Below are 106,389 nucleotides of genomic sequence, written 5' to 3' on the forward strand. Positions count from 1 at the left end.
CAAGGTAAGGGTTGTGGGACCGGAGTTTCTTCCCGATCCGGAAGGAGCAATAGATCTTCGAGCTCCGGCCAAGAGATACGTGCCTTAGCACGCGCATCTGAGTGGTGGGAAGAGAAATGGGCATTGTCTCATCGAAGGTGCAGTTGATATCCCGGACCATGCCGCAGCGATGATGGAAACGCTAACCATATGCGGTTTCAATTAGGTGCAGGGCCTGCAAGAGTTTTAGATTATCTTCGCTCGACACGGTCTGCGCACAACGCCTTTCCTCACAGCCACGAACCAACCAGTATAATGGTCCCGACAGCCGCGATCGCTATCAAAAATCCTGCGAGCATTTTTATGCGCTTGCGTCGGCGCATTCTCGCACCCGTCCAATCGTAGCGGGACTGGTAGTTCACGGTTGATCCGGAACCTTGTCGGGAGATTTTAGATTGGTTGCTGCGAGCATCATGATTGCATAAGCGACCTGCGCGGCATCCCATCCTGCGGCAGTTGCCATTTCCAGCAACTTGGTCACTGAAGGCTCCAACGCAAATTGACAGTGTGTCTGGTATTGTGGATCGTCAAGAGCGTGATTGGGCGGATTGATCCTGTTTGCTTTTGCCATTGTTCATGCATCATGAGGTTGTCCCTCCGCCCCAGACGCATCATCATTTTTTACGCATGTGGCAACCGACGTCAATCTTTGCGACGTTGGCGGTAGATTTCTGCGATCTTACGCGGCAATGCCAGGCGACAGAATCTGCCCGGCAGCAATGCACAGTTCAACGCTAGACGGCCCCAATCACAACGGCTGTCTTCGGTCCTCGAAGCGGTCACGGGTCGGGCATAGCTTTGAGGAGGAGGATTTCCGTCTCGTCATCCAGGCAGTAGAGTCTATCGTGACCATGTGATCGGCGGTGAAGGTGTCGTTGACAAGGGCCAATTTCTCGACCGGCTTGCCATGTTCGAGTTTCTGCCAGTGCCCCCCGTGAGGCCTCGCAACCTTATGCAAATCGCAGGCCTTAGCTATGTGAAGATCGCGAAGGCCATATTCCAGTGCGATCTCAGTCATCGGTTTTGACCAAACAAGCTCGTAGAGAGCCGCGCGGCTTATCCTCAACATTCCATCCAATCCGGTTTATGGATCGGTCATCCTCAATCAATATATTACCCGTCACGCGACTATCGCCGTCGCCAATAGGCTGATCGATTTCAAAATCTGAATCACCAATCCGATTGTATTACCGCTTAAGCATTCGAACGGCGAAAGCTCTTCTTTCAGCCAAGAACCCTCGCCGTCGGCTAAATCAGCCCTTGGCTACAGCGTTCTTCACTGCCCCCGCGATGGCAGTCAGAACGGCACCGCCGACGCCTCCACCTGCAACACTTCCTATGATTGAGCTCAGATCCAGACCGGACGTGGCTGCCACCGACTCGGGAATCCCGGCACCGCTGCCCAGTCCGAGAAGGGCTAACAACAGACCACCCAGTATGCCGCCGACACCGCCGGCAACACTGTTTCCGGTTGTTCCAAGACTGACGCCCTTCGCCAGACTGCCTATAATGTTGCCACCGGCACCACCGGCGATAAGCTGAATCACGATTGGGATAAGCGCTTCCATGACCGGCCTCTCGATGCACGGCTCAGGCTGCCGCGACGGAAGGTGGGACCGGTTGGTGACAAAAGTCAACCATTTGTTGACTAAATATCATGCTCTACAACCTACGTTGAGGCCGGAGGCCCCGTGAGCGCTTGCTGCAGGATTTCATGTCGGAGAAACATGTGGGCGAGATACCTGTCACAGGCGGCTACACCAAATATTTTGTCGAAATATTCCGTCTTTGTTTTGGGATAATCCGATAAGTAGACTTCAAAGATCAGCAGCCAATTCAGGCATCGCGACCGATAGATTCATAGTGGCCTCACGAAAATCGAATGTCATTTCTGATATTCTTGATCTTTGAGTGTCTCGTGCTTCAATCAACTTCTCGGAGAGCGGGTAACGAATTTTCAACCTTGCCGATCACACATGCCCGCATGCCTCGCTACGAATGTGTTCAAGAGGTAACTGACACGTGGGCGATACATGACAATCGACGACGGGTGCCGCTCCGCGCGCCTTGCTCCAGAACGAGGAGCTTGCGTGACTGTTCTAGGCATAGGCGCTGCATACATTTGCTGTCCGCTTGCAGAACGTACTCGTTGGCCTCCAGAGTTCGTGGCAGCGCATTTCAGGTGTTCAGCCGGCCACCTAAGATTTCCGAAAGTCGATGGCTATTGCAACTTCTATGATACACTGGGGGGCTATCGTGATGGCGCGAATACCATTCTGGGCGCGATGAATCACTGGCTGCCATCGAGGCTGCGCTCCTGCATATCAAGAAACGGATCGAAGACGCAGTCGCAGGCGTGCGCGTCTTTGAAAGCCGTCAGAATGACGGCAGCCTTACGCGCCTTGTCGTTCAGGACAGGAACCGCACGCAGATCAAGATCGAAGTCACGCCCGTTCTGCGTGGCTGTGTTTTTACCCCGGAAATAAGGTCCGTGTCGGCAGCCGTAGAAGATGAGTTCGGCTTCGCGGAGATCCAGGTCGTTTCGTTTGCGGATTTATATGCGGGGTAAGATCAGGCGGCCCTTGACCGGCAGCACCCGCGCGACCTTTTCGATATCAGGGATTTGCTGGCCAACGCGGGGATCACCGACGAGTTGCGCCAGGGGTTTATCGTCTATCTCATCAGCCATGGCCGCCCCTATGGGCTTATCCTGCCGCAGCGCTATGGCTGCCTTAACCACCACCGGCGCGGCACATGCGACAATAACCGCACCATCACGCGCGAGAAAATCGAGGACCGGGTTCTCGCTGGCCTCAAGAACAAGCTGATCTCGGCCAACGCCATCGAAGAAGCAGTTCGTGCTTATGCGCTGGAGATCAACCGCCTCAACCGTGAGGGGCGCGCCCAGGGAGAGGCAGACCGCAAGGCGCTTGCGAAGATCGATCGCGCCATTGCCGGCGTCATCGCGGCAATCGAGGACGGCATGTACCAGCCGTCCATGAAGACGCGCATGGAGGAACTTGAGCGACAGAAGACGGAAATCGCTGCACGCTTGGCCGCCGCGCCTTGCGGTGTCCCGGACGTGCATCCGAACGTCGCCAACATCTACAGGCTTCGCGTCGTTACTTTCACGGAAGCGCTCAATGATCCGGACGGCGGCCGGGAAGCGGCCGAAGCTCTGCGCTCCCTCATCGGGGAAATCATCCTCACGCCGGGCGAGAAACGCGGTGAGGTTCACGCCGAGCTGCGCGGCGAACCTATGGGTATCCTCGACTTTGCCAGCTCCGGGCCAAATCAACGTGTCGGAGAAGTTATGACAGAAGTGGTTGCGAGCCCCGCAACCAATAACTACGCTACACTATCCCACAATAGCCCAAAACTACGATCCACTGCGCCAAAGTGCTACGCTCAGCAATTGGTAAGTCTCTGCCCTAAAGCGGGAAAACCAAAATCAACAGGTGCAAAGCAGGGGAGCTGGCCGCAAGCGTAGATCATCTCACTTATCCTCTGGATAAGCTGAGAGAGAGAAACAACTTCTATGGCTTGGCCGGCTTCCTTGCGCATCAATGCTGCACGAGGCATTTAATCTCGGCCTCAAAGCGGTTTCCGTCGATCGGCGCCCGCATCATGAATCGCGGCACCCGACTACTCGCCGTCGCTCAGGGGTGATTGAGGCCGGGGAGCAGCCGCAACCTCAATCATTACATAGGGCCAAGTGACGCGTCATAGCGGCGCTGGCAGCCCTGAATCACTTCGATGTTCTCGACGGTCCAGTCGAACAGGATCGCGAACGGCCCCTGCAGCGACCTGCCGAGGGGTGTCAAGGCATATTCAACCCCGAGCACACGCCCATCAAGGATCCTGCGCGTCAGCATGCCATTGCGCTCCAGCTTTCGAAGCGTCTGTGTCAGCACCCGCTGGGTCACGCCATCGAGGCGACGCTTGATCGCATTGAAGCGACGGGGCTCGCTTAACACGGCCAGCACCATCATCGACCACTTGTCAGCGATCTGGTCGAGGATCACCCGGCTCGGGCAGTCCGCACGGTAGACGGGGTCATTTTCACTGATCGGTTCATCCATCGGTATCCTCAGGCATCCCTGGGATGCTTCAGGTGCGTAATTGACGGTAGGTATCCGATGAATACTTTAAGGTCAATGGCGCGAAACGCCAGCGCCAGAATTTCCCGAAGAACAGAGACTTTACGTATGACAGACAGAGATTCCAAACGGCTACGGATTTCCCGGGCAGACGGTATAGCCACGATCACGATCGACAACCCGCCGGTAAACGTTCTCGATGTTCCGTTGATGAGCGAAATCCGCAGCTTTCTCCTTTCCGTTCGCAATGATCCGGACACACGCGTGCTGGTTTTCCAGAGCGCGGACCCGGAGTTCTTCATTGCCCATGTCGACATGACATTGATCGATGAGCCGCACGCCTTCGACGAGATTGCCCGTGAGGCTCCGGAAGGCCTCAACCCGTTCCAGGCGTTCGGCGAGCTCCTGCGGGAGCAGCCGCAGGCGACGATCGTCAAGCTCGTCGGGCTGGCGCGCGGCGGCGGAGCGGAGTTCGTCGCGGCAGCTGACATGGCATTTGCCGCCGAGGGTCGGGCAGGGCTTGCCCAATGCGAGGCGTTGATGGGCATCACGCCGGGCGGGGGGGCTACCCAGTATCTGTCCAGTCGGATGACGCGAGGCCGGGCTCTTGAAGTGATCCTCGGCGCCGATCTCGTCGATGCGACGACGGCGGAGAGCTATGGTTGGATCAACCGGGCGCTGCCGGCTTCGGAGCTCGACGGTTTCGTCGATCGGCTGGCGCGCAACATCGCCGCCTTGCCCGAAGGCGTTATCGCCGCGGCCAAGAGGGCGTTGCTTCCTGAAGATCTGCGGGATGGCTTTAAGCGCGAGCATGAGGCCTGGGCAGGATTGTTCGAGCGCCCCGCCGCCGAAAAGCTCATCCGCAGCGGATTGAAAGCAGGAGCACAGACTAAGGAGGGTGAGAGAAATTTGGAAAGCTTGCTGCGTGCATTGAAGATGTGAAGCGTGAATGATCAGACTATAGCGGAACCGCTCCAACGAGCTGTCGTGGAGCGGTTTCAGCCGTTGATGGGCACGCCTGCGCTATTGCAAGCGCTGGCGCCAAAAATCATCACTTCATTCGCACCGCCGTCTGCCGCGGGAAGAGGATTTCTCCAGATGATGTCTTCATTCCGGTAATGGATATTCGAAAATCATACTGCGCCGGGCCGGGTATTCCGAGCATCGCGTGCAGCCTGGAAGCGGATTCAGGCAAGAACGGGAGCAAACAGCGAGCGACGGTGGCGAGACCATACACCTGTTCTGCCAGTGTAGCCCCGAGGCGATCGGAAATTATTCGTCGTTCCACTCTGTCGAGTTTTCCTGCCAAGGCTTTGGCATCAGACCAGGGAGCTTTTCGCGTGAACTCTCTGTTCGCGGACCCCAGGTAGGAAAAGATTTCTGTTAAGCCGATATGGAGCTCGTATCTGTCAAACGAATGGAAGACTTTTTCGGGAAGGATGGTTGCTTCGCGGACAAGAGCGCTGTCCGGAACCGATGGTGTAATTGCTGAAAAGGAGGATGCAAGCAACGTGAGAACCCGATTGACAAGGTTTCCCAACTGCCCGCCGAGTTCTCCAGACCATGCGGCCTCAAGCCGTTCTTCAGAGAAATCCCCATCATCAGCGGAACGGATGTGGCGTAGCAGGTAATAGCGCAATGCGTCAGGGGTCTTATAGTCCTGCACGAAGACCTCGGGATCGACGCCGTTGCCGGCCGACTTTCCGATTTTTCGACCGTCCAGGGTCAGATAGCCATGCACGAAGATCGAAGACGGGAGCGGCACTCCGGCAGACAGGAGTATTGCTGGCCAGTAAATCGCGTGAAACTTGGAAATTCCCTTGCCTACAAAATGGATGCGTTCGCCTTGCTGCGACCAATATCGCTGGAACAGGCTTTCGTCGGAACCGTAACCGAGCCCTGTGAGATAGTTCGCGAGAGCATCAAACCAGACATAGATAACTTCGTCGCTCTCCGGCACGGGCACGCCCCAGCCGCGCGCGCGTTCAGCACTGCGCGACACGCTGATGTCCTCGAGCCCTCGTCGAAGCAGGGCGAGTATTTCGTTACGCCGGTGAACCGGAACGACCTCGATCTCGTTTGTCTCGATCAGATGTTGAAGGCGCTCGCTATATCGAGACAGGCGAAAGAACCAGTTTTCCTCCCTCACGATCTCAAGCGGGATACCGTGCTCCGGGCATCTTCCGTCGTCCAGATCCGTGAGTTCGTAGAACTGCTCACAGCCAACGCAATAAAAGCCCTCATAGCTTTTTCGATAGAGGTCGCCATTCCTGGCGCAATATGTCTCGTATCCATGGATGTGCGAACGAATGCATCGTTCGAAATTTGGAGCTGCCTGCCGAGCTGTTCGAAGCGGTCTGCGTTCTCTCCCACGAACTCGGCCACCGGACGTCCTGCTGCTTCCGCGGCGCGAACGTTTTTGAGACTGTTGTCATCCGTACCGCACTGAAATCTGACGTCTTTGCCCAGAAGTCGGGAATGGCGGGCATAAGCATCGGCCTGCACGAGTTCGAGCGCAAAACCAACATGCGGCGCGGCATTGACGTATGGAATCGAGGTGGTGATGTAAGTTTTCGTGCTGTTCATTGGGATATCCCTGTGAAGGTTGCATGTCCCTCAAGGCGGATCGACCAATGAAAAACCGCCTCAAGGGCGGTCTAAGGTGCATTACAAGCGCACAAAATCCGCCACGCTAGGTGGAGCGTGGCATCATCATCGTGGCATTGGCGAGGCATGTGTTCATGCTGTCAGTGCTATCATCCGGTTGCGACCGAAACAAGCCCGCATTGAGGGGCGCCTCCAAATCATGTCGCTGTTGGTTCGTCCCCAACAGACCACCGTTTCGATCCATCGAGGCAAGGTTTGGATTGTCAGCGAACGCTTGACGGGAGACATTCGGTAACAAAACGGGTTACTTCCGCGGCGAGCTCCATATCTTCCGGAGATCCTGAAAATCCTCCATGCGGCATCGCCTCGAACACATGAAGTTCGACCGGGGCTCCCACGCGTCGCAACTTGCGATGGAGCCGAACCGCATTGGATAGGAACAGGTCACGCGTTCCGCTCTGCACGAATATCGGCGGAAACGCGGCCGACATCTCTCCGAACAGCGGGAATAAATACGGATGCGACAGGACCGCTCCGTCCGCATAGAGCAGATTGTTTGACATCAGGGGATTGGGAAGCACGACATCGATGGTGCGGTTGGTTTGAAAGCTGTCACCCGACTCCGTCAGATCCAGCTCCGGGGACAGCAATACGACGCCTGCCGGAAACGGCAGGCCTTCATCGCGTGCCCGCAGGATGGTGGCGAGGGCAAGATTGCCACCGGCCGAGCGACCGCCAAGTACGACGCGATCGGCCCCATAGTGATCGATCACGTGCCGATACACCGCCAGGCAGTCGTCGAGCGCTGCGGGATAGGGGTGGTCCGGTGGCATCCGGTAGTCGATACCGTAGCAGATCATCCCGAGCCGGTTTGCCTGCAGCCGTGCGCTCTCACGGCAGGCATCGCCACCGCCGAATACGAGCGCGCCGCCATGCAGGTCGATGAAGACGCAATCTCTGAGCCGCGGACTTTCTGGTAACGCGACATGGACAGTTGCTGTGCCCAGGCGGCGCGTCTCGATCTCGATCTCGATGATTGTCTCATTCGTTGCTGCATTGAGAGCAGCGGCGTAATGGGCCTCGGCTGCGTCCTGCAGCTGACGCCAAGCTGCCCGATCATCTGGTGCCGGTATCGGGTAAAGCGCGTGAATGGTGTGCTATCATCTTGGACGGCAGCGCGCAGCATGGCCTGCGCTTCGGGACTGATGGACGCTGGAACAGGAATGATCCGTTCGCCGACGCGCACACCCTCCACGGGGAAGAGGTTCTGTTTGTTCCTCATGCGGGCACTCCGATTCACAAGTGGTCTGGCATGCAGCTGCCCGACCCAACGCAGATGGCCCACGCTGACAGACGCAACGGTAAGTCTTCAGGATCGGTCGGCCACATCATGCTGAGCCCGATGGTCAGGGTTCTGGCTGCTGCCAATGAGGATATGTCACGTAGGCGGTCATGGCACCCGTCTCATGAGAACGGATGGTCACCTTGTCGCCTTTCTGCATTGCAATGATTTCGCCAGGCCCCGCTGTCAGCGATCCATGCGCGTCGCAGACAGTTATGCTTCCTTCCAAGACAATCATCGTGTCGTGTACGGCCATGGTCTCCTCGAGAACCTGGTCTGGGCCGTAGCGCCCGAACCCAATGGTGACTGGCCCGCCGTGGCGCTGGTCGAGCAGGTTGCCGGTGAAGATGTCACCTTCCTGTCCCGGCGAGCGTTCAAACACCGCGTCGGCAATGGCGAATTTGTAAATGGTCATGGACTGTCTCCTAAAGGTTGGAACCGAGCGCGAGACGGGTCGATAGGAATTCTTCGAGCTTTCCGCATAGGCTTGAAAATGAACTCAGCGGTCATTTGTTCGCTATCGCGCGGTCGCGGAGGGGTTTCACGCCGGCTCTGTGTATTGCTCCCCGCCTCAAGGCGATACCGTTGTGACACAGCAACCTGCTGGACCACCGCGCGACGGTTGGATGACGCGGTGGTCCGAATTGATGGAGGCTGCTATTTGGCGATGAAAGCCAGGATATCCTCGTTCAGAACATCTGCGTTGACCGTTAACATGCCATGCGAATAACCGGGATAGGTCTTCAACGCGCCATTCTTGAGCAGTTTGACCGCCTTCGAAGCCGACGCTGTAATCGGAACGACTTGGTCGTCTTCGCCGTGTAGCACCAGCGTCGGTACGGTGATTGCCTTCAGGTCCTCTGTCTGGTCGGTTTCCGAAAAGGCCTTGATGCCATCATAATGCGCCTTTGCGCTGCCCATCATGCCCTGCCGCCACCAGTTCTGGATCACGCCTTCATGGACCGTCGAACCCTCGCGATTGAACCCATAGAACGGACCGGTCGGAACGTCCCGGAAGAATTGGGCACGGTTGCTTGCAAGCGCTGACCGGAAACTGTCAAAGACCTCGATCGGTGTGCCCTCGGGGTTGCTGTCGGTCTTCAGCATCAGCGGTGGGATGGCGGCGACCAGAACGGCCTTGGCCACACGGCCGGCCGGCTCGCCGTGCCGCGCCACATATCGTGCGACTTCGCCGCCGCCGGTGGAATGGCCAACATGAACCGCGTTGCGTAGATCCAGGGCTTTGGATACGGCAAAAGCGTCGGCTGCGTAATGGTCGATGTCGTGACCTTCGGCAACCTGCTCCGAACGGCCGTGCCCGCGCCGGTCATGCGCGACGACGCGGTATCCCTTCGACAGGAAGAACAGCATCTGCGCATCCCAGTCGTCGGAACTGAGCGGCCAGCCATGGTGAAATACAATGGGCTGGGCGTCCTTGGGGCCCCAATCTTTGTAGAAAATCTGAACGTTATCGTCGGTCGTGACAAAGCCCATGGTGAGTTCTCCTTCTGATAGTTTGGTCGCGGCGGATTCGTCGCCGCGCACGATGCTCGGCCAAAATGTGAAAGTTGCAGCAACGGCCGCTGCCGAGGCCAGAGCATCGCGGCGGCTAAGCGGCAGGTCCAGACTTAAGATACGAGGCATCGATATGTCCCTTAGCTTAATCAAATGCGGGCCGGTTTGGCGAGAATAACTCTCGCCGTATTCCTGTTGCGGCGTTGGGGAGAACTACTTGGGATGTACGGCGAGAGAATTCGGTCTTCCCGTTTGCTGAAATTCGAGTTTGCAGGCTTGCTGGAAGTCTTGCTTCCAAGCCGTGTCTGAAGACTTGATGGCATCTCGGGAAGCGAATCGATAGGCCGCGTTCTTGAAAAGCTGTGTCGCTGAAAGCGGAACGCCAAACGGATATGGCTCTCTCCTCAATTCTGTGGGGCCGCAGAGCAGAATTCATCGTCGCAGATCAGACATGGGCGCGGTGCCAAATATCTGTTTATATTCTCGGCTGAATCGCGACAGATTTCCGTAGCTCACCTCATAAGTTATGCGCGATACAATTAAGGCGAGTGTATCCGCGATATATGCTCGACGTTGCGTCGGGTGGCTCTCAGATTTCGTCAACTTATTCTTCTCCGTGAACGTCTTCCAAGGTTGACCTGGAACGAGATAGTGAGTTGTGGTGCGCGCGCTTGAACATCAATCGCACACGGGATTACGCGAAAAATTTGCATCCGCCACTGCGGAAAAGAGAACGGATTGTGTAGGGCTTTCGAGCCGTCGGAGGGTTATCCCGGCGGCCGGCGCCCACCCTCAGGCGCCTTGTCCGGCCTCGGGAAACAATATGATATCACCCTTCCGGCACATCTGGCCTGGTTCACTTGGCCGGAAGCAGTTTACAAACTCGGTATCGTGAACAATGGAAACGGAAAGAGAAGCAATGCGTGCCGAACAGCGCGGCCTTGCCCTGTCCAGCGAGCAAGCCGATGCGCTTTCGCATGTCACGGACGGACGCGATCTCGGCATCGTTGTCGGTTATGCCGGAACGGGAAAGAGCGCCATGCTCGGCGTGGCGCGCGAGGCTTGGGAGGCGGCAGGCTTTGAGGTTCGCGGTGCAGCCCTTTCCGGCATAGCGGCGGAAAATCTCGAAAGCGGATCAGGAATCTCCTCGCGCACCATCGCCAGCATGGAACATGGCTGGGAGAACGGCCGCGATATGCTCACTGCCCGCGATGTCCTGGTGATCGACGAGGCCGGCATGGTCGGCACGCGCCAGTTGGAGCGCGTGCTGTCCCATGCCGCCGATGCCGGCGCCAAGGTCGTGCTGGTCGGTGATCCGCAACAGTTGCAATCGATCGAGGCTGGTGCTGCCTTTCGCTCGATCCATGAGCGTCATGGCGGTGTCGAAATCGAAACCGTACGCCGCCAGCGCGAGGACTGGCAGCGCGACGCCACGCGCGATCTGGCGACCGGCAGGACACGAGAGGCCATCCATGCCTATGACAGCCACGATATGGTGCATGAAGCTCAAACGCGTGAGCAGGCACGAGACGAACTCATCGACCGCTGGGACCGCGACCGGGAGGCATCGCCGGATGCCAGCCGCATCATCCTCACACATACCAATGCCGAGGTGCGGGAACTCAACGAGGGCGCAAGAGAGCGGATGCGGGACGCCGGCAATCTCGGAGAGGATGTGCGCCTGACAGTAGAGCGCGGTGAGCGCAGCTTTGCCAGCGGAGATCGCGTCATGTTCCTGCAGAACGAGCGCGAACTTGGCGTGAAGAACGGCACGCTCGGCGTGATCGAGCAGGTCAACGTGCAAAGCATGACCGTGAGCACCGATGATGGCCGATCGGTTCAGTTCGACCTGAAAGATTACGACCGCATCGACCATGGCTATGCCGCGACGATTCACAAGGCTCAAGGCATGACGGTGGACCGCACCCATGTGCTGGCAACACCGGGCATGGATGCCCATGGCAGCTATGTGGCCCTGTCGCGGCATCGTGACGGTATGGACCTGCATTATGGCCGTGACGATTTTGCCAATCAGGACCGTCTCACCCAAACGCTCTCGCGCGACCGGGCCAAGGACATGGCGTCAGATTACGAACGGCAGATCGATCCAGCCCAAAGCTATGCCGAGCGGCGTGGGATCGAGGTGAACACACACATTGCCGAAATCGAGCTAAAGACGGGGCTGGAACGGCAGCACATCATATTCGACAGCCGGAACCTGCCCGGAGAGTGCCCGACAACTGGCCGGGACACAAAAGAGCGACCGGAAAGGGAAAGTGCGGGTGTCGAAGCGAGCCGCGATGCGAGCACAGCGGAAAGAGAGATTGCGGAAGACCCCGAGAAAGCGCTGCGAACCGCACGCACGCGGGCGCTCATCCGCCATGCCCACGCCGTCGATGTGATCTTCAGCGCGGACGATGCCGGCCGCAAGGCAAGCCCCGCACAATGGGATGAACTGGTCGAGGCCCGCAGGGCGTTCGATCATGTGCGGCCCCATGGCTGGCGGGATGCCGAAGCCGCTTACGCCAAGGACGAGAGCCTTGCCCGAGAGGCCGGATCGGGCAAAGTCAATCGCGCCATTCGCGCCATTCGCGCCCTCCAACTTGAAACCGAAATCCGTACCGATCGGCAGCGATGTGCCGACCGTTTCGTGGAACGCTGGCGGAAGCTCGACCAAACCAGCCAGCGCCAATATCAGGCCGGCGATATGTCCGGCTACAAGGCAACGCGTTCAAAGATGGGTGACATGGCCAAAGGCCTCGAACGCGATCCGCAGATGGAATCCCTGCTCGCAGGCCGCAAGCGCGAACTCGGCATCGCGTTCGAATCAGGCCGCAGCCTCGGCAGGGAACTCGCACTCACTCACGGGCTGGGTCTCGGCAGAGGACGAGGGATCGGCTTCTAGTTGTTTAATCTTGGTCCGGTGTGTAGGGCTAGCATAGTTCTGATTCGATCAAACAGAACTGGCAGCTATCAACCTCAAGTAAGCCGTTCTGGGCTCGACCGTGCCAAATCCAGAGGCGGTCTCGCGGCAATTATGGCTTTGCGCTCTCATTTCGGTCATCCAATTCACGTCGCCTGTTTCCCGAGAGCGGTTATTGTGATTGTCGAGCCGCAGCGCTCCCCCGCTTCCGAAATCAGCCACTCGACGGAGACGGTGGCGGTTGTGGTTGATTGGCGCGGCTCTCCGGAAGTAATTGGGTGCCACCAGACACGCTCAGTCCACCGACATAGCGAAACGCCATTGACGAAACATGATATGATGGCGTCCTTTAAGGGAACTCGTTGTGGTTACCTATGGATCTGGAAATCTTGCGGGCGGTTTCCTTCACCAGCGTGGTGATGTGGGCAACATCGAATTCGGGCGCGGACCATTCGGCGAATGCGGTGCTAAGCGCCGCGACGATTTTGTCGGAGGCATCCCGGATCGGTGCTCCGATGGATATGACGCCCTGGATATTCTCGCCGTGAACCATTGCGTAGCCCTTGATGCGGATATCCTTCAGCTCCTCCATCAGTTCCGTAACGTTCGTCTTCGTCCTGGGCGTCACCTGCACGAGTTCCTCCCGAGTCAGGAGGCTATAGGCTTCCGCATCGGGCAATCCGGCAAGCAGGACTTTTCCGAGCGCCGTGCTGTGAAGATAGGTTTCAGAGCCCGGGACGCTGCGAATGACGATCGGTCCTTCGCTCTGCGTGGAGAGGATATAGACCGCTCGTGAACCGCGCAGCACGCCGAGATAACCATTCAAGAGGTGTTGCGACGCCAGCAGGTCCAGTTCGGGTTTGACCACCGAGATAAGCCTGTCCTTCTTGGTGAGGCTCCAGCCAAGGCCGAAGGCCCTGTAACCGATGGAGTAGCGCCGGGTCTCACCGTCCTGCATGACGAAGCTGTATTGCGCGAGCGTGTTGATGAGGCGTTGCACGATGGTAGCGTTCAGGTCGAGTTGTCTCGCGATTTCCCGAACGCCGAGAGGCGTCGTCGATTTGTCGAGGATCTCCAGTATCTCCAGCCCACGCTGGAGCGATTGGCTTCCCGCCACCGATTTCGCCTTCTCCACTATTCACCTATTCCAATGCATGTCAGGGACTTGTTTGAATGACGCATCAGTCTGCGACTATGCGAAGCGTTCTGTCGGTTGAAGAGAACAACTGGAAACCTTCTTTGGTAAGGAGTCCGGTATCCTCCACCATCATTCCACCCCAACCCGGCTCGTAGTAAGGGGTTTCGAGGCAAAAAGTAGTGCCGGCGGTAAGAATATCCTCGCTTTCCGGCGTGATGACCGGTGCCTCATAGACTGCCATGCCGATCGCATGTCCGATATGCTGGCGGCGGAATGGCCTCAAACCGCGATCTTCAACTGCCGTTACGCCGGCTTCGAACACGTCGCGTGCAGGCGTTCCTGGCCGCATCGTGTCGATGGCGACAAAAAGCCCTTCGAGAAGAGCGGTATAGCGCTGGCTCTGCAAGGGCGAGGGTTTGCCGATGACTGCCGTGCGTGCCATGTCCGACTTATAGCCGTAGTAGCTGCAACCGACGTCGAACCGCAGCAGGTCACCTCGTTGCAGCGGCCGCTCCGAACTCATCGCGTCAGCAAGGGCGCTGCGCTCGCCGCCTACCACCGTGACATTTCGCGGCAACCCGCCGCCGAGCGACATCTGCGATGCCACAAACGAAGCGACTTCCTTGTCTGTCATTCCCACGCGCGCGGCGTCAATGCCCGCATCGATCGCTTGCTCCGTTATCTCAGTGGCATAGCGCAGCAACTCGACCTCGAAAGGCAGCTTCACCGCCCGCACGCCGAACATCCAGGATGTCGCGTCGGCGATATCGCCGCCGCTGCGGACAAGAAGGTCGATTGCCTCTCGGGGGAGATAGCCCTTCTCAGCCACGGTCCTGCTGGCGTTGACACACCGTATTGCGGCTTCGAAGGCTTCCATGAACGAGGCATGGCGGATCGCGGTATGAGCCGAGGGCGTTGAGCCGCTGAAGAAGAATTTTCCGAACGGGAAGATGTTTTCGGGCACGAGCCCGGCATCGATGGCCGGGGCAAAGTCCGCGGCCGGCACGACGAGCAGAACGGCGTCGCGGGTAACCAGCGCCGCATAGTCGTACCGACGATTAATCGTCGCCCCCATGCTTTCATAGCCCGTGGTGTAGAGCACGTTTTCCGGGCTGGCGACCACAAGCAGGTCGAATCCTTCCGCCTCCATCTTGCGCCGGACCCGCGTGAGCCTTTCGTCCGCCAGGGTTCTGAGGCGGGTTACCAGTGTCGTATCGCCAAGAGACATTCGGTCGTTCCTGTTATGGTTTTGGTCTGGCCGCGGGCACGGACAAACCAGGCATGCACTGTCCGGATTCCAGCGGCGAACCCATTGACAACAGATTTTTCGGCTGAATACAATACATTATCGCAACACTGTTTCGATAATAGGAACAAATAAAATGAAAATCAGCAGGCGCAGATTCATGCATGCGGGGCTGGGGATGGCCGGTGTTCTAGGCTTTCCCCGGATGTCATTCGCCCAATCCTATCCTGTTCGTCCGACGACGATCGTTGTGCCGTTCGCGGCTGGCGGTGCGGGAGACCTGTCGGCGCGCGTGATTTCGGATTTCGCCAGCAACAAGAAAGGCGATGTCACGGCGGTCGATTTTCGTCCCGGCGCGGGTGCCACGATCGGCACGACTCAGGTCGCAGACGCAACGCCTGACGGCACCACGCTCGGGCTCTATTCGGTCAGCCCCTACGGGACGACGCCGCATCTGCAGAAGGTGCCCTACGATCCAATGTCCAGCTTCACCTATGTGACCGCGCACGTCTTCGTGCCGATCGCGTTCTACGTGAAGGCCGACAGCCGCTTCGCCACCTGGGAGGATGCGGTGAAGTTCGCCGTCGACAATCCATCCAAGTTCCGCTGGGGCACGGCGGCCGTGCGCGGGGCCGCCCATTTCGCTACGGAGGCGGCCTTCCGGAAGGCAGGCGCGCAGGCGACCTTCGTGCCGTTCAAGGGCGGTTCCGAAGCGATGACGGCGCTGCTCGGCGGCCATATCGAGGCTTCTGTCTCGTCCGACTACGGCCCTCAACTGGATGCGGGGGAAGTCAGATTGCTCGCCTTCACCGGCTCGGAGAAGGTCGACATTTATCCTGACGTTCCTACCTTCGGCGAAATGGGACAGCCTATCGCCGTTGAGGCGACATACGGCCTCGCTGGGCCGGCGGGACTGTCACAGGAGGTCGTGGCCTACTGGAACGACCTTGTGGTCGAATTGCAGCAGACCGATGATTTTGTGAACTACCTGAAGGTCGTAAAGGGCGTTCGGCTCCACTGGAACAGCGAAGAGTTCACGGAGCGGGCCAGGGAGGCGTACACCACGCTCGGCCAGGCTATCAAAGAACTCGGGCTCTAGAGAATGGCAGGTATTGTCACGTTGGTCATCGCGTCTGCCGGCGCGATGATCTACTCCCTTTTGCACTACGATATCTGGTCTTTCGGTATGCCCGCATCCGGCCTGATGCCGTTGGTGGGCTGCGCAATCGTACTGTGCGCATCTCTGTGGGTGGCGGTCGTGGAAGCGCCCCATCCGAAAACAGAAGTCTCGCGCCCGTCGCTCGCCTATTTCGCCGGTTTCGTCGCAGTGTTGCCGCTGACCGCCCTCTTCGGTCTCCTGCCGGCCCTGTTCGTTGTGGCGGTAGCGCTTCTGCGCTTCGTGGAGTGGCTGCCTCTGCCACGGGCACTGGCGGTCGCGGCGGTGGTGAGCGTCAGCAACTGGATCGTCTTCCAGAAATTGCTGGGGGTGCCGCTTCCCCACGGGTCGATTTGGAGCACCCTATGGATGTCGTAGCCAATCTCGCCCTAGGCTTCGGGGAAGCGGTAACGCCGCTCAACCTGCTGATCGCACTGGCCGGCTGCATCGTTGGCACGGCCGTCGGCGTGCTGCCCGGTCTCGGACCAACGGCGACCATCAGCCTGCTCCTACCGATCTCGGTCTATCTCGACAAGACCAGCGCCATCATCCTGCTGTCGGGTATCTATTACGGTGCCATGTATGGCGGGTCGATCACATCGATACTCGTGAAGATACCCGGGGAGGCCGCGAGCGTCATTACCTGTATTGACGGCTACCAACTGGCGCGCAAGGGGCGCGCGGGCTCCGCGCTGACCATCGCGGCGCTGGGCAGCTTCTTCGCCGGCATCGTCGCCACGCTGGGCATTGCCCTGATCGGTCCGTCGACTGCTCAACTGGCGCTCGCCTTTGGCCCCATCGAGAAGACGTCGCTGCTCATCCTCGGCTTCGCTCTCGTGCTGGGCGTGGGAGAGGGCTCGCGCATACGCGCGCTTGCCATGATAGGTCTCGGCCTGCTGATGGCGACGGTCGGGGTCGATCTCGTCTCGGGCGACGAACGGTTCGTCTTCGACGTTGCCCCGCTGCGCGACGGCTTCAACATAGCTATTCTTGCGATGGGCCTGTTCGGCATCAGCGAGGTGCTGCTGATGGCCGAGGAAAAGGATAGCGATGTAAAGGCGATGCCGACGCCCCAGCGTTTGCGGGACCTGTTTCCGAACTGGCAGGAAACGCGTGAATCCGCCGCCCCCGTCGTGCGGGGCAGCGTCCTCGGCTTCTTCCTGGGCCTTCTGCCGGGCGGGGGCGCGCTGATAGCCAGCTTTGCGAGTTACATGCTGGAGCGCAGGCTTTCCCGTAATCCCGAGGAGTTCGGAAAAGGTGCAATTGCCGGCGTGGCCGGCCCGGAATCGGCAAACAATGCCGGCGCACAAGCAAGCTTCGTTCCACTTCTGTGCCTGGGTATACCGGCCAATGCCACCATCGGTGTTATCATGGGCGCGCTGCTCATGGCGGGTGTCACACCAGGGCCGAGGCTGATAACCGACCACCCGGAAATGTTCTGGGGTGTCGTCGCCAGCATGTTCGTCGGCAACGCAATTCTCGTGGTCCTCAACGTGCCGCTCGTCGGGCTGTTCGTGTCGCTGCTGCGGGTGCCCCGGCCTGTGATGTCGGTGCTGATCCTCTTCTTCTGCGTGATCGGAGCCTACAGCCTCAACAACAACATGTTTGACGTCGGTGCCATGTTCGTGTTCGGCGCGCTTGGCTACGGGTTGCGGAAGTCGGGTTTCGATGCAGCACCGCTATTGCTCGCCTTCGTGCTTGGGCGACTGTTCGAGGAAAGCCTCATGCAAGGACTCATCATTGCGCATGGGCAGGTCAGCGCCTTCCTGGTGAGCCCGCTCAGCGCGCTGTTCCTCGCGACCGCCGCGTTGATCCTTGTCCTTCCATCTGTCGTCGCAAGACTGCGCCGCAGGTCGTCGGCAGCGCGGATATCCGCTACGAAAGAATAAGATATGCAGACGATCAATCCTCATCTCGCCAGCTTCCGGTGCATCCGCTGTTCGACGCTCTATCCGGTCGGAGATTTTCAGGAAGGCTGCCCGAAATGTTTGGCGGAATCCCATCCGGCGAGCGTGGTCCCCGTCTACGACGAAGCCATGCCCTCGCCGTTCGAGGAGCATTTCGGCCGGCGAATGGAGCGTTTCGGAAACTGGCTACCCTACAAGGTGTTCACCAGCCTTGGCGAGGGTGACACCCCCCTTGTCGACCTGCCGCGTCTTGCCGCGCAGTGCGGCCTCGAGGCACTTTCCATCAAGCTGGAAAGCGCGAACCCGACGGGATCGCACAAGGATCGCATGAGCGCCCAGTTCGTTGCCAGGGCGAAGGACAGGAACGTGCCATCCGTCATCGCCGCGTCGAGTGGCAATGCAGGCTGTTCTATCGCAGCCTATGCCGCGGCTGCTGGGTTGCCCTGCACCATCGTGACGACGCCGGCCATCAGCGCGCCATGGCGCCGCGCCATCGAGATGACAGGGGCCAGTATTGTCTATGTGGAAGACAGTCTCGAACGTTGGGAAATTGTCAGGCGTAAGGTCCGCGAGGAAGGTTGTCTTTCAGCGACCAATTATCTTGTGCCGCCGGTCGGCAGCGACCCCTACGGTGTCGAAGGCTACAAGACGCTCGGCTACGAACTGGCCGAGAACCAGGCCGTATCGGTTGCCGATGCGATCTTCGTTCCGACGGCGCGGGGTGACCTGCTCTGGGGCATCTATCGCGGGCTTGCGGAGGCGATGGAGGCCGGGAAGCTGCGGGCGATGCCGAAGCTCGTCGCTGTGGAGCCGTTTCCCCGGCTGGAATGCGTCCTTGCCGGCAAGGATGTCCGCTCCCACTTCCCCGGCAAATCGCTTCTGGCGTCGATCGGCGGTGCTACCGCCACCTACCAGTCTTGGCTGGCTGTGACGCGCAGCGGTGGAACGGCGATCTCGGTCGCAGAGAGCGATGTGCTCGACGACCGACAACTCCTCGCGCACCACGGTCACTATCTCGAGCTTTCGGCGGCGGCGGCGCTGACTGGCCTGCGCACGCTTGCAGCATCGGCGGACAAGGGGGCAAGCATCCGCAGGGCAGTGCTTATAGGCACGTCCCATGGATATAAGGAAGCCGCCGACTGACGCGGACGGACCCGAAGGGAGCAGCGTGAACCGAACCGCGTCACACGACTTTACCACACAAGTATATCTCCGGTGGTAACAGCGTCTTTGGGATCAGCAATGGGCTGGATAGAATACGCCGCGTGTTGGCCATCGAGCCCAAACTTCTTGCCGCCTGAAAGCCGCCGAAGAGGGATATCGGATTGTAAGACAGTCCTATTTACCGCGCTTTCTACGCCACGCTACGACGCCGGCTAAATCTTTCTTGCACAACGACAAATCCTTGCTCTGACTGGTCTCAAAAGCCGTCAGGAACAACCAGCAGGAGGCGTCGCTGCCATGCGTGAACCAGATCGTATCGTCCGCCTGAACACCGTCCTTGCGCGAACCGGCCTGTCCCGGTCCACCATCTACCGCAAGATCGCCGAATGCACCTTCCCCGCCCGGCTAAAGATCAGCATCAACGGCGCGGGGTGGCGGGAATCCGACATCAATCGCTGGTTTGCCGATCCCGTCAGATGGAGGCCGGAGGGGGAAGGCGAAGCTTAAGGAGGCGGGATAAGTGAAAAGGCACTCAAGCGCCCTGAAAATCCGTCCCGGCATCTAACCGAGGCGGATTTTTGTCTTCTGAAAGGATCAGGTTTTTTTCGCACGCTTATGAAGGGCGCGAGCGACGTAGAGACCACCGACCAAGCCGACTATAACGCTCATGGTTATGTTGCGGGTTGCATCATCCTTCACGATCGGGCGAACCATCACGGAGCCGTCCCGAGATTCAGCGTATTGTGGGCCACGCAGAATGAAGAAGCCTTGTGCTGCCGTGAAAAACGCAACGCCTGCGATTGCGCCCATCAGAAGGGCGCGTTTATTCGTGAAGATGCTACTACTTATGATATTCCTATATTCTTAATTTCGCGCTGACGACGTCCCGCCGACAGCCGTGCGACGTGTTATATCGGTAAAGGCTCTTTTGATAGTGCTTCGCCGGAACCACACTGCGTTCTCTGAGCCGAACCCTGAGCCGACCCAGAAGCACATAGGATGGGTAGCGGATACGCCCTATTCGGTCAGAAAAGTGGTTGACATCTCATAGGATGTCTCCAATATATCCCGATGAGATTGGTATTGGACACCAATGTGATCGTTGCGGCCTTTCGCAGCCGGAACGGAGCGAGCAACCTGCTTTTGCGATTTGCCGATCAAGGTCTGGTCGTCCCACTTTGTTCGACGGCACTGTTTCTGGAGTATGAAGCAGTGCTCAGCCGAAAGGAGACGCGAGCGGCGACAGGGCAGACACTGGAGGAAGTCGGCGCGGTCGTGAGCGCAATTGCTGCTATCACCGAAGGCGTCGATATCTCGTTTCGAACGCGGCCGATATTGGCCGACGCCGCCGATGAGATGGTCCTGGAGGTGGCCTTGAACGGGAATGCCGAGGCAATCGTTACGCATAATGTCAGAGACTTCGGTTCGGTCCGCAAACTGGGCATGCCTATTGCAACACCGGGAGATATCGTCAGGAGACTGAAAAAATGACCCAGGCTCAACGCTACAAATACCCGCTGCAACTGCCGCAGTCGCTCAAGGAGACAGCGGCGCGATTGGCCCAAGAGGATGGCGTATCGCTCAATCAGTGGATCGTCGCGGCCGTCGCGCAGAAGATCGGTGCGGTGCAGACGGCTGACGACTTTCTTAAGGTACGCGCCCGCAACACCAAGCGGGGCGACCTGACAAGGCTTTTGGACAAGGCACCGGATGTGCCTCCGACTGCGGAGGATGCCGTATAGCGCTGATGCCTGTGGGCGGTCCGTGATGAGGATGTGGAATCAAACACCCGTCGAGATCAGAAATTTCTCCACTTTGTCGCGCAGAAGTGCGTGCGAGCCTTACGCCAAAACCGCGACCGGCAAGTCTTTACCGCCGATCGTACAACGCTACGAAGATTATGCTTCCCAAGAGGGATTTGTGGCCATCCTTTGTCAGGTCAATCCGCAATGTGGAGCGACCGAGATGGCAGAGGAAAGAAAAGAAGACCCGTACGGCATTATCCCGGCCAACAACAACACAAACCCCGATGGCGATGCGGACATCGCGCCCTGGCAGAAGCTGGACAAGGTGGTGTTGTCCATCGCCGGATTGATTGGGCGACAACTGGCAGGGGAGCACTTCGAGGCTTTGCAGGGCGCGAATGACAACAAGACTCCGACACCAGAGGCAGAGGGCCGGAAACAGGACATAGCACCTGAACAGGACTGAGAGAGGATCACCCATGACCCGTGTCGCACTGTATGCCCGCTATTCCTCCGACAATCAGAGCGAGGCGTCGATTGAAGATCAGTTTCGGCTCTGTCGGGATCATGCGCGACGGGAGCGGTGGGAGACTGTCGGATTCTATGAGGATGCCGCGATCTCCGGCGCGAGCACGATCCTGCGACCGGGCATTCAGCGGCTCATGCGTGACGCGCAGCATGGAGAGTTCAATATCCTGCTGGCCGAGGCACTGGATCGGATCAGCCGCGATCAGGCCGATGTCGCCCCGCTCTACAAGCAGTTGAAGTTCGCTGGCGTCGGCATCGTCACCTTGGCCGAAGGGGAAATCTCCGAACTGCATGTCGGCCTCAAGGGCACGATGAATGCGCTGTTTCTCAAGGACCTTGCCATGAAGACCCGTCGCGGGCTGCGGGGCAGGGTCGAGAAGGGTAAGGCCGGGGGAGGCTCTGCTACGGCTATCGCGTCATCAAGAAGACCGATGCTAATGGCGAGCCGATCCGGGGTGACCGGGATATCGTGCCGGAAGAGGCCGAAGTCATCCGCCGTGTCTTCCGCGAGTTCGCTTCCGGCAAGAGCCCGAAGGCCATCGCCGTCGATCTGAACAGGCAAGGTATTCCCGGTCCGCTTGGCCGCGCATGGGGCGATACGTCCATCCGGGGCTACCGCTCGCGAGGAACCGGCATCATCAATAATGAGCTTTACGCCGGTGTGCTGGTCTGGAATCGGATGCACTTCATCAAGGATCCGAGCACCGGCAAGCGGGTGTCCCGTATCAACCCGGAAAGTGAATGGATTAGGACGCAAGTGCCGCATCTGCGGATCGTGGATGACGGGCTCTGGAATGCCGTCCGCGCCCGTCAGGAGCAGATTGCCGAAATTTTTGGGCCAAACCCGGCTAACACCCGTGAAGGACGTATGAAGCGTGTCCATCTGGCGAACCGGCCGGTCGCTCTTCTTTCCGGCCTTATGACCTGTGGCTGCTGTGGCGGCAGGTGTGGCATCATCACGACAGATCGCTATGGCTGTCTCAGTCATCATCGGCGCGGCACCTGTGACAACAACCGTACCATCACCCGCGACAAGGTCGAGGCGCGTGTTCTGGTCGGCCTCAAGGAGCGGCTTGTCTCAACGGAAGCGGTCGCGGAAGCCGTGCGTGCCTATGCCGAGGCAATGAACCGGCTGAACCGCGATCGCCGCACTCAGGCGCAAGGGGATAGCAAGACGCTTGCCAAGGTAGAGAAAGCCATCGCGGGGATCATCGCCGCTATTGAGGACGGCATGTATCTGCCTTCCATGAAAGCCCGCATGGACGAACTCGAACGGCAGAAGGCGGAGATCATGGCGCGCATGGCGGAGGCTCCGGCTGACATGCCCGATGTGCATCCGAACATTGCCAATCTACCGGTTCCGTGTCGAGCGTTTTGCCGAAGCCTTGGACGATCCGAATGGCGGACGGCAGGCGGCCGAGGCGCTGCGCTCGCTCATCGGAGAGATTGTTCTCACACCCGGTGACAGGCGCGGCGAGGTGCATGCCGAGCTACGCGGCGAACTGATGGGTATTCTCGACTTCGCCAGAGCCGAGGAAGGAGGGCGGCCGATCCCTTTTATGACAGCAGTTGAAGCCAGCCCCCGCAACCACCGAAGCCGACACTCCCGAGAGCCCAGCTCCGGGAGTGTTCTTTTTTGCAGCCTTTCCAAGAGCTTGCCGCTCGACCCAGTCGAGGATCGCGCCAAGCTCGCCATGCAGCGTGGCGTCGATCTGGCCACGCTTCGGGCCGGGGATGAGCGTCACGCGCTCGATAGGGCCGCGCAGGGCTTCGGCTGCTTCTCGCCGGTCGTCGGGATGGGCGAGGGCCTCTGTCAGCCGCTCGACCTTGCGGCGATAGATGTGCGCCACGCTGGGGTGAATGTCGGGCAGCGGCTCAGGCGCTGCCGCCATACGTTCCTGTAGCGCTTCCTGCCTGGCTTCCAGATCCCGCAGCCGGTCCATGAGCATGCGGCTGTAACCGCCGTCCTCAATGGCCTGGACGATCTCCTTCATGGCTTTCTCAACCTTGACCAGTTCCGCACGGGCGGTCTCGCCGCTGGAGCGGCGTTCCCGGTTAAGCCGGTTGGTCTCTTCCGCGAATGAGCGCATGGCGGCTTCCGCTGCCTGTGGCGTCATCATGCGGTCGTTGAGGCCGGCCAGCACGCGCGTTTCCAGATCGTCACGGGCTATGGTGCGGCTGTTGGTGCAGGAATTGTTGGTCACATGTGCCGAGCACGCAAAGCGGGCCTGACCGCGCAGGGCGTATGGACCGCCGCACACGCCGCAACAGACCAGACCGGAAAGCAAGGATTTTGGCCTATGTGTACCGTTCAGGCGGTTGGTGCGGGGATGCTCGCGGACGGCTGCGATGACATTGGCGTATTTGTCGGCGATCTCGACCTGCTTCGCCTTGGCCGCATGCCAAAGCTCATCGGACACGATACGCAACTCGGGAACCTCGGTTACGATCCGTTTCTCGGGCGGATTGAGGCGCGACACGCGCTTGCCGGTGGAGGGGTCCTTCACATAGCGCTGGCGGTTCCAGACCAGCCGGCCGATGTAAAGCTCGTTGTTGATGATGCCGGTGCCGCGTGAGACATGGCCGCGCAAGGTGGTGTTGTTCCACAGCTTGCCCTCGGGACCGGGAACGCCTTCCGCGTTCAGCGCCTTTGCGATGTTGCGCGGTGAGACGTCGGCGGCGAAGTCGCGGAAGATGCGCCGAACAATATCAGCCTCTGCCTCCACGATCTCCCTGTTGCCCCGGATCGGCTCGCCATTGGCGTCATACTGCCTGACGACACCATAGCCGTAGCCGAGGCCGCCTCCTGACTTGCCGTTCTCGACGCGGCCACGCAGGCCTCGCCGCGCCTTGTCCGCAAGGTCTTTCAGGAACAGCGCATTCATGGTGCCCTTGAGGCCGACATGCAGTTCGCTGATCTCGCCCTCGGCCGGCGTGACGATGGTGACGCCCGCGAACTTCAGATGCTTGAACAGCGTGGCGACATCGGCCTGTCGCGGGAAATGCGGTCGAGCGCCTCGGCCAGCACCACATCGAACATTCCGCGCTGTGCGTCGGAAAGAAGTTTTTGGATGCTCGGGCGCAGGATCATGCTGGAACCGGATATGGCCGCATCAAAATAGCGCCCGCCAATTCGCCAGCCTTCACGCTCGGCATGTTCCTCGCAAAGCCGGAATTGGTCCTCGATCGAGGCCTCCCGCTGGTTGTCGGACGAATAGCGGGCATAGAGTACTGCGCGGGTCATGGCGGCTGATCCTCTCTCGTTCATGCTTCGGTCAGGCTTCGCCGTCCCCGATCCTGTTTCCTGCCTCTCCTGTCTGCTGCTCACGCCTCCAGGGCGGATTGAATGTCGGTCAGCGTGAAGTCGTCGCCGACGAATAGCAGGGGTGCCGAATGCCGTTTGGCCAGCGCATAGGCAAAGCAATCACCGAAGTTCAGGCCGCCCCTGGTGCCAAAGCCCTTGCCGTAGACAAGCCGCGCATTCATCGCGGCACGAGCGAGGTTCTCGTCAATCGGTGCGATACCGATGTGGAAGCCGGCCAGGAAATCGTCAAGATCGGCAATTGCCTCGCGCCGGTCTCCGGTTCTGATCCGGCCGGCCATGACAGTGCCGGCTTCGACATAGTTCACCGCCGATATGAGCCGTGGACCATCCTTCTGGAGTGCTGTCATACATGCGGTTGCGTCCGCCTCATCGAACATGATTGCGATGATGGCGGATGAATCCACAATCATCATTGGGACAAGCCGAGCTCTTCGGGCGTGTCGCCGACAGCTTCATCCCATTCCTGCTTCGTGACGGGGCGGCGGTCGTAGCGGTCGGCGCGTTCGCGCACGAAAGCCTTCATGCGCGCGACATAATCGCTGTTCGCTTCCTGCTCGGCACGCAGCCGTTCCAGCCGTTCACGCATAGCCCTTGTGATGGCGTCGGTCATGGTCTCGCCGGTAAGACGGGATAGTTCGCGCGCCAGCCGGTCGGCTTCATCTGTCTTGATGCTCAGCGCCATCGCAGCCTCCGTGTCTAGATTACACTTATAGATAACATATGGATGCCAATCTTTCCAGTCCAAATGTGTTCGGGCGAGGCGGGCCGGGTTCCATAGCGGCTCAATCCTCGTCGCTTCGGGCGACCTTATCGGAGGAGACATTGTCGTTTGCGGCCTGCAATGCCTCGAAGTGCTCGCGGGCGATCCGTCTGCCGATCAAGCTGGCAAGGGACAGCACGACCCTGTCGATTTTTTCCCAGGGCGCAATGTCTGCATCGCGGCCCGGGTCGGTGTTGTCATTCACCGGAAGAGCATTGTGTGGCCATTCTTCGGTTTCTTCTGTCATCTCGGTCGCTCCCATGTGGATCGACCTGACAAAAGATGACCAGAAATCGGCGCTGAAAAGCTCAAAACTCGTTGCATCGTAAAGTCTGCGGCAAATACTTGCGCGTTGCGGTTTGGACGAAAAAGCAGAGCACACCTCTTTGACCGGAATGCCGTCGCGTTCCGAGTAAATACGCCATCGACATTGGTTCGGCCCATCAAGGATGGAGCGCCGGCGCTCCCTTCTTGCCTTGGATGCTTCCCGGCAAACTGCAAGAAGCACAAAGGCCTCTCTCTCTCTCTCCGGAGAGCATGCTTTCCGAAGGGGTGAGAACCTGAAGGCAATGCGGCGTTGGCCGTTGACTGACCATCTGATTTGATGGCATCAGGGCAGGCGCGGCGGACCTGCGGGCGAGCATAGCGGGTCGGCATCTCAGGCAATGCTCCTTCGGGAGTGCCGACCTATCCCATCGACCAAGGTTAAAGGGCCTTGAACCCACAGAACAGCGATAACGTTGCGCTGTTGCCTGCCCGCAAAAACTTGCCTTGCCACCGCATCCTTCGGATATACGGGGATGGTTTCAGAACCTCACCGCAAGGTCGACCTTGAAGCTGTGATCCTGCGCCTCGCTGGCAACCTGACCGGCATAGGAGAGGCCGAGCGTTGCGGCCTTTGCTATCTGGAGATCCAGTCCGGCTTCGATCGCGAGCGCGTCCCTTGCGATCGGCAGACCCTCGATCGCGAAAGGCGTGCCGCCGGCAAAGGTGAAGGTGGAGGTCGGCGTGGTATCGCCGAAGGCGTGCCGCCAGCCCAGCATGCCACGGGCGGTTGCGCCGAGGCTGCCGATGGCAAAGTCGGTAGCGGCGTGTGCGCCGAGCGTCGTGAAGGTGACATCCGTGGTGGACGCTGCTGAAACGAGGCCCATCCCGCTGCCTTTTTCGGCGAAGCCGTCCGACCTGACGCTTGCATGCGCCAGTCCAACAAAAGGTTCCAGGCGGAGATTGCCGGCGGACAGGCGATAGCCGAGTTCACCGAAGACCTGCGCTGTGCCCGCGTCATAGTCTGCTGCTGGCTTGCCGTCGAAATCATAGAAATAGCTGCTGAAACGAGGCGTGCGCCGGGTTTCGATGTCGTGCCATGTGTAGGCAGCACCCGTCCGCAGGGCGACAGCGCCCCATTCGGCGCCGGCATACAGGCCGAGGTGGATGTTCTTCGAGGAACCTGACGAGGACGTCTGCCGGCTCTCGAATGTGGTCTGGCTGTAGCCGCCGAGCAGGCCGAGCTGCCAGGCGTCGCCCACAGCCGCGTCGCCGCCGAACAGCACGCCACCGATGGAGTGCTCCAGCCCTACCGCATTGTCCGTCCCGTCGCGTTCGCCCCAGGCGCCGAGCACCTGGCTCCAGACCGCGACCGGGAACGCCATGCTGCCGAGATCGCAAGGCCATCTCTGAGCGCGTCCGCTAAGGAGTTGCAAAGTCAGGCCGCTATGCGGCTGCCTCCACGCACCATGGCCACACGCGAGGGCAACTCCCTTAGATCAGTAACTTCTCCCAGTGTTTTTTATTTCACCAAGCAAACCCTATCACCCGTGCCTATGTTACAATCTCCTCGGCGCCATTCGCTCCGTGCCCGTGGGTATGCTGCGTGCGGCGCGCAAGAATTCGCCGCGGATCCAGTCGTCGGCCATGGCGTTGGTGACCACCTTGGCGCGCATGGAATCGGGAAGCGTCGAGACTTCGCCGTAAAGGCGTGACCAGCGCTGGCAATGCTCGGCAAGCGGGCGCTCCTTTTCCTCCCAGATGGCGAGGCGATCGGGAATATCGCGCCGGTCTGTGATGCCTTCCAGATGGACGGCGAGCGCCAGAGCGCTCTGCATCGCCATGCCGCCGCCCTGGCCGAGGTTCGGCGGTTGTGCGTGCGCTGCGTCGCCGATGATCGCTGTGCGGCCGGCCGACCATGAGCGGACCTTGACGATACTGTACGGTGCCCACGGCAGAACCTGGTCGGTGCGATCGATCAGATGCGCCCAGCGCGGGAAGGACGCTTTCCAGCTTTCCTTGTCCAGCGGGCTCTTCTTTGCCGCTAGATCGGTCTTCTGGCACGTAAGGGCCAAATAGATTTCCCGGTCGTTCAACGGCGTGATCAGGAAACGCCGTTCGCCAGACCAGCATTCGATATATTTATCCTGCCCATCCAGGCCGAGATCCTCCGGCGTTCCGGGAATGATCGTGCGCAACGCGCCTTCGTCGGTCTGCTGGTGGAATAACTCCAGGCCGAGCGAGCGTCTGACCGCCGACCAGACGCCGTCGGCGCCGATTGCCAGATCCGCTTTCTCGATATGAGCGCCGGTGAAATGCAGGTCGCCGTCGGCACCAGCGCTGATAACCTCAGTGCTTGTGCGGATGTCGACGCCGGCCTTTTGCGCCGCAGCCCGCAGCCCGGCGAGCAGATCCTTGCGTGCAACGGTGATGAGACGCACAGACGGCGGGAAATCTCCGGCGTCGAGAACACAGCCGTCGTAGCCGCGCTGTTCCATGGCAAGGCCCCGAAACGAGCCAGGGGTCACGACTTTGGCGCCGATCGCATCGAGGATGCGCAGACCATTTTCCCAGATGTAGATGCCGGCGCCCGCTGCGCGCAGTTCCGGCTGGCGCTCGTAGATCGTCACCGACCAGCCTCGCTGCGCCAGCGCGGTCGCCGCCGTCAGCCCGCCGAAGCCGCCACCGGCGATGATCGCTTTGAATTTCCCCGACATGACATACTCCTGACGTTGATGACCGACGCGTGCCGACGAGGCGCGATAGTTCCGGCGCTCCGTCGACACGAGGACCGCTTATCGCTTGATGAAGGTGCGGATTGCCTCGGCGACCTGGACAGGGCTTTCCAGCGTGGGGAAATGTGTCTGGCCGGGAATATGGACCGGTTCGAACCACGGATGCTGATCGGCATAACCGCGCTGGAACTGGCGGTACTCCTCCGAAAGCGGCTGCGAATAGACGTGCATCACGGCTGGCTTCTTCTTCAGCGCTTCCATCCGGTCGAGCGGGCTGCCCCATTTGCGGTAGGCCTTTTCGATCTCGCGGCAGGCGCGCACCCACATTTCGCCCTTGAACCAGGGCATTTCCGTCCTGATGTGGTTGATGACATCGGCATTGTCGGTTGCCGCGATCCATTCGTCGAAGAAGCTCTGGCGGCCGACATGGTAGTTCACCGGGTCCTGCCCCTCTTCCAGCTGCTTGTAGAAGCCCGGATGCGGCTGCATCAGCCAGTCGATCACCACGGTCTTGTCGAGCTTGCCGACCCCGTAACGTTCGCAGAGATCGATGTTGACCCAGCAGCCATGCGAAGTCGAGACGAGGTGGAAGGTGCCAAGCTCCATGCGATCGATGAACTCGGCCGTGTCGTCGACGAGGTCGGCGGCGGTGAAGTCACCATGCAGGGTTTGTTCAGAGTCATGGCCGCGATAATTCGGACATAGTACGTGGAAGTCCTTGGCCAGCGCCGGCGCCAGCGTCTTGAACAGCCGCTCATCCTGGGCCCAGCCGCTCAGCAGGATCAGCGTGTCGTTCTGCCTGTCGCCAAATTCGGCATAGGTGATCGGGTGCCCGTTGATTGTCGTCGTTTTCATAGCGTCACCATTTTCCCTTTGATGGTTGGAAATTTCGGCCTATCGGCCGAGATAGAGGCGGCGGACATCCGGCATGTCGACGAGCTCCGGACCCGGCCCGGAGAGCTGGACGCGCCCGCTTTCGATGATGTAGCCGTAGTCGGCGATCTCCAGCGCCAGCCGCGAATTCTGCTCGGACAGAAGGATCGTGTAGCCGTCTTTGCGGAGGTCCTCGATCACGGCGAAGACCTGCTTGACCATGATCGGCGCCAGACCAAGCGTCGGCTCGTCGAGCAGGATGATGCGCGGTTTCGCCATCAGGCCACGACCGATTGCGAGCATCTGCTGCTCGCCTCCGGACATGCTGCCGGCCAGTTGAGCTTTCCGTTCATGAAGCCTTGGAAAACGCCGGAAGGCTTCCTCGAGGCGCTCGCTCACATTCTTCCGCGCCCGGGGCGCGATCGCACCCAGGCGGAGGTTCTGCTCCACCGAAAGAAGTGCGAAGACCATGCGGCCCTCCGGCACGAGCACAATTCCCCGGTCGACACGGTGATGCGTCGCGGCCTGGGTGATGTCTTGCCCGTCAAAGCGGATTTCGCCAGTCCACGCGGGAATGAGCCCGGCGATCGTCTTCATCAACGTCGTCTTGCCCGCGCCGTTGGCGCCGACCAGCGCGGTCACGGACCCCGGCGCTGCCTCGATGTCGATCTCGCGCAGGATGGTCACCGGGCCGTAGCCGGACGACAGGCCCTTGACGGCCAACAGGGGTTCGATCGGCCCGCTCATCCGAAATACACCTTCAGGACTTCCTCGTTTTCGGCGATCTCGGCGGGCGTGCCGATGGCGATCGGGACACCGTGGTCGAGGGCGAGGATACGGTCGGAAAGCTGCATCAGCGCGCCCATGACGTGTTCGACGAGCATGAAGGTGAGGTTGCGGCTGCGCCGCAGTCCCGAGAGGGTCTCGATCATGCATTCGATCTCCGTGGGCGTCAGGCCGGCCATCACCTCGTCGAGCAGCACGAGTTCGGCACCCGTCGCCAATGCGCGGGCGATCTCCAGGCGCTTCTGTCCGGAAAGGGTGAGTTCTCCAGCCATCTGCGAGGCGGCGTCGCTAAGGCCGACCGCTTCCAGCGCCGCAAGCCCGGCTTCGCGCGCTTCCGCATGCGTGTTGTTTGCAGCAGCGCCGTAGAGGGCAGAGACAATGACATTGTCGAGCACCGAGATGCCGGCGAAGGGGCGGACGATCTGGAAGGTCCGGCTGATGCCGATGCGGCATATCTGGTCGGGGCGCTTTCCGGTGATGACCTGCTTGCGGAAGGCGACGCTGCCGGTGTTGGGCTTGATCTGCCCGGCAATGACGCCGAAGAGCGTCGTCTTGCCCGCCCCATTGGCGCCCATCAGGCCAAAAATCGATCCTTCGTCGACAGTGAAAGAAACGTTGGAAAGCGCCTTGATGCCGCCGAAACTCTTCGAGACGCCCTGGATATCAAGGATGGTCATTAGCGCGCCTCCTTTTTGTCGAGGAGGCCCGAAAGGCCGCGTGGTACGAACAGTATGAAGAGGATGAGCAGGATGCCGAGAATGATCATGTAGAGCTGCGGGAAGCGAGCCCACAGCAGCTCGGACAGCAGCACGAAGGCGAAGGCCCCCAGGATAGGGCCGCGTGCCGACCCGGAGCCGCCGACGATCGCCATCGTCACGATGCTGAAGGAGATCACGGGATCAAACGCTTGCGCGGCTTCGAAATAGCTCGTCCGCAGCAGCATGACCCCACCGACGATACCGGGAATGATTGCCGCAGCGACGAAGGCGATCAGCTTGAGCCGCGTCACCGGCACGCCGATCGCTTCGGCGGCCTCCTCGTTCTCGCGAATGGCGATCAACCCGCGTCCGAGCTTGGAGTGCCGGACGAAGACCGCCGCGACCGTCGCGGCAACGGCGAGGCCAAGCATGACGAGATAGAGCGAATTGAGCGGCGGCGCGTCGAAGATGAGGCGGCTGAACTGGCCGAGGCCGGTCTCGATCTGGACGATGACGTTCTTGACGAGTTCGGCGAGGCCGAAGGTGAGGATCACGAAATACGGACCTCGCACCCGAAGCACCGGCAGGCCGATCACGAGCGCCGAAACGCCCGCCGCAAGACCGGCAAAGCCGAGCGAAGCGGCAAGCGGGAGCGACCCTGTCGTCAGCGCCACTATATAGGCGCCGATGCCGCAGAAGACGACATGGCCGAGAGACACGTAACCGGTCATCACCGACAGGATCGACCAGCTCTGCGTTAGCGCCACCCACATGGCGAGGTTGAAGGCGATGCCGACCAGATAGTCCATGCCCGTCAGCGGCAGAACCAGCGCTGCGGCGAGAAGGACGATACCGGCCACGAGATCGATGCTGAGTGTCTTCATCGGATCTTGATCGCCTTTCCGAAGAGCCCTTGCGGGCGCAGCAACAGGACGCCGACGAACAATCCGTAGATCAGGATCGACCGATAGGTGGCCGAGGTCAGCGCGACGCCGAACGTCTCGATGAAACCCAATGCAAAGCCGGCGACAATACCAGCGAAGATGTTGCCGAGACCGCCAAGCACGATCACCACGAAGGCGGCGATGGTGAAGGGAAAGCCCATGAACGGGGTTATCTGCTCCGTCATGCTGACGAGAACCCCGGCGACGCCGGCGATGGCGAAGCCGATGCAGATCGTCACCATCTGCACCCGGTCGACATCGACCCCGACAACGGCGGCCGCGTCACGCCGTTCGATGACGGCGCGCAGGCTCCAGCCGAAGAGGTGGAAACGCAGGAAGAGCAGCATGCCGAGGCACAGCGCCAGCGCCACGCCGAACAGCATCAGCCGGTTGCCGCTCGCCGCGATCCCGGCGAACTTATGCACCTCGTTGAGATACTGGTAGCCCCGCGCCGTCGAGGTGAAGGCAAGCGCCACACAGTTCTGCAGGATCACCGACACGCCGTAGAAAAGGATCAGCGAGTTGGCTTCAAGCCGTTGCGCCAGCGCCGGCGTTGCGAGCAGCTTACGGAACATGCCGACATAGATGACCCAGCCGAAACCGCCGCAGAGCGCTGCTGCGACGAAGATGGAGAGCACCGGCGGCAGGCCGAACAGCGACAGCATCCAGAAGGAAACATAGGCGCCGATCATCACCAGATCGCCGTGCGCGATGTTCAACAGGCGCAACGTCCCGTAGACGAGATTAAGGCCGAGCGCGACAAGCGCATACAACGAGCCTGCAACCAGCGCTGCAAACAACAATTGGGCTGACAAGACTAAAACTCCAGCGGTTCAGGTCATCGAGGGAAGGAGGACTGGCCGGCTTTCGCCGGCCGGCCGCTTACCACCCGGTCTTCGGGCGGAAATCCTTCGTCTTGACCGAGTCCGGCCAGACCAGTTCCAGCGAGCCGTCCTGGATTTGCAGGAACGACGTCGGCGTGACGGAGTTCTGAACGCCTTCGAACTTGACCGGGCCGTTGATCGTGTCGAACGTCATGGTCGAGACCGCCTCGCGGATCTTTTCCTTGTCCAGGCCGGCCTTGGCGACCGCCTGCTCGAGGATTTCGAGCGACATGTAGGCGAGAACGCTGTCGAGTGCGTCGGGAGCCTCGTTGTACTTCGCCTTGTAGGCCTCGAAGAACGGTTTTGCCTTTGGCCAATCGGCCTGGTTCGGCGACCAGTGACCAACCGTGACCATGTTGTTGACGCTTTCGCCCAGCGCTTGCTGATAAGAGCCGAAGGTCGCGCCGATCAGGGACAGGACGAAGGGTGCCTTGATGCCAAGTTCCTTGGCCTGCGCAGCAAACAGGAAGGAGTCCGCCGGATAGCTCAGCACGATGACGGCGTCCGGCGCGGTTTCGTTGACCTGCGTCAGCAGCGTGGTCATATCCTTGATGTCGGGCGGATAGTTCTCATTGACCGATATGCTGATGCCGTGCTTTTCCAGCGCCGGCACCAGGAAGCTCTTGATCTCCTGCGACAACGGCAGGACGTTCGACAGGATCGCCGCCGATTTGATGTCCTTGCTCTTCATGAAGGCCGCCAGCTCTTCACCGACCTTGTCAGGAATGACGGCGGTGGGGAACCAGATGTAGCCCGGCGCGATCTCGCGCAGTTGCACCGAGGCGGCCGTGTTGCCGACCATCGGGAACTTGTGGCGGCTGAGGATCGGGGCAAGCGCCAAGTGTATCGGCGTGCTCCAGGGCGCGGCGAGCAGATCGACCTTGTCCTCGGTGATCAGCTTTTCATAGATGCGGACGGCGTTGGCCGGATTGGACTGATCGTCATAGGTGACGAATTCGACGAGTCGCTTCGTGCCGGCGACATCGAGGCCGCCTGCGGCGTTGACCTTGTCCTTCCAGAGTTCATAGGCATTGACCTGCGACGGTGCCGCTTGCGCGAAAAGGCCAGTCAGCGACATGGAATAGCCAATGCGAACAGGCTCCTCGGCCTGCGCTGCGCTGGCCGCCACAACCGCCGCAGCCGCAACGAGTGATTTCAACTTTGTCAGCAATCTCATTTGGTTCCCCTATTTTTTTTTGATAAGGCCGGATGAGATCCACTCGGCCTTCATGCAAGAGATTGGGTCGAGCGCAGTGACCTCGGCATTCCTGCCCGATCGGCCGCTGCCGCACTCAGCCAATTACATCAAACCTCCAGGCCCTCGCGGTGGCGGTTGTCCCGCACTTGATAAGCGAATGGCATTCGTTAATGAAATGAAGTTATGCCTGCTTGTCAATACCGAATGGTATTCGTTTTTGAATTGAGTTATCTGATCGTCGGGGCGACCATGCGGCGCGCCGCATGAACGAACAAACGGACAGGCGAGGCATCAGTGGTGCGTGTAAAAAGCGAGGCCGTCAGGGAAGCCATATTGGCCTCGGCCGCAACTGAAATTTCAGCGAATGGATACCTGGATACGACGATCGGCAGGATCGCCAAGGGCGCCGGAATCGCGCCGTCCAACGTCTATGTCTATTTCGTATCCAAACTTGAAATCTACTTCGCGATCTACGACCCTTGGTTCAAGGACCAGTTCCTGGCGTTGGAACGCAGGGTGAAGCGACAGCCAACGCGCGACAAGAAAATCCGGTATCTCGTCCAGGGCATCTTACGAGACATCGCCATAGATCAAACGGGTTATACGGCAGCGCTGATGGAGGCGTTGGCTGCAATAAAGCCGAAAGACAAATATCGTCCCGACCTACTGACATGGGCCGAGGACAAGATCGAGCAGATTGTCCTCAAATCGGTCGGCGGATACGAAGCCGGCGATCCCAGACTGAAAGCCTTCGCCCACCTGCTGATGCTGACATTTGACGGAACCGCACTTCGCGTGAAGGCACTGCGCGCCAATGCACAAGAGGACGGCACGATGGACGCCGTGGAGGATATGTTGATGGCGATCATAACGGGAGCGGTTAGGTGATCTCATTGGCGCTCCCTAGACCGATGGAAACGCGCCTTTGACTGTTCATCGCAGGCCTCTTCGTAAAGTGTTGCGACAATCGCCTGAATCCCCGGAAAGTGGCGTCCTGTCGCGTGACGTGAGTTCCCGGTCGAGCCATGTCGCGCTGTCGCTGCCGACCTGCCGGTTCCGGTCGAGCGTGGAAAGCATGCGCACGTTGAAATCCTTGCCGCGGTCTGCCGATCAAGCTGGCAAGGGACAGCACGACCCTGTCGATCTTCTCCCAGGGCGCGATGTCTGCATCGCGACCATGTTCTCCCGTTGTCACCGGGTCCAGTCTGCCACCATCGGGGTGACTGGGACATGCCGGCAGCAATTACGCCATCGTCACCATTCGAAGAAAACGATCAGGATGGTCCGACGCCTTCACGAGATTCGTTATCGGTCAAACGCGATAGCCCTGCTCACGGCACCGACTATGCTTGACTCGAAACGGACACCTGCATAGACTCTTTGATGCGCGGTCCGAAAAGTCCGCGACATTGGCCAGTAACAGTGTCGTTGCTCGCTTCAAGGCTGGGCAGCCCGTGAACTCTTGAGTGAGTTGGCGGGTTTTTTTGTTTGTCACAAAAGGCCTCCCGTCGACTTTAGGTCAATGCCGACCGCTCCCCCACTCTCCACGGCCTGCGACCGAACTGTGCGCCTTTTCGCGGGTCTTATAAACTCTTGTGAGGAAAGAGCCTGCTCATGCTCCGCGTCGAAGCGATCCTCGGAAACATCTCGCAAGCCGCGATGGCCGAGCGAATCCATCATATAAGCCATCACGGCCATGTCGATTTCGTCACCATATCAGCTGAGGATCTCGACCGGCACAGGCTGGTGGCCCGCACCGATACCGGCGCCGAGGTGGCAATTGCCCTGCCGCGCGACCAGAAACTGGCCGACGGCGCAGTGCTGCTGGCCGACGACGACAAGGCGATCGTCGTGCGCGCTGGCGAACAGCGCTGGCTGAGGCTTTCGCCGCGCAACACGGAAGATGCGCTCGAACTGGGATACCACGCCGGAAACCTGCATTGGCGGGTGCGCTTCAGCGGCACCGACCTGCTGGTGGCGCAGAATGGACCAACAGGCAATTACACCGACAGAATCGCGCCGATGATCGCCGCCGGTCGCGTCAGCCTCGTCGAGGCCGGGCAATGACGATACCCGCCCGCGCCATGCTTCTGGCACTGCAGCATGGCGATAGTGCATTTCCGTCCGGCGGCTTCGCCTTTTCGCAGGGGCTCGAAGCCGCCTCGCAGTTGCAGGGGCATCTCGGACCGTTCGATCTCGAAACCTTCATCCGCGGTCAGATTCGCCATCGCTGGGCGCGTGCCGATTGCGTGGCGATGATCAGGAGCCACCGTCTCGGCGGGGATCTCGTGGCAACCATGGAACTCGACCTTGAGATTGAAGCCTCGACCCCGGCCGAACCCTTGCGGCTCGGCTCGCGCCGCAACGGCGTGGCACTTCTGACCGCGCACGGACGCTTGGCGACCCCGCAGGTATCCGCCTATCGCAGCCTGGTGCGCGCGGGCCGCGCGCCTGGACACATGGCCGTTGTGCAGGGGCTGGCCTGGCGTGGCATCGGCCTCGACGAGGCCACCACCATCACCGTCTCGGGCTACCAGTGCGTCATGGCACTGGCAACGGCGGCCGTTCGGCTTGGTATCGTCGGCGCTATCGAGGCGCAGGCGATTGTCGGCCGCTCGCTGCCCCTCGTCGAGGAGATTGCCGCTGAGGACATCGGCGACGACGACCGGCTGTCCTCTTTCGTGCCGTTGGCCGAGATCGCCGTGCTCCTGCATGGCCGGTCCGAGCAGAGGCTGTTTTCAAACTAGTCTGGCAAAGGATCCGCCAATGCTGCTCACACCGACGGAAATGGAACGGCTGACGATCTATACCGCCGCCGAACTGGCGCGCAAACGGCGGACCAAGGGGCTGCGGCTCAACTATCCGGAGGCCGTCGCGCTGATCTCCGACGAGATACTCGAAGGCGCGCGCGAGGGACGGTCTGTGGCCGACATGATGTCGTTCGGCTCGCAGATACTGTCGCAGGACGACGTGATGGAAGGCGTCGCCGCGATGCTGCCGATGTTGCAGGTCGAGGCAACATTCCCCGATGGCACCAAACTGGTGACGGTGCACATGCCGATTCGGCCCTCGGCGGAGGCAACGGGCGATACATTCGAACCGGGCCGGTTCATCTGCGAGGACGGCGACATCGAGCTCAATGCCGGCCGCCGCAAGCTCGGGCTGGAGGTGGTCAATACAGGCGATCGACCGGTGCAGGTCGGCAGCCACTATCATTTCTTCGAGGTCAACAAGGCGCTGGAGTTCGATCGCGAAGCCGCTTTCGGCCTCAGGCTCGATATCCCGGCGGGAACCGCGGTGCGGTTCGAGCCGGGGCAGCGCAAGAACGTCGACCTGACCGAGTTCGGCGGCGCCCGCCACCTGTCAGGGTTGAACGGGCTGACCGACGGCGCAGCGGATGACGAGGGCGTCAAAGCGCGCGCGCTGGCCAATGCGCGGCAGCATCAGTTTCGTGGCGCTTGAGGGATATCTGATATGGCAACGATGACACGTCGGGAGTATGCGGCCATGTACGGTCCGACCGTCGGCGACGGGGTAGTGCTTGGCGATACCAGCTTGGTCGCGGTGGTCGAAAAGGACCACGCCGTCTATGGCGACGAATGCCTGCACGGCGGCGGCAAGACGCTGCGCGACGGCGCGGGGCTGGCGGCAGGCGTGACCAGCGCCGAAGGCGCGCTCGATTTCCTGCTGTGCAACGTGGTGGTGATCGACGCCGTGCTCGGCATAGTCAAGGGCGATCTCGGCATCCGCAACGGACGGATCGTCGGCGTCGGCAAGGCAGGCAATCCGGCTGTCATGGAGGGGGTCGATCCGCGCCTCGTCGTTTCGGCGGCCACGACGGTGCGCGACTGCGAAGGCATGATCGCCACTGCAGGCGCCATCGACGTGCATGTGCATTTCGACAGCGCCCAGCTTGTCGAACATGCAATTGCCTCCGGTATCACCACGATGCTGGGCGGCTCGCTCGGTCCGATCACGGTCGGCATCGATTGCGGCGGCCCCTTCAATGTTGGCAAGATGCTGCAGGCGGCGGAGCAGTGGCCCGTCAATTTCGGCTTTCTCGGCCGCGGCAATTCCCATAAGCCGGCCTCTCTCGTGGAGCAGATGAAGACGGGCTGCCTCGGCCTCAAGCTGCATGAGGACTGGGGCACCATGCCGGCGGCGATCGACACCTGCCTGACTGTGGCCGACGAACTCGACTTTCCGGTCCAGATCCACACCGACACGCTGAACGAATCCGGCTTTCTCGAGGATACGCTCGCCGCCATCGATGGCCGGACCATCCATATGTACCACACGGAGGGGGCCGGCGGCGGACACGCGCCTGACATTATCCGGGTCGCGGGCCTGCCATGGTGCCTGCCTTCGTCCACCAACCCGACCAATCCCTATACGGTCAACACATTCGACGAACATCTCGACATGACCATGGTGTGCCATCACCTCAATCCTGCCGTACCCGAGGACGTCGCCTTCGCCGAAAGCCGCATCCGCGCGCAGACGATCGCCGCCGAGGACATCCTTCACGATATCGGCGCGATCTCGATGCTCGGTTCCGACAGCCAGGGCATGGGCCGCATCAACGAGGTCATCTGCCGGACATGGCAACTGGCCGACAAGATGAAAAAGCAGCGCGGACGGTTGCCCGAGGAGGCGACCCGTTTCGGCGACAACGAGCGCATCAAGCGCTACATCGCCAAATACACCATCAATGCCGCCCGTACCTTCGGTATCCAGGAGCATGTCGGGTCGCTCGAGGACGGCAAGATGGCCGATATCGTGCTCTGGCGGCCGGCCTTCTTTGGCATCAAGCCGGAGTTGATCATCAAGGGCGGCTTCATCGCCTGGGGCGCGATGGGCGACAGCGCCGCGTCGCTGATGACCTGTGAGCCGCTGATGCTGAGGCCGCAATGGGGCGCATTCGGGCGCGCAAAACAGGCACTGTCGGCCTGCTTCGTCAATCCGCTGGCGATCGAGGCGGGGCTTTCCGAAACGCTCGATCTCAAGAAGGCCCTGCTGCCGTCGCGTGGCACGCGGGCACTGACCAAGGCCGACATGCTGCACAACGATGCCTGTCCCGATATCCGCGTCGATCCGCAGACCTTCGACGTCTTCGTCGACGGCGTTCTCGCAACCTGCGAGCCGGCGCGCGAACTGCCGCTCACGCAACGCTACATGCTTAGGTGAGGGCGATGAACATCCATCCATCCATAGAGGTTTCCGCGACGGCGCGCGTGGGTGCGGCCCGCGTCGGCATCGGTGGTCCGGTGGGGTCGGGCAAGACGGCTCTGATCGAGCGCCTCATACCGGCGCTTGCGGCCAGGGGTGTCTCCATCGCCATCGTCACCAACGACCTGGTGACGGCTGAAGATGCCGAGCGTATCCGTCGCTCCGGGCTGATCGATCCGGCGCGCGTCGCCGCAGTCGAGGCCGGTGCCTGCCCGCATACTGTCATCCGGGAAGATCCGACGCTCAACATCGCCGCCGCAGACGACCTCGAAATGTTGTTTCCCGATGTCGAGTTGATCCTGATCGAAAGCGGCGGCGACAATCTCGCCTCGACATTCTCGCTCGATCTCGTCGACTGGTGGATGTTCGTCATCGATGTCGCCGGCGGCGACGACATTCCCCGAAAGAAAGGCCCCGGCGTGCTGAAATGCGACCTGCTGGTGGTCAACAAGAAGGACCTCGCGCCGCATGTCGGCGTCGACCTCGACCGGATGACGGCCGAAGCGTTAGCCGTGCGATCCGGCAAGCCGATGGCGCTGACCAATTGCCGGACCGGCGACGGCGTCGACGCGATCGCCGACCGCATTGTCCGGGAATTGTTGTTTCGATGATGCAGCACTGGCGACCCGATCCCGTTCCGCGACACGACTTGGCGGTGGGCGCGCGACACGGTCGTTTCGACCTCGAATTCCGTCGCGATGGCGACAGAAGCTGCATCGGTCGCCAATTCGTCTCCTATCCCTTCCACTTTACCCGGCCGTTCGCGCTCGATCCCGCAATTCCGTCGCTGCTAACCGTCTACCAGCAATCGTCGTCAGGCGGACTCTATCGTTCGGACCGCCTGACCAGCCGGCTGGAACTGAAGCGGGGCGCAGGCGCCCATGTCACGACGCAGGCGGCAACCGTTGTTCATGACTGCCAGGGGTTGCCGGCCAGCCAGACAGTCGGCATCGAGGCTGGAGAGGGGAGTTTCCTCGCCTATACGCCAGATCCGCTTATCCTGTTCCCAGGTGCCGCGCTCACGTCGGAACTGTCCGTGCGCCTGGCGGAAGGCGCGGTGGTGTTGCTGCAGGACGCATTTGCGACCCACGATCCCGCTGCCAGAGACCGAATGTTCGACACGCTGGCATCCGATATCGTCGTCTCCGATGCGCGAGGCAGAACGCTTGTGCTGGACCGGTCCAGCCTGAAAGGCGCGGCGCTCGCCGGCGACGCCTCGCCGGTCGGTGCGTGGACGGTCTGTGCGAGTTTCATGCTCCTCGGCCCGGCCGGCCGACTGCCGGGCAGCGATCAACTCGCGGCTGCCGGAGAGGTTGCCGGCGCGATTGTCGGTGTCAGCAGTCTTCCCAATGCTGCCGGATGGTGCGTGCGATGCCTGGCTCAACACGCGATAGCGGCGCGTGCCGTGTCCGATGGCATTTTCAACGCCTGCGTCGCCGCCGCTTTCGGCGTCGCCCCGGCACCGAGACGAAAATGACCTGCCTTCCCATGCGGATAACAAGGAACCAGAGCAAAATGGCCAGATTTTCGAGAATTCTCTTCCTCGCCTTAGCGCTCCTCGCCTCGCCTGCCATCACCATGGCCCATACCGGCATCGGCGCGACCCACGGCTTCGCGCACGGTTTTGCCCATCCCTTCTCCGGTCTCGACCATATCGCCGCCATGGTGCTGGTCGGAGCGTTGGGCTGGCAGGCGGGCGGTGCCGCCCGCTGGCTGCTGCCGGTCACGTTCATCCTGTTCATGGCCGCCGGCGGCGCGCTCGGAATTGGTGGAATCGACCTGCCCTTGGTCGAGATCGGCATAGCCGCCTCGATCATCGTGCTCGGTTTGACGGTCAGCCTGTCGTTCAGATCACCTCTGCTACCTGCGATCGTGCTCGCCGCCGCCGGCGCAATCTTCCATGGTCATGCGCACGGACTGGAAATGCCCGGAACTGCTGTCGCCCTCAGCTATGCGCTGGGCTTCCTGTCGGCAACCGCGCTTCTGCATCTCGGCGGGCTTGGCGCCGGCCTGCAGCTGACGCGTCTCGGAGAACGTAGCGGCATGCCACTCCTGCGGGCCGCCGGCGGAATCTCAGCCCTGCTGGGGCTCGGCATTCTCACCGGCGCGGTATGATATGAATTCGTCTGACAGGTCTTGTAATTGTCGGATGGGCGTTACCTTGTGGCGATACGTTTCCCCTCTCCCTCGCGGAGAAGATGGCCGGCAGGCCAGAGAGGACCTTTCTCGCCAAGCAGATGATCCGGAAACCGAAAGGCCTCTGCTATACACCTAACGTCTCACCTGACCGTCAGCCGGAAATACAACCCGGCGAGCCTGGCGGCCAGGTCCTCTATGCGTTCGACGGCAAGCGTGTTGCGCTTTCCGAAAATGACAGCCGCCGCACCGGCCGCCTTTGCGCCCAACGCTACCGAAAACAGGTCGAGCCCCTGCCGGCGAGCCTCGGTCACGGCCTGGCGTGCGTCCTCCGCGAGGTAGAGCGGATCGGTTTCGTCGATGTCCGACGGTTCGCCATCGGTGATGACGATCATCAGTTTCCTCAGCGTCCGCTGTCGGTCGAGCTCTGTCGCGACATGCCTGATGGCTGCGCCGAGACGGGTTGAGCTCGCCGGGCGAAGGCCCGCCAGCCGTGCGATCATAGCCTCGCCGTCTTCCCCGAATGCCTTCACAGTGGCCAGCCGAACGTCGTCACGGCCGTTCGATGAGAAGGCATGGATGGCGAAGGGATCGCCGAGCGTGGCCAGTGCCTTGCCCGTCAGGGCCGAAGACAGCGCTGCCATCTGCAGGATCGTCGTCTCACCGGTTGACAGCAGATCGCCCGTCGACTGCGAGGTGTCGATTAGCAGCGCGATGGCGACGTCACGATCGATGCGGCGCTTGCTGGCATAGATGTGCGGGTCCGGCACGGTGCCTGCGCGTCTTGCGACACGGGTGTCGTGAACCGCTTCCATATCCAGCTCGTCACCGTCCAGAAGGTGACGCCGCCGGATCGTCCGGCCCACGCGGGCTCCGCGAACAAGCCCGCGAATTCGCGCCGCCGCCGGGCCGTGATCCTCCAGTTGCTGCGTCAGCCAGTTCGGAACGGGCTCCGCGCGGACCGGTGCGTCGAAGACGCTTGCCGCGGCGTGCGCGTTCGTCTGGAGCCTATAGTCCCATTCGGGGTAAACGGCGATCGGAGCACCGTTCTGCTCCGCGTCCGCTTGCTGTGAACGGGCGCTCTGGATCTGGTCTGGAGCCTGTGCGCCGCTGTCCGGCGCCTCGGCGCTGTCGCGTTGCTCCATGCGGGCCGCATCAAGCAGGATTTCAAGCGTTTCGGGATCGGCGGATGTCTGGTCGTCGAGATCGAACAGCCCGAGCCCGTCGTCGCGATAGGCGGGTTCGACCACATGCGATTTCGCCGGAAACGGGATACGTGCCTGACCGAGGTCGTGGCCGAGGATGCGGGCGATAGGCATCGACAGGTCCTGGTCGAGCGGGTCTTTCCTGAAAGCGGTCTCGAACATCGCGCGGCCTTTGACGATCCACCTGTCGGCATCGGCGAAGTCGGGATCGGCCAGCGCACGGGCCAGCCGGGCGAACAGTGAGGCGCAGGAGCGCGCCGATGTCGCCGGTTCGACATGCTGACGCCGCCAGAGGCGGCCGAGCCCCGGAAACGACCTTGCCGCCAGACGTTCGATGCGCGCATCCTCGATCAGCGCGGTGAGCGCCAGCTGCATCGGCTTCATGCCGGCTAGCGGGAATCGCCTTGTTGTGAAGCGCCTGTGGGCCATCGCGTGCATGATCGCGGCTTCGAAGAATGCCGTCGCCTGCGCTGCGGGTACGCGCGGCAGGTTCTCCGGAATGAGGACCGTGCTTCCCGCCAGCCGGATGCTGCCCCGTTCCGCGGCGCCCGACGGCACGGGCAGTTCCTGCACATCGAGGTCGCTGTTCCAGAGACTGCGCGCAAGGTGCCTCAGCCGGGTTTCGTGGGATGCGAAGCGTGTCCGGCCCTCGTGAAATGCAAGCCGGGTGCGGGCCAGTGGATCCTCCAGGCGAAAATAGGCGATGCGCTTTGCCCGATCCCGAGGATAAAGGCGAAGGCCGTCCTCGAACCAGGCAGCCACGTCCTCCGCCGCGAGCCGCGATATCAGAAACGCCGTCTTCGGGGCGACATGCGGCACAATCTCAGGGGCGCGCGCCGCGTGGATAGCCACGCTGGAAAGGTAGATCGAGGCCGTCAGACCGTCGCTGCCATAGGGCATGGTGCTTTCGATCGCATCGAGAACGGCGATGGTTCCTGACGATCCGCACTCCAGGCAGAGTTGGTGGGTCGCCCGGCCCAATGCGATGACGGTGGCAGCCGTAGCGCCCGGCAGGGCATGACGCTGCAGCTGCCAGAGCCGGGCCAGCACGGCCTCCCCGGCGTTGGCTTCGTAGAACAACCGCGTCGCGGCCAGCCATTCCGACAGAGAGATCGGATCGAGATGGCGAGAAAGCGCTACGCCTGTTCGTTCGTAATCCGCGAGCAGGCGCGGGCGCATAGCAAAATGATGCTGCAACACCGCGGCGTCCGGATGGCCCGCCGCGACCATCTCCAAGCCTAGAGGCACGCCGATACCACCGAGCGCAGCGCGCCGCGCAGGTCCGGATCATCCGTCAGCGGTGCGATGATGGCCATTTCGCAGGCCTTGTGGGGCGCAATGCCGCGCGAAATTAGCTTTCCGGCACGGATCAGCGTTCGGGTGGATGCCCCTTCGTCGAGACCCTTGCCGCCCAGGTTGCGCGATGCCTGGCCGATTCGGACCAGTTGGGCGGCCAGTGGAGCCTCGATTCCCGCCTCGTCAGCAACGATTTCTGCTTCGCGCTCGCTGTCGGCATAGGTGAAGTCGATGGCGGCGAAGCGTTGCTTGGTCGATTCCTTGAGATCCTTGACGGCGCTCTGGTAGCCGGGATTGTAGGAGATCACCACGAAGAAATCCGGGTGGGCGGCCACCAGTTCGTTCTTCTTTTCGAGTGGCAGCACGCGGCGCTGGTCGGTGAGTGGATGGATGACCACGGTCGTGTCCTGCCTGGCCTCGACGATCTCGTCGAGATAGCAGATGGCGCCGCCGCGCACCGCCTCGGTCAGCGGTCCATCCCTCCAGACCGTGCCCTCCGCATCGAGCAGATAGCGCCCCACCAGATCGGCGGCCGTCATATCCTCATGGCAGGCGATGGTGATCAGCGGACGTTTGAGCCGCCAGGCCATGTATTCGATGAAGCGGGTCTTGCCGCATCCCGTTGGTCCCTTCAGCATCAGCGGCAGCCGCTCGGCAAAGGCTGCCTCAAAGGCCCCGATCTCGTCGGCGACAGCGGCATAATAGGGTTGTTCGGTCACAAAGTAGGAGTCGAGATTCACCAGTGATCACTCCGGGACAAGGCGTTCTGGATTGCTAGGGTGTTGCCGGCTCCCTCTTCTTCTCGCCGGGGAGAAGAGGGAGCGCATGGCTGCCTCCGCGCAAACTGGTTAGCGAATGTTCAGACCCTAAAGCAGCCGGGCTAGGCAGAAGGAGTATATCCGACTGCCGGTCAACGGCCGTGCGCCTCAGATACACTCACCGATGCCCGGCGGCGATCTTCGTCGGGATGCCCTCGATCGGGCTGTCCTCGACGCCAGGCGCATCGCGGGTCAGCGCCTCGACCATGTCGCGGGTGCCTTCTGGATCGTTGACCCACTTCTTGTAGAATTCAAAGGGCAGGGCACAGGTGCCGCGGGGATCCTCGCCGGAATTGATCATGCCGGTGTAGCCGCGATGCAGGAGCTTGTAGAGGTGGTTCTGGGCCTGGCCCTTCGCGCGTGCCTCGCGGATCAGCGGCACGGAGAGCTGAGCGAACTGGATGCCCATCTCCTCGGTGCCGCATTCGCCCAGCGAGCGGCCGTCGAAGCCGACGATCGCCGAATGGCCGAAATAGGTGTAGACTCCGTCGAACCCGGTGGCATTGGCCACCGCGACATAGCAGTTGTTGGCCCAAGCCATAGCCTTGGCCATGGTAATCTGCTGTTCCTTGGCGGGATACATGTAGCCCTGGCAGCGCACGATCAGTTCGGCGCCCTTCATCGCGCAGTCGCGCCAGATCTCAGGGTAGTTGCCATCGTCGCAGATGATGAGCGAGATCTTCATGCCTTTCGGTCCTTCGGACACATAAGTGCAATCGCCGGGATACCAGCCCTCGATCGGCACCCAGGGCATGATCTTGCGGTATTTCTGGACGATCTCTCCCTTGTCGTTCATCAGGATCAGCGTGTTGTAGGGCGCCTTGTTGGGGTGATCCTCATTGCGTTCGCCTGTCAGCGAGAAGACGCCCCAGCATTTGGCCATGCGGCAGGCATCGGCGAAGATCTCGGTCTCCTCGCCGGGGATCATCGAGGCCGTTTCATACATCTCTGCGGCGTCGTACATGATGCCGTGCGTCGAGTATTCGGGGAAGATGACAAGGTCCATGCCCGGCAGCCCCTGCTTCATGCCGATCATCATTTCGGCAATCTTGCGGGCATTGGCGAGTACTTCGGCGCGGCTGTGCAGCCGCGGCATCTTGTAGTTGACGACGGCGACCCCAACGGAGTCCTTGGTGGACACGATATCACCATGTTGCATCGCGAGTTCCTCATTTTGAAGGAGATGGTTACTCTTCCGAGTTGGGATGCCCCCAGGTCATCCGCACGTAACGCGAATTGCCGAACGAGACGCCAAGGCCGGTGTTTTTCGCACCATGCCGAGTTACGCCGGGCTCTGGACCTGGCATTGCGGGAAACGCAGTCGGGTGCGGTATCCAGGGCCGACGACCATGTCGGCACAATAAAAAAGCCCGGGACCTCCGTCAGGAGTGTCCCGGGCTTCCTTGCCCATGCGGCGCGACAACACTGTCCCAGCCGGCAAATTCGACGTGCACCAATCGTGCACCAGCGAAGGAGAGCACTTTCCGGCGGGCGATGCAATAGGCATTCTCGTCCGTTTTGCACTGCAGCAATTCCACTCTTGCATTTCCGCAAAAAAAGTGATCCCCTTCCATCTGCAAATTCGAACCGGTCTGCTTCCGGTTCCCCGGTGGTCCTGACAGTGCTGTCGTTCCACACAAGGCTGGGAAGCCCGATGCGCTCTTGATTGAGCGCTCGGGCTTTTTCGTTTTTCTCCGACAGGGCTGTCGGATGCGGTCTTCGCAAGCGTTTCGAAATATGAATCTCAGCGGGTCTCTTCGTCGTGTTTTTCGCGGCAGAAAGTCACCAGCTTATCGCCCGCCAAGCCGCAATTCAGCAGCACATAATTCCCGACGGCTTTGGCCGTGCCCGGCGCAGGAAGCGTTTGTTTCGCGCAAGGAAAACTAATGAGATTCAACATATGAGGCGCTCACTGATCAAATACGTAGGTATTCTATAAGAATATAAAATATGGGAGCGAATGGATTAGTGGAACAACTTATCTATTCGTCGACAATGTTTATTGCAGATATATTTATGGTCTATTTTATCTACAGGAATATCTATTTCCGTATATGAATTTTTGCGTTGACGAAATTTCAAAAATACTGTTCGTTTACTGAAGGCGCCGGCAAGGGCGCTGCTGAAAATGCAGGAACATCAGACGAGATTTCGTGCCAATCAAAAGGGGAACGGCTGAAATGAAACTAACGCGAAGGAAATTGCTCAAGGGAGCTTCGGTGGTGGCGGTCGCAGTCGCGGCGCCGCATGTCTGGATCCCGATGCAGAAGGAAGCCTGGGGTGCCACGCTCAAGAAGGGCGAGCCGATCAAGATCGGCCTGCTGTTCTCGCTGACCGGCGGCCTGGCCGTTCCGGAAGAAGATTCCACGCTGGTGATGCAATATGCGATCGACGAGATCAATGCCGCCGGCGGCATTGCCGGTTCTCCGATCGAGCCTGTCATCATCGATGCCAAGTCCGACTTCAAGGTCTATTCCGAAAAGACCCGAGAACTGATCCTGCGCGACAAGGTCATCTCAATCTTCGGCTGTTACACCTCGGCCAGCCGCAAGGCGATCCTGCCGATCGTCATGCAGCAGGACAATCTGCTGTTTTATCCCACCTGCTACGAAGGTGCGGAATGCACGCAGAACACCATCTGCACCGGCCCGCTGGCCAACCAGCATTCCAAGGACCTCATCCCGTTCATGGTCGAGAAATTTGGCCCCAAGGTGTTCTTCGTCGGCTCCAACTATGTCTGGCCGAAGGAATCCAACAAGAATGCCAAGATCTGGCTTGAGAAAGCCAATGGCGAACTTCTCGGCGAGGAATATGTGCCGCTCGGCTCTTCCGAGTTCGGCCCGGTCATCGAAAAGATCCGTGCCGCAAAGCCGAATTTTATCTTCTCGACCGTCGTCGGCGCCTCCGACATCGCCTTCCACCGCCAGTTCAAGCAGGCCGGCCTGTCGGCGGACACGATGCCGATCGCCTCGCTGACCACGGGTGAAATCGAGACCAAGGCGATGGGTGCCGAATATGGCGCCGGTCACTTCCTGTCGGCCCCCTATTTCCAGGGGCTGGAGAACGAAACCAACAAGAAGTTCGTCGACAAGTTCCTGTCGAGCAAATACGGCAAGAACGGCACCACTCATTACAACATGGAAGAGACCTATACCTCGGCCTATGTTTTCAAGGGCGCGCTCGAAAAAGCGATCGCCGAACACGGCATCGACGACGTCACGCCTCGCAAGATCCGCAATGCCGCCGCCGGTATCCGCGTCGAGGCCGATGTCTCGCCGGAAGGCCTGATCTGGATCGACAAGGACAACTTCAACTGCTGGCTGGTGCCCAAGATCGGTCAGTGCCAGGGCGACGGCAGCTTCAAGATTGTTAAGGAAGCGCCCGAGCATGTCGCTCCGGATCCGTACTCGATCTATCCGGACGTCGGCACCTGCACAGCGGACGGACTGAAGACCCCGAGCGGCACGGTCAAGACGAACGTCATCTGATCCCAGTCAGGCCGCCGCCCGTCACCGGGCGGCGGCCTGACCTCGAGCAGTTCCAGGAACAACGCGTAGCGGTTTTCCGCCTGGAATTGAGCAAAAACAAACAGATAGAGGATTTTCGCGACTCGAAGAGGAACGAAAATGCTCTGGAGGCGGGCCGATATCGGCGGACCAATGAAACGGAGTGACACGATGGATATCGGCGCCGTCATCAATGCGATCATTCTCGGCATCAGCATCGGCAGTATCTTTCTCGTCGCCGCCCTTGGCCTGGCGATCATCTACGGCACGGCCGGCGTGATCAACATGGCGCATGGCGAGTTCATCATGCTCGGCGCCTATTCCACCTACATGCTGCAATCCTCGCTCGGCATTCCCTATTTCCTCTGTATTCCCTTGTCCTTCGTGGTGGTGGCGCTGATCGGAGCGGTGATCGAGTATCTGCTCATCCGCCATCTCTATCGCCGGCCGCTCGACACGCTGCTGGCCACCTGGGGCGTCTCGCTGGTGCTGATGCAGGGGGTAAGGCTGATCTTCGGCAGCGACCCGAAATACATCCAGATGCCCGAGTTCCTGTCGACCAACCTGGCGATGGGACCGATCAATGTCTCTATCTTCCGCATCTTCGTGCTCATCGTCGCGGCACTCTTCGTGGCAGGTACATGGGCGCTCTTCTACCGTACCTCGTTCGGCATCAAGGTCCGCGCGGTGACGCAGAACAAGGAGATGGCGGCTTCGTTTGGTATTAATGCCAGCCGCGTCTATTCGATGACGTTTGCCATCGGCGCGGGTCTGGCGGGTGCCGCCGGTGCGTTGTTCGGGGTGCTCAACATCGTGCTTCCCACCATGGGCATGAGCTACGTCGTCGAGGCGTTCCTGATGGTGGTCAGCGGCGGCGGCAGCCTGATGGGCAGCGTCATCGCCAGCGGCCTGACCGGCCAGATGCAATCGATCTTCGCCTTCATCTTCAACGACACGTTCGCCCGCTTCCTGGTGTTCATCCTGATCGTGGTTTTCCTGCGCTTCCGGCCACAGGGGCTGATCGGAGCCGGCGCCACACGACGTTGAACAGAGTTCGCAAGTAAAGTTTCCCTGGAGTAGCGCAGCACATGACGCAGAACCCCTATCATAACAAGATGTTGCAATGGGCAGCCTATGCCGTCTTCTTCGGCCTGATCGCGCTGATCCCGCTCGGCCTCGACGATGCGTTCCTGCTCAACCAGCTATCCACGTACGGCGTCTATGGCATTCTGGCACTGTCGCTCAGCCTGTGCTGGGGCTTTGGCGGCATCCTCAATCTCGGCCAGGGCGTCGCCTTCGGCCTCGGAGCCTACGGCATGGCGATGACCATGCAGATGCAGTCGCAGAGTGTCGCGGATCCCATCCCGCCCTTCATGCTGAACAACGGGCTCGAAAGCCTGCCGGCTGTCTGGGAGCCGTTCTGGAGCACCGGTTTCGGCATCTTCCTGGCGCTTGCCGTGCCGACGCTCTATTGCCTGATCTTCGGCGCGCTGATGTTTCAGGCACGCGTATCCGGCCCGTTCTTCTCGATCATGACGCTCGCCATGCTGAGCGCCGTCTACACCGTCTTCATCGACCTGCAGGCCTATACCAACGGCGTCAACGGGATTACGCCGCCCAACCCGTTGATGATCGGCGACTTCGTCATCGATCCCTATTCCACCACGTCGTTCTGGACCGTCTACGCCGTGCTGCTGCTGACGACCGTGGGGGCCAAGCTGGTGACGCAGAGCAAGTTCGGCCTGATCGTTCAGGCGCAGAAGAACGATGCCGAGCGGGTTCGCTTCCTCGGCTACAATGTCGCGGTCTACGAGACGCTGATCTATACGATCTCCGGCTTCATCGCGGCGCTGGCCGGCTGCTGCTTCGCCTTTCTCACGCAATATGTCTCGCCCGGCCAGTTCGACGTCGGCTTCTCGATCTCAATGGTTATCTGGGCGGCCATCGGCGGGCGGGGCTCGCTGCTCTGGGCGATCCTGGGCGCATTCCTCGTTCAGGGTGCGCAGAGCTATCTCGGCGATCAATTTCTCAACACCTGGATCCTCATGCTGGGTTTCTTCTTCATCCTCGTCGTCCGCTTCCTTCCCGGCGGACTGGCCGGTTTGGTCGAGACGATCCTCGGCAGACTGACCGCGCCGGGCAAGGCCAAGCCCGAGATGGATCTCGCGCCGCAAGCCAACGTGCAGGGGAACTGACATGCCGGGCGTACTGGAAATCCACAATCTGCAAAAGAACTTCGATGCCGTCAAAGTCATCAACGACTTCAGCCTCGAAGTGGTCGAGATGACGCTATGCTGCCTGGTCGGCCCGAACGGTGCCGGCAAGACCACCACGATGGACCTGATCACCGGGCGGCAGAAGCCGACATCGGGCCGCATCGTCTTTCGCGGCGACGATATCACCGGCCTCGGCGAGAACACCATCGCCCAGCGCGGCCTCGGCCGGAAGTTCCAGATTCCCGCCGTCTTCAAGGAACTCACCGTCCGGCAGAATCTGGAAGTCGCCTATTCGATCCAGGTCAACGCGATCAGGAATCTCTTCAGTTTTTCGTCCAGGGCCTGTCACGAACGCATGGGCGACGTGGCCGACCAGGTCGGCCTGTCGCGGCGGCTCGACGTCGTCGCCGGCACGCTTTCGCATGGTGAAACGCAGTGGCTGGAGATCGGTATGGTGCTGATGCAGGACCCGGCGCTGCTGCTGCTCGACGAGCCGGTTGCCGGCATGACCGAGCAGGAAGTCGAAAAGACGGCGCACATACTCAAGACGTTGAAAAAATCCAAGACGCTGATCGTGGTCGAACACGACATGGGCTTCGTGCGCGAAATCGCCGATGTCGTGACCGTCATGCACATGGGCTCGCTGCTCGCGCAGGGCACGATCGAGACGATCGAGGCGGACCAGAGGGTCCGGGACGTCTATCTCGGTACGGAGGAACACTGATGCTGATAGATCTGCAAAACGTCTCCTCCTTCTACGGCGCGACACGCATTCTTCGCGATGTCAGCGTCGGGGTCAAAAAGGGAAGCTGCCTGTGCGTGCTCGGCCGCAACGGCGTCGGCAAGACGACGCTGGTCCGCACTATCATGGGCCTGACCGACCGGACGACGGGAAGGATCAGCCTCGACGGCACCGATCTTTCTTCTCGTCGCACGGACGAGCGGGCAAAGTCGGGCATCGGTTACATTCCGCAGGGTCGCCAGATCCTCGGCAAGTTCACGGTGCGGGAGAACATCCTGCTCGGCACGTTCGCCCGCTCCGACGGCAATCGGGCGATCCCTGAGATATGCCTGGAGCTGTTTCCCTATCTGAAGGAAAACCTTGGCCGCCGCGCCGGCCTGTTGTCCGGTGGCCAGCAGCAGCAGCTGGCGATCGCGCGGGCGCTGGCCGTCGATCCTCAGATCCTGCTGCTCGACGAGCCGACGGAGGGCATCCAGCCCAACATCGTCGCCGAGATCGGCGAGAAACTCAGAACGCTGAACAAGCAGTTCGGCATCACGCTGATCCTGACCGAACAGCACATCAAGGTCGCCCGAAGCCTCAGTGACAGCTTCGTGATGATGGACAATGGCCGCATCGTCGAAAGCGGCCCGATTTCGGCCCTGACCGACGAGGTGGTCGAAAAACACCTGACTGTCTGACGCCTGCACAAACGCAACATCGAAACACGACGGAAAGAGAACCACATGATTGAAATTCCGCCTCCCGGCTCTCCGGAGCGCGAAGCCCTGATCGCCGAACACAAGGCCTGCACCGATTCCATGGAAGGCGTTGCCGGCTTCTCGATTCTCAAATGCGAGACTCCTGGCGACACGACCGTCATCAGCGGTGGCGTCCATGAAAACCCGCTGCTGAAGCGGGTGCTGCTGCGCATGCGTGGCGAGTCCCCGGCGGGCAAGCTGATCGTCATCTGTACCAAGATCGATGAAGAGTGGCGCATCGGCCGGCTGTCTGGCATCCGTGGCGTGCCGCCCGAATTCGTCAACGACAAGGTCTATACCAGCGAACAGGCGATCCAGCACGATATCTTCCTGATGCGTCTCGACGAGTTGCCCCAGTCCGCCGGCATGCCCGAGCATTACACCGAGGGTTGGAAGCGCCGTAGCGACAACTGGCCGGTCACCTGACCTAACCAAACCATATAGGCCTCACGGCCTCAATGCCTATCAAACGGAGGCGACACGATCGCGTCCGAACGAAGACCTGTGACTCATTCCGAGGGAGACCAATAATGAGCGCGATGCGTTTGACCGGCTATGCCGACCTTTTCGGCGTCCATCCCGGCGATACGATCAAATTCCATGTCAATTGCGACGGCCCGTCGTCCTACAAGGCCGAGATCGTCCAGATGATCAACGGCGACACCAATCCCCGCGGTCCGGGCTTCATCGAAAAGTCGGTCCCTGGCGGCATCGCCCTGACGCTGTCGGGCCGCAAGCAGATCATCTACGGCGGTTCCTATGGCTTTGTCGCCGATGCGAAGGCGCTCAATGTCGAGAGCTTCACGATCCAGTGCTGGATCTGGCCCACGACGCCGATCACTCATCCGAAATACTGGAAGCACGGCGCGCAGGGACTGGTGACCAAATGGTGCGGCGGCAAGGGCTACGGCCTGTTCATCAACGACAAGGGTCATGCGGAAGTCCGAGTCAACGGCGAGACACTCGAAAGCCCGACGCCATTGCGCGACCATGCCTGGCATTTCCTGGCCGCGACCTTCGATGCCGTGACCGGCAAGCTGATCCTCTATCACGAGCCGCAGATCCAGTACGCGCTCGACCCCGTGATCGCGCCGGTCGAAAAGACGATTGCCGCCAAGATCGAGAACGCCGCCGTGCCGCTGGCGCTGGCCGCCTATGTGGACACGGTGACCGACGATCCGCTGGCGCAGTCCTCGCTGCCGGCAGGCGTGGTCTTCGCCGGCAAGTACAACGGCAAGCTCGACACGCCGCGCCTGTCTTCGAAGGCGCTCAGCCGCGCCGAGATCGAGATGGTGAAGCTCGGCGCCCAGCCAGGCCTTACCGAACGCCGCAACAGCGGCCCGACCGGTGCGCTGTCGGAGGTCATGGTCGCTGCCTGGGATTTCTCCGAGGGCATCGACACCATCATGGCGAAGGATTGCGGTCCCTACCGGCTCGACGCGACGCTGGTGAACTGCCCGACGCGCGGCATGACCGGTCACAACTGGTCCGGCACCGTGTTCGACTGGAAGCAGTCGCCGAAGGAATATGGGGCGATCCATTTCCACGACGACGACGTCGACAATGCCCGCTGGGAGGTCGATTTCGAATGGACGGTGCCCAAGGACTGCAAAAGCCGCTTCTATGCCGCCAAGCTGACGACACCGGAGGGAGACGAGGACTACATTCCGTTCTGGGTGGTGCCCAGGATCGGCGAGGAGCAATCGCGCATCGCGGTGATGGTGCCGACCATCAGTTACATGGCCTATGCCAACGAGCATGTCGCCTCCAATGCCGGCGGCGCCGAATTGTTCATCTATCGCGTGCCGATCATGCAGCACCAGAACATGTTCCTGGCCGAGCATCGCGAGTATGGCGGCTCGATCTATGATACGCACACTGACGGGTCCGGCATCTGCCTGTCGTCGCGGCTCAGGCCCATCCTCAGCATCCGGCCGAAATACGATCACTTCCTGGCCCAGGCGCCTTGGCAGTATCCCGCCGACCTGCACCTGATCTACTGGCTGGAAACCATGGGCTACCAGTACGACGTGTTCACCGACGAGGATCTGACCTATGACGGTTTGGCCCGCATCGAAAACTACAGCGTCATCATCACCGGTTCGCATCCCGAGCACAATTCCGGCACCCAGCTCGATGCGCTCCACAACTACACCCAGCGCGGCGGTCGCATCATGTATATGGGCGCCGATGCCTGGTACTGGGTGCACTCGTTCCATCCGGCCTATGACGACCTCGGACGCGGCGTTGTCACCGAAATGCGCCGTTGCGAATCCGGGATCCGCACCTGGCGCGCCGATCCAGGTGAATATTACCATCAGGGCACCGGCGAACTCGGCGGCATGTGGCGCTTCAGGGGCCGTTATCTGCATTCGGTTGCGGGCGTCGGCATGTCGTCGGAAGGCTTCGACATCTCGTCCTACTTCTCGCGCACGCCTGAAAGCAACAATGCCCGCGTCTCCTGGGCGTTCGACGGCATCGAATACGACGAGAAGCTCGGCAATTTCGGTCTGGTCGGCGGCGGTGCGGCGGGTCTCGAGCTCGACATCGTCGATACGATGCTCGGCTCGCCGCCGCACACGCTGACGGTCGCCACTTCGGCCGGCCGGCATACGGAAGCCTATCTCCTCGTGATGGAAGACTTCGGCTTCAACCAGCAGGGTCTCGACGGCACGACCCATCCGCGCGTGCGCGGCGACATCGCCTATCACGAAACGCCGAATGGCGGCGCCTGCTTCGCGTTTTCGTCGATCGCGTTCTGCGGCTCGCTGCCGTGGAACAACTGCGACAACAACATCTCGAAGCTGGTCAAGAACGTTCTCGACCGCTTCTCGGTCGCAGGTCCCCTGCCGCCGCCGCCCGCCGAGGCGATCATGTATCGCGGCCGCGCCGACTACTGAACACGATCTGGCGATGCCGGCTTTCCGACCGGCATCGCTGCCCATGAACCCGCGGCGATCACCGCAGAGACGACAACAGGAGGTGGGATTATGGCTCGACGACCCGATCTCGGCTATTTCGCCGACGGCAAGAACCTGCTGGACCCAGCAATTTACGCGCAGGCCACCGCACCCTTCGGCCAGGCCACGAATTTGCCTGTTGCCGCGTACCGCTCGCTCGAATTCGCGCTTCTGGAAGACGAAGCGGTATGGACACGCGATTGGATCGCGATCGGCAAGTCATCGGACATCCCGTCCTCCGGCGACATACTGCCGTTCACGGTCGGCAATCACGGTATTCATGTGCAGCGCATGGCCGATGGCAGCCTCGAGGGACGCTTCAACAATGCCCAGCACGGCGGCTGCCGCTTCGTGCCGGTCCAGTGCCAGGGCGGCACCAAGACCAAGTGCTCGTTCACCTCCTGCGGCTACAGTCGCGACGGCGATGCAATCCGGGCGACGGAGGGTGGCCACGGCGTTCCGGCGATGCACCAGTATCTAGGCCTGCGCCCCGAACGGCTGCTGCGGGTGTCGGTCTCGGAATTGCATGGGATGATCCTGGTCAACGTCGACGGGCCGGACAAATGCCTGCCGCCGGATGCCGGCGTCAATGGCCATATCCGCAGCGCCTTGTCGGACAAGCTCGACCTGACCGGCAAACGGTGGATGGAATTCGACTGCAACTGGAAACTCCTGGCGCAAGTGCTTGCCGCGACGGAGGAGGGGGTCTCGGCCACCCACCACAACGCGATCACGACCCGTCGTACCTTGTCCTCCGGCGAGGTTCTTTCCGCTCTCTGGCTTTTTCCGAATGTCGTCATCGTCTCGGCGGGTTCGGCCGCCTGCCTCATGGTTCTCCAGCAGACGGCGATCGAACGGACACTCTGCCGCGTCTACATCCATGGCACATCGCAATCCGTGCGATCGGACTCGAAGTCCGCGATGCTGCTGGCGGAAGTCTCCGCAGCGGCCGAAAGGGCGGTGTCTGCCCAGAAGGCGCTTTCGCAACCCAACCACCCTCCGGCCGATTTCGACCCACTTCAGCGAGATACCGTCGCCTATTGGGGCCAGGCGATGCTTGTGCGGCGGCTGATGGACCTACCATCTGCGGATCACGCCGCACCGATGTTTCAATCGACCCGGCATTACGCCATCTAGGGGATTTTCGTTCCTCTCTTCTGGTCAACGAAAATCCTCTATCCCTTTGTTATCATGCAGTTCCGGACGAAAAAACCACCGCGCACTTTCCTGGAACCGCTCAAGAGGACTGACTATGAACAACGTTTCCACATTGCATCACCTCCAACCCGATCTCGCCGATGGCGTCCGCTACTATTGCGCAGGCGCGTTCGATGACGCGGTCGCGGTCTTCACGCGTCTTGCCGATCTCGGCAATCCCGAAGCCATGATGTGGCTGGGCTCGTGTCACGCCAACGGCGAAGGGCTGCAGAATTCGCCGGCAGCAGCGTTTGCGCTCTATCTCCAGGCAGCCGAGGCCGGCTTTGTGCAGGCGCAAACCAATGTCGGCGCCATGCTGATTTCGGCGCAGGGATGCGAGCGCGACCTGGAGGCCGGGATTTCCTGGCTGCGCAAGGCCGCCGAACAGGACGATACCGGCGCGCAGTTCAACCTTGCCACCATGCTGTCATCGGGCAAGCATGTGGAGCCCGACCTCGAAGCGGCCGCACACTGGTATCGGCGGGCAGCCGAGGCCGGGCACTATCCTTCGCAGGCCCGGCTCGGCTTCTGTTACCAGCAGGGGCGCGGCGTCGAGAAGAACCGTGTGGAAGCCTGTGTGTGGCTGACACTGGCGGCGCAGCACGGTGTCGGAACGGCGCTGTCGGCGCTCGATCGCGTGTACAGCGAAATGTCTGCCGAGGAGAAGAACCAGGCGGCGGGCCGGCTGCGCGAATGGCGGTTCAAAGCGGTGCCTCTTTCCAGCCAGGCGGTTTTGACCGCCGTCAGTCACTGATTCCGGAAACGCCACCAGCGGAGCGGGCAGGATGAACGCAATGGCAGGTTACAGCGTACAGCAGATCAAGTTCGAACTCTTGAGCTATCTCAAGGAATTCGGCGGCAAGGGTTCGGACTGGACGATCGGCTGCATGCAAGGCCCGCCTGACGGTGGAGAACTCGCGGCCTCCAACAACCCCGAAGGTGTGATCTGGATCTGCAAGCCTGCATTGTCGGCACGCGCGGCGCGGCTGGTTTGGGATCACATGGTATCGCGCCACCGGTTGCATGTGTTGCCGGAGCAGAGCGCAGTGGAAGACGGAAGCTGGGTCCTGATGTTCCGCAGGATAATCGACACCAGTGACAGTGACGGCCGGCGCCTTTTCGAGATGAAGCGCAGTCGAGAAAAACAGGTTGCAACGCGCGACCAATTGTCGTGAATGTTGATAGACAGGTCTTCAATATGTTGTTTTGTGAACTGGCCCCTCTGGCGACCTGTTCCCGAGGGCGTATGGGCCGCGCCGCCTTCGATGATCCGTGGAACTTTCCCGTCGAATGCGCCGGTTGCAAGGGGTGGGCAGTATCTGAATGAACAATCCCGATTGGCGAATTGGCATCCTTTTCTCGGAGACTGGCGCGACAGCCGCCATCGAGCAGACGATGATAAACGGCAGTATGTTGGCGATAGAGGAAATCAATAGCGCTGGGGGTGTTCTCGGCCGCCCCTTGAAGGCGGTCGCCTACGATCCGCAATCGCAGGCGAAGAAATATCGCGAGTTCGCGGCCCGGATGCTGGTCGAGGATCAGGTCAAAATCATCTTCGGTGCCTATATGTCCTCGTGCCGCAAAGCCGTGCTGCCGGAAATCGAGGCCCATCGCGGCCTGTTCTTCTACCCGACCTTCTACGAGGGGTTCGAGTTTTCACCGCGCTGCTTCTACACCGGCGCGGCGCCAAACCAGGGCGCGCTGCAACTGGCCAGCTACATGATGGAGAATTTCGGCTCCAATTTCGTGCTGATCGGCTCGAACTACGTTTATCCTTACGAATACAACCGCGTAGTCACCGATTTCGTTGTGCAGTCGAAGGGAAAGATCCTCGACGAGCTCTATGTGCCGGTCGAGGCCAAGCCCGAGGATTTCACGCGATTCATCCAGCGACTCCAGAAGCTGAAGCCGGATGTCATCGTCTCCAGCGTGGTGGGCATCGGCGTCAACTATCTCTACAAAGCCTATGCCGAGGCCGGTTTCGACCCGAAGACAATGCCTATCGCGGCGGCGGCGACCAGCGAGGCCGATGTCGTCTCCATGGCGCCGGGGACGGCTGCCGGGCATTTCACGTCCACGGTTTTCTTCGAGACCCTGCAGACGCCGGCGGCTCGCCGGTTCGTCGCGGCCTACAAGGCGCGCTTCGGGGCGTCGGCACCTGTCACCGCATGTGCGGAAGCCGCCTATTTCGAGATCCTGATGTATGCGAAAGCGCTCGAGATCGCCGGCACGGACAATCCTGATGCCATCATCGAAACCCTCAAGGGCATGGAATTCGAGGCGCCGCAGGGGCGCATCCGCATCGATCCAACCACCCACCACACGGAACTGTGGCCGAGGCTGGGCAAGATCAACATGGACCATCAGTTCGAAATCGTCTGGGAATCCGACGCCCGCGTCAAACCCGATCCGTATTTCGTTGCGCCGACATTCGACGACTGGTCGAAGCTCGCCCTACAACATCGCAAAATGTGAGGCGGTCCGTTGTCGGTTCAATTGCTTCGTAACTTGAAGGGTCTGCGGATTCAGGTGTTTCATGCACCTGATAGCGACGGCAAGGCGCTGGTCGACCACCTGCATCGCATCGGCTGCAATTGCGAGACGACGTGGCCGCTGCCCGACGCCATCAGCCCGAATGCCGATGTCGTGCTGATTTCCATCGAACCGGAACACCGCCAGAAAATCCTGAAGCTGTTCAACGAGGCCCAGCAGATTTCCTCAACCCTCATCGCGGTCGCCTCCTACGAGGATCCCGGCACATTGCAGATCATTCTCGAATGCGGTGCATTGGCGATCATCGAGCGGCCCATCCGCCCGTTCGGCCTGCTGACCAACCTTACGATCGCCAGATCGCTCTGGATGGAACGGCAGGATTTCCGCAAGCGCATCCGCAAGCTGGAGCGCAAGCTCGCCGGCAATAACCGGATCATCAAGGCCAAGAACATCCTGATGGAGACCCAGAAGCTCGACGAACAGGAGGCCTATGAGAATATTAGGCGCCAGGCGATGGCCAAGCGCATCTCCATGGATGACCTCGCCGTTTCGATCATAAATGCTTACGAACTGCTGACTTCGCGCTGACGACTTAGCGACCTGTCGCAAGTGATCGCGTCCCAGCAGTGGCAGGTCCATAGATGCCGATGATGAGATGAAGGGTTGAAGATAAGCGTGGCGAATTCTGCTCGACAACCTGTTTTTATCACAGATTGGCGCGAGCAAAATAAGACGTTGTTCTCTGCCCTTCAGATTGAGAGAAACGTTATGGTTATGCTGTTTTCCCTAATTGTTATGGTTGCGGCTCTCTGGCTATCCGGCACATCGGGTGCCAACTCAGAACTGCTTTTCTTCAGTCAGCTCCCAGCGCGTCTGGATGTGGGCGAGACCATCACGGTTATTGTCATGTCGCTGGTGATATCGGTGATAGCGCCGCTCGTTCCGGCATGGCGTGCCGCCAACTTGGATCCAATCGAAGCGTTGTGGTACGAATGAGGTCGATAGTTCTGAGTGTCGCCTCATTCGCTTGGACGCCCACGATGTGCGATGCTCCAGCATCACTATGGCTGTGTTCCATGCGACGATAGGTATAATTCTGTTTGCGGTGCTAACTCTGGCGGCATCTATATCTTCCGAGCCTATTTCCATTCGCTTGCGGCTCCATCTAGGAGGGCCAGGAGGGGAACCGCGTAGGAGTAGTTCTCCGCTTCGTCGTTCTCGGCCCGCCAAGTGAGATCCGAGCAGGCGAGACCGAATGGCCGCTATCGGCGAGCACAGAACTATGCTTTTCGAATGGCGGCCACTTTGCCCGACCCTGATCCGGCTAAATTAAGGGCTTCAGCAACGTCACATGCTTCCGCCACTATTCAATTTCCAGAATGCCGGTTTCGTGGGACCGGATTCTTTTATTCTGGTTGGGAATCAAAATGGTAAGAGCGATTTACCCGCTGTCCCGCGAAAGTGGTTGCGGAGGCCGACTTCAAATCTCCACTGTTAGCAAGTGTCGGTTTCGGTAAAATCCAGCCCCCGCAACCACTTCCAGCATAAATCAATCGCCGTCCCGATCTAAACACCGGGGCGGCGTTTTGTCGTTATGGCTCCTCGTGGGTTTTACTGCATCTGTCGGACCTTATGTGGTCCATCGATTTCGATAATCCGACCAAATCTCGCTCTGCGCTGGCATAGCCATAGGACGGCGATTGGCGCGAGTCTGCCGCTCACTGGTAAGACCGTATGCCCGCCTCTCCGGTGAATTATTGTTTTCCAGAAGCAATATACGGAAATGCTTTCTTGCCTCCGTTTCTAAACCGGGAGGCTGAGAGACTGTCCGTCATGGCTGCGGTCGGTCGACCAGCGAGCAGGTCGGCGACAATGCGCCCGGTAACGGGACCGGTCGCCAAGCCGACATGGCCATGACCGAAGGCGTAGACAATGTCAGCTGTCTGCCTCGAGCGACCGATGACTGGCAGCCCGTCGGGCGTCGACGGGCGATGCCCCATCCAGCGGTCTACCCGGCTTTCGTCAAACGGAATGGAGAGCGCGGAATAGGTTCGCTGTGCGTGCTGCAGCAGAATCTTCGCGCGGGCCCAGTCAGGCTCTTCGCCCGTGCCTGCAAGCTCGACTTGACCCGCAATCCGTAAACCGGCAAGAGTGGGATTATTGCCCATCTTGCCGTCGACGGGCATCAACGGCATTTCGCCCTTGGCAATGCTGTCGGGCACTACGACATGATAGCCACGTTCACTTTCGAGTGGAACATTGTCTCCGGCCATGGCTGCTAATGCTTTGGAATAGATTCCAGCCGCGATGATTGCTCTGTCGCAAGCAATGCTACCGGCCTCAGTTCGAACAGCACTCAGCTTCTGCCCTGCCATCTCGAAGCCCGTCGCCTTTGCAGCCACCAGCTTAGCGCCAAGCTTAACCGCATGCGCGACGATAGAAGCAACGTAGCCGCCGGGATCGATACAGTGGCCGCCTTTTTCCACAAGCACCGCAAAAGAATAATGTTCAGCTAGGCCGGGCTCGAGCTCGTGCAGTTTGGCCGACGACAGCTCGCTGAAACCGACGCCGTTCCGGCGCCGCAGTTCCCATGCGAATGCTTCAGCCTTGAAGGCTTTGCGATCGGGATAGACGTAAATCAGCCCCTTGCGCAGGATCAGGTCGGATCGACCAATCTCACTTGCCAGCTTTTCGTGCCTGTCCGGCGCATCGTGAAGCAGACTAGAAAGAATGCTGGCGGTGCGCTCGGCCCTGGTAACGGTGGCACCTGCCGCTATAAAATGGAAAAGCCACGGCGCGAGGCGGATAATATGTCGCCAGCGGATCGCCAGCGGACCGGTCGGGTCGGCAATCATGCCCGGCACCTTCTTCCACAAGCCTGGCATGGACATGGGAATGATCGATGCGGGGCTGAGCCACCCGCTGTTGCCATAGCTGGCGGCCTGCCGCCCGCCTGGCTGACCTGACTCGACGATTGTGACGCTATGGCCGTCCTTTAGAAGCTCGACCGCCGTTGCCGCTCCGACAATACCGGCACCAATGATCACGACATGGCTTGTCATTCCTGGAACGCCTCCTGACGGACCGAGCCAAATCTAGGAAGGACCATGAGTATGAGCACGACGGCGGCCGCCACGAGAAGGCCAGCCGAAATCGGCCTGTCGACGAATACCGTGAGGCTTCCGCGCGACAGGAACATCGCTCGACGGAAGTTTTCCTCGAGCATCGGGCCGAGGATCAAACCCATGACCAGCGGAGCTGCATCGCAGCCGAGTTTGGCGAACACATAACCGAGCGTGCCGAAGATCGCGAGCAGCCAGAGGTCGAAGACCGAATTCCCGAGCGAGAGCACGCCGATTGCGCAAAAGACGATGATGGCCGGGTAAAGGTAATTGAAGGGCAGGGTGAGCAGCTTGGTCCAGATGCCAATCAACGGCAGATTCAACACCAGCAGCATGATATTACCAACCCACATCGAGACGATCACGCCCCAGAAGATTTGCGGATGGTCGCTGATCAGCGTCGGTCCGGGCGCAACCCCCTGCATGATCAATGCGCCAAACATCAGCGCCATCACGGCATTGGCAGGAAGTCCCAGCGTAAGCAGTGGCACGAACGAAGTCTGCGCGCCGGCATTGTTGGCGCTTTCCGGCGCCGCCACACCTTCGATCGCACCCTCGCCGAAGCCTTCCGGCGGTTTTGCCACCCGTTTTTCGACTGCATAGGCTGCGAAGGCCGCGAGCAATGCCCCGCTGCCCGGCAATAAACCGAGGACAGAACCGATGCCGGTTCCACGCAGGATCGGTGCCGCCATGCGGCGCCAATCGTCACGGCTCGGCAGCATCGAGAAGAAAGGTGCCTTGATAGCCGTACGGCTGCCTGGATTCTCCAGATCCCGTACCAGTTCCCCGATGCCGAAAAGGCCCATGGCGACAATCACGAAATTAACGCCGCTCGACAGCTCATCATAGCCGAGCATGAAGCGTGGTGCGGCCGTCTGTACGTCCTGACCGATCAACCCGATAAGGATGCCGATGAAGACCATTGCCAGCGCCTTGGGCAGAGATCCGCGTGCGAGCACGATGGAGGCGATCAGACCGAGGATCATCAACGAAAAATATTCTGCCGGGCCGAAGAGAAGGCCGAATTCTGCAAGCGTTGGCGCGAAGAGTGCAAGCAGCAGCGTCGCTACCGTGCCGGCGAAGAAGGAACCGATCGCCGCGGTCGCCAGCGCCACGCCGGCCCTACCTTTGCGAGCCATCTTGTAGCCGTCGATTGCCGTCACGACGGACGAAGCTTCGCCCGGCAGGTTGAGCAGGATAGCGGTGGTCGAACCGCCGTATTGCGCGCCGTAGTATATGCCGGCGAGCATGATCAAAGATGTGACAGGCTCTAGCCCGATGGTAAAGGGCAGAAGGATGGACATCGTCGCTGCGGGGCCAAGGCCTGGTAGCACGCCAACCAGCGTGCCGAGCAAGGTGCCCACGAAACACCAGAGCAAGTTGTTAGGCATGGTTGCCTGATCGAGGCCGAGAAGCAGAGCGTGAACCGTTTCCATAGGTCTCTCCTCAGAAGCCAAACCAAGGGCCGATGACGGGGACTGGCATGCCCAGACCCTTCACGAAGGCAACACTGCAAAGCGCGCCAAGAAACAGGCCGTAGAGTGCCATCTGGAGCGGCCGGAACGGACGTGATGCGGATGCCGCCGTCAGGCTGCACAATGCGACGGAAACCAATAACCCGGCACCACGCACCGTAACCCCGAAGACGATTATGGAAAGGACTATGACGCCGAGCTTGGAGGGGTGGAAATGCACAGCCTCGCGCGAGGCCGTGGCACGGAACGACTGAAAAAAGACGATCATTCCCGTAGCGATGAGGCCGATCGCCACCACGGCTGGAAAGCCTGCTGGCCCGATCTTACGAAACGTGCCGAAGGGTAGCTCGAAACTGCCGAGTAAAAAGGCGCCACCTGTCAATATAAACAGGGATCCGGCAAGCGTTTCGGCATTCAAGCGCTGAGACATAGTTTCACCCCGGTTTTTCGACTGGATTCGTTTGGTCCGATTTGGTGAGTCCGCGGCTACGATCATCGGCCGATAGACGCGAACCGCAGGTGCCGTTCCCTCGAACCGTTTGATATCCACCAGGCAAGCGTTGGGCTCGGCCCCTGTGCCAGGTGGGATGTGCCATGATCCGGCGTAAGCTACGCTTGGCATCGCGACTTCTGTGATCGCAGCGATGGCAAGGTACGCCCCACGCGGGCTTGTGATCTCGACCGCGTCGCCTTCGGCGATACCACGCTCAACCGCATCCTCGGGGCGCATTCGATCTGGCCGGCGTCCTTGGGCCTTCGTAAGGCGAGATGGAGCGGCACGATCCCACTGACTGTGCAGCTTCTCGGCGCGGCTGGCCGGAGAGAATTGCAGCGGAAAACTTTCCGCCGGAGATGTGCCAAGGCATTCGCGCGGAGTGAGCCGGGCCGGATAGCCGAAGCCCGCCGCCACTTCGGAAGCGAGCTCAACGCGGCCGGACGGCGTGCTCGGCGGAGAAGTGAGCAGAATGGCGCGGAACGGTTCCAGCTGATCCCGCTTGTTGTCGTGCTCATAAACGCCCCAATGGGTACCGACGAACCGCGACCGGTGCGAAGGCTCCGGGCTCTCCGAGAGATTGTCGAAAGTGTCCGGAGCCTCGTTCATTTCATTCGACCTTAATACCCGCAGTATCGACGATCTTCTTGTACCGGGCGGTTTCGTCGACCATGAAGGTCTTGAGGTCGGCGCTGTTCTTGTACATCGGTTCGAAGCCAAAGACCGTCAGCTTTTCCTTGAATTTATCGGAAGTGACCACTTTCGAGACGGCTTCATCCAGATAGGCGGCGGCCTTGGGATCAAGGTTCTTCGGACCCCAGACGCCGTACCAGGACAGCATCTCCAGCGGCCGCATGCCGCTTTCCTCGACGGTTGGGATTTCCGGCGCAAGTGGCGAACGCTTGAGACTCGTCACCGCAAGCGGCTTCAGGCGACCTGCCTTGACGTGGGGTAGGGAAGACAGCATCGGGTCGGCCATGAGCTGAATCTGGCCACCGATCATGTCGGTGAGCGCCGGGCCGGCACCCTTGTAGGTTACGACGTCAATATCGATGCCTGCCTCCTCTTTGAGCGCCTCGATTGCCAGATGGCCGGCAGATCCGTAGCCCGAAGTAGCGAAATTGAAGCTGTCAGGATCAGCTTTCACTTCAGCGAAAAAGCCCTTGAGCGTGTTGGCCTTGATCGAGGGGTTGGTGACGACCAGCAACGGACCCGCAGCGATACCGGCGATATGCGTGAAGTCGTTCTGGACATCGAACGGCACGTTCTTGTTGATCAGTGGCGTTACGACATGGATCGAGGCATTTAGCAGAAGGGTGTATCCGTCAGGAGCGGCCTTCACGACGTCGGAAGAGCCGACAATGCCGCCGGCTCCACCTGCCCGGTTATCAACCACGAAGGTCTTGCCTGTCGTTTCGGAAAGCTCGGTCGCCAGTACGCGTGCGACACCGTCTACCGCGCCGCCCGGCGGATAAGGCACAATGATACTCACGGCACGGGCGGGAAATTCCTGCGCGGCAGCTATGCCTACCGATGAAACCGCGATGATAGCGGCAAGCAACAATGATCCGACGCTTTTCATGACTGGATGGCTCCTTTAAATTTCAGGGTTCAGGTATGCATTCGCTGCACGTCTGAGCATCGGCGATTTACGCGGCGGCTGCTGGACGCCGTAGTTCGAACCGTACCGGAAACTCAAAAGGTTCCAGGATACTGACCACCATCGATCAGCAGGTTCTGAGCAGTGACGAAGCCGGCCTTCGATGAACACAGGAATGCGATATAAGCACCGACCTCATCCGGTTCGCCATAGCGTCCAGCGGGGTTCTGCGCCGCGCGCTCTCGCCAGATATCATCGAAGGAGCGGCCGCTCTGCTGTGCCAGAACCTCTACATGCTGACGCTGACCGTCCGAAGCGATAATGCCCGGCAGCACGTTGTTGATCGTGACGTTGCGGCTAATGGTTTGGCGAGCAAGTCCGGCGACGAAGCCGACGAGGCCCGACCGCGCCGCGTTTGACATGCCGAGTTCGACCTGGGCGATCTTGACGCTGCGAGAGACGATGTTGACGACACGCCCAAAGCCGCGATCCATCATTCCGTCCAGGGTCAGACGCATCATGTCGATCGGCGTCAGCATCATGCGGTCGATGCCGCGCAGCCAGTCATCGCGACTCCAGTCGCGGAAATCGCCCGGAAGCTCACCATCGGCATTGTTGACCAGGATGTCGGGTGTCGGGCAGGCAGCAAGAGCCGCCTGCCTGCCTTCCGGTGTCGTAATGTCGCCGGCGACCGCAGTGACACGCACGCCGGTCAACTCGCGTATTTCAGCTGCCGTCGCCTCGAGCGTTTCCGGCGTGCGGGCGAGGATGGTCAGCTCGACGTTCTCGCGTGCAAGGGTGAGCGCCGCCGCCTTGCCCATGCCTCGGCTCGCACCTGTGACAAGCGCCTTTCTGCCGGATATACCGAGATCCATCTCTGTGCCTCCTCAGGCCGCGATAGCGGACTGGTTGATCTTCCAGCCGTAGATCTTGTCCAGACCGAGTTCCTGCACGATGCGGATGCCGCGGGCTAGAGCTTCGCCTTCGAGACCGGTCAGTGGGCGGCGCAGTTTGCCGGCCGGTAGGCCGACAGCCTTCATCAGCGACTTCACCGCGACCGGGTTGATGGCCGAATAGTTGAAGTGCAGGAGCGGCAGGAGATGCAGATAGGTATCGCGGAAGCCCTCGGCCTCGGTATAGCTCGTCCATGGGCGCGACATGACAGCGACTTCGGCCGGGGCGATATTGCCGCTCATGTTTGCAGTGCCGTGACCGCCAAGGCTCATGGTTGGCACGACGAGGCCGAGATTGGGGCTGTCACAGCACATGACCGAGACGTCGGGACGTGCGGCGAGAACCTGCGCAACCTGACCTACTCGTGCGGTGGATTCCTTATGGATCACGTAGTTCGGGTGCTTGAAGATGCGCAGCAGATGATCCCAGTGCAGGTCACTCTTCACCCGCGGTGGGTTGTTGTAGAGGCCGAGCGGCAAATCGGTAGCGTCGGCGATATCGAGGAAGTAACGCTCGATGTCGGCTTCCGGTGCACAGATGTAAGCCGGAGCTGCGAGGATCGCGCCATCGGCACCATTGTCCCTGGCGAACTTCACGTTGTCGATCGTGACGTCGGTATTGTTACCGGTGCAGCCATAGAAAATCGGCATATTTTTCGACTTCATCTTCGCCGTTTCGACGATGATCTTCTGCTTCTCCTCTTGGGAGAGCATGGAGACCTCACCGGTCGAGCCCATGATGAGCACTGCTGCGGTGCCATTTGCCTCGTGGAATTGCAGAAGTTCGCGGAAGGCACCGATGTCCACGCCGCCGGAGCGATCGAAAGGCGTAATGAGAGCGACGAAGGATCCTGTGATCTTTCTGGCTGCTGCGGACATTTTGACTGCTCCGTTTTGAAAGTAAACAATGTTTCAAACATAGTTTCAATCAAGGCACAGTCAACGACTATAATCAGTCAAATTGCTCCGAATAAAAGCACGGGTTGCCCAATATCACGGCAAAATTGAAAGAGCCTACCTTCCATGCCCGTCGATGTATTTATCCGCGGAGTGATACGCTTCTGGCGTCATCACAACTCGAATGCATCTACGGCATCGCCGGAGCCATGAAGCCTGCGGAAACGAAGGCCACCAGCTGGGTGATAATCTGTTCGTCGTCGTCGGTGTCGCAAAGGCCGCCCGAAAGCTGCTTGAGTCTGAAGGTGGCGTGATCGGAATCGATCAGCACCTGCATCACAGCTCCGATGGCAAAATTGTAACGCCAAAAAATATCCCGGCGATCGAGCCATGGAGCAGTTCTTTCGAACGCGTCGATGAAGCGGAACACGGCCGGGTCCACGCGCCGCACGAAGAAGCGTGTCGTAATTTCCCGAGGACGCGAGCGAATCTGTTGTATGAGGCGGGTGAGTGGCCGGGCGCCGTTTGCGTCACGGCTGAACTGCACCATGGGACGCACAAGCGCCTCCGCCACATCCTGCAGCGACGGCAACCCCTGCTGCGCTGTGGCCTCGCACGCTTCGAGTGCGGCGATGCGGGCATTCGTGTAAGGCTCCATCATGATGTTCAGCACTTCGCTGATCAGTTCGTCCTTGGAGCCGAAATAGTAGTTGATGGCAGCGACGTTGACGTCGGCGCGTAGTGTGATTTCGCGCACGGTGGCCAAGTCAAAACCCTGTTCAATGAAAACCTCGCGAGCTGCGGCGATGATCCGCTCGCGCGGTTCCACCGAAGAGCTTTCCGCCAGCGTCACGCCCTGTACTTTTTTGGTCATCTTCGTCAAACCACGGATACTCGGAATCGGAACTGCCTGTCATAATGTCGGCCATATAGCATGTCGCGAACAAGCGTTGCGACGGCGATGTTTCACTTCAAGCAAACCTGGATTCTTAATCAGCTTCTCGCGCTTCAATGCTCCTGCGATTTGACGGTCTGATTTGCATCGGGAAGTCGTCCCCTTAGGTTATCACGATTGGCATCTTGCAACTCTTTTCCGCGATTTTGCGCGGAAACGTCGTAAAACTATGCTTTGGCTAGGGCTTGCGCTCCTCGATAGGTATCACCTCTCTCGAGCAGCGCCCAGATGATACGAGTAATCCTGTTGGCCTGTGCGAAAGCGACAATCTTGACCGGGCGACGCTCCGCTGTTGGTGCAAGGCTCTCACAGGTTCTTTATGGGAACCGGGCGGGGAATTTTCAGCAGGAACCAATGGGTCGACCGCCAAGATTGAGCGGCAAAGCGTCTCAGCCGCTTTCGGTGACGTCGTTTGTCCGGCGCACTTCCTCGATGCGTGAGATCCGTGAGCGCAGGCGCGGACCATACAGCGCGACTATCTGTGCAACGAGTGCCTCGGTCTGCGCCAAGGCAGGCACCATTGTGTCGTAGGGGGACTGCACTTCAACAGGGCTTATCAATGTAACATCGGCATGAATAGCGGCCGGCGACTGCCAGCGATCGGTGAACAGCACCACCCCGACAGTGGCGGCGGCGGCCTGGCTTATGAAATCGACCACGTCGCGCTGATAGCGACGGTAGTCGAAGCAGATCAACACATCACGGCGCCCGAGATCGACAAGCCGGTCAAAATCTGCGCGCTTCGGCAGACCCAAATTGGTGACACCGGGGCGGAACTGCTCCAGATGCCCTGCGAGAATGCCTGCGATGAAGCCGCTGAAACGCCCCCCCACCAGCACCACACTGCGAGCTTCCATGATCATGCGCACGGCGCGATCGAAGCTGCTTTGCGGCGTCGTAGTCCGTGTTGCCAGAAGTGCGGCCGAAGCCGAAACTACATAGGCCTGCATCGGGCTGTCGCTCGCTGCCGGCGCGTTGCTGCCCATCATCAGAAGAGGAGAGCGCAACCGTTCCTCGACCTCGTCCAGGAGACTTGCCTGGAATGCGGGGAACCCCTCGAAGCCCAGCTTCACGACGAGGCGATTGACGGTCGGGTCGGATACACCGGCGCGTTTTGCCAAGCTTGCCGCGGTGGTTAATCCCGAACCTGGATAGTCATTCAGAAGAATCTGAACGACACGCTCTTCCGACGGCGTGAACGCAACGTGCCCGCTGGTAAGGAATTCGCGTATCTGCATAGGGGTCGTTTTTGGCGAAGATATGGTGGTCTGGGGCATATCGAGTCCTGGTGAAATGCCGGTTCGTAGGCCGGATGAACGCTGGGGCAGGATTGTACGATAATAGATATTTGTCCAGAAATTTTCATTTTCTGAAATGATATTGACACTATTAAGCAAACGATCATAGTGCACTCGAGGACGGCTGGCGCCGTCCTTTTTCAAGGAGTTTGCCCGTGTCTGCAGAGCCGCAGGATGCTATTGCCCGAGTGTGGGCGGCGCTGGACGCCGAGCCCGACTGGACTGTCAGCCTTGCGTCGAAAATGGTGCGGATTCCTTCGGTCAATCCAAAGTTTCCGACCGGCAATGGCGGCGCAGACATCGAGGGACGCGAAGCCGAAGTTCAGGATCTGCTGCAGGCTGAACTTGAGGTCATGGGACTGGTTACACGACGTTGGGACGCGCTTCCGGGTCGCCCCAACCTTGTCGCCAAAACGGAAGATGGCGGCGACGACGCGAAATCGCTGATCTTGTGCGGGCATATCGACGTGGTGCCTGTCGGCGACATTTCCGCGTGGTCCTGGCCCCCATTTTCCGGAGAGATCCGCGACGGCCGCTTGCTGGGGCGCGGGTCTCAGGACATGAAGGCCGGCCTAGCCTGTTGCGTTGGCGCAATTCGGGCGATCAGCAAGACAGGGCTCAAGCTCGACGGTCTGCTTGCCCTGCATTCGGTGGTGGACGAAGAGGCTGGTGGTTTCGGCGCCCGCTCGGCCGTAGCGGAGGGTGAACATGCTGCGGCGGTAATTGTCGCCGAGCCCGGCCAGGGCGAGATATTCCTGTGCCAGGGCGGGCTTGAATGGCTGCGAGTGACAATCCGCGGACGCCAAGGTCATTCGGCCTATCGCTACACCGGTTATTGGCCGCAACCACATTCGGCAAGAACGGGCAACGAACCGGTCAGCGCCGCCGATATTGCCACGCGTTTCTTGTTGGCGCTGCGAGACTACGAGGCCGGCGTTGCGCGGTCGAAGTCGCATCCGTTGATGCCTGCCGGCGTGAATCATTTTGGTGTCGGCGTCGTCCAGATCGGCGCTGGCATGGGCCCAGATGGTCTGCCGCAAATTCTCAGCAATCCGGGCATCGTGCCCGATGTCGCCGCGATCGACATCGACATGAAGTTTCTGCCCCACGAAAAGACGGCCGAAGTACGGGCGGATTTCGAGGCGTTCGTTGCCGGCTTCTGCGCGTCCGACCCGTGGTTGCGTGAGAACCCGATCACCGTGCAGTGGGACCTTTATGGCCTTCACTTTCCTCCGATGAACACATCGCCGGATCACCCGATCGTCGGATCGATCCGATCGGCTAGAGAGCGGCTTGGTCACAACGAGACGATCCTGCGGGGTTCGATAGGCGTGACAGACGGCGCGCACTACGCCGCGGCCGGAATGCGGGCACTGCGCTATGGGCCTGCAGGAGCAAATCAGCATGGCGCGGATGAATGGGCAGATGTGGCCTCCATCCGCGAAACGACAAAGGTTTTAGCCGCCGCCATCATCGATTGGTGCGGCCTGAGAAACGACTGAATCCAATATCCGTGGGTAAGAGGACGCAGATTTCCAACCCGCCAACCGACAGAGGACTAAGATATATGGCATTTTCCCTGCGCGCCGGTCTCGTGGCGTTGATGATGGCTGGAACGGCACTGCCGGCGCTGGCAGAAACACTGAACTGGGCGAGGGCGTCCGATGTGCAGACGCTCGACCCCCACGCCTATAATGAAGGTATCACGCATACCTTCAACCACCAGATCTATGAGCCGCTGGTGGCACGCTCCGACATCGGAGAATTGACACCCGTTCTGGCCGTGTCGTGGGAAAACCTGAAGGATCAGCCGAGCATCTGGGAATTCAAGCTGCGTGACGGTGTAACCTTCCACGATGGCACGGCATTCGAAGCCGACGACGTCGTGTTTTCCATCGAACGCGCGATGACCGACACGTCGAACGTGCGCTCGCTGCTTTCGTCCATCGATCGCGTGGAAGCGGTCGATCCACTTACGGTGCGCATTCATACGCAAGGTGTGAACCCGCTTCTCGTCAACAGCATGATCAATATTTTCATGATGAACCGCGAGTGGTCGCAGGCGAACAACGCCACCAAGCCGCAGGACTTCAAGGCAGGCGGGGAAAGCTTCGCCGCCACGCATGAAAACGGTACGGGCGCCTACAAGCTTGTTATCCGCGTTCCCGATAGCCGCACCGAACTGGCGGCATATGACGGCTACTGGGGAAAGGGCGAGTTCCCGCTTGATATCGACCGCATCGTCTACACGCCGATCCAGTCGCCGGCCACGCGCGTCGCAGCTCTGTTGTCGGGTGAAGTCAACTTCCTGCAGGACGTGCCGGCACAGGACATCTCCCGTCTTGAGCAGGCGCCGGGCCTGAAGGTTGTTCGCGGTCCCGAGAACCGCACGATATTCTTTGGCCTCAATGTGGGTGCTGAAAAACTGGAGTTCGGCCAGGCCAAGGGTAACCCCTTTGCCGACAAGCGCGTTCGCCATGCCATGAACATGTCGATCGATCGCGAGGCCATCAAGCGCGTGGTCATGCGTGGCGAATCCATCCCGCTGGGAACCATCGCCCCTCCTTTCATTAACGGCTACACGGAAGAGATAGGCAAGGTGCCTGCTGTCGATCTGGACGCGGCGAAGGCGCTGATGGCGGAGGCTGGATACGGCGATGGCTTTACCGTGACCCTGCACTGCACCAATGATGCTTTCATCAATGAAGAGGCGATCTGCCAGGCAGTTGTCGGAATGCTTGGCAGAATCGGCATCGACGTGAAGCTGGACGTGCAGCCCGGCGGTGTTCAGTTCCCTGCCATCGCCAATGGCAAGACGGATTTCTACATCATGGGCTGGGGCGTTTCGACGTTCGACAGCCAATACCTGTTCGACAATCTCGTGCATTCACGCTCGAATGGCCGCGGCGCGTGGTCGTCGGTCAACTACGTCAATCCGGAGATCGATGCGAAGATCGAGTCCCTGGCGGCGGAGCCGGATATCGAGAAGCGAAATGCGACAATTGCCGAAATCTGGAATGCGGTTCAGGAAGAGACCTTCTATCTGCCGATCCACAATCAGATGCTGGCCCGCGCAAGCGCGGAAAAGCTCGGTATCACCGCCAATCTGGGCAACCAGATCTTCGTCAAGAACGTGACCGTGGCAAAATGATCCTCTTCCTGCTGCGCCGGCTGGGGCAGACGGTCCCCGTAATGCTGGTGACTGCATTCCTCTCTTTTGCTGCGTTCCGCTTTATCGGCGACCCGGTCCAGAACATGCTGGGCCAGGACGCCACGGCGGCCGACCGTGCGCAGCTGGAAGCTGTGCTCGGTCTGGATCAGCCGTTTCCGGTGCAGTTCGCGCGGTTCGTCTGGTCGGCGGTGCAGGGCGATTTCGGCATATCGACTCGGATAGGGCAACCGGTTCTCCAACTGATCGTGGAGCGCCTGCCTGCAACGCTGGAGCTGGCGCTGCTTTCCTTCGTGCTGGCAATGGCGGCAGGCCTCTTCCTCGGTGTAACGACGGCCCTCAATCCTCGCTCGCGTATGACGAAAGCGGTGATGGCCGGGTCGCTCATAGGAGTATCGCTTCCCAACTTCCTGATCGGCATCGGGTTGATCTACGTGTTTTCCGTGCAGCTCGGCTGGCTGCCCGCCTTCGGACGGGGTGAAACGGTAAAACTGGGGTGGTGGACGACAGGACTTTTGACCGTCTCAGGCTGGAAGGCGATCATCCTGCCCACGCTGTCTCTTATGTTGTTCCAGGTGGCCCTTATCTTGCGGCTTGTTCGTGCCGAAATGGGGGAGGTGCTTGCCTCCGATCACATCCGGTTCGCGCGCGCTCGCGGGCTGTCCGACAGATTGATCAATTTCCGTTACGCGTTGAAGAACACTATGGTGCCGGTGATCACCGTTTCCGGTCTTCAGCTGGGCACTGTCATCGCCTTTGCGGTGGTGACGGAGACCGTGTTCCAATGGCCGGGTGTGGGCCTGCTGTTCATCAATTCCGTAAATTTCTCCGATGTCCCGATCATGGCGACATATCTGCTTCTGGTGTCCGTAATCTTCGTCATGATCAACCTGATCGTCGATTGCCTTTATTATCTTTTCGATCCGCGGCTGCGCGCGGGCGCGGCAGGCCACTGACATGAACAGCTCGCATCAGTTTCCATCAGGCAGCCGCTGGCAGCGGTTTCGCGACTCTGAACTGGGCCGCGCCTTCCTAGGCTCGCCTGGAGCAATAATCTCTTTTGCGATGGTGCTGTTGATTGTATTGGCGGCTGTGGCGGCGCCGCTCATTGCGCCTCAGGACCTGCGGGTGGCCGGAACCGTGGACCTGATGAACGGGTTCACTCCGCCGTTCAGCGCGAACGCGTTTTCCGGAACGTACTTTCTGCTGGGAACAGACGGTCAGGGACGCGACATGCTGTCAGCGATGTTGTTTGGCGCGCGCACGTCACTGACGGTCGGCATCGCTGCTGTCGGATTGTCGGCTTTGATCGGCGTGACGCTCGGTTTGATTGCAGGCTATGCCGGGGGTCGGCGCGATGCGCTCATCATGCGTATGGCGGATGTGCAGCTTGCGATCCCGTCGATGCTTGTGGCGCTGCTGATTTTCGGTCTGACGCGTTCGCTGCTTCCCTCCGGCATGCGCGACGCGATGGCGATCTATGTCGTGATCTTCGCAATCGGTCTCTCGGACTGGGTCTCGTATGCCCGCACCGTGCGTGGCGCGGCCATGGTCGAGATGCGCCGCGAATATATCCAAGCTGCAACGATGATGGGGCGTCCCGCGCGCGCGATCCTGCGGCGGCATCTTCTGCCAAATGTGGCGAGGCCGATCCTCGTTATTTCGACGATCAATTTCGCTCTGGCGGTGATCGCGGAATCTACGCTGTCGTTTCTGGGTGCAGGACTTCCGCCAAATCAGCCGTCGCTTGGTACGCTTATCCGCATTGGCCAGCAGTTCCTGCTGTCCGGTGAATGGTGGATCCTCACTTTCCCCGCGCTCGTTCTGCTGGCGCTTGCGCTGTCGATCAATCTGCTGGGCGACTGGCTCCGCGAGGCACTGAATCCGAAGGGCCGCTGATGGAGAATGTGCTGGAAATCGAGGGGCTGCGCGTCGAGTTTCCTGGCTGGCAGGAAGACGTCATCGCCGTGGACAATGTTACGCTTTCCATCGGTCCCGGCGAAATCCTGGGAGTCGTGGGCGAAAGCGGCGCTGGAAAATCGACGGTTGGAGCAGCAATTACCGGGCTTCTGCAACCGCCCGGTCGCATCGCCGCCGGTCGCATCCGGTTCAAAGGCCGTGAGATCGATGCCACCGATGCGCGTGCCATGCGCGCGCTGCGGGGACGTCAGGTGTCGACGATATTCCAGGACCCTCTGACGAGCCTCAATCCACTCTTCACGATCGAGCGGCAGCTTGTGGATACGATCCGAACCCATCGTTCCATGTCGCTGCCTGAAGCCCGGGCAGAAGCTGTACGGCAACTTGAAGCGGTTGGCATTCCCGAACCAGCACGGCGCGTGAAGAACTGGCCGCATGAATTTTCAGGCGGCATGCGCCAGCGCGCTGTCATAGCGCTCGCTTTGTGCTCCAATCCCGAACTGATCATAGCCGACGAGCCGACCACGGCGCTGGATGTGTCGGTTCAGGCGCAGATACTGCAGCTCATACGATCGCTCGCCCGCGAACGGAAAATCGGCGTTATGCTTGTCACTCACGATATGGGCGTGATCGCACAGATCACCGACCGCGTGGCGGTAATGCAGGGCGGCAAGCTGGTCGAGCTGGGACCAACGCTTCAAGTGTTGGAGAGGCCCGAGCATCCCTACAGCCGCGCGCTGATTTCCGTGGTGCCGCGCATGAATGTGAAGCGTGACCGATTCCCTGTCGCGGGGTTAGGCCGTGGCGTGGATACTGCACTGGAATGGCTGGCCGGCGGACACCAAGCCGCCACCGCCACTCGAGATGGTCCGTTGGTAGAGTTGCGCCTCGTTGGCATGACCTATGGAGGGCGAAATGGGCTCTTCTTACGCAGTGCGGGTTTCAGTGCACTTTCAGGCATCGACCTTTCCATCGAACGCGGCGAAGTTCTGGGGCTAGCCGGCGAAAGCGGCTCCGGCAAGTCGACGATTGCTCGCATTCTCGCAGGACTTACCCCACCGACCCACGGCACCATGCTGTTTGATGGAAATGAGGTTTTCGGTGCGTCGCATGCGATCAGGTCACAGATCCGACGTCAGACGCAGATGGTATTTCAGGACCCGTATTCCTCGCTCAATCCGCGCATGAAGGTGGCCGACATTCTGGCCGAGCCGTTGCTGCACCATCGCTTTGTCGGCAATGCCGCCGCGGCGCGGTCTGTAGTAGCGGAATTGCTGGCAGCGGTCGGCCTTCCCGCAGATGCCGCCCTGCGTTATCCGCATGCGTTTTCGGGCGGGCAGCGTCAGCGTATCTCCATCGCGCGAGCTTTGGCCAGCCGCCCTCGTTTTCTGATCTGCGACGAGCCTACCTCCGCGCTCGACGTGTCGATCCAGGCGCAGATTCTCAACCTGATGAAAGACCTCCAGGAGCGGCTGGGATTGACCGTTCTGTTCATCAGCCACGACCTGCCGGTGGTGCGGCAGATGTGCGATCGGGTCGCCGTACTGCAAGGCGGCAAGCTATGCGAGGTCGCGCCGACCGAGCAGTTGTTCACCCGGCCCGGACACGCATACGTCCAGCGACTCCTGTCGCTGATCCCAGTCATGCCCGCCACGGTCGCTTTGAGTTTGGAGTCAAGCTGAATTGCGACTTGCAAATCACTTCAAGCCAGCTTCACTTGAGCCAGATCACGCAGTGGGGTTGCAGTTTCTGCGAAATGATCAATATTTGAACGATGTCGAATGCCCTGCGCATTGTACGTGGCCGCTTCGGGAGAGTGGCGCTGCTTGATATGGATCGGCCCCTGGTGCGGCACGCGCATCCGCATTGCCATGTCCTGTTGAAGGTCGAGGGGGCCGATACGCAGTTTTCGGTGCGCGACCGGCTCGTGCCGCTCACCGACGAGAGCGCAGTTCTGATCAATGCATGGGAGCCGCATGCCTATGCGCACGATCAGGCGCGTCCGAAAACCGTGATCCTTGCCCTCTACATCGAACCGCAATGGCTCGGCCATTTCCGGTCGAACTGGGTAGCTAGCCACGCGCCCGACTTCTTCGATACCAATGTCGGCTCGATCACACCCGACAATATGGTGCAGCTTGTGACCCGCCCCGCGACCTGAAGCTTCTAGATGAGGTCGAGGTGCGGGTGAAGAGGCGTCAGCCGTTTTCGACGAGGCGAGACCGATGGTCGCGGCGAGGTGGCTCTTCCATCGCCAAGCGAGCCGAACATCAGAATACTGGTTCCTTGCGGAGTCAATCATCGCTGCGAGCTCCGTGACTTAAGAATTGGAGACGTTGGCGTAGCTGGATGATGCTGTCGAGTGTCTTCCCAGGTGGCGAGTGTCCGCTGGCGAGGCGGCGTTCGTTCCTAGAATTGGCACCTCAGCTAACTGATGTTCGGCGGCGGCCAAGAGGAAGCGGCCGGTCGATCGTCTACGATATTCCACTGGGGAAGGTCCATGTCCCCTACAGGCGGCTCAAGGTCGCAATCAGTCTATTCTGCTTGATCATAGTCGTGATCACCCGGGTGGAATACGATAGTCATCTGAAATTACAAGTCTCCGTGCCATCAGGCCCCCGCAACCAACTTACTTCGCACACCATCATGCATGTTTGCTAGGTGGCCTCGCTTGCTCGATGAAGCTAGTTCTTCGTTCGGTCGGTAGGTCGCAAGTTAAAATCTCACCGATGCCTTTACAGAATTTCTTCTGTCGACACAGTCCTCAAGGCTGCAAATGACCCTTCAGCTTTTCGGGAAAGGGCGCGTCCGTTCCGGTACATTCTCACCCTTACCGCCGGCTCCCCGATGTCGTGCTCGGGCCAGAAGCGCGCGTTCGCGTATTTGAGCGATCCTTTGGTGTAATAGCCGATCCCTGGGCTGTGAACCAGGAGAGGGGTCGCCCGATCGCCGAAATTCAGCTTGAAATGATAGCCCGACTTCACAACCAGAAAATCCTGTGCGGCAATGTCGATGCCCTGGCTTGTGAAAACTGCTGGATCGTGGCTGAACGCCGGTTTGGTCGTCAGTATTACGCTCAACCGGTCCTCGATTTCGATGACGGCCGTCGGTCCCATGGAACTTGGTTCTCCGCCCTGGAACGGACCGTCCAGAACAATGTTGCCATCGCTTAGGTGCACGATTTTACCAGTGACCGCCAATGGCACAAAACCCGGCGTTGTGCCGCCGCCAATGTTAAGAGTGATTGGGCGATTTATCCCACACTGATATGCTTTCTGCACGCTTGCCGGGTCGGTCACCGGCAATGCGCCGCGCAAAGCATCACGACGCTTGAGAGCAGCTGCGAGTATGGCGGTGCTGTCTCCCGGCGCCCCGGCGAGTACTCGATCGCCCATATCGGCCAAAACGTATGGTTGACGACTTTCTCGGGCGGCCACCAGTGCTAGGGCATCCTCAATCGATATCAGCTCATCCTCGAAGCGCGCGCGTTCGCGCCAGAATCGCTCTACGATCGATTCGGCGATCAATCCGCTCTCTTCATAGTCATTCGTTAGCACAACCGCGGCCTGGCCGATGTCGGAATCGTCAGCGTAACGAAATACGTTGAAAACCGAGATGTCCCAAATCGCGTTATCATCACGCGTGATCTGCCGCGCATACTCATGAATTTCGGAAAGTGGCCCGCTCGCTGTTTCGGCGGCACCGGGCAGGATCATGGGGATTTTCGCGAGAGTGTTCACCGGGCGGAGTTGGCCGGCCAGCATCGCCAGCAGGCATTTCACCACCTTCTCTCCGCATTCGACGACGTCGGAGTGCGGATTTTCCTTGCATGCAATGCATATGTCAGTCGCCGCAACCATTGCGTCGGTAATATGAGCGTGGAGATCGAGCCCAATGCCCACCGGAACAGCGTGCCCGACCGCATCTCGCAAGCTCTTCAGTAGGTCGCCCTCGGCATCGGCAAATCTGGTTGTCCCCATTGCCCCATGGAGTTCTAGTGCAATTGCATCTGGTTTATGGGTGAGCGCGTCGGAAACCAGCCTCGACTTCACCCATTCAAAGAAGTCATGATCCACGAGGCCGCTCGGCGGTGCCGTCACGGAAAGACTGGGAATTACTTTTGCTCCCTGTCGTTGAAGCTGGACTATCATGCCACCAAGAGTCGAGCCCGATGTGGTCGCCGCCTCCACCAGTGTGCTGCCGTCACAGATCTGGAAATCAGCCTTGGTCGTAGCTTGCGGGTTGAAACCATTCGACTCATGCCAGAAGCGCGCAACCATGACGCGGGCTTGATTATCTTTCATCTCGTTGTTTCCCTTATTCGTCGTTGGCCGGACTTACTGGATCCAGCTGTTCCAACGCTCCAGCATGAGTGCCGCATTATCGTTGATCCATTTCGCGTCCGGGACAACGACGTGGTTCTCCATCTCGTCAGCACTCGGCATGTCAGCTCGGGCCTCAGTCGACATCATCGAGATTGCTGCCCCGCTTGGGGGCGTGCAGGAAAGAACATCACAGACTTTCGCCTGTGCCCCCGGCGAATTCAGCCAGTAATCCAGGAGCTTCAGCGCATTGTCCTGATTTGCAGCATTCTTGATTAGGGCAATTCGATCGCCGACAAGAAAGGCGGCCTTGTATGACCATGCGACCGGGCGGCTTTCACTCTTCAGGGCCTTGGCCCTCGTCAGCCAGATCTGTCCGATCGAATATTCGCCATTGCGGAATCCCTGCATGCTTTGATCTCCGCTTTTCCACCATAAGGAGATGGCGGGTCGGATTTCGTCGAGCTTTGATAAAGCGCGGTCTATATCGAGCGGGAACAGATTCTCGCGGCTGACCCCGTCAGCAAGAAGTGCAGCAGCCATGACCCGCCAGGGATCGTCAAAATTTGGGAAAGCGCGGCCTCCCGGAAACCTGTTCAGGTCCCACATATCAGCCCAGCTCTCTGGCATCGATCCGTCAAATGCATCCGCCTTGTAAGCGAGCAAGGTTGCGTTTGACAGCAATCGCACCCCGGCTGCTGTACACGCGTCTTCCGAAAGATCATCATTCCTGGAAAGCTGTTCCTCGCAGAAGCTGGATAGATCCTGTGCAGATTGAACGTGTTCGTCCGAGCTCGCCTGGATGTCGCCCTGAAGGTAGAGGTCCCAACTTACATTACCGGTGCGGACCATTGCGGTGGCTTTCGCGCGCATCTCGGCATTTGTGCCGGCAACCGTCGCAACCTCGATCCCGGTTTGTTTCGTAAAGGGATCGAACCAGGCTTCACGCAGGGCTCGTTCGTATGCGCCGCCCGTCGTGGCAATGATCACCTTTCCCGCTGCGTTTGCGGTCGCAACGCCACTTATCCCGGAGACGCAATATGCGGCGGCGAACAGAAAGATCTTTTTCCATGATTGATTTCTGACGGATCGGTTCATCGATCGGTGTCCTCTCTGCTGAAAGCGCTAAATGAGAAACTGTATTGATTGGATAGTCAGCCGCGTTTTGCGTGATGAATGATGGCCATGAGCATCAAGGACAAGCCGACCATAATAGTGGAAACCGCTGCGATGACCGGAGTGAGATTGAAGTCGATGTCTTCGAACATCTTGCGGCTGATTGTCTTGCCGCCGGTATCGGAGATGAAGAATGCAACGGTCGCTTCGTCAAAAGATGACAGAAAGGCAAACACCGCACCGATTGCGATCGCGGGTGCGATATTGGGGAGTATCACGCTAAAGAAGCTTCGCAGGCGGCTGGCGCCGCAACTCAGCGCAGCTAGCTCGATCGTGAAATCAAAGCGCTGCAACGCTGCCATGACGGTGATCACGACATAAGGGATTGCCAACACGGTATGTGCAATCAGAAAGCCGAAGAAATTGCCCGTGAGCCGCATTGGGGCAAAAACGAGATAAAGCGCCACACCCAGCACGATGTGTGGAACGATCATTGGGCTGAAGGTGAGGGCTTGCACGAGCGATTTTCCGTGAAAGTTGCCTCGCACCAGCGCTATAGCCGCGAGCGTACCGATTACGGTGGCAGAGACCGTTGTAGCCATCGCTATCTTGAAGCTGAAGAGCGTAGCAGCCATCCAGTCGGGATCATTGAAATACTCGCGGTACCAATGAAGGGTCAAATCCTGCGGGGGAAATTCGATGTAGCTGGCGGTGTTGAGCGAAATTGGAATTATGATCAATGTCGGCAGGACAAGAAAAAAGAAGATGACGCCGAGCACAAGCCCAGCCAGCAGGGTGCCGAGTGCGCTTCGGTAGGGACGCGCCAGCTTGGGCAAGCCAATAGGCACCTTGTCACCCGTACCAAGGAGTCTGTTTGATTCAACGGACACCGTGAAATCCCCTGTTGAATGAGAGCATCTTGCGGAAAATCAGAACGAAAAAGAGCGTCAGACATAAGAGTACTGTCGAAAGTGCTGCCGCAAACGGCCAGTCCAGAAGTGCCGTGGCCTGCTGGCCGATCAAAGTCGCCATCATCAATGTGCCCGGACCGCCAATGAGTGCGGGCGTGATGTAGAATCCGAGGGCGAGGATGAAACACATGACACAACCCGCGAACACGCCGGGAAGGCTTAACGGGAGCGTTACGAAGACGAAAGCCGAGGTAGCCGTCGCACCAAGATTTCGCGCGGCCAACGCGTATTCCTTTGGAATGGATCGTAGTGCGGCAAAGATCGGCAGGATCATGAAGGGCATGAGCACATGCGTCATGGCAACGATCACCGCAACCTCATTGTAGATGAGTTTCAACGCTTCCGAGACAATACCGGCGTCTGTGATAAATCGATTGATCACTCCGTTGCGCTGCAAAAGGACGATCCAAGCGTAGGAACGAACGAGAACGGGTGACCAGAGCGCGATGAAAACCGAAGCGGCCGCAACGAGGGCAAGGTTGCCTTTCAACCGAGCCATGGCGAAGGCGACTGGAAACCCCAACAATAAGCTGGCAGCAGTGACCGCAAGGGCGACTCTGAATGTCCGCGCCATAACCGCCATGTAAAGCGGCTGCTCAAAAACACGCATATATGGCGAGAAGTCCAACTCCGGACTGAAAAGGCTCAGTTTCGCGAGATATCCAATCGGATAAAGAAACCCGGCCGTAAGGACGGCAAGTAAGGGCATGAGAAGGCACAGTGACAGTACTGGTGACAAGTCCCGAAAAGACTGCTGCACAAACGCCTGTCGAAAGCGCGCGTACCAGCCGTCACTCATGTGAGAGACCAATTCGCTCATACCTGGGCCTCCGGCGAAGGAAAGACATGAAACGCTTCCTTTTGTGCAATCACTCCAACGCAGTCGCCAGCCCGTGCAATCGGCATGCCGCCCGTTATCGGAACCTGGATTTGCACAATCGGATTCCCCCTGACGTTGGTTTTCACCAAAACGAGTTGGAAAGAGCCTACGAAAACGCTGGCCTCGACGCGGCCTTGGATTGTGTCGGGCGTTCCGGGGCTTGCGATCGTTAGCCGCTCGGGTCTTACAGCCAGCCGCACCAGATCGCCTTTCGCGACGCGGGCACGATCCTCTGCATCCAGCGTCGGTACAGGCAAGGTGATTGACTCGCTTACCCTAACGATGCAGGCGTTGCGCTCATGGCCAAGATATTCGGCGTCAATGAAGTTCATCTTGCCGATGAAATCAGCGACGAAGGCCGATTGCGGCTTCTGATAAAGCTCCATGGGTTGCCCGATCTGGACAAGATTGCCCTGGCTCATGACGGCAACGCGATCCGACATGGTCAGAGCCTCGTCCTGGTCATGCGTTACATAGACCACAGTGGCGCCAAGGCGCTTTTGAAGCTTCGAGATTTCAAGCTGCATGGACTCCCGCAGCTTCTTATCGAGCGCGCCCAAAGGCTCGTCCATCAAAAGGACTGGAGGTTCAAACACTATCGCGCGGGCGACGGCGACACGCTGCTGTTGTCCGCCAGACAATTCATGGGGGTATCGATTTTCGTAGTCGCCAAGCTGGACCAGTTCCAACGCGCGCTTGACCTGATCTGCGATTACTGCGCGCTTCATTCCACGCATACGTAGTGGAAATGCGATGTTTTGGCTGACGGTCAAATGTGGAAACAATGCGTACTTTTGAAAAACCATGCCGATGTTGCGATGATTAGGCGCGAGCGCCGTGACGTCGCTGGCACCGATCGATATGCGACCCGCGGAAGGTCGGTCGAAGCCGGCAATCATCGACAAAAGTGTCGTCTTGCCTGATCCAGACGGACCTAGGATGGAAACGAATTCCCCGGCCTGAATTTCAAACGAAACGTCGTCTACGGCGACAGTGTCATTGTAGCGTTTCCCGAGCCTATGAAGGGCAAGCGTTTGGCCAATCAATGCCAGTTCTCCTCTGGAACCTGTTGTTACGAGTTCCGGTGGCTGCAGAGGTGCTCCCCCGGCATCCAGCGGTCTCATTTTGTTGTTCGCCGCTTTGCCACTCCGTTGAGACAAAAGATTTCGGCAGGCGGGAGCAGGGAGCGCCCGCGCTCCCTATTTCATTCAATCGGCTAGGCGACGGATTTGCCGAATGTGTTATATTGTTGTCACACAATCGACGCATAAGGTTTATTGTGATTTTTTGATGCAACATAAATTTCACGTTGTCAACGGATGGGAGACAAGAAATGCCTGACGAGGCCGATGACACACAAAATGAAGGCAAACCACCTGTCCGGCTGGGCGAGGTGGTTTACCAGCAAACGAAAGAGCGCCTGATACGCGGCGCGTTCGAACCCGGTCACAAGCTTACTGTTCGCGCTTTGGCAGAAGCTCTTGGAGTCAGCTCTACGCCGGCGCGTGATGCAATCAACCGGCTGACCTTCGAGGGTGCGCTCGTTTACGCTGGGCCTAAAACAGTAATTGTCCCCTTTGTTGGCCCCGAAGCTCTTGAAGAGATTACATTAATGCGCCTGGCCCTGGAAGGGCTCGCGGCTGAAAGATCTGTGTCGCACGTGGCGCAGGGCAATATTGACGAGCTGATCAAGATGCAGAGCCAGATAAACGCCGCGCTTGATACTGCGCGCTATGCCGACGCGCTGTGGAGCAATAAGGAATTCCATTTCCTTATATACAGGCTGTCGCAGATGCCACACCTCATGAGCACAATCGAAACCTTGTGGCTCCGGATCGGGGCATCATTCAATGATCTTTATCCTGAATTCGCCGAGGCGAAATACGGAGTTCACAACCATACTGCTGCGATAGAGGGCCTTATCGACCGAGATGGCGGTGCGGTGCGCGCGGCAATAGAAAGCGATATTCGCGATGGTTATAGGCGCCTTAGGAAGGCGGGACGCGAACGCTCCATGCAGAAACCGCCCTTTTCAGCATAATTTTGTTGCGTCAGTGACGTATGTGTGATTTTTGTTGCAACATATTAGTGATCGCAATCACAGGAGGTGCAACAAATGCGTTACTACGACGCCGTGCCTGCGGCCGGCACGAGATCGTCAAGATCGGAGGAACTTTTCAGGAGCGGACTGCGCGTATTTCCCGACGGCACCAGTCGTGTGACTGTCGAGCGCAATCCAACCCCGGTATACATATCGCACGGGGAGGGCGCGTACCTCTTCGACGTCGACGGAAGACGTCGCCTGGATCTGAATAACAATTACACCACACTCATTCACGGTCATGGGTTCGCCCCCGTCACGACAGCGGTCGCTTCGCAGCTGGAGCGGGGCACCTGCTTTGCCAATCCAACGGAACACGAGATCGCGCTCGCAGAACTGCTGCTAGGCCGGATACCGACCGTGGATCGGATCCGGTTCGTTAACAGCGGGACAGAGGCCGTGATGTTTGCCATCAAAGCTGCCAGGGCATTTACTGGAAGGCCAGGGATCGCCCGGATAGAAGGTGCCTATCACGGCGCTTATGATTGGGCCGAAATCGGGCAGGCCGGTACGCCTTCGAATTGGGGGCCCGATGAAAGCCCACTTCCGATTCCACTTTACCGTGGGGTACCCGAAGCGGTCGCAAGGGATGTAATGGTCCTGCGCTTCAACGACATTGAAGGCGCCGAAAGGCGTATTGCGCAAGCAGCCGACAGACTCTCCTGCATCGTTATAGATCCAATGCCCAGCAGGGCAGGGCTTACTGCGCCGAAGCCAGGGTTCTTTGAAATGTTGGAATTGAGCGCCCGCAAATACGGGATCCTGATCCTTGCAGATGAGGTTCTGAATTTCCGCCAAGGCTACCATGGCGCATCCGCACGCTATGGCATCGCGCCGGATATTATTGCGCTGGGCAAGATAATCGGCGGAGGATTTCCGATCGGCGCCATTGCGGGCCGAGAAGAGGTCATGAAGGTTTTTGGCGCGCCAGGCGCCAAGCCGACTCTGCCACAAGGCGGCACGTTCTCTGCCAATCCGGTTTCGATGCTTGCGGGCTATGCGGCTATGAGCGCAATGACCGAAGCTGAGTTCGGTCGTCTCGAAATCATGGGTGAACGTGTAAGGCGGGGTCTTGCCGCTGCCATCGATGCGATTGGGGGCACATTCTCGATTACTGGCTCGGCGTCCTTGTTCCGGATTCATCCTAAGCCCACGCCCCCCACGCAATTCCGGGAGGCCTTCATGAGCCCCGAAGAGGCCGCTCTGATGAGTCGCCTTTCAATGCATTTTTTCGATCACGATATTCTGCTGCCCAATGGGGCGGCAGCCTGCCTTTCCACTGCGATGGATGATGAGGATATCGACAAGATCATAGCCTGTTTCCAGGACTTCGTCGCCGACAAAGACCCTATCAAGAATTGAGGACAAAGATGCCTATTGAGCTTACAGGCACTGTAGCCGACCGAATTGCGCAGGCCCTTCAGCGTCACGAGGTCACACACATATTCGCGCAAAGTCTGCCGTCAGCAGTTATCCTGGCAGCGGAAAGCCTCGGCATCCGTCAGATTGCCTATCGGCAAGAGAATATGGGCGGCACCATGGCGGATGGCTATGCGCGTCGTTCGGGGAAGATTGGCGTTGTCGCGGCCCAGAATGGGCCAGCTGCAACACTCTTGGTGCCCCCCTTGGCAGAGGCACTTAAGGTGAGCGTCCCGATTGTTGCCCTCGTTCAGGATGTGGAGCGGGATCAGGCCGACAGAAACGCTTTCCAGGAACTTGATCATCTTGCCTTGTTCCAATCTTGTACAAAATGGGTGCGCAAGGTTGTCGTGCCGGAACGCATTGACGACTACGTTGATGCAGCTTTTGCAATTGCCGGTTCGGGACGTCCAGGTCCTACCGCTCTGGTCCTGCCCGCCGATCTTTTGCGTGCACAAGCGTCGAATGCGCATTTCCCTCGTTCTGCATCCCTCGGACGGTGGCCACTGGATCGAGGGCGCCCTGCGGATGCTGAGATTGCTCGCGCGGCCAAAATCATTGCCGCAGCAAAATCCCCCGTCGTGATCGCCGGTGGCGGCGTCCATGGAAGCGGAGCAGCTGATCAGCTTAGCCGGCTTCAGGAGGAGTGTGCGCTTCCCGTTTTTACGACCAATATGGGCAAGGGCAGTGTCGATGAACATCATCGTCTATCAGCAGGTGTGTTGGGGTCCTTGGTCGGGCCATATTCATTGGGCCGCCATTCGGTCACGCTGGTCAACGAAGCGGACGTCGTGCTTCTGGTTGGCACCAGAACCAACCAAAATGGCACGGATAGCTGGAAGCAGATTTCCCGCGATGCAACGGTGATGCACATTGATGTGGATCCCGCAGAAATCGGCCGTACATACGAGGCCTTGCGGCTGGTGGGTGATGCCGCAGAAACCCTGAATGCCCTGCGTGATCATCTGAGCCGCCTCGATCTTTCCCTTCGGGAAACGTCCCGGTCGGCTGTGGTTGCGCGCATCAGTTCATTCTGGCGCATGTTCGAAAAGGAGAGAGGTGTATTTACCGCCGCAACGTCTACTCCGATCCGCCCTGAGAAGGTGATGGCTGAGCTTCAGGCCTGTTTGACGCCGCAGACCACGGTTGTTGCCGATGCCAGCTATTCGTCTATGTGGGTTGTCGGCCAGTTACGCGCGCTTTCACCCGGAATGCGGTTCCTGACGCCACGTGGCCTCGCCGGTCTGGGCTGGGGTGTACCATTGGCTATAGGCGCCAAGGTCGCTCAACCCGAAAACCCGGTCGTGGCGATTGTAGGAGATGGAGGCTTTGCCCACAGCTGGGGCGAGCTTGAGACAATGGTGCGCTCCAATGTTCCCGTAACAATCGTCGTTCTCAACAATGGCATCCTCGGTTTCCAAAAGGATGCGGAGACCGTGAAGTTCGGTGCTTTCACGTCAGCATGCAATCTGGGCAACGTAAATCACGTGATGATTGCACGGGCATGCGGGTGCGATGCCGTGCGCATCGATGACCCTGCCCAACTCGCACAACATTTGCGTTTCGGTCTCAGCAGTAGGAAGCCCTATCTCATCGAGGTCATGACAGATCCCAATGCACGGCCGCCGCTTTCGCTCTTCGCCCAGATGGATAAGGCTGCGTGATGCGGATCGGCCAATCACGGATAGCCGTTGTGACGGGCGGAACGACGGGTATAGGTCTGGCAACAGCCAGACGCCTTTTGAAAGGCGGGCACCGAGTCGCGATCTTCAGCCAACGGTCAGAAAATGTCGCAGCGGCACAGCAGGCACTTGAAACAGAGCATCCGCCAGAACGGGTGCTTGCTCGTACAGTCGATCTTGTCGATGCGTCCGCCATCACGTCTTTCTTCCGCGAGGTTGAGCGTGTGTGGGGAACACCCGGCATCCTTGTCTGCAACGCAGGTATCTCTCCGAAAGGACCCAGTGGCGCCGTGGAATTTTCCGAGATTGCGTTGCGCGAATGGAATGAAGTTCTCGCCGTGAACCTGACCGGGACAATGCTTTGCTGTCAGGCGGTTGGCCCTGGAATGATCAGGAATGGTTTTGGCCGAATAATTTTGCTTGGCTCAGTGGCTGCGAGAACCAGACCTAAGATAGCTGGAGCGAGCTATGTTGCTTCAAAGGCAGCACTTGCCGGCCTGGCAAAAGCGCTGATAGGCCCTTACTCGCCGAGCGGCATCACGATTAATCTTGTGGCGCCAGGGCGAATTCTAACTGGTATGACAGGGGCAAAAGACGACGCCTCCAATTGTGCCGCTTTGAGCAGAATCCCAATTGGTCGCCTCGGCGAACCCGACGATGTCGCAGCGGTGATTGAGTTTCTGACGTCCAAAGACGCTGGCTTCGTCAATGGAGCCGTGATCGACGTCAATGGCGGAGAGGTCGTCCCGAACTAGAAAGAAATGATCATGATAGCTCATTCTTGTGCGACAGCGGCGTGGGGAAGTTCTCCGACGGGGAAGGTGGGTATGAAGCCGGTCGTAGCGCTGAACTCCAACGATCCCGAATTATATCTCCTGCTCCAGCATATCCTTGAGGCAGAAGGCTATGATCTGCGCCTCATAGGTGGGATCGAAGATTTGGATCACCTTCTAGAGATCGAAAAATTGCACGCTGTTCTCCTCGATTGCGCATCAGATAGTTGTGGTGCACTGGACATATGCAGCCGCCTCAAGGGCGCAAAGAATAGCCTACCGATTCCCGTTGCAGCTCTCATACCTCCGCAGGGAGATGCTCAACATATCGAACTTATCAAGGCCGGCATTGACGATGGCATGCTGAGGCCATTGGCGCCGTCCAGATTGCTTCAATTCCTGCGCAGTCAGCCCGACGTTGTTACGGGTGCCGACGAGCTAGGCACTCTGGCTGAAGGCAAGTTACTGCAACAGCACATCCTCGAGATGGATATGGAAGCCAAACGCGTCTATTGCAGCGGTCGTCACCTTGAGTTGCCGCCGATAGGCTTTCGGCTCCTGGCATGCCTCCTGAAATATCCCGATCGCGTTCATAGCCGCGAGGCACTAATTATGGCTGGTTGGCGAGAGACGGCTCCTGTCAATCAACGGGCCGTCGATATTCACATCGGTCGGCTGCGTAGAAATCTTCGCTCGATATCGGGGTTCGATATGATACGAACAGTTCGTTCCGTCGGCTATGCCCTGCAAACGGACGCAGTCACCACCAACTGATCGACAAGATGGGTGTCGGAACTTCTCCGGCGCCCACCTCACTCATCGCGCGAAGGCGAACGGAAGAATTTCCATGGCCAATGACGACATTCTTCTCTCGGTGGACAATGTTTACGCCACCTATAACTACGCCATTACCGCCCTTCACGGGGTGAGCTTCGAGCTGCGCCGTGGGCAGATACTCGCCTTGCTCGGGCAAATGGCGCCGGCAAGACAACGACGCTGAGGCCGTCTCCAACCTTCTGCCGGCCGAACGCGGGCAGGTCAGCGCGGGAACGATCCGGTTTGAGGGTGTCGATATCGCGCGCCAGCGGCCGGGCGATCTCGTCCGCGCCGGGCTGGTTCAGGTGCTGGAAGGCCGCCACTGCTTCCGCAGCCTCACCGTCGAGGAGAATCTTGTGTCCGGCGGCATCGGGCGAAGCGCAAGCGGCGCCGAGATCAAAGCGGACCTCGAACGGGTCTACGGCTATTTCCAATGGCAGTGGGGGCGCTTGTGGCCTTTTCTTGCTGGCGCGTTGTCGGTTGTAGCGATCATCTTACTTCTTCGTTTTCTATGATCGTTCACAGCGCTTGCTTGTCTACTTCGCTCGTTGCAATATCGCGTCGGGGCTAGGGGTGGATGATTTTTTCAGAAAAACCGCATGAATCCGTAACTGCGTTGGAAATTCCGCAGCAGTTTGAATCTTATGTGGCGGCCGCGCTGATGAGGGTACAGGTCCTATTTCCTGCCCTGAAGTTCCAGCAATGCGACAATGGCGTAACCATTCATGGCGTTGCTATCGCGGAGGAAGGGAATCTCCGAAAAGCTCTCCTCCATGCCGTCTATCGCGAGAAAATCTACGCCGAGACCCTGTCGATGCGACGGGACCTAGTCTCTACGGTCACCGCACGATGACCATATGGCCCCTGAAATTCCGCGAGTTCTCAAATGGAGAGGTCTTGTTCGCCGATGATGCCGGCGGCTTCTTCAAATCAGACGACAGCTTCCTCGATCGATACGTGACTGACCAACTGACCGAGAGGGACGGGGCCTTTCTTCGGGAGGGCGGACATGCGTTCGATACCAAGTTCGATCTGCCCTGGACGTCGTTCGCGTATCGATGGTCTCGTCGTCAGTCAAAGCAGCAACAGCTGTCCTATGTGATCCTGGTGCCGACACTTCGCTGCAACCTGGCATGCGGTTACTGCCAGGTTTCTCGTGCCCCTGAGAGCGCCCGTGGTTTCGATTGGACCGACGACACCTTAACCAGCGTGCTCGCGTTCCTCGACGGCGTCGAAGGGCCCGACCTCAAAGTCGAATTCCAGGGTGGCGAGCCGCTACTCCGTCTTGACCTGCTCGAACAGGTCCGCGACTTCTGCCGCGCGAGGTTCGCGCAATCCCAGTTCGTAGTTTGCACCAATCTTCAAAACCTTGGCCCGCGGGAATGGGCATTTCTGGAGGCGGATGACACTTTCATCAGCACATCGTTGGATGGGGATCGGCTGACCCACGAAAGGCAGCGGACGCACGATACCGTTCACACGGATGTGTTCTTCTCCAATCTGGATGAGGCCGTTCGTCGCTTCGCACCGGGCAAGATTTCGGCGCTGCCGACGATCGATGTCGCCAATCCACCGGACTTCGATGCGTTGCTCGACAACTTCGAACGCTACGGTATCCGTTCGGTTTATCTCCGACCGGTCAATCATCAGGGCTTTGCCCGAAAGCTGAAGCAGGGGGAGGAGGTCCTATCGAGATGGAACGCCCTTCATTCCAAATTCATCGACATTCTGATTGCCCGGAACCAGGAAACGGGCCGCTTTATGGAAGAATACTACTTCAGCCAATGCCTGAAACGTGTTCTGTGTCTTGGCACCGACAATCACGTCGACATCCGAAATCCCAACTTCTTCGCCTCGGATTACCTCGTAATCGACCATGATGGCCGTCTCTATCCGACGGACGAGGCTCGAATGCTTTCACGCATCGGCCGCATCGATCTCAGCATCGGGGACATCGCTACCGGGATCGACACCGCCAAGGTCGACGTTCTGAACGCCTCATCCGTGAACAACTTCGATCCCGACTGCATTCACTGCGCCTACCAGCCATTCTGTGGGACCGACGTCGTCGACGATGTCTCCAGGTACGGGCGCATTGACGTGCCACGGGCGGATACCTGGTTCTGTGGTCGCCATACTGCTGTCTTCGACAAGGTTTTCGAGGTTCTCTATCGGAAGGACCAAGCTGCGCGGAACTCGGTTGCGCAATGGAGCGGCGTGGCAAACTGGGGAGACCATATGGTCCCTGTGCACGCATGATCCCGCTGCGCATCAAGGTCGACACTGACGCGGTCGAGCCCTATGTCGTTCGACTTCGCTCTCTGGAGGGACTTGCCGACGAACACGCCAGACACGAGCTCAATAGTTTCGAGGCAGCGCTGGAAGCGGCCGGACCGGACAGTGCGGAATATCTGGGCGAGGCCGGTTCAATCCGGATCCATGGTATCGATCCGTCGGAAGTCGACGGAGATGTCTTGCTGGTCAACCCGCGCCGTGGTGTTGCCGACCGTCTCATTCGAAGGTCGTCACCCCACAATACGTTCTTGGTAACCGAGCGTTGCGACCAACTGTGTGTGATGTGTTCGCAGCCACCGAAGGAACATCACGTCGACATGTTTCCTCATTTCGAGGCGGCGGCACTCCTTGCGCCGCAAGATGCGACCATCGGAATCTCGGGCGGCGAACCGACCTTGTTCAAGGACCAATTGCTGGAATTCCTGCAACGGGTGATGGCCGAGCGCTCCGACCTTCGCTTCCATATCCTCACCAATGGCCAGCATTTCGACGAGCGCGACCTGGTCGCAATGCAGTCTCTCGACAGAGGTCGCATTGTTTGGGGGATTCCCCTTTATTCACGTGATCCCGCAATTCACGACGAAATCGTTGGCAAGCAGGGAGCCCAGGAACAACTTCTTCGCAACCTGGCCATTCTCTGTCGTGCTGGCGCACAGGTTGAGCTTCGCACCGTTCTGATGGAACCGAACGCTCAAGGACTCCTTGAGTTGGCCCGCTTCATCACAACGACACTGCCCTTCATCCAGACCTGGGCAATGATGCAGATGGAGAATATCGGTTACGGCCGCAAAAACTGGAAAACGCTGTTTTACGATAGTTCTGCCGGGTTCGATGTCGTCGCTCGCGCACTGGATCTCGTAAGAAGTCGAGGGATCGACGCACAGCTTTACAATTTTCCGCTCTGTACCGTGCCTGAGGCCTACCGTCCCTTTGCACCGTCAACGATTTCAGACTGGAAACGCGCATTTATGGATGAATGCGACGGATGCGATCTGAGGAGCCAGTGCGGCGGCTTCTTCGAGTGGCATCCGCGCAATCACGGATACAGCGGCTTGGGGGCCATATGAAAAAGAGATTGTTCGCAATACCGTCCTTGCTGGCAGCCGGATTTCTCCCAGCTCAAGCACAGGCTGCGCCGATACGGCCAACGCTTGACGATGGTGGGAAGTCGAAATCGATGTTCGATGTCTTCAAGCTTGATCATCTGTTCACCCTCGCAGGGCATCGAAGCCACAGCTCTCATCGCAGCCACAGCAGTCACAGGTCGTCGACAGGCGGATATTCTTACAAACCACCGGTTTATCGGGCACCTGCGCCCACCTACACAGCTCCGCTTTACAGCGCGCCTGCCGCGCCCGCGCCGACATATCAGGCACCCGCAGTCGCGCCCGCACCATTGAAGGTACTCCCGGGGAATTCGGATAAGTTCAAGGAAATCGTCCGCGAGGTGCAGTTCGCGATGTTTGCCTTTGGATATTATGAAGGCGAGTTCGATGGTGTGCTGGGGCCGACAATGAGGACTGGGTTGCAAAAAATGCAGGGGGACTATGGGCTTAAGGTAACCGGGACGATCACGCCGGAGACGCTAACGGCGCTGCGGATTACGGCGCGGTAATGGGCAGCCTGTCAAATTTACCTTCTTTCATTCTATCGACGAGACCAATGCGATCTCAACCGCACTATCGATCGCAACGAATGCAGTTTTCATTCTGGCGATTGATCGCGGCGTTGATTGCTGTGCTTTTCTTTTGCCCTGACCCCGGTGCGGCAGAAGGCAGGAACAATGCTGTCGGCCGCGCGTCGGTTGTTGATGGTGACACCATCGAAATCCATGGTGAGCGCATTCGTTTCAACGGTATCGACGCTCCTGAGGCATCCCAAATCTGTATCGACGGCAAGGGCCAGAAGTACCGATGTGGAGCAAGGGCAGCAGAGGCGCTCGCCGAATTCCTCTCATTGTCGTCACCGACCCATTGTGAATTCGTGGAACGGGACCGCTACGGCCGCTTTGTAGGAAATTGTCTCCGGGCAGACGGCACGAGCATCCAAGAATGGCTGGTCATTAACGGTTACGCATTGGACTGGCCACGCTACAGCGCCGGAGCTTATGCAGGTCAGCAGAAAATCGCAAAATCGAAAAGGCTGGGAATGTGGGAGGGCACGTTTCAAACTCCCTGGGAGTGGAGAGCGCAAAAGCGTAGCCAAGCGGAACCGATCGCACCCATCTTGGCCGAAGCACCCCGCAATGCCTGCGATATCAAAGGAAACATCAACGCCAAGGGCGATCGCATCTACCATATGCCTGGGCAGGAGCATTACACCCGAACCAAGGTTTCCGAAAAAGACGGGGAGCGGTGGTTTTGTTCGGAAATGGAAGCGCAGGCCGCAGGTTGGCGGGCGGCGAAACGCTGAAGCGCTATTCTAATAACTTGCTGTGGGATTCAAAAGTGGGGGTTTCAATGAGATCGGTTCTAACACTGCTAGCCATCTTCGCCTTTACGTCATCCGCGTTGGCACACGGCGGCGGTTGTCGGAAAAGCTCGCCGCCGGGTCAATGCTGCCATATGGATAACAGTTCCGGCACAGTTCACTGTCACTGAATGGGTGTAATGGCCACCATCTCGCGCGGCTATTTCGTTGCCGCCGCGCTGAACTTGTTCGGCTTGGCCGAATGATGGGGCACCGTCTTTGATGGTGAGATGTAGCTAGGCTGACCACATGGAGCGATGGTTTGTCGTAGGGCACTTGTCGATATGACACTTATGTTCTTGCTCTCGTATTGCTTGTCGTTGTGATCGCAGGGTTCATTGGTGAGCGATTCTTCTTTTGCGGTAATTCGCGGATTCGATACGAATCCAGAAACGTAGTCTGAAAAATACAAGACGTGCTTGCCATTTCGTAGGTCGATTCCGAAAAAATGCAGCGTTAGGTAGTAAATGTCGCAAAATTGCGTTTAATTCTTTGCTTCATGATCGAGGGGAACTTGTTTGGAAGCCGATTCATCTATTTTTCAAAGTAGCCTGCCAATCGAGACGAAGCTTGAGCGGGCCCGAATGGAACTTCTGGACCTTTCGGCAAGAAATCGCCTTCTCAACGTTCCGCGATTTTCCAAGAGCGCTAAGACAATCGACATAGTTGACGAGAAATCTTCGGAGATCTATCGGCTATTGGTCTACGAGCAGAAGGCCTTCACCTTCCTGGCAGGCAGGCCGGATCAAACAAAGGGCGACGAAGCTACGTCGGACGAGGATCTGCCACCCGTCTACCTCGCTCTTCCGGAAGACACTGAGGAGGACGAGCGCGGCATATTGCGACGTCATGCCGATACGAAGTTCCAAACCCGGATGACCCCGAGTGGCCTACAAAAGCGGCTGCTTGACCTTTATTACGACGCGCGCACACTTGAAGAGGAGCAGGGCGTCAACATCTTGTTCCTGGCGTTGGGAACGCTCAAATGGATTGATCCTAACAACAAGGAGAATGTCCGCTACGCGCCTCTGATCCTGGTCCCAGTCATGCTCGAGCGTGGAACGGCAGGCGACAAGTTCCGCCTGCGCGCGCGTTCGGAGGATCAGACAGCTAATCTCTCGCTCGAAGCCTATCTGGACAGGGTGCACGCGCTCAAGCTTCCCGCTTTCGAGGACAGTGAGGATTTTGATCCCACGACATACTTCTCCGCCGTAGCGGACGCGGTGTCCATGAAACCCGACTGGGCAGTCAACGCGGATGATATCGTTCTTGGGTTTTTCTCGTTCGCGAAATTCCTGATGTACCGGGACCTCGATCCTGAGAACTGGCCTCAGGACACTCGCATTACCGAGCAGCAGACAATTCGATCGCTTCTTTCGGATGGGTTCGAAAATCAGGATTCCTTGCTACCTGACGACCTGTCTATTGATGTACATATTCCACCCTCAGAAATGCTCCACATCGTCGATAGCGACAGTTCGCAGACGCTTGCGGTGCATGACGTTCGCCAAGGCCGAAACCTCGTCATCCAGGGGCCCCCAGGAACCGGTAAATCGCAAACGATTGCGAACGTCATTGCTTCTGCTGTAGCTGACGGAAAGACGGTTTTGTTCGTTGCGGAGAAAATGGCGGCTCTAGACGTCGTTAAACGCAGGCTTGACCAAGCTGGCGTCGGCGATGCGTGCCTCGAGTTGCACAGCAACAAGACCAATAAACGGGCCTTGCTCGAAGAACTTAGGAGGACTTGGGAACTCGGCTCCCCACGCGGAGAATTCCCAACATCACTTACCGCGAAGCTGCTCGAAACCAGGGATGTTCTTAATGATCATGCCGACCGGATGCATGAGGCACATTCTCCGTCAGAGTTGACGCCATACCAGGTCTTTGGACAGCTGTCCCGCTTGCGTCAACAAGGCCAGCAGCCCGTCGAACTTCGCTTGGAAAAACCTGCCTCGTGGAGTCCAGACGGATTGGAGATGCGTCGACGGCTGCTGTCAGAGGTAGTTCAGCGTATCGAGGACATTGGACTGCCCATTCGACATCCTTGGAACGGTGTCGGCCTAGATGTGGTGCTGCCAACCACAATTGAGCGTCTTGTGCCGAAAATCGCCGAACTGCGTACTCGCACCGAGGCATTGAAAACTGAACTGCTTGAGCTTGCGAGAACGCTTGGGATAGAACAGGTACCAACCACGCCTTCTGACTCCCACGCCATTCTCATGGTCGCCGATCTGGTCTCACAGGCACCTGACTTCGAACCGTCCGCGCTTTCTTCGAACGTCTGGAACACGGATAGTGAGCGAATAGCGTCTACGCTGGAGGCAGGTTCAGCATTTTCAGATCTTAATTCTGAGCTCGATCCGTTCATCACCGAGAGCGCGCTGACGACATCGTTGGAGAGCGTAGGAAAACTGCTGGCACGCCTTCCGTCTTCTATGTCGTCAGAAGCATTTGACGCGGCCCGTGAACTGGCAACGCTCCTTCCTGCGTTGAAATTGGAAGCAGAGCGGCTCCGGGCAGAGCTTGGTTCAAACGCGAGTAGCGGAACCCTCTTCGATCTGGAGCGCCTTACTGCCACCGGAGAGCGTGTCGGAAGCGCACCCGATGCCAGTCCTGAAGCTTTTGCCGCCACTGTGTGGGACTCTGGTGTGGAGCAGGCTGGCGATCTGGCTGAAGCAGTCGCGGTCCTGGAAGAAGCGCGGGCGAATATCGGAGATCGACTTTCTGATGTTGCTTGGACGACGGACGTTGCCTCGACGAGGCAAGCACTCGCGACCCACACGGGTGTCTTCAAATCCCTTAGTGGAGAGTATCGTCGGGCAAGGGCGCTGGGACGATCACTAATAAAGGATCAAAACATCGCCGGAACCGCCGCCGTCGAGCTGCTCGACCAGCTCATGAAAGGACAGGCGGCTGCCAGAAGGATCAAGGAAGGTGACGCCTTTGGACGATCGGCATTTGGTGCCGACTGGAGAGGCGAACGGTCGGTGTCGGCCCCGCTGCTGGCGCTGGTGGAGTGGATGAGAACTCTGCGAGGGCTGGGTGCCGAACCGCGTTTGATCGCTGGGCGCTTGGCTGAGCGGGGTGAGGTGAGTGCACGTGCGCGACGTGTGCGGGAACTACTAGAACGGGTTCGTCCTGCTGCATCCCGTCTTTGGGACCAACTGGGCACCACTGCGGGGGCATCGGTTGACGAAACGGCATCTGCGGACAGAGCTGCACTCACCCGTGTGGAGGCCTTCGCCAATGCCCTGGCGAACGTTGATGCGCTTTGTTCGAAAGTCATGCGTTCGGTACCTGCCGTTCTGCCGGAGCGGTTGGAACTCGTCCATCGCATCGAGGCTATGCAGGCACTGGCCCTCAAGGTCGCCGAGGGCGACGCAATCGCGCATGAGGCGTTTGGCAGCCAATGGAAAAAGACCAAGTCGGATTGGCCTACTTTGGCCAAAGGCGCGGCCTGGATCACCGCCAATGGCAGACTCCGGCGCGTAGTTGCAGTCCTGCCAGACCGCGGAGCCGTGGTACGGCAAGCGCATAGCGCGCATACTGATGCGGCCGGGCTATCCAATCCTTTCGACGAAATCTCGTCGACGCTCAAGACCGATGCTATGTCGCTCTTCGGTATCGCCGCTTTCGAGCAAGTGCCGATGGATGATGCGATACGGACATTCGCTGGCTGGCTATCAAATACCGAGCAGCTTTCGAAATGGGTTGCCTATCGTGAGCGTGCCGACAAAGCTCGATCTGAAGGCATGTCAGAGTTCATCGACAGCCTTTCTGATGGACGATTGGCAACCGGTGCCGCAAGCCGATCCTTCGAGATCGCCTATCATGAGGCGATGCTCGACGAAATGGCATCGAAGCAACCTGAACTGGCAAGATTTGACGGCACTCTTCATGGTCGGATGGTCAGAGAGTTTGCGAATCTTGACCGTGAGCGCATCAGAGCGGCGAGTCTGGAGGTCGTGCGCGCGCATCATCGCAGGATTCCTTCCCGTGATGGCGGCGTAGGCCCGGTGGGTATCCTCAAAGGAGAAATGGCTAGAAGGCGAGGGCATATGCCCATCAGATCGCTCTTCCAGAAGGCGGGTCCCGCCATCCAGGCACTCAAGCCCGTGATGATGATGAGCCCGCTGTCCGTAGCGCAATTTCTGACGCCCGGACGAATGAACTTTGATCTGCTTGTTATGGATGAGGCCAGCCAAATCCAGCCTGTCGATGCGCTTGGAGCGATCGCGCGCACCAAACAGGTGGTTGTCGTCGGCGACGAACGCCAGCTGCCACCGACCAAGTTCTTCGCGAAGATGACAGGCAGCCAGGAAGACGACGATGAAGCAGAGGGAGCCCAGGTTACGGACATCGAAAGCATCCTCGGCCTGTTCACGGCTCGTGGGCTGCCTCAGCGAATGCTGCGCTGGCATTATCGCAGCCGGCACCAGTCCCTCATAGCGGTCTCGAATGCTCAGTTTTACGAGAACAGGCTGTTTATCGTGCCCAGCCCCTACACCCAGGAGGCAGGCATGGGACTCCGGTTCCATCATGTCCCGGACGGTGTTTTCGACAGCGGGGGGACATCGACGAACGCGGTCGAGGCTAGGACCGTAGCAGAAGCCATTCTGCGGCATGCCAAGACATACCCAGGGATGTCTCTCGGGGTTGCGACGTTCTCTGTCTCGCAGCGCCGGGCGATCCAAGACGAGGTTGAAATCCTCCGAAGGCTCAATCCGGATACCGAGGAGTTTTTCCACGCTCATCCCAGCGAGCCATTTTTCATCAAGAACCTCGAGAACGTCCAGGGCGACGAGCGCGACGTGATAATGATCTCGGTCGGTTATGCGAAGAACGCCCAGGGCTATATGGCAATGCGTTTTGGCCCCTTGGGAGCGGAGGGCGGTGAGCGGCGTCTCAACGTGCTTATTAGCCGAGCTAAGCGCCGCTGCGAGGTATTCGCATCGATCACCGACGAGGATATCGATACCGAGCGCGGTAAGGGAAAAGGTATTTTTGCCTTCAAGCTGTTCCTGCACTACGCGCGCACCGGGCGGCTTTCGGCTCCCAAAATCAGCGGACGAGAGCTCGACAGTGCCTTCGAGGAGCAGGTCGCGACTGCGTTGCAGGACCGAGGGTACCAAGTCCATCCGCAAGTCGGGATTGCCGGCTTCTTTATTGATCTTGCAATTGCCGATCCAGAGAGACCTGGGCGTTATCTCATCGGCCTCGAATGCGACGGTGCCTCATACCATTCCGCGAGATCAGCTCGTGACCGTGACAGGCTCAGGCAGGCCGTTCTCGAAGATCACGGCTGGATCATCCACCGGATATGGAGCGCAGACTGGTTCCAACGCCCAAAGGAGCAGCTTGAACTGACAATTTCTGCCATTGAGGCCGCAAAAGCGGAACTTGATGAGCGGATGGAACTCAGCCATTTGAGAAACAAGGCTGTTCCCGTCGAAATCGTTACCTTTGACCGCGGAGATGTGACCGAGGTCGGCCTCTTTGATGTTGCAGATGACGGATTGTCTGGACAAACCTACGTCGAGGCGACCTTATCCCGTTCTGGTATGTATGAACTACATGAGACGCCGATCGGGGTAATGGCCGGGCTGGTAGCCCAGGTTGTCAGTGTCGAGTCCCCCATACACCGCGGCGAGGTCGTCGCGCGACTGCGCGACGCGTGGGGTTTGCAACGAGCTGGCGACCGCATCAATACAGCCGTAGATGCGGGGATTCGATTTGCAGTCCAAGAAGGCCGTGTTCGCAGATCGGGAGAGTTCTTACTCTTGCCTGACAGCGAGATGGAGCTGCGCGACCGCCGTGATGTCTCGTCGACGGGACTGCGTAAACCGGAAATGATTGCGCCGGAGGAACTTGCCGCAGGAGTCTTGCGGGTCGTGGAATCAAATCTCGGTGCAAGCGACGAAGAGGTCGTGCTCACCATTGCAAGACTGCTGGGATTCAAATCCACCAGCGCTCAACTGAGAGCGGCCATTTTAGGTACTATCGGCCCGCTTGTAGACACGGGGAAGCTTGAGCGCCGCGACGGAATGTTGGTTAAGGCGAGGGTGGAAGCTGTTGCCAATGGATAACAGCTTTGTCGCTCTAGCCATTCCAATGTCGGTCGAGGCAACTAAGTAGAATACCGCAACTTTATAGCGCGATCGTCTCCGACATTTCCAGATAGCGGCAAAATGCGTTAGCCAATTGCATTTGCCGGGGAGTCTTGCACTCTGCTTCGAATAACTGAGGTGAAGCGACCAAGATCGCCATGCACTTGGCTCGCGAAATTGCGACGTTTAATCGGTTCGAGCTATACAGAAACTCCATTCCGCGCGGCGCATCCGCATAACTCGAAGTGGCCATTGAATAGATAGCGATCGGCGCTTCTTGGCCCTGGAACTTGTCCACCGTACCAACATGTGCATCGGGAATACGCTGTTGAATCTCGAAAACCTGCGCGTTGTAGGGTGCAATGATGGTAATGTCTTTCATTGTGAGCTGGCGGACGACGCCTTCGCGATCGGTCCACTGCGTCTGTGAATTCAGTAATTGATCGACAATCCACGTCACCGCTTCAGCTTCCTCGATCGAACTCGATTGGTTGCCGGAATGCAGTACCGGCACATAGCGCAGGCCAGTGCCAGAAAACGGCCCTATCGAGGTGGTTGATTGGCGGCTGCAATTGGGCTGAGACGCCAACTTACTCTCATAGAACAGTTCGGAATTAAAAGCTGTGATGGACGGATGGAGCCGCCAGGTCTGTTCGAGAAACAATCCTTGGTCAGGTGCGATTGTCTGCTTGCCGTTCAATATATGGTCGAGGGCAGAGACTCCGACGCCATCCGGATGAGAGCCTTGCGTCGGCTGATCGAGCTGCTGCGGATCACCCAGCATCACCAACTGCTGTGCGGCTTGGGAGACGGCCAGCACATTGGCCAATGACATTTGTGCGGCCTCATCCACGAACAATACGTCCACGGCCTCTGCCGCATCTTCCCGGGCCCAGAAAAATGCGGTACCGCCCAGCAACTGAACGTCGCCCGATGTAATCGCGGTGATCGCCTTGGTGTTGTCAGTAATTACCCGGACATGCTCGCCATCTTCCTCCTTCGATGAGAGTTTTTGTCCGGCTCTTATGACTTGCCCCGCTTTGCGTCCCTCTTCGACGACCTTGTCGATCAGATTGCGAATTACCTTGTGACTGTTGGCAGTAATACCTACGCGCTTACCTTCCGCTAGTAACCGACAGATCATGTGAGCGCCGGTGAAGGATTTACCAGTTCCAGGTGGTCCTTGTATCGGCAACACGCCGCCCTCAAGCGCTGAAGCAATTCGAAGCGCGTTCTCCAGCGTCGTCTCGCCCCCTTTATGCAATGGAATGCCCCCGAGACGAGGCGGATACCGCAGTAGGAGATCACGTGCGGCCTGGTAGGGACCTTCGCCGGCTACACCATGTTCGGCCACGTATGTTCCGAGACGCAACAGTGAGGCCTGCTGTTCCTTGCTGGGAATATGAGTGTGTTCAAAGACCCCTTGCGGATGAAGATCGGAAGACTTGCCGTTCTTCTTAACGTTGATGGTGCGATTATCTTGCGAAATGGCCAGTACCTGGCCAAAATTTTCCCCGCCTTCAGCGCGTAAATCGTCCCCAGCGCGGATTTCCGTGTCCTGCGGCGCAAAGCGATAACGATCAGTCGGAATGCCTCTAGCGCTTCGTTCGATCGTCTCGACAAATTGAAGGTCGCTGAGACCCGACTTTTCATCCAGAAGTTCATCGGACGTCAATTCAGCTAACCGGAAATATTCCCACCAGACCGCTTTATCTTCGCGCCGATGCCAGTCGAGCGAATACGCCAGAATCCAGCGCGCCTGGTGCTCTGACGTGCGTTCCTTCAGATCAATGGGTACATCGCGCGTCAACTGATTGATAAGCTCGGTAACGCGAGTTTCGTGTTCTGCAATTTCGTCGGTCGGTCCCTCTTGCCCTTGGGGCGGGCGGTCGATAGCCAAACCTTTGGCTATTTCGTTAACGCGAATTGTCTCAAGCCAGTCGCGCAGCGCTTCGGTCGAGCGGCAATCGTCGTCGTTATAAGCGGCCACTGTCGCTTTCGCGTCTTCTGAAATAGACGGCGCATCATCCAGTTCAAGACCTGCCTGGAGTGAAGCTAAAGCGATGTTGGCCTCCTTCAGAGGAACGGACCGCTCAAACATATAGAACGGCTCTAGCTTCTTGATTGAGTAACTTTCGACACTGGCGCGGAGCGCATTTCTGACCACGCCGTAAAGATCCACCATTGTTTTTCCGCGCAGGAGACTATCGACCTCAGTCTGTCGCGAGGCATATCGACCCATCAGACGTTTAAGCGCTGCGGGCTCATAGGGCGCATAATGGTAGATGTGCATATCCGGGAACCGCGCGCGACGGGCCGTCACGAAATCCATGAAGGTTTCAAAAAGGACTTTTTCTGCGGGGCGGTCGAATGCCCATCTCGACTCAAGACAGTCCACGCCGCGATCGTCCAAGTAGCGATAGCCAAACAGATATTCGAGACCGCCTTCGCCGATGAACGGATCACCCTCGATGTCGAAAAATACATCGCCGGGAGACGGAGCGGGCAGCAGGCATAGGCCGCTTCCCGACTTAATGCCAAGGACTTCATAGAGGAGCCCTCCCGCTTGGCGGGCCTCGACCTGAATCCGCGCCTGCTTACGTGCCTTGGCATAGCTCGCGGGCGCGCCGCGCTGTGGTTTCCAGGGTAGGGGCAGTGGAATCTCCGCCAAGGCTTTCGCCGTCATGATCCCGTTTGCCTGAAATTCGGTGATCTGCGTTTTACTGATGTTCGCGACTAGGCAGAGATGATCATCGGCGCGTCGCCGTATATCGCATTGGGCTTCCCACCGGCACACATCGCAATGGTCCTTGGGGTCGGGGTAGGTAGTTATCAGATACCTCGACGATGTCGCCTCTTCCGCAGACCGGCGCGCCTTGCGCAAGAATGCGGCATAGTCGGCCACGCGAAATCGCTGCGGAACAAAATCTGACCAAGGTGCTACCACATAGACGTAGGTAGGTAGGGTACCCTGCATTGCCGCCAGAAGCTCAGCATACAGGCACAGCTGCATTACCGTGCCACCTCTAGTCTCCCGGGCGAGCTTCGTGTCAATCACTTCGTAAGACCAGGCACCAAGTGCACTGGCCTGCTCGACACGTCGTAGTACGTCTGCGCGGCCAACCCAGCACCCATGACGCAGGGCGGCTTGGACAATAATCGGCTGCCCTGCTTGCATCGCCTCAAGGGTGCGCGAGACAGTTTGGTCACTCACTTCAACGCCATCGATCAGGGTTGGCGCGAAACCGTTTTCTCTCAAATGTTCGAGAAATGCCTGTTCATGCCTGCGGCCGCGTTCGCGCAAAATTTCTAGAAGTGGATCATCCCAACGTATAGGGCCTGCTAGGAGACCATCAGCAACCTGGAGATCAAGGACAGTCAAATGATTACAGGATAGATGACCCACCAAATCATGGGCACTTAGTTGAATATTTCTGTCAACACGCTGCATGTCGCGATCGGTTGTCTATACTGATCCAAAGAACCTATCTGCGAGATCTGCAGAACATGGGATATGTGACAGAGCGCCTTTCGGTTTGCGGATCGGAGTCAAAGGTAGCTTGCCCAGTGCTCTTCAGAAATGATCGAGATAGGTACGCCGTCGCTCCGCCATTCGCAGGCTTTTATTATCTTGTTCCCGAATTAAGAGTGTTTCCATGAGTCCGTTGCGTAAGCGCCGATGACGAGAAACTCAGTTTTCTGGCTAAGACCTCCGGATAAACCGCCTCGATCTCGCACGGCTTCTTCACAATGTTTTCGCTGGCCGTAGTTGAAAGTTCCGGTAAAGCAATACAGCCGACCGTTGAACACTGGGCTTGGTGCCGGGTTGCAGAGCGGTAGCGTCGTAGATTTCAGAACTTCGCCCAACTCGAAATCATGGCTGGAAAAACTATTCAGCGTATCGATGAGTTCGGTATGTTCGTCCTCATCGACAACGCCGTCATTCAGAATTTGGTTGATCCGATGATACAGAGTATGAATGATCGGTTGTTCGCTAATCTCCAAATTTGCGGCCAGCCATTTTTGCAAAAACTCTACTTCGGCCTGATTGAGCCTACCGTCAGCCGCAAGGCCTCGGGCTAATCCGATCAATTCATCGATCTGTCGCGATGAAATACGGTCGCCGCCGACGCGGTTGTAGAACCTTTCGTCCATTAGGAACCCCTCCCAAGTTACCCGCCGGATACAATCGCGTAGAAGGGACAGGGATGCAAGGGATGACCTTCGCGGCGCGTGGAAGAGCACCAAAACTTGTATGCGTTACCATATTCCGGTGCCCGGCCGTGGCCAACCGGCGATGAAAACGCCGCTTTGGAAGATTGAAAATCCGGGCTTGGAGACGGTACACTTGGGGGGGCAAACCCGCGGTGAATCCTTACGTAGCCTTTGCAATTGCAAGGGTTACGAATACCGTGAAGGAGGCGAAGGCCAAACGAGAAGCCAAGCAGATGCCCGAGAGCAGTTCTGAGACTCGCGCTCCTAAGGAGCCGATAATTTTTTGAATCCGTCAGGAGCCTACATGCTTCCATATCGAGCTCCATCGCAGCGCTGAAATCTGCAAAGCCCGATCACCACAGTGAACTGTCAATTCGAGGTATCCGCGTCCACCAAAGCTCGGTGGTTCGTTGGTGCTGGATGCAAAGCCAGACCCTTAGAAAGCACTATTTTGACAACCTTTGGCCTGTTTGTCTGTTAATTCCAGCAGGCTTTGATTTCAGGCACGCCATTCGTAGCGCTGCTTCAGCTTGTTCAGCACCGTTTTGTAGCTGAGCAACTGTTCGTGCTGAAGGCGGCCAACCACGATCCCCGAGGAGATGCCGCATTCGACGGAAAACGTTCGGATGGAAGCCTCATCGAATTGCCGCTTGGCGACAAATGACTTCCATATGGCCTTCGGAATGAGGTTCGACGCTGCGAATTCATTCGCCTCCGCTTCCCTGGGATCGTCCACCCCCCCCTTGTCGTCATCGATGAAAAGTCCTTTCTTGCCGTGTAGCAGGATATGCCCTGCCTCATGGAAGAATGTGAACCAGAGGTGATCGTCAGACTTGTGCCGAAGGCTCAACTGGATGATAGGGGTGTCTCCCGCCCATCTGGCAGCGCCGCTGAGCCTGGTTCCCGGCAATTCCGGTGTGAACACGAGGGCAACGCCTGCGTCGGCGCACAGCTGGCTTAGACGGGTCTGAATTTCCTCGGGACCTGATAGGGTCAGCGATCTGGCCTGTTTCAGGCAACCCTTGAATTTCTGGGGATCGTACTCCGAGCACGCGATATCTGCGGCGATGCGTTCTCCCCAGTGAAGCCATGCCAAGACAGCTTCCGGATGGCCGACGAACGACTGAGATCGCCGGAAGGCGACTGCAGCCTGTCGGCTGGCGATCATGCCGTCGACAGTTTCGACCGACGCTGCGCCGAAGAAATCCAAGATGCAACGGACTGTTTCCGCGGGGCTCTTTGGAACGTCGAACATCCGGTACCGGACCATATCCCTGACCGGAAATTTCTCCGCCCAGGAGGCCTGCCGAGCAAACCTTTCCTCCTCTTCTCGCTCTGCCAATCTTAGGCGGTAATTGCTCTCGAGATTCACCCAGACCTGCGGCTCCATGTCGAGAACCCTGCCGAAATGCAGCGCTGTTTCCTCGCTTAGCGGGGCTTTTCCAGAGATGATCTCGCTGACGAACTTAGGCGTTCGGCCGCATCGTTCGGCGAACGCTTGTTTGGTAATCCCGCGTTCGTCTAGAATTTCGTCCAGGATCGCGCCCGGAGAAACGATATAGTCCGGTTTCTTGGTCGCGGTTGCCATCAGTGATAATCTCCTACGTAAACGATCTTTACTCTTGTGACCTTCTTGAGGTCGACGCCGCCGTTCTCCAGTATTGGCACCGGATCGTGATCCGGTACCAGACAGATGCAGACGCCGTTCCTTACGGCCACTGACCATTGGCCTTTTCGGTCGCCTTCCAGAAGGTGACGACGGAATGGCTTTTCGGTCGGCACGTCTGCGAGGGAGGGCGCAGCTTCAAGGAACGCATATCGATTCTGAAATGCGCTGCCGACATCTTTTCCGAACTCTTTCACCAAAGCCTTGCCGTTTAGACACAGTTTTTCCAGCTTCGTAGTCAAAAAGTCGATCAGCATCAGAAAACCCTTAACCCATTAGGTAAAGAAAAATCAGCGCGGGTCAAGGGGAGGACGGCCGCGCCAGCGAAAGTAAATTATGGTGGCAGGCGAATCGGAGAAATGGCAAGTCCGGAAGAGCGGGTTTGTTAACGTCTTTGGGATTGTCGCCTTGTAGTTCGCTACGGAACAGTAAGGCACCCAGCTTCATGGAAGTGCCGCTGCAGTGGCTGTCAGGCTGTTGCTCCGCCAGCCAAGATTGGGACTCGTCCAAATAATCAAGCAGGGAACCCGCTGGTTTTTTTGATGGCTGGCTTCCATCACTTTGCAGGGCTAGGTTTGGCGATAAATTTCGATTTGGAAGGGGTCCAAAATGAAGTTTCCGGTAGAAACACAAAACGGTCCGCCATAGAGGCGGACCGTTGGGTATTTTGAGGCAACTTTTGGGTATTTGTTACCAAACTATGCGTTTGGCGACACCATATCTGTTCAGGACCTATCTCCGCTCCCCGTCGTTGTTCCGCAGGTTGTGCATTCCTTGCAAGTACCTGTTTTTACTACCTCCGGCGCAGAACTTTGGCTCCTTAGCACAGAACTTTCAGTCTCCGACCAGCTATTTTGGCCGATCGAACGCTAGCAAGCGCCCGCCAAGCTATGGCAGATAGCGCTGCCGCCAAGCGGTACCAGAGAAGCCCGACTGGCGGCGGTGTCGACTCCGTGAAGCCGCCTTCCAACTAAACCTTCTCCTATTGGTTCATCGTTTCAACCCCAACGCTGCAGAAATATTTCTTCCGATCGTCTCGGAACTGCGATTCACGGGGCCGGTAAGACCATTCGGCGGGATGCAACGCCACGCCCACCGCCGTAGGGCCGGTACTCCGCGATCCAGGATTTATAGCCGGACGGCATCACCCTCAGTCCGAAGCCCTTAGGGTTCAGACTCAATCATAGCCAGAACGCGACGAGGGTAGCCAAGGCGACCGCAGATAAGAAGTTTCTGGCAAGCTTGTCGTAACGCGTTGCG

Annotated in this window: 91 protein-coding genes and 6 pseudogenes; 53 read left to right on the forward strand and 44 right to left on the reverse strand. The window is 59.0% G+C overall.

Annotation, left to right across the window (positions count from 1 at the left end; translation table 11 throughout):
- Window positions 1-397: 397 nt before the first annotated feature.
- Both BM413_RS34050 and BM413_RS24370 read right to left on the reverse strand, forming a co-directional pair.
- On the reverse strand, window positions 398-520 hold the full coding sequence (locus BM413_RS34050) for a hypothetical protein (protein ID WP_280141855.1): 123 nt from the start codon (window positions 518-520) through the stop codon (window positions 398-400).
- A 772-nt stretch (window positions 521-1,292) separates the two neighbouring features.
- Window positions 1,293-1,607: a hypothetical protein gene (locus BM413_RS24370; RefSeq protein ID WP_091917459.1), complete on the reverse strand. Its 315-nt coding sequence runs from the start codon at window positions 1,605-1,607 to the stop codon at window positions 1,293-1,295.
- A 722-nt stretch (window positions 1,608-2,329) separates the two neighbouring features.
- Between BM413_RS24370 and BM413_RS33735 the strand changes: the two are divergent.
- Window positions 2,330-2,608 (forward strand): annotated as a pseudogene (locus tag BM413_RS33735) (nucleotidyl transferase AbiEii/AbiGii toxin family protein); the annotation flags it as partial.
- Window positions 2,609-2,662: 54 nt separating this feature from the next.
- Window positions 2,663-3,529: a zinc ribbon domain-containing protein gene (locus BM413_RS24375; RefSeq protein WP_244538005.1), complete on the forward strand. Its 867-nt coding sequence runs from the start codon at window positions 2,663-2,665 to the stop codon at window positions 3,527-3,529.
- 211 nt (window positions 3,530-3,740) lie between these two features.
- On the opposite strand, the gene BM413_RS24380 is transcribed toward BM413_RS24375, so the two are convergent.
- Entirely contained in the window at window positions 3,741-4,121 is a 381-nt protein-coding gene (locus BM413_RS24380; RefSeq protein WP_210188968.1) for a winged helix-turn-helix transcriptional regulator, read from the reverse strand.
- A gap of 126 nt (window positions 4,122-4,247) precedes the next feature.
- Here BM413_RS24380 and BM413_RS24385 point away from each other — a divergent pair, with 126 nt between their 5' ends.
- Window positions 4,248-5,081 (forward strand): enoyl-CoA hydratase/isomerase family protein, encoded by an 834-nt coding sequence (locus tag BM413_RS24385; RefSeq protein ID WP_091917460.1) that lies wholly within the window; start codon window positions 4,248-4,250, stop codon window positions 5,079-5,081.
- A 109-nt stretch (window positions 5,082-5,190) separates the two neighbouring features.
- On the opposite strand, the pseudogene metG reads toward BM413_RS24385, so the two are convergent.
- The 4 genes and pseudogenes from metG to BM413_RS24405 form a co-directional block, all read right to left on the reverse strand.
- Window positions 5,191-6,725, reverse strand: a pseudogene (metG, locus tag BM413_RS24390) (methionine--tRNA ligase).
- A 284-nt stretch (window positions 6,726-7,009) separates the two neighbouring features.
- Entirely contained in the window at window positions 7,010-7,753 is a 744-nt protein-coding gene (locus BM413_RS24395; RefSeq protein WP_244538017.1) for an alpha/beta hydrolase, read from the reverse strand.
- A gap of 399 nt (window positions 7,754-8,152) precedes the next feature.
- The gene (locus BM413_RS24400; RefSeq protein ID WP_091917461.1) at window positions 8,153-8,503 is read right to left on the reverse strand and encodes an ethanolamine utilization protein; all 351 of its coding nucleotides are present in this window, start codon (window positions 8,501-8,503) and stop codon (window positions 8,153-8,155) included.
- 242 nt (window positions 8,504-8,745) lie between these two features.
- Entirely contained in the window at window positions 8,746-9,582 is an 837-nt protein-coding gene (locus tag BM413_RS24405; protein WP_348272933.1) for an alpha/beta fold hydrolase, read from the reverse strand.
- 928 nt (window positions 9,583-10,510) lie between these two features.
- Between BM413_RS24405 and BM413_RS24410 the strand changes: the two are divergent.
- A pseudogene (locus tag BM413_RS24410) lies at window positions 10,511-12,508 on the forward strand (AAA family ATPase); the annotation flags it as partial.
- Between the two features lie 367 nt (window positions 12,509-12,875).
- Here BM413_RS24410 and BM413_RS24415 read toward each other — a convergent pair.
- Window positions 12,876-13,643 (reverse strand): IclR family transcriptional regulator, encoded by a 768-nt coding sequence (locus BM413_RS24415; RefSeq protein ID WP_091917533.1) that lies wholly within the window; start codon window positions 13,641-13,643, stop codon window positions 12,876-12,878.
- Window positions 13,644-13,707: 64 nt separating this feature from the next.
- Window positions 13,708-14,892 carry a M24 family metallopeptidase gene (locus tag BM413_RS24420; protein ID WP_091917464.1) on the reverse strand — a complete coding sequence of 395 codons (1,185 nt, stop codon included), beginning with the start codon at window positions 14,890-14,892 and terminating at the stop codon, window positions 13,708-13,710.
- Window positions 14,893-15,115: 223 nt separating this feature from the next.
- Here BM413_RS24420 and BM413_RS24425 point away from each other — a divergent pair, with 223 nt between their 5' ends.
- From BM413_RS24425 to BM413_RS33745, 10 genes are all read left to right on the forward strand, one after another.
- Window positions 15,116-16,009 carry a Bug family tripartite tricarboxylate transporter substrate binding protein gene (locus BM413_RS24425; protein ID WP_175544423.1) on the forward strand — a complete coding sequence of 298 codons (894 nt, stop codon included), beginning with the start codon at window positions 15,116-15,118 and terminating at the stop codon, window positions 16,007-16,009.
- 3 nt (window positions 16,010-16,012) lie between these two features.
- On the forward strand, window positions 16,013-16,444 hold the full coding sequence (locus BM413_RS24430; RefSeq protein ID WP_091917466.1) for a tripartite tricarboxylate transporter TctB family protein: 432 nt from the start codon (window positions 16,013-16,015) through the stop codon (window positions 16,442-16,444).
- Window positions 16,432-17,955: a tripartite tricarboxylate transporter permease gene (locus tag BM413_RS24435; protein ID WP_091917467.1), complete on the forward strand. Its 1,524-nt coding sequence runs from the start codon at window positions 16,432-16,434 to the stop codon at window positions 17,953-17,955. Before BM413_RS24430 ends, BM413_RS24435 begins: the two co-directional genes overlap by 13 nt.
- 3 nt (window positions 17,956-17,958) lie before the next feature.
- On the forward strand, window positions 17,959-19,116 hold the full coding sequence (locus tag BM413_RS24440) for a threonine synthase (protein ID WP_091917468.1): 1,158 nt from the start codon (window positions 17,959-17,961) through the stop codon (window positions 19,114-19,116).
- Between the two features lie 318 nt (window positions 19,117-19,434).
- Complete coding sequence (locus BM413_RS24445) at window positions 19,435-19,644, forward strand: helix-turn-helix transcriptional regulator (RefSeq protein ID WP_091917469.1); 210 nt, start codon at window positions 19,435-19,437, stop codon at window positions 19,642-19,644.
- A 576-nt stretch (window positions 19,645-20,220) separates the two neighbouring features.
- Entirely contained in the window at window positions 20,221-20,628 is a 408-nt protein-coding gene (locus BM413_RS24455) for a putative toxin-antitoxin system toxin component, PIN family (RefSeq protein WP_244538006.1), read from the forward strand.
- Window positions 20,625-20,879, forward strand: coding sequence for a toxin-antitoxin system HicB family antitoxin (locus BM413_RS24460; RefSeq protein ID WP_091917472.1), 255 nt, complete (start codon window positions 20,625-20,627; stop codon window positions 20,877-20,879). The genes BM413_RS24455 and BM413_RS24460 overlap by 4 nt, the downstream gene beginning before the upstream one ends.
- Window positions 20,880-20,904: 25 nt before the next feature.
- A complete protein-coding gene (locus tag BM413_RS24465; RefSeq protein WP_091917473.1) occupies window positions 20,905-21,348 on the forward strand; it encodes a hypothetical protein in 444 nt (147 codons plus the stop codon).
- Between the two features lie 13 nt (window positions 21,349-21,361).
- Window positions 21,362-21,964 carry a recombinase family protein gene (locus tag BM413_RS33740; protein WP_244538007.1) on the forward strand — a complete coding sequence of 201 codons (603 nt, stop codon included), beginning with the start codon at window positions 21,362-21,364 and terminating at the stop codon, window positions 21,962-21,964.
- Window positions 21,880-22,875 (forward strand): recombinase family protein, encoded by a 996-nt coding sequence (locus BM413_RS33745; protein WP_244538008.1) that lies wholly within the window; start codon window positions 21,880-21,882, stop codon window positions 22,873-22,875. The genes BM413_RS33740 and BM413_RS33745 overlap by 85 nt, the downstream gene beginning before the upstream one ends.
- Window positions 22,876-22,900: 25 nt before the next feature.
- On the opposite strand, the gene BM413_RS24475 is transcribed toward BM413_RS33745, so the two are convergent.
- The 13 genes from BM413_RS24475 to BM413_RS24530 all read right to left on the reverse strand — a co-directional run bounded on the left by BM413_RS24475 (window position 22,901) and on the right by BM413_RS24530 (window position 33,856).
- Complete coding sequence (locus BM413_RS24475) at window positions 22,901-24,295, reverse strand: recombinase family protein (protein WP_244538009.1); 1,395 nt, start codon at window positions 24,293-24,295, stop codon at window positions 22,901-22,903.
- Between the two features lie 74 nt (window positions 24,296-24,369).
- Window positions 24,370-24,654: a recombinase family protein gene (locus BM413_RS33750; protein ID WP_244538010.1), complete on the reverse strand. Its 285-nt coding sequence runs from the start codon at window positions 24,652-24,654 to the stop codon at window positions 24,370-24,372.
- Between the two features lie 80 nt (window positions 24,655-24,734).
- The gene (locus BM413_RS24480; protein ID WP_091917474.1) at window positions 24,735-25,148 is read right to left on the reverse strand and encodes a type II toxin-antitoxin system VapC family toxin; all 414 of its coding nucleotides are present in this window, start codon (window positions 25,146-25,148) and stop codon (window positions 24,735-24,737) included.
- Window positions 25,145-25,417, reverse strand: a complete 273-nt coding sequence (locus tag BM413_RS24485; RefSeq protein ID WP_091917475.1) for a type II toxin-antitoxin system VapB family antitoxin — start codon at window positions 25,415-25,417, stop codon at window positions 25,145-25,147. The genes BM413_RS24480 and BM413_RS24485 overlap by 4 nt, the downstream gene beginning before the upstream one ends.
- Before the next feature lie 100 nt (window positions 25,418-25,517).
- Complete coding sequence (locus tag BM413_RS32690; protein WP_139238643.1) at window positions 25,518-26,003, reverse strand: hypothetical protein; 486 nt, start codon at window positions 26,001-26,003, stop codon at window positions 25,518-25,520.
- Between the two features lie 298 nt (window positions 26,004-26,301).
- Window positions 26,302-27,144 (reverse strand): autotransporter outer membrane beta-barrel domain-containing protein, encoded by an 843-nt coding sequence (locus tag BM413_RS24495; protein ID WP_091917477.1) that lies wholly within the window; start codon window positions 27,142-27,144, stop codon window positions 26,302-26,304.
- A gap of 174 nt (window positions 27,145-27,318) precedes the next feature.
- Window positions 27,319-28,476, reverse strand: a complete 1,158-nt coding sequence (locus BM413_RS24500; protein ID WP_091917478.1) for an FAD-dependent oxidoreductase — start codon at window positions 28,474-28,476, stop codon at window positions 27,319-27,321.
- A gap of 78 nt (window positions 28,477-28,554) precedes the next feature.
- Window positions 28,555-29,349: an alpha/beta fold hydrolase gene (locus tag BM413_RS24505; protein ID WP_091917479.1), complete on the reverse strand. Its 795-nt coding sequence runs from the start codon at window positions 29,347-29,349 to the stop codon at window positions 28,555-28,557.
- Between the two features lie 39 nt (window positions 29,350-29,388).
- Entirely contained in the window at window positions 29,389-30,114 is a 726-nt protein-coding gene (locus BM413_RS24510; protein ID WP_091917480.1) for an ABC transporter ATP-binding protein, read from the reverse strand.
- The gene (locus tag BM413_RS24515; RefSeq protein WP_091917481.1) at window positions 30,111-30,830 is read right to left on the reverse strand and encodes an ABC transporter ATP-binding protein; all 720 of its coding nucleotides are present in this window, start codon (window positions 30,828-30,830) and stop codon (window positions 30,111-30,113) included. Before BM413_RS24515 ends, BM413_RS24510 begins: the two co-directional genes overlap by 4 nt.
- A complete protein-coding gene (locus BM413_RS24520; protein WP_091917482.1) occupies window positions 30,830-31,735 on the reverse strand; it encodes a branched-chain amino acid ABC transporter permease in 906 nt (301 codons plus the stop codon). Before BM413_RS24520 ends, BM413_RS24515 begins: the two co-directional genes overlap by 1 nt.
- Entirely contained in the window at window positions 31,732-32,610 is an 879-nt protein-coding gene (locus BM413_RS24525; protein WP_091917483.1) for a branched-chain amino acid ABC transporter permease, read from the reverse strand. The genes BM413_RS24520 and BM413_RS24525 overlap by 4 nt, the downstream gene beginning before the upstream one ends.
- A gap of 67 nt (window positions 32,611-32,677) precedes the next feature.
- Entirely contained in the window at window positions 32,678-33,856 is a 1,179-nt protein-coding gene (locus tag BM413_RS24530) for an amino acid ABC transporter substrate-binding protein (RefSeq protein WP_091917484.1), read from the reverse strand.
- A 318-nt stretch (window positions 33,857-34,174) separates the two neighbouring features.
- Here BM413_RS24530 and BM413_RS24535 point away from each other — a divergent pair, with 318 nt between their 5' ends.
- The 8 genes from BM413_RS24535 to BM413_RS24570 all read left to right on the forward strand — a co-directional run bounded on the left by BM413_RS24535 (window position 34,175) and on the right by BM413_RS24570 (window position 41,221).
- Window positions 34,175-34,765: a TetR/AcrR family transcriptional regulator gene (locus tag BM413_RS24535; RefSeq protein ID WP_175544424.1), complete on the forward strand. Its 591-nt coding sequence runs from the start codon at window positions 34,175-34,177 to the stop codon at window positions 34,763-34,765.
- Between the two features lie 726 nt (window positions 34,766-35,491).
- Window positions 35,492-35,944 carry an urease accessory protein UreE gene (gene ureE / locus BM413_RS24540; protein WP_091917486.1) on the forward strand — a complete coding sequence of 151 codons (453 nt, stop codon included), beginning with the start codon at window positions 35,492-35,494 and terminating at the stop codon, window positions 35,942-35,944.
- Window positions 35,941-36,624: an urease accessory protein UreF gene (locus BM413_RS24545; RefSeq protein ID WP_244538011.1), complete on the forward strand. Its 684-nt coding sequence runs from the start codon at window positions 35,941-35,943 to the stop codon at window positions 36,622-36,624. The genes ureE and BM413_RS24545 overlap by 4 nt, the downstream gene beginning before the upstream one ends.
- 19 nt (window positions 36,625-36,643) lie before the next feature.
- Window positions 36,644-37,339, forward strand: a complete 696-nt coding sequence (locus tag BM413_RS24550) for an urease subunit gamma (protein WP_091917487.1) — start codon at window positions 36,644-36,646, stop codon at window positions 37,337-37,339.
- Between the two features lie 12 nt (window positions 37,340-37,351).
- Entirely contained in the window at window positions 37,352-39,064 is a 1,713-nt protein-coding gene (gene ureC, locus BM413_RS24555) for an urease subunit alpha (protein WP_091917488.1), read from the forward strand.
- 5 nt (window positions 39,065-39,069) lie between these two features.
- Window positions 39,070-39,717: an urease accessory protein UreG gene (gene ureG / locus BM413_RS24560; protein ID WP_091917489.1), complete on the forward strand. Its 648-nt coding sequence runs from the start codon at window positions 39,070-39,072 to the stop codon at window positions 39,715-39,717.
- Window positions 39,714-40,583 (forward strand): urease accessory protein UreD, encoded by an 870-nt coding sequence (locus tag BM413_RS24565; protein ID WP_244538012.1) that lies wholly within the window; start codon window positions 39,714-39,716, stop codon window positions 40,581-40,583. Before ureG ends, BM413_RS24565 begins: the two co-directional genes overlap by 4 nt.
- Before the next feature lie 38 nt (window positions 40,584-40,621).
- The gene (locus tag BM413_RS24570; RefSeq protein WP_091917490.1) at window positions 40,622-41,221 is read left to right on the forward strand and encodes a HupE/UreJ family protein; all 600 of its coding nucleotides are present in this window, start codon (window positions 40,622-40,624) and stop codon (window positions 41,219-41,221) included.
- A 164-nt stretch (window positions 41,222-41,385) separates the two neighbouring features.
- On the opposite strand, the gene BM413_RS24575 is transcribed toward BM413_RS24570, so the two are convergent.
- The 4 genes from BM413_RS24575 to BM413_RS33245 all read right to left on the reverse strand — a co-directional run bounded on the left by BM413_RS24575 (window position 41,386) and on the right by BM413_RS33245 (window position 46,461).
- Window positions 41,386-43,695, reverse strand: a complete 2,310-nt coding sequence (locus BM413_RS24575) for a nitric oxide reductase activation protein NorD (RefSeq protein ID WP_139238644.1) — start codon at window positions 43,693-43,695, stop codon at window positions 41,386-41,388.
- Window positions 43,686-44,483, reverse strand: a complete 798-nt coding sequence (locus BM413_RS24580; RefSeq protein WP_091917492.1) for a CbbQ/NirQ/NorQ/GpvN family protein — start codon at window positions 44,481-44,483, stop codon at window positions 43,686-43,688. The genes BM413_RS24575 and BM413_RS24580 overlap by 10 nt, the downstream gene beginning before the upstream one ends.
- A 196-nt stretch (window positions 44,484-44,679) precedes the next feature.
- A complete protein-coding gene (locus BM413_RS24585; RefSeq protein ID WP_091917493.1) occupies window positions 44,680-45,720 on the reverse strand; it encodes an aliphatic amidase in 1,041 nt (346 codons plus the stop codon).
- 585 nt (window positions 45,721-46,305) lie between these two features.
- Window positions 46,306-46,461: a hypothetical protein gene (locus BM413_RS33245; protein WP_175544425.1), complete on the reverse strand. Its 156-nt coding sequence runs from the start codon at window positions 46,459-46,461 to the stop codon at window positions 46,306-46,308.
- A 280-nt stretch (window positions 46,462-46,741) separates the two neighbouring features.
- Here BM413_RS33245 and BM413_RS24590 point away from each other — a divergent pair, with 280 nt between their 5' ends.
- From BM413_RS24590 to BM413_RS24650, 13 genes are all read left to right on the forward strand, one after another.
- Complete coding sequence (locus BM413_RS24590) at window positions 46,742-48,049, forward strand: transporter substrate-binding domain-containing protein (protein ID WP_175544426.1); 1,308 nt, start codon at window positions 46,742-46,744, stop codon at window positions 48,047-48,049.
- A 189-nt stretch (window positions 48,050-48,238) separates the two neighbouring features.
- Window positions 48,239-49,114, forward strand: a complete 876-nt coding sequence (gene urtB, locus BM413_RS24595) for an urea ABC transporter permease subunit UrtB (RefSeq protein WP_091917494.1) — start codon at window positions 48,239-48,241, stop codon at window positions 49,112-49,114.
- Between the two features lie 41 nt (window positions 49,115-49,155).
- On the forward strand, window positions 49,156-50,262 hold the full coding sequence (urtC, locus tag BM413_RS24600; protein WP_091917495.1) for an urea ABC transporter permease subunit UrtC: 1,107 nt from the start codon (window positions 49,156-49,158) through the stop codon (window positions 50,260-50,262).
- Between the two features lies 1 nt (window position 50,263).
- Window positions 50,264-51,007: an urea ABC transporter ATP-binding protein UrtD gene (urtD, locus tag BM413_RS24605; RefSeq protein ID WP_091917496.1), complete on the forward strand. Its 744-nt coding sequence runs from the start codon at window positions 50,264-50,266 to the stop codon at window positions 51,005-51,007.
- Window positions 51,007-51,705: an urea ABC transporter ATP-binding subunit UrtE gene (gene urtE, locus BM413_RS24610; protein WP_091917497.1), complete on the forward strand. Its 699-nt coding sequence runs from the start codon at window positions 51,007-51,009 to the stop codon at window positions 51,703-51,705. The genes urtD and urtE overlap by 1 nt, the downstream gene beginning before the upstream one ends.
- A 45-nt stretch (window positions 51,706-51,750) precedes the next feature.
- On the forward strand, window positions 51,751-52,191 hold the full coding sequence (locus tag BM413_RS24615; RefSeq protein ID WP_091917498.1) for a N,N-dimethylformamidase alpha subunit family protein: 441 nt from the start codon (window positions 51,751-51,753) through the stop codon (window positions 52,189-52,191).
- A 104-nt stretch (window positions 52,192-52,295) separates the two neighbouring features.
- Entirely contained in the window at window positions 52,296-54,665 is a 2,370-nt protein-coding gene (locus tag BM413_RS24620) for a N,N-dimethylformamidase beta subunit family domain-containing protein (RefSeq protein ID WP_175544427.1), read from the forward strand.
- Window positions 54,666-54,755: 90 nt separating this feature from the next.
- Window positions 54,756-55,862, forward strand: coding sequence for a Rieske (2Fe-2S) protein (locus tag BM413_RS24625; RefSeq protein WP_091917499.1), 1,107 nt, complete (start codon window positions 54,756-54,758; stop codon window positions 55,860-55,862).
- A 115-nt stretch (window positions 55,863-55,977) separates the two neighbouring features.
- Entirely contained in the window at window positions 55,978-56,676 is a 699-nt protein-coding gene (locus tag BM413_RS24630; protein WP_091917500.1) for a tetratricopeptide repeat protein, read from the forward strand.
- Window positions 56,677-56,716: 40 nt separating this feature from the next.
- Window positions 56,717-57,097 (forward strand): hypothetical protein, encoded by a 381-nt coding sequence (locus BM413_RS24635; RefSeq protein ID WP_175544428.1) that lies wholly within the window; start codon window positions 56,717-56,719, stop codon window positions 57,095-57,097.
- A 148-nt stretch (window positions 57,098-57,245) separates the two neighbouring features.
- Window positions 57,246-58,397 carry a transporter substrate-binding domain-containing protein gene (locus BM413_RS24640; protein WP_091917501.1) on the forward strand — a complete coding sequence of 384 codons (1,152 nt, stop codon included), beginning with the start codon at window positions 57,246-57,248 and terminating at the stop codon, window positions 58,395-58,397.
- Window positions 58,398-58,451: 54 nt separating this feature from the next.
- Complete coding sequence (locus BM413_RS24645) at window positions 58,452-59,003, forward strand: ANTAR domain-containing response regulator (RefSeq protein ID WP_348272934.1); 552 nt, start codon at window positions 58,452-58,454, stop codon at window positions 59,001-59,003.
- 87 nt (window positions 59,004-59,090) lie between these two features.
- Window positions 59,091-59,411 carry an ABC transporter permease family protein gene (locus BM413_RS24650; protein WP_091917538.1) on the forward strand — a complete coding sequence of 107 codons (321 nt, stop codon included), beginning with the start codon at window positions 59,091-59,093 and terminating at the stop codon, window positions 59,409-59,411.
- A 758-nt stretch (window positions 59,412-60,169) separates the two neighbouring features.
- Here the strand turns inward: BM413_RS24650 and BM413_RS24655 are convergent.
- From BM413_RS24655 to BM413_RS24690, 8 genes are all read right to left on the reverse strand, one after another.
- Window positions 60,170-61,477: an NAD(P)/FAD-dependent oxidoreductase gene (locus tag BM413_RS24655; protein ID WP_091917503.1), complete on the reverse strand. Its 1,308-nt coding sequence runs from the start codon at window positions 61,475-61,477 to the stop codon at window positions 60,170-60,172.
- Window positions 61,474-62,973, reverse strand: coding sequence for a tripartite tricarboxylate transporter permease (locus BM413_RS24660; RefSeq protein WP_091917504.1), 1,500 nt, complete (start codon window positions 62,971-62,973; stop codon window positions 61,474-61,476). The genes BM413_RS24655 and BM413_RS24660 overlap by 4 nt, the downstream gene beginning before the upstream one ends.
- Window positions 62,974-62,983: 10 nt before the next feature.
- Window positions 62,984-64,114, reverse strand: coding sequence for a tripartite tricarboxylate transporter TctB family protein (locus BM413_RS24665; RefSeq protein WP_091917505.1), 1,131 nt, complete (start codon window positions 64,112-64,114; stop codon window positions 62,984-62,986).
- Between the two features lies 1 nt (window position 64,115).
- A complete protein-coding gene (locus BM413_RS24670) occupies window positions 64,116-65,087 on the reverse strand; it encodes a Bug family tripartite tricarboxylate transporter substrate binding protein (protein ID WP_091917506.1) in 972 nt (323 codons plus the stop codon).
- A gap of 113 nt (window positions 65,088-65,200) precedes the next feature.
- Complete coding sequence (locus BM413_RS24675; RefSeq protein WP_091917507.1) at window positions 65,201-65,980, reverse strand: SDR family oxidoreductase; 780 nt, start codon at window positions 65,978-65,980, stop codon at window positions 65,201-65,203.
- A gap of 12 nt (window positions 65,981-65,992) precedes the next feature.
- Entirely contained in the window at window positions 65,993-66,937 is a 945-nt protein-coding gene (locus tag BM413_RS24680) for a 4-hydroxy-tetrahydrodipicolinate synthase family protein (protein ID WP_091917508.1), read from the reverse strand.
- Window positions 66,938-67,145: 208 nt separating this feature from the next.
- Window positions 67,146-67,829 (reverse strand): TetR/AcrR family transcriptional regulator, encoded by a 684-nt coding sequence (locus BM413_RS24685; protein ID WP_091917539.1) that lies wholly within the window; start codon window positions 67,827-67,829, stop codon window positions 67,146-67,148.
- Window positions 67,830-68,299: 470 nt separating this feature from the next.
- A complete protein-coding gene (locus BM413_RS24690) occupies window positions 68,300-69,352 on the reverse strand; it encodes a MurR/RpiR family transcriptional regulator (RefSeq protein WP_244538013.1) in 1,053 nt (350 codons plus the stop codon).
- Between the two features lie 11 nt (window positions 69,353-69,363).
- Here BM413_RS24690 and BM413_RS24695 point away from each other — a divergent pair, with 11 nt between their 5' ends.
- The 6 genes and pseudogenes from BM413_RS24695 to BM413_RS24720 all read left to right on the forward strand — a co-directional run.
- On the forward strand, window positions 69,364-70,710 hold the full coding sequence (locus BM413_RS24695) for a M20 family metallopeptidase (RefSeq protein WP_244538014.1): 1,347 nt from the start codon (window positions 69,364-69,366) through the stop codon (window positions 70,708-70,710).
- A 65-nt stretch (window positions 70,711-70,775) separates the two neighbouring features.
- On the forward strand, window positions 70,776-72,359 hold the full coding sequence (locus tag BM413_RS24700) for an ABC transporter substrate-binding protein (protein WP_091917510.1): 1,584 nt from the start codon (window positions 70,776-70,778) through the stop codon (window positions 72,357-72,359).
- Window positions 72,356-73,333 carry an ABC transporter permease gene (locus BM413_RS24705; protein ID WP_091917511.1) on the forward strand — a complete coding sequence of 326 codons (978 nt, stop codon included), beginning with the start codon at window positions 72,356-72,358 and terminating at the stop codon, window positions 73,331-73,333. Before BM413_RS24700 ends, BM413_RS24705 begins: the two co-directional genes overlap by 4 nt.
- Before the next feature lies 1 nt (window position 73,334).
- A complete protein-coding gene (locus BM413_RS24710) occupies window positions 73,335-74,276 on the forward strand; it encodes an ABC transporter permease (protein WP_091917512.1) in 942 nt (313 codons plus the stop codon).
- Window positions 74,276-75,979 (forward strand): dipeptide ABC transporter ATP-binding protein, encoded by a 1,704-nt coding sequence (locus BM413_RS24715; protein WP_091917513.1) that lies wholly within the window; start codon window positions 74,276-74,278, stop codon window positions 75,977-75,979. Before BM413_RS24710 ends, BM413_RS24715 begins: the two co-directional genes overlap by 1 nt.
- A gap of 92 nt (window positions 75,980-76,071) precedes the next feature.
- Window positions 76,072-76,419, forward strand: a pseudogene (locus tag BM413_RS24720) (AraC family ligand binding domain-containing protein); the annotation flags it as partial.
- 613 nt (window positions 76,420-77,032) lie between these two features.
- Here BM413_RS24720 and BM413_RS24725 read toward each other — a convergent pair.
- The 5 genes from BM413_RS24725 to BM413_RS24745 are packed head-to-tail and all read right to left on the reverse strand — an operon-like array spanning window position 77,033 to window position 82,632.
- A complete protein-coding gene (locus BM413_RS24725) occupies window positions 77,033-78,601 on the reverse strand; it encodes a M81 family metallopeptidase (protein WP_091917514.1) in 1,569 nt (522 codons plus the stop codon).
- Window positions 78,602-78,634: 33 nt separating this feature from the next.
- On the reverse strand, window positions 78,635-79,717 hold the full coding sequence (locus BM413_RS24730) for an extracellular solute-binding protein (protein WP_091917515.1): 1,083 nt from the start codon (window positions 79,715-79,717) through the stop codon (window positions 78,635-78,637).
- A 56-nt stretch (window positions 79,718-79,773) separates the two neighbouring features.
- Window positions 79,774-80,571, reverse strand: a complete 798-nt coding sequence (locus BM413_RS24735; RefSeq protein ID WP_244538018.1) for an ABC transporter permease — start codon at window positions 80,569-80,571, stop codon at window positions 79,774-79,776.
- Window positions 80,572-80,614: 43 nt separating this feature from the next.
- The gene (locus BM413_RS24740; RefSeq protein WP_244538015.1) at window positions 80,615-81,526 is read right to left on the reverse strand and encodes an ABC transporter permease; all 912 of its coding nucleotides are present in this window, start codon (window positions 81,524-81,526) and stop codon (window positions 80,615-80,617) included.
- Window positions 81,523-82,632, reverse strand: a complete 1,110-nt coding sequence (locus BM413_RS24745; RefSeq protein ID WP_091917517.1) for an ABC transporter ATP-binding protein — start codon at window positions 82,630-82,632, stop codon at window positions 81,523-81,525. The genes BM413_RS24740 and BM413_RS24745 overlap by 4 nt, the downstream gene beginning before the upstream one ends.
- A gap of 287 nt (window positions 82,633-82,919) precedes the next feature.
- On the opposite strand from BM413_RS24745, the gene BM413_RS24750 reads away from it, so the two are divergent.
- The 12 genes and pseudogenes from BM413_RS24750 (at window position 82,920) to BM413_RS24810 (ending at window position 99,227) form a co-directional block, all read left to right on the forward strand.
- A complete protein-coding gene (locus BM413_RS24750) occupies window positions 82,920-83,627 on the forward strand; it encodes a GntR family transcriptional regulator (protein WP_091917518.1) in 708 nt (235 codons plus the stop codon).
- Window positions 83,628-83,702: 75 nt separating this feature from the next.
- Window positions 83,703-85,049, forward strand: coding sequence for an aspartate aminotransferase family protein (locus tag BM413_RS24755; protein WP_091917519.1), 1,347 nt, complete (start codon window positions 83,703-83,705; stop codon window positions 85,047-85,049).
- Window positions 85,050-85,057: 8 nt separating this feature from the next.
- On the forward strand, window positions 85,058-86,770 hold the full coding sequence (locus BM413_RS24760; protein WP_091917520.1) for an acetolactate synthase catalytic subunit: 1,713 nt from the start codon (window positions 85,058-85,060) through the stop codon (window positions 86,768-86,770).
- On the forward strand, window positions 86,770-87,543 hold the full coding sequence (fabG, locus tag BM413_RS24765) for a 3-oxoacyl-ACP reductase FabG (protein ID WP_091917521.1): 774 nt from the start codon (window positions 86,770-86,772) through the stop codon (window positions 87,541-87,543). The genes BM413_RS24760 and fabG overlap by 1 nt, the downstream gene beginning before the upstream one ends.
- 72 nt (window positions 87,544-87,615) lie before the next feature.
- Complete coding sequence (locus tag BM413_RS24770) at window positions 87,616-88,335, forward strand: winged helix-turn-helix transcriptional regulator (protein WP_175544429.1); 720 nt, start codon at window positions 87,616-87,618, stop codon at window positions 88,333-88,335.
- Between the two features lie 73 nt (window positions 88,336-88,408).
- A pseudogene (locus tag BM413_RS24775) lies at window positions 88,409-88,808 on the forward strand (ATP-binding cassette domain-containing protein); the annotation flags it as partial.
- 146 nt (window positions 88,809-88,954) lie between these two features.
- Window positions 88,955-89,230, forward strand: coding sequence for a hypothetical protein (locus tag BM413_RS24780; protein WP_091917523.1), 276 nt, complete (start codon window positions 88,955-88,957; stop codon window positions 89,228-89,230).
- Entirely contained in the window at window positions 89,227-90,636 is a 1,410-nt protein-coding gene (gene hxsB, locus BM413_RS24785) for a His-Xaa-Ser system radical SAM maturase HxsB (protein WP_091917524.1), read from the forward strand. Before BM413_RS24780 ends, hxsB begins: the two co-directional genes overlap by 4 nt.
- A complete protein-coding gene (gene hxsC / locus BM413_RS24790; RefSeq protein ID WP_091917525.1) occupies window positions 90,633-91,739 on the forward strand; it encodes a His-Xaa-Ser system radical SAM maturase HxsC in 1,107 nt (368 codons plus the stop codon). Before hxsB ends, hxsC begins: the two co-directional genes overlap by 4 nt.
- Window positions 91,736-92,287, forward strand: coding sequence for a His-Xaa-Ser repeat protein HxsA (hxsA, locus tag BM413_RS24795; RefSeq protein ID WP_091917526.1), 552 nt, complete (start codon window positions 91,736-91,738; stop codon window positions 92,285-92,287). Before hxsC ends, hxsA begins: the two co-directional genes overlap by 4 nt.
- 80 nt (window positions 92,288-92,367) lie before the next feature.
- Window positions 92,368-93,084 carry a thermonuclease family protein gene (locus tag BM413_RS24800; protein ID WP_210188969.1) on the forward strand — a complete coding sequence of 239 codons (717 nt, stop codon included), beginning with the start codon at window positions 92,368-92,370 and terminating at the stop codon, window positions 93,082-93,084.
- A 641-nt stretch (window positions 93,085-93,725) separates the two neighbouring features.
- Complete coding sequence (locus BM413_RS24810) at window positions 93,726-99,227, forward strand: DUF3320 domain-containing protein (RefSeq protein ID WP_091917542.1); 5,502 nt, start codon at window positions 93,726-93,728, stop codon at window positions 99,225-99,227.
- A 61-nt stretch (window positions 99,228-99,288) separates the two neighbouring features.
- On the opposite strand, the gene BM413_RS24815 is transcribed toward BM413_RS24810, so the two are convergent.
- The 5 genes and pseudogenes from BM413_RS24815 to BM413_RS32710 all read right to left on the reverse strand — a co-directional run.
- The gene (locus BM413_RS24815) at window positions 99,289-102,699 is read right to left on the reverse strand and encodes a TM0106 family RecB-like putative nuclease (protein WP_091917529.1); all 3,411 of its coding nucleotides are present in this window, start codon (window positions 102,697-102,699) and stop codon (window positions 99,289-99,291) included.
- Between the two features lie 191 nt (window positions 102,700-102,890).
- Window positions 102,891-103,403: a BRCT domain-containing protein gene (locus BM413_RS24820; RefSeq protein ID WP_210188970.1), complete on the reverse strand. Its 513-nt coding sequence runs from the start codon at window positions 103,401-103,403 to the stop codon at window positions 102,891-102,893.
- 559 nt (window positions 103,404-103,962) lie between these two features.
- Window positions 103,963-105,051, reverse strand: coding sequence for a HigA family addiction module antitoxin (locus BM413_RS24825; RefSeq protein ID WP_091917530.1), 1,089 nt, complete (start codon window positions 105,049-105,051; stop codon window positions 103,963-103,965).
- Window positions 105,051-105,386: a type II toxin-antitoxin system RelE/ParE family toxin gene (locus BM413_RS24830; protein ID WP_091917531.1), complete on the reverse strand. Its 336-nt coding sequence runs from the start codon at window positions 105,384-105,386 to the stop codon at window positions 105,051-105,053. Before BM413_RS24830 ends, BM413_RS24825 begins: the two co-directional genes overlap by 1 nt.
- 924 nt (window positions 105,387-106,310) lie before the next feature.
- A pseudogene (locus BM413_RS32710) lies at window positions 106,311-106,389 on the reverse strand (IS5/IS1182 family transposase); the annotation flags it as partial.

The sequence above is a fragment of the Mesorhizobium sp. YR577 genome (genome assembly GCF_900116595.1).
Taxonomy (GTDB): Bacteria; Pseudomonadota; Alphaproteobacteria; order Rhizobiales; family Rhizobiaceae; genus Mesorhizobium_M.

Bases quoted from the DNA above. Each gene is read 5' to 3' on its own strand.
- BM413_RS24565 (WP_244538012.1), top strand. From the start codon at position 39,714: ATGATGCAGCACTGGCGACCCGATCCCGTTCCGCGACACGACTTGGCG.
- BM413_RS24800 (WP_210188969.1), top strand. From the start codon at position 92,368: ATGCAGTTTTCATTCTGGCGATTGATCGCGGCGTTGATTGCTGTGCTT.
- BM413_RS24740 (WP_244538015.1), bottom strand. From the start codon at position 81,526: ATGAGCGAATTGGTCTCTCACATGAGTGACGGCTGGTACGCGCGCTTT.
- ureC (WP_091917488.1), top strand. From the start codon at position 37,352: ATGGCAACGATGACACGTCGGGAGTATGCGGCCATGTACGGTCCGACC.
- BM413_RS24755 (WP_091917519.1), top strand. From the start codon at position 83,703: ATGCGTTACTACGACGCCGTGCCTGCGGCCGGCACGAGATCGTCAAGA.
- BM413_RS24380 (WP_210188968.1), bottom strand. From the start codon at position 4,121: ATGGATGAACCGATCAGTGAAAATGACCCCGTCTACCGTGCGGACTGC.
- BM413_RS24820 (WP_210188970.1), bottom strand. From the start codon at position 103,403: ATGGACGAAAGGTTCTACAACCGCGTCGGCGGCGACCGTATTTCATCG.
- BM413_RS24500 (WP_091917478.1), bottom strand. From the start codon at position 28,476: ATGTCGGGGAAATTCAAAGCGATCATCGCCGGTGGCGGCTTCGGCGGG.
- BM413_RS24520 (WP_091917482.1), bottom strand. From the start codon at position 31,735: ATGAAGACACTCAGCATCGATCTCGTGGCCGGTATCGTCCTTCTCGCC.
- urtC (WP_091917495.1), top strand. From the start codon at position 49,156: ATGACGCAGAACCCCTATCATAACAAGATGTTGCAATGGGCAGCCTAT.
- BM413_RS24700 (WP_091917510.1), top strand. From the start codon at position 70,776: ATGGCATTTTCCCTGCGCGCCGGTCTCGTGGCGTTGATGATGGCTGGA.
- BM413_RS24480 (WP_091917474.1), bottom strand. From the start codon at position 25,148: ATGATGATTGTGGATTCATCCGCCATCATCGCAATCATGTTCGATGAG.
- BM413_RS24570 (WP_091917490.1), top strand. From the start codon at position 40,622: ATGGCCAGATTTTCGAGAATTCTCTTCCTCGCCTTAGCGCTCCTCGCC.
- BM413_RS24640 (WP_091917501.1), top strand. From the start codon at position 57,246: ATGAACAATCCCGATTGGCGAATTGGCATCCTTTTCTCGGAGACTGGC.
- BM413_RS24725 (WP_091917514.1), bottom strand. From the start codon at position 78,601: ATGAAAGATAATCAAGCCCGCGTCATGGTTGCGCGCTTCTGGCATGAG.
- ureE (WP_091917486.1), top strand. From the start codon at position 35,492: ATGCTCCGCGTCGAAGCGATCCTCGGAAACATCTCGCAAGCCGCGATG.
- BM413_RS24760 (WP_091917520.1), top strand. From the start codon at position 85,058: ATGCCTATTGAGCTTACAGGCACTGTAGCCGACCGAATTGCGCAGGCC.
- BM413_RS24630 (WP_091917500.1), top strand. From the start codon at position 55,978: ATGAACAACGTTTCCACATTGCATCACCTCCAACCCGATCTCGCCGAT.
- BM413_RS24705 (WP_091917511.1), top strand. From the start codon at position 72,356: ATGATCCTCTTCCTGCTGCGCCGGCTGGGGCAGACGGTCCCCGTAATG.
- BM413_RS24475 (WP_244538009.1), bottom strand. From the start codon at position 24,295: ATGAATGCGCTGTTCCTGAAAGACCTTGCGGACAAGGCGCGGCGAGGC.
- BM413_RS24635 (WP_175544428.1), top strand. From the start codon at position 56,717: ATGGCAGGTTACAGCGTACAGCAGATCAAGTTCGAACTCTTGAGCTAT.
- hxsC (WP_091917525.1), top strand. From the start codon at position 90,633: ATGATCCCGCTGCGCATCAAGGTCGACACTGACGCGGTCGAGCCCTAT.
- hxsA (WP_091917526.1), top strand. From the start codon at position 91,736: ATGAAAAAGAGATTGTTCGCAATACCGTCCTTGCTGGCAGCCGGATTT.
- BM413_RS24625 (WP_091917499.1), top strand. From the start codon at position 54,756: ATGGCTCGACGACCCGATCTCGGCTATTTCGCCGACGGCAAGAACCTG.
- BM413_RS33750 (WP_244538010.1), bottom strand. From the start codon at position 24,654: ATGACCCGCGCAGTACTCTATGCCCGCTATTCGTCCGACAACCAGCGG.
- BM413_RS24460 (WP_091917472.1), top strand. From the start codon at position 20,625: ATGACCCAGGCTCAACGCTACAAATACCCGCTGCAACTGCCGCAGTCG.
- BM413_RS24810 (WP_091917542.1), top strand. From the start codon at position 93,726: ATGGAACTTCTGGACCTTTCGGCAAGAAATCGCCTTCTCAACGTTCCG.
- BM413_RS24440 (WP_091917468.1), top strand. From the start codon at position 17,959: ATGCAGACGATCAATCCTCATCTCGCCAGCTTCCGGTGCATCCGCTGT.
- BM413_RS24445 (WP_091917469.1), top strand. From the start codon at position 19,435: ATGCGTGAACCAGATCGTATCGTCCGCCTGAACACCGTCCTTGCGCGA.
- BM413_RS24485 (WP_091917475.1), bottom strand. From the start codon at position 25,417: ATGGCGCTGAGCATCAAGACAGATGAAGCCGACCGGCTGGCGCGCGAA.
- BM413_RS24590 (WP_175544426.1), top strand. From the start codon at position 46,742: ATGAAACTAACGCGAAGGAAATTGCTCAAGGGAGCTTCGGTGGTGGCG.
- BM413_RS24615 (WP_091917498.1), top strand. From the start codon at position 51,751: ATGATTGAAATTCCGCCTCCCGGCTCTCCGGAGCGCGAAGCCCTGATC.
- BM413_RS24815 (WP_091917529.1), bottom strand. From the start codon at position 102,699: ATGCAGCGTGTTGACAGAAATATTCAACTAAGTGCCCATGATTTGGTG.
- BM413_RS24530 (WP_091917484.1), bottom strand. From the start codon at position 33,856: ATGAGATTGCTGACAAAGTTGAAATCACTCGTTGCGGCTGCGGCGGTT.
- BM413_RS24510 (WP_091917480.1), bottom strand. From the start codon at position 30,114: ATGAGCGGGCCGATCGAACCCCTGTTGGCCGTCAAGGGCCTGTCGTCC.
- BM413_RS24435 (WP_091917467.1), top strand. From the start codon at position 16,432: ATGGATGTCGTAGCCAATCTCGCCCTAGGCTTCGGGGAAGCGGTAACG.
- fabG (WP_091917521.1), top strand. From the start codon at position 86,770: ATGCGGATCGGCCAATCACGGATAGCCGTTGTGACGGGCGGAACGACG.
- BM413_RS24830 (WP_091917531.1), bottom strand. From the start codon at position 105,386: ATGCTGATCGACTTTTTGACTACGAAGCTGGAAAAACTGTGTCTAAAC.
- BM413_RS24465 (WP_091917473.1), top strand. From the start codon at position 20,905: ATGAGGATGTGGAATCAAACACCCGTCGAGATCAGAAATTTCTCCACT.
- BM413_RS24780 (WP_091917523.1), top strand. From the start codon at position 88,955: ATGATTTTTTCAGAAAAACCGCATGAATCCGTAACTGCGTTGGAAATT.
- BM413_RS24670 (WP_091917506.1), bottom strand. From the start codon at position 65,087: ATGAAAAGCGTCGGATCATTGTTGCTTGCCGCTATCATCGCGGTTTCA.
- BM413_RS24385 (WP_091917460.1), top strand. From the start codon at position 4,248: ATGACAGACAGAGATTCCAAACGGCTACGGATTTCCCGGGCAGACGGT.
- BM413_RS24550 (WP_091917487.1), top strand. From the start codon at position 36,644: ATGCTGCTCACACCGACGGAAATGGAACGGCTGACGATCTATACCGCC.
- BM413_RS33245 (WP_175544425.1), bottom strand. From the start codon at position 46,461: ATGTTGAATCTCATTAGTTTTCCTTGCGCGAAACAAACGCTTCCTGCG.
- BM413_RS24685 (WP_091917539.1), bottom strand. From the start codon at position 67,829: ATGACCAAAAAAGTACAGGGCGTGACGCTGGCGGAAAGCTCTTCGGTG.
- BM413_RS24655 (WP_091917503.1), bottom strand. From the start codon at position 61,477: ATGACAAGCCATGTCGTGATCATTGGTGCCGGTATTGTCGGAGCGGCA.
- BM413_RS24710 (WP_091917512.1), top strand. From the start codon at position 73,335: ATGAACAGCTCGCATCAGTTTCCATCAGGCAGCCGCTGGCAGCGGTTT.
- BM413_RS24825 (WP_091917530.1), bottom strand. From the start codon at position 105,051: ATGGCAACCGCGACCAAGAAACCGGACTATATCGTTTCTCCGGGCGCG.
- BM413_RS24505 (WP_091917479.1), bottom strand. From the start codon at position 29,349: ATGAAAACGACGACAATCAACGGGCACCCGATCACCTATGCCGAATTT.
- hxsB (WP_091917524.1), top strand. From the start codon at position 89,227: ATGACCATATGGCCCCTGAAATTCCGCGAGTTCTCAAATGGAGAGGTC.
- BM413_RS24770 (WP_175544429.1), top strand. From the start codon at position 87,616: ATGAAGCCGGTCGTAGCGCTGAACTCCAACGATCCCGAATTATATCTC.
- urtB (WP_091917494.1), top strand. From the start codon at position 48,239: ATGGATATCGGCGCCGTCATCAATGCGATCATTCTCGGCATCAGCATC.
- BM413_RS24545 (WP_244538011.1), top strand. From the start codon at position 35,941: ATGACGATACCCGCCCGCGCCATGCTTCTGGCACTGCAGCATGGCGAT.
- BM413_RS24405 (WP_348272933.1), bottom strand. From the start codon at position 9,582: ATGGGCTTTGTCACGACCGACGATAACGTTCAGATTTTCTACAAAGAT.
- BM413_RS24715 (WP_091917513.1), top strand. From the start codon at position 74,276: ATGGAGAATGTGCTGGAAATCGAGGGGCTGCGCGTCGAGTTTCCTGGC.
- urtE (WP_091917497.1), top strand. From the start codon at position 51,007: ATGCTGATAGATCTGCAAAACGTCTCCTCCTTCTACGGCGCGACACGC.
- BM413_RS24420 (WP_091917464.1), bottom strand. From the start codon at position 14,892: ATGTCTCTTGGCGATACGACACTGGTAACCCGCCTCAGAACCCTGGCG.
- BM413_RS24675 (WP_091917507.1), bottom strand. From the start codon at position 65,980: ATGGATCTCGGTATATCCGGCAGAAAGGCGCTTGTCACAGGTGCGAGC.
- BM413_RS24495 (WP_091917477.1), bottom strand. From the start codon at position 27,144: ATGGCGTTCCCGGTCGCGGTCTGGAGCCAGGTGCTCGGCGCCTGGGGC.
- urtD (WP_091917496.1), top strand. From the start codon at position 50,264: ATGCCGGGCGTACTGGAAATCCACAATCTGCAAAAGAACTTCGATGCC.
- BM413_RS24370 (WP_091917459.1), bottom strand. From the start codon at position 1,607: ATGGAAGCGCTTATCCCAATCGTGATTCAGCTTATCGCCGGTGGTGCC.
- BM413_RS24750 (WP_091917518.1), top strand. From the start codon at position 82,920: ATGCCTGACGAGGCCGATGACACACAAAATGAAGGCAAACCACCTGTC.
- BM413_RS24425 (WP_175544423.1), top strand. From the start codon at position 15,116: ATGTCATTCGCCCAATCCTATCCTGTTCGTCCGACGACGATCGTTGTG.
- BM413_RS24585 (WP_091917493.1), bottom strand. From the start codon at position 45,720: ATGCAACATGGTGATATCGTGTCCACCAAGGACTCCGTTGGGGTCGCC.
- ureG (WP_091917489.1), top strand. From the start codon at position 39,070: ATGAACATCCATCCATCCATAGAGGTTTCCGCGACGGCGCGCGTGGGT.
- BM413_RS24515 (WP_091917481.1), bottom strand. From the start codon at position 30,830: ATGACCATCCTTGATATCCAGGGCGTCTCGAAGAGTTTCGGCGGCATC.
- BM413_RS24400 (WP_091917461.1), bottom strand. From the start codon at position 8,503: ATGACCATTTACAAATTCGCCATTGCCGACGCGGTGTTTGAACGCTCG.
- BM413_RS24660 (WP_091917504.1), bottom strand. From the start codon at position 62,973: ATGGAAACGGTTCACGCTCTGCTTCTCGGCCTCGATCAGGCAACCATG.
- BM413_RS24665 (WP_091917505.1), bottom strand. From the start codon at position 64,114: ATGAACGAGGCTCCGGACACTTTCGACAATCTCTCGGAGAGCCCGGAG.
- BM413_RS24430 (WP_091917466.1), top strand. From the start codon at position 16,013: ATGGCAGGTATTGTCACGTTGGTCATCGCGTCTGCCGGCGCGATGATC.
- BM413_RS24730 (WP_091917515.1), bottom strand. From the start codon at position 79,717: ATGAACCGATCCGTCAGAAATCAATCATGGAAAAAGATCTTTCTGTTC.
- BM413_RS33740 (WP_244538007.1), top strand. From the start codon at position 21,362: ATGACCCGTGTCGCACTGTATGCCCGCTATTCCTCCGACAATCAGAGC.
- BM413_RS24680 (WP_091917508.1), bottom strand. From the start codon at position 66,937: ATGTCCGCAGCAGCCAGAAAGATCACAGGATCCTTCGTCGCTCTCATT.
- BM413_RS24620 (WP_175544427.1), top strand. From the start codon at position 52,296: ATGAGCGCGATGCGTTTGACCGGCTATGCCGACCTTTTCGGCGTCCAT.